Here is an 88140-nt window from a genome sequence, read left to right as displayed (position 1 = left end):
CCGGGCCGGGCCAGAACGCGAACCGGGCCGGATGCTTCTTCTCGTAGTCCAGCTCGGCCTGGCGCTTCGGGATCAGCTCGACCGGTGGCTTCGACGGATCGACGGTGACGGGGTTGTTCGAGGTGAGGTCGATGCCGTCGGACGCGTCCAGGTCGGGGGTCACCGCGCCGCTGTTGGAGATGAACCCCCAGGGGTCCTTGAAGGTCGTGTCGTCGAAGATCCACACCGACCGGTCGCCGTAGAGCGCGCTCTGGCCGTTGTCCCGCCCGGCCACGCGCTGCTGCTGCCGCACCACCCCCGCCGGCGTCGCCTCGGTCAGCTTCGGCATGGCGGGCAGGGTGGTGAAGAACGGCGGCGCGCCCGCCGTCTTCGACGCGACGGGCTTCGAGGGCGCGGCCGATCCGAGCCCGCCGGACCCGACCGGCGGCGGCGATCCCGGGACCGTGGCGTGACTCGAGGCCGGCGCCGCGCCGGTCTGGGTGGTCGGGTCGCAGCCCGTCACGGCGAACAGCGCGACGACGGCGAGGCCCGTCGCGGACAGGTGTCGCAAGCTCACTGGATCTCCTTCGGACACATCGGCTCTGCGCAGACAGGAGACCGGCGCGCCCCGCGGGCCGTAACACTTTCCCGCACGCATTCACCGTGATCCATGCTGCGGGTATCCTGTCGGTGGGAGCCGCACAGCGCCGCGGACAGCCTCTGAGCTGCACCGCAGGCGCCGCCATGCACGCATTTCCGCATCGACGTGACGGAGTTCCCTGTGCAACTTTCAGCCCGTATGAGACGCCTCGCCATCGGCGCGGCAGTCGTCCTGACCGCGACCGCCGCCGCGGTCGTCGTCGCCCAGAGTCCCGCCGGCGCGCACGGCTCGGTCACCGACCCGCCGTCGCGCAACTACGGCTGCTGGGCCCGATGGGGCAGCGACTTCCAGAACCCCAACATGTCCCAGACCGACCCGATGTGCGCCCAGGCCTGGCAGGCCAACCCGGACACCATGTGGAACTGGAACGGCCTCTACCGCGAGGGCGTCGCCGGCAACCACCAGGCCGCCATCCCCGACGGCCAGCTCTGCAGCGGCGGGCGGACCCAGAACGGCCGGTACGCCTCCATGGACACCGTCGGCGCGTGGGTCGCCGCGACGAAGCCGAACAACTTCACCCTCACCCTGACCGACGCCGCCCAGCACGGGGCCGACTACCTGCGCATCTACATCACGAAGCAGGGCTTCGACCCGACGACCCAGCCGTTGACGTGGGCGAGCCTCGAACTCGTCAACAGCACCGGCCGGTACGCGCCGGCGCCGCAGTACCAGGCACAGGTCAACGCCGGTTCCCGGACGGGCCGGCACGTCATGTACACCATCTGGCAGGCGAGCCACCTCGACCAGTCCTACTACTTCTGCAGCGACGTGATCTTCACCGGTGGCACCGGGCCTTCCGGCAGCGCGTCCGCGTCGCCGTCGCGGTCCACCAGCCCGTCGGCGTCGGCGTCGGTCTCGGCGTCACCGTCGCGGTCCACCAGCGTCCCGCCGGGTGGTTGCACGGCGTCCTACGCCAAGACCAGCGAGTGGGCCGGCGGCTTCGGCGCCAACGTCACCGTCACCGCCGGCGGCGCCGGCACGAACGGCTGGACGGTCAAGCTCACCTGGGCCAACGGGCAGACGATCACATCGTCCTGGAACGCGACGATCACCTCCGCCGGGGGCGTCTCGACCGCCGTGAACGCGAGCTACAACGGCAAGCTGGGCGCCGGCCAGTCCACGAGCTTCGGCTTCAACGGCGCCTGGACCGGCACCAACACGGCCCCCACGGTCACCTGCGCCGCCAGCTGACTTGCCACGCCTAGCCTTTCGAGATAGCTTTTCAAAAAGCTTTCTTGGGAGGTGTACGTGCAACGCCAGGTACTCGTTCAGCACGCTCACGTCGTGCCCGGCAGCGGTCCCGAGCTGCCGGGCACCGACGTCCTCTGCACCGACGGGGTCATCACGGCCGTCGGTGCGGGCCTCGCGGCGCGGGCCACGCCCGGCTGCGAGGTCATCGACGCGACGGGGCTCACGGTGACCGCCGGGTTCGTCGACGCGCACCGGCACGTGTGGCAGGCGCCGCTGCGCGGTGCCGGGCCGGACCTGTCGCTGCCCGGCTACCTCAGCGAGGTGCTCGGCACCGCGCTGCCCGCGATGTCACCGACGGACGCCGGCGAGGCCACGTTCCTCGGCGCCCGCGCGGCGCTCCGCGCCGGCGTGACCACGGTGTTCGACTTCAGCAACGCCGCCGACCTGTCCCCGGCGCACGCAGCGGCGGTCATGGACGCCTTCGAACGGTCCGGTGTCAGGGCCGTGGTCGGCACGGCCTCTCCGGCCCGGACCTCCGCCGGCGCGTCCGGGAGGGTGACCGGCGCGCTGGCGATCCTCGGCCCCGAGTACGACGACTTCGACACCGCCGCCGCGCAGATCAGGCGGGGCAGGGAGCTCGGTGTCATGGTGGCGGCGCACGCGGCCGGGTCGTGCGTGCGGCGCCTGCACGACGAGGGGCTGCTCGGGCCGCACCTGCAGCTCGTGCACCTCAACGCGGTCACCACCGACGACGCGAAACTGCTCGCCGGCACCGGCACGGCAGTCGTGGTGACCCCGGCCGTCGAGGCGGCGATGGGGCACGGCGCCTCCGCGTACGCGCGGCTGGCCTCGGCCGGAGCGCACCCGGCGTTCGGCGCCGACGTCTGCGTCAACACCCCGCCGGACCTGTTCGAGCCGCTGCGGGACACGCTGCGGACCCTGCGGCTGGCCTCGCTCGCTCCGCGCGCCGGGGACCTGCTGGGTGCCGTGACGGCCGACGGAGCGAGGGCGGTGGGCCTCGGCGGCGTCGTCGGCACCGTCGAGACCGGCATGCGCGCGGACCTGCTGCTGCTGTCCGGCTTCGGGCACCTGACCGGCGACCGGGCCGGGGCGGTCGTGGCGTGCGCGACGGCCGCCGACGTGCACAGTGTGCTCGTCGACGGCCGCCTGGTGCGCTAGAACAGTGCGCTAGAAGTTGTCGGCGGTGCGGATCCGGCCGCGCAGGAACGCGCCGGACTCGCTCAGGTTCGTCCAGTTGCCGGCGGCGCAGGAACCCGGACGCAACGCGGCGCTGCTCTCGTTCGCGTCCGAGTAGGTCCAGTTCGCGTAGCTGATCTTCTTCGAGTCGAGCAGGTCCAGCCAAGCGGCACTGCTGCCCAGGTCAACCGCGCCGCCGCCGGTGTAGGTGACGGTGCCGAACTCGGTGACGAACAGCGGCAGCCGGCCCGACGCCCGCGACACCACGTTGCGGTAGCTGTCCGTGTGCGACGCGGCGTAGAAGTGGAACGTGTACATGATGTTCGACGCGTTCACCGGGTTGGCCACGATCTCGTTCTCGTCGCTGCCGTCGGACACGCCCAGCGACGACCAGCCGCGGGTGCCGACGATGACGACCGCGTCGGGGTCGGCCGCCCGGATGACCGGGATGACCTGCTCCGCGTAGGACTTGATGCCCTGCCACGACACGTTGTTGGGCTCGTTGGCGATCTCGTAGATGACGTTCTTCTTGTTCGCGTTGCGCTGGGCCACCGACGCGAAGAACGTCTTCGCCCGGTCGAGGTTGTAGTTCGGGTCGCCCGGCGTCAGCGTGTGGAAGTCGATGATCGCGTACATGCCCTTGGACTCGGCCAGGTCGACGTACTGGTTGACCTGGTTCGTGAACCCGGCCGGGTTCGTCTCGTAGCCCTGCTCCTGCACGTACATCGCGATCCGCAGCAGGTCGGCCTTCCAGTCGTCGGCGAGCGCGGCCACCGAGGCGTTGGTGACGCAGCTCGCGAACCACTGGATGCCGTGGGTGCTCATGCCCCGCAGCTGGATCGCCTTGTTGTTCTGGTTGCACAGGTTGACCCCGCACACGTGCAGCTGCCCGTTGGCGGCGAGCGGCGTGCCGCCCTGCGGCGGTGTGCTGGGGCTCGTGCTGGTGCTCGGCGAGCTCGACGGCGTCCTGCTCGGCGTCGGGCTGTTGGTGACGCCGCCGGTGCAGGTCACGCCGTTGAGGGTGAACGACGCCGGGATCGGGTTCGAGCTCGTCCAGGTGCCGTTGAAGCCGATCCCCGTCGAGGCGCCGGTGCCGAGGTTGCCGTTGTAGTCGAGGCTGCGGGCCGTGACGGCGGCACCGCTCTGGCTGAACGTCGCCGACCAGCCCTGCCCGACCTTCTGTCCCGCGTCGGGGAACGTCCAGCCGAGCGTCCAGCCGTTGACGGGGTCGCCGAGGTTGGTGATCGTGATGTTGCCGGTGAAGCCGCCCGGCCACTGGTTCGCCACGGTGTACGCGACCCGGCAGCCGCTCGCCGCGGAGGCGTTGACGGCGGGCAGGACGACGATGCCGGTGACCGCGAGGGCGGCGGCGGCGCCCACCGCGAGGAGACCACGTCTGTGCAAGACCTTCATGACCGGCGATCCTGGGCGTTTCACCAGGGTGACGCCAATTACAGGCGTGTCCCGGGACACGCTTGAACAGGTCCTTTTCCCAGCTCAACGGGGTTTGTCGTTACCACGACGAGAATGAAACGTTCATGGGAGCTACCGTTGGATGCGTGAGCGGCCCTTGGGCTGCTCACCGGTATTACAGGGTTTCGCTCTCGGCGTCGCCGGAGCGTAGCGGAGGTGGCGGCGTGAGCGGATTGCAGCGGTTTGAGAAGCGTCTCGAAGGCCTGGTCGAGGGCGCCTTCGCCAAGGTGTTCAAGGGCGTCGTCCACCCCGTCGAGATCCTCAACGCGATGCAGGGCGAGGCCAACGCCGGCAAGACCAGCATCCCCGGCGGCCGGATCCTGGTGCCCAACCGCTACGTGATCGCCCTGTCCCCCGCCGACCACGAACGGCTCGCCCCGTATGCCGCCGCCCTCGCCAAGGAGCTCGCCCAGTCCCAGGCGGAGTACATCGGCGAGCAGGGCTGGGCCGTCTACGGCGACATCCTGGTCGAGGTCTCCCGCGGCGAGAACCTGGCGTCCGGCCTGTTCCGCGTCGACGCCCAGGTCTACACCGGCGCCGACCAGCGCACCCGCCGCGGCCCCGACAGCGGCGTCCGCCTGGTCACCGACGACGGCTCCACCCACGCCGTCCAGCGCGGCAGCACCGTCATCGGCCGCGGCGACCAGGCCGACCTGCGCCTGGCCGACACCGGCGCGTCCCGCCAGCACGCCCGTCTCGACTTCGACGGCAACCAGCTCACCCTCACCGACCTCGGCTCCGCCAACGGCTCCCGCGTCAACGGCCACAAGGTCACCTCGGCGACGGTCAACCCCGGCGACGAGATCACCATCGGCACGACCCGCCTGCTGGTCCAGGTCCAAGCCGAGCCGTAAGCCGCTCTTCCGTGATCCGGAAGACCTCGTGCACCCCTGACTGCCCAAACTCTTCCGGATCACGGAAAAGCGGGCCCGCCACCTCGGAGAGGTGACGGGCCCGCCTTGGGATGAACGGTCAGCCGCCGGTGATGACGAACTGGGAACCGGGCTCCTTGACGATGTTGCCGTCGGCGGAGTTGGTGATGGTCACGTTCGTCAGGTTGGCGTTGCCGCGGGCGCCCGACATGGCGAGGATGCCCGCGCCGTTGTTGGACTTGTCGATGCGGACGTTCGTGATGGCGACGTTCGGCATGTTGCCGCCGCCGTTCTTGAACTGGATGCCGTCGTAGGTGGAGTCGTAGATGTCGGTGTCGCGGATGGTGACGCCGACGATGTCCAGGGTGGACGGGAAGAGGGTGATCGCCCCGAACTCCTGGTCCTCGTTCCAGAACACGCCGCCGCAGCGGTACAGGCCGTTGTTGGAGATGACCGTGGTGCCGCTGAAGGGCTGCGGCGAGTGGTCGGTCGCCAGCATGATGCCGGGGTAGTTCATCGTGTCGGAGACGAGGTTGTTCTCGGCGCCGTTGCCGTAGCCGCCGTAGATGGCGATGCCGTTGGCGCGCCACGGGAGCTGGACGGTGTTGTTGGTGAAGTGGTTGTCGTGCGCGATGTCCAGCGTCGCGTCCTTCACCCGCGGGTTCGCCCAGATCGCCAGGGAGTCGTCGCCGGTGGTGCGGAACGAGGAGTTGAACACCTTCGAGTTGCGGCTGCCGTTGGAGAAGTTGATGCCGTCCGCGAAGGTGTCACGGATGCGCATCCCGGTGAACTCGAGGCCGTCGGCCGGGTTCCAGTACGCCGGGGTGTCGCTGTAGTCGCGGCCGACCCAGGCGCCGACGTTGACGTGCTCGATCCAGACGTTGCTGATCTTCGTGTTCTTGCCGAAGCGGCCGTTGAGGCCGTGGCCCCGGTTGGCGCGGTTCTGGGTGCCGCCGAAGATCGCGAGGTCGGAGATCTGGGTGCTGTCGTCGATGTCGAAGCCGACGTTGCCCTCGTGCGGGTGGTTGATGTTGCCCACCACGTTCTGCGGCTCGGTCAGCGTGTAGAGCTGCGAGTGCCACATGCCGGCACCGCGGATCGTGACGTTGCGGATGCCCTTCTGGTTGTACTGGCCGCGGGTCGGGTCGACAGACAGGATCTTCTGCTCCTGCCGCCACTGCCCGGCCGGGATCCACACGCAGCTGATGACGCCGTTCATGTCGTCGTTGACGGCCCGCTGGATGGCGGCGCTGTCGTCGACACCGTCGTTGGGGATGGCGCCGTACGTGGTGATCGACGTGCAACCGGCCGGCTGGCTGAGCGCCGGCGCGACCTGCTCCAGGTCGATCAGGTCGATGTAGTAGAAGGACGCGTTGTCGCCGGCGTCGCGCTGCAGCTTGAACTTGGTGCCCACCGGGTACGAGTTGGCGAGCAGCACGTGCGACTCGTCGAACAGGCGGCGGGCGTTGGCCTGCGGCGAGTTCGACAGCGACTCGGTGTCGTCCGTCGTGCCGTACAGCCAGCTGTACTTGGACGACAGCGTGATCTTCTGGACGAAGACGTTGTTGGCGTACAGGCTGATCGTGTAGTCGGCGCCGCCGCCGGACGCGGAGTCCGGGACGGAGTTGCGCACCACGATCGAGTTCGCCTGGTTGGTCGAGGTGACCTCGACGTAGTTGCCCTGGCTGTTCAGGCGCACCGACGCGCGGCCCGAGGACTCGGTGCCGAAGTTGGTGTGCCCGAAGCTGCGCAGCGGGTCGGCGGTGACCAGGGTGCCCTGGTACAGCCCGGCCTCGGCCTCGTAGGAGGTGTACGGCACCGCGGCGCCCCGGCCGACCACGATGGACTGGGTCAGCGAGTTGTTGCTCTCGTTGGTCTCCGCGACCACGTTGGTGGCGTCGGCGGTCGCGATGATGGTCGCGCCGCCGCTGGTGGCCGTCCAGGTGCCGCTGATCGTGACGTTGGCGGTCGCGCCGGCCGCGATCGAGGCGGTGGTGCCGTTGAGCGTGGCACCGCCGACCGTCACCCGGGTGACGCTGGAGACGCCGCTGGCGGTGGTGCCGCGGTTGTTGACCGCGACGGTGAAGCTGACGGCCGCGCCGACCGCCGGGTTCGACGGGTTCGACGAGACGCTCAGCACCTGCAGGTCCGGGCCCGGCGCCTGCGAGACGACCAGCTGCGAGGTCGCGGTGAACGCGTTGTTGGACTCGTCCTGCTCGGCGACCGTGTTGGCCGGGTCGACCGTCGCGGAGACGGGGTAGCTGCCCTGCGCGCGGGTGCCGGCGTTGACCGTGACGGTGGTGGACGCGCCGGCGGCGAGCGCACCGACGTTGGCGGTCCCGGCGGAGGTCCCGCCGACGTTCACGTTGACCGTGGTGGCGGTGGATGCCGCGGTGCCGGCATTGCGTACCGTGGCCGAAACGGTGACCGCGTTGACCTCGGACGGGGTGGCCGGCGACCAGGTGAGGCCGGTGACCACGAGGTCCGGGTTGGGCGCGGGGGTGCCGATGACCTGGAGCTCGGCGACCTGGCCGCCGGGTGCGCCGTTGTTGGTGAAGATCTGCAGCTGCACGTCGGCGACGCGGCCGCTGACGGGGATCGTCACCGTGTTCTGGTTCGCCGAGGGGCTGAAGTTGTAGTCGGCGCGGGCCTTGAGCGAGGTGAAGCCGGTGGCGGACTGCTCACGGCCGAGGACCTGGATGGCCTGGGTCCGCGGGCCCCACGCGGCGTCGGGGTTGAGCTTGACGACGACCGAGCTGACGTCGGCGTTCGAGCCGAGCTTCACCGTCAGGATGCCGGGGAAGCCGCTGGACTCCCAGTAGGAGCCGACGTTGCCGTCGTTGGCGTTGGTGGCGACGAAGGTGAAGGTCGACGAGTTCGCCTCGATGGCCTTGCCCTGGGCCAGGTTCTGCCCGTTCGGCGGGGTGGTGCCGGTCCGCGTCACGTGGTTGCTCTCCGCCGACGTGTTCCCGGCCGGGTCGGTCGCCTTCACGTAGTACTCGACGGTCGCGGTGTCCGGCTGCGTGTCGGTGTACACCAGGACGGTGCCGCCGACGGTCGCCCGCAGCGAGCCGTTGGCGAAGATCTGGTAGCTGGCGATGCCCGACGCGGACGTCGACGCGGTCCAGGTCAGCCGGATCTGCCCGGAGGCCGGCTGGGTGTAGGCGAGGTTCCCCGGTGCCGTCGGCGGCTGCACGGTGCCGGCCGTGCCGTAGATCTCGAACTCCGACAGCTGCCCGGCGGGCCAGCCGTTGTTGGCGGTGATGGTGACCCGCACGTACCGGACGCTCGCGGCGGTGAAGTTGATGGTGACGACGTTCGCGGAGGCCTGGTTGAACACCCGCCCCGCCGACGCCGACAGGTCGTTGAACGTGGTGCCGTTGACGCTGCCCTGCACGGCCAGGGTCTGGGTGCGGGTGCCCCAGTTGGTGGGCAGCTTCAGGACCACCTGGTCGATCGCGGTGTTGGCCCCGAGGTCGACCTGGATCCACTGCGGGAACGCGTTGTTGGCGCTCTCCCAGTACGACGCGGCGTTGCCGTCGTTGACGTTGCCGGTGCCGTACGGGCCGTTGGAGCTGCTGGCCTGGATCTGCTTGCCGAGGGCAAGGTTCGGTCCACCGGCGGCTTCGGCGGCCGTGGGCATCGTGGCGGCGATGACCGCGGTCGCCAGGACCGCGGCGAAGAGCCGCCACCTGGGCTTTCGTGTACTCATGACGTCTTGGCCTCTCATCGGGGCGAGGGCGCGACACACCGGGCCCGCGGGGTTGGACCCTGCGGGCATGGCGGCATGGCGCTCCGGGGGTGTCGGTGCGCCCTATGGGCTGTGTGGGCTCGGCGGTAACAGCGGGTGGGTGGGACGGAGCAGGCGGTGGCGGTCGACTGCTACGCGGCTTGCACAGCGACATTCAGAATCTTGACGGGATCTGCAAAGTTCTTGCGTCGCTGGACATCCAAGATTTCAGATGGGTGCCGGTTCGTCAACATGCGCGGCAAGGAACCGTTGACAACGTATAGACAGGGTTGTTTATTGTTAGCCGCTCTGCCTATTCCCCGGCGCTCTGTGAAGGACAGCCCATGCGAAGACGAACCCTCGCGACCGTCACCGCCGCCACCGCGGCTCTGATCGCCGGCGTGCTCGTTGGCACCGGCGCCGATGCGGCAACCGCGGGTCCCATCACCGGGCTCGGCGGCAAGTGTGTGGACGTGGCCGCGGCGAGCTCCGCTAACGGCACCGCGATCCAGCTCTACGACTGCAACGGCACCGCGGCCCAGACCTGGACCGCTTCCGGCGGGGCGCTCGTGAACAGCGGCTCCGGCAAGTGCCTCGACGTGACCGCCGCGTCGACCGCGAACGGCGCGAAGATCCAGCTGTACGACTGCAACGGCTCGGCGGCGCAGCAGTGGACCGCCTCGAACGGGTCCCTGGTGAACGCCGGCTCCGGCAAGTGCCTCGACGCGACCGGGCAGAGCTCGGCGAACGGCACCCGGCTGCAGATCTGGTCCTGCACCGGCACCGCCAACCAGGCCTGGACGCTGCCCGGCGGCACCGTGCCGCCTCCAACCGGTGGGCTCAACCCCGCGGTCGCGCCGGGCGGCAACTTCGACCTGTCGATCTGGCAGCTGCAGCTGCCGGTCGGCTCCCCCGGCGCGCCGACCACCATCCCGTCGTCACAGCTGCGGGGCGCCAACGGGTACACGAACCCGGCGTACTTCTTCACCGACAAGAACGACGGCTCGATGACGTTCTGGGCCCCGGAGAAGGGCGTGACGACGCCGAACTCCAACTACGCCCGCTCCGAGCTGCGCGAGATGAACGCCAACGGCAGCGCCGCGGACTGGCGCCTGGCCGGCTCGCACCGCCTCTCCGCCACGCTGCGCATCCCGAACGTGACGAAGAACGTCTGCGTCGGCCAGGTCCACCTGGGCACCGGCGGCCCGTCCACGAAGCCCCTGCTGGAGCTGTACTACCGCCCCAACGGCGACATCTACCTCGGCACCGAGAACTCCCCCGACGGCGGCCAGACCCTCCACCTCGTCGGCAACGTCCCCCTCGGCGTGCAGTGGTCCTACGTCATCGCCATCTCCGGCGGCAACCGGATCAACCTGACCGTGAACGGCAGCACCACCAGCTATGCGATCCCCTCGTCCTTCAACCAGTACGGCATGTACTTCAAGGCCGGCTCCTACAACCAGTCCTCCTCCGACAGCACCACCAACGGCGCGAAGGTCAAGTTCTACGCATTGACCGTCTCGCACAGTTCCTAGCTGCCCCACCGCAAGCGGCGGGTCCCGCCGGGGGATTCTCACCCCGGACCCCCAATGCTCGCTGCGCTCACACAGCCGCGCGTGCCGCGCTGGCTGGGATCGCGCATACGCGCCCATCCCGTGGTCGCCCCTCCGCGCGCCACCGGTTCTGCGATCGCCCCGAGGCGATCGCGGAAGCAACGCCGGCGATCGGAGGCGGCCACGGCCGAGGGCCGGACTCCCGGGCGGAAGGCCGGCCCTCGGCGATCAGTTCATGCGGACCACATCACGCAGCCGCCGCCCGGACGACGACCTCCTCCGGGGAGAGGGGTGCCTTCGGGTGGTGGGAGAGGCACAGCGGTGCCTTCACCTTCACGAACGAGAACCCCTCTCCCGCGGCGTAGAACTCGCCGCTACCAAGCATCCCGATGTCGGGCAGCTTGCCGCCCTTGGCCAGGGCGAGCTCGCGGGCAGCGTCGATCTGCGCCGGCGAGTTCAACAGCCCGAAGAACTGCGTCGTCGCGTTGCCGGAGATCTGGTTGTGCAGCCCTTTCGGCGCCTGCGTCGCGAAGACCAGACCCAGGCCGTACTTGCGGGCCTGTGACGCGAGGGCGATCGTGCTCGCCGTGCAGGGCGTGTTTCCCGCCGACGGTGCGAGGGTCTGTGCCTCGTCCATGACGAACAGCCCGCCGAGTGGCCGGTCGCCGGCCGGGTGCCGTTTGATCCACGCGAACAGCGCCATCTGCAGCTGGTTGACGAAGCTCTGCCGCTGCTCGTCGTTCGTGAGTCCGGCGAGACTGATCACCGACACCCTGGCCCGTTTCCCCGGCGGCGGCGTCAGCAGCGCCCCAGGGTCCGCCGCGGCGCCCTTCCCCCCGAACAACGGATCGGTCACCATTGCCGCCTTCAACGTCTCGGCGGCGTCCCCGGCGAGCTTCTCCGCCTTCGCCAGCCGGCTCACCCCGTCCGGCAGCTCGGTCAGGAAATCGGTGAAGCCGCGCAGGCCGACGGTGCCGCTCTTCGCGTACGCCTGCAACGCCTCCGTCAGCACAGCCTTGCCCTGCTGCGCAGACTTCGACGGGCCCGCGACACCGGCGCGCGGCGCGAGGGCGGCGACGGCGGCGTGGACGGCGGCGTCGAACTCGTCCGGGGAGTCCCGGACGGGTCCGAAGTCCGGCAGCGGCTGGAACGCCAGTGGCCGCCCGGCGCTGACGCGCGGCGTCCAGACGACGACGTCGGTGTGGTCGAGGTAGTCGCGGGCCCTTGCCTCGTCGCCGGAGCCCCAGCCGGTGGGCGGCTCCGGCCACGGGTCGCCGAGCCGGGCGAGGTCGTTGTTGGGGTCGAGGACGATCGCGGAAACCCCGCTGCGGGCGCACTCCTCGACGAGCCGCCGGATGAGCACCGTCTTGCCGGACCCCGACCCGGCGAAGATCACCGTGTGCCGCCGCAGCGACTCCAGGTCGACCACGAACTCCCGCTGCCCGTCGGCGGTCCGCCCCAGCCCGATCGACGCTGGCGTAGTGTCCAGGGTCGGAGGTGGTTGCTGAGCGGAGGCGACCGGTTGCGACGCAAGGATGGCGGGCGTCGGCGCGGCAAACTCCCGCGCAGCGGACTCCGGCACGGCCGGCTCCTGCAGCAGCGCGGCGAACAGGGCGGTGCGGCTCGCGGGCTTCCGGGACACCAGCCATTCCTGCAGATCGGGGCGCGGCGCGGTGCGCAGGTCACGCAGCGCGGTGAAGATCTTCAGATCCTGTGGCGTCAGGGCGTGCACGACGCCGCCGCGCTCCATGAACGCCCGCAGTGTCTCGGTAGTCTTGGGGCCGGTGGGCCACGGGCCGTTACGGAGCAGGACGAGCCGGCGCTGCGGCACGGCCACGTCCAGGCCTGCCATGGTGCACGCGGCCTTGACCCGGCTGATGACCGCGACCGCGGCCTTGCTGCCGATCGCGCGGAACCCCCAGTGCGCCTCGTGCTCGGTCGACTCGTCGATCACCTGAACGAGCCGGGCATGCAGGACCGGCATCGCGGCCGGCAGCGGGTCCTGCTTGTACACGGCGCCCGTTGGCGCCTGTTCGTCGATCCACGCCGCGATCCCGGCCGCCAGCAGCACTGGCACGGCGGCGTCCTCGGTCCTCGAATCGAGGGCGTCGCCGACCTCGGCCCGGTCCACGAGCGCGGCGAACAGCGCGTCAAGGGTCTCGAACCCGGCATCCCCGACAGGTTCGGCGACGGCCCGGCCGACGGGTTCGGCGACGGCCCGGCCGACGGGTTCGGCGACGCCGCTGACGAGGCGGCTCAGTTCGCTGATCTCGTCCTGCCGTAGGCATGACTGGACGTGCTCGTCCACGATGCGCAGCAGCCTGCGGGGGGTGAGTTCCTGCGCGTCGGCGAACGCCGACGGCCGGATGGGCCAGGTCGGATACGGCGGCGCAAACCGCTGCTCGGCGTACTTGACGGCGAACCGCTTGGCGATGATCGCCTGACCGATCTCCGAACTGAGGATGTGGTCGGGCAGCCTGGTGGACCGGAAACGGTCGAGCACCGGCACCGGCGCGCACTTGCGGAGCATCTCCCAGGTGTCCGGCAGGCACGACACGACCGTCAGCGTCCGATGGGTAACTTCACGCAGCATCAGCAGGCCGTCGGCGATCGGTCCGAAGACCTGGCCCAGATCGTCTTCGACGCTTTCGTGCAGCCGGGTGAGCAGCGTGGTGCTCTGCGCGAGGACGGTGTCGATCTGGTCGAAGGCGATCACGCTCGGGGCGAGGGTGAGCGCCATGAGCCGGGAGATCTCGCGCACGATCTCCTGCGGGTTGGGCACATCGAACGCGAATCCCCACGCTTTCCGGCCAGCTGGATCACCCGGCTCGGAGATGAGGTGGGCGTAGCCGACATCCTGCGCCTCGAAATCGCGGGAGCCCCACAGGGCCAGCGCCCGCGCGGTGTCCTGGTATTGCTGTCCAACGGTCCCGTTGAACTGCCGCAACGCCAGGATGAAGGCGTCCAGTTGCGCCCGGGTCAGGTCGGCCTCACCAGCGATGGCCTCGCGGACCTCCCCTGGCAGGTTGAGGGACGCCGTCAGCCACCGAAGGAACGTCTTGAGCTGGGTGCTGTAGCCGATCGCGTCGCGGCTGAGCCCTTCGACCATGCACAGCGCGGTGCTCGCCCAGAAGTTCCTGCCGCTGGTCAGGCTGACCAGGAAGAAGAAGCCACTGTCGCGCTGGATCTTCTCGCGCACGGCACCGAGGAGGTGCGTCTTGCCAGAGCCTGCGCGGCCCTCGACGGCAACCCCGAGCGGGGTCGCGTCGTCGCCGGTGCGCGCCTTGTTCACGTTGGCCAGGATCTGGCCGGCTGCCTCCGCGTGCAGCTCCGGAATGTCGTACGGGGAGGGACGCCACACGTCCTCAGGGGTCGGCGCCGGGTTGAAGTCCAGGGCCTCCAGCGCCCGGCGCGCGTCGGCGGTGATCATGCGGCGCCGATCGCGAGCACATGGTGCGGCTCGTCGCCGAGACTCAGCGACGCCGCCCGTTCCCGGTCACTCAGGGCCTTCGTGTTGGCGACGGGGATGATCCGGACACCGCGTTGGCGGGCCATGGCCCGCAGCGTGGTGTCGAGGTCGGTCCGGTCCACGCCGTCGAGGGCGTCGCGGAGATCGGCGAGGCTGACCCACTCGCCCGGACCCGGTGTGAGCTTGTCGTATCCTAGCCGCACCTTCGACTCGAGGTCCACGGTGGGCCCCTCGCCGGGTTCCTCGGTGGTGCGGGTGAAGAACATGGCGTGGCTGGAGCGGCCCTGCAGCGCCCGGTCGATGTTCGTCAGCAGCGTCACCAGGGACCGGACCGCGGACGTGGTGCGGGCCGGCGGGGTCCGGATCCGCTGGACGACAGCCCAGCCCTGATCGGTCAGCTCGTGCGCGAACGGCCGCTGCGTGCGGTCCGTCTCGACCAGGCCGAGCCCGACGAGCTTCTTGTTGTCGGCGCCGGTGAGTGCGAACCCGGCCAGGGTCTTGAGCTCGGTGTTGTTCAGCGGGCGGGCCTCGGCCATCAGCACGACCAGGGCGAGGAGCTGGGTTCCGGTGAGGGCGGGGACCTCTTCAGTGCTCGGCATGGGCGATCCTCTCCTTGACTGACCGTCGTTGGTGCAGCAGTTGGCGCAGCTTCTCGACCACGGCGCCGGGGTCGGCGAGGACCTGGTCGTTGGTGAAGCGCAGGACGTCGTGGCCGTGTAGTTGCAGGTGCACGTCGCGTTGCCGGTCGTCGGCGAAGCGCAGCGGCTGCCGGTGCTCGGGCCCGTCGACCTCGACGACGACGCCGTCGGCGGGCCAGCACAGGTCGAGGCGGTAGGTGAGGCCGAGCAGCGGCCCGTCGTAGGTGTGGTTCCAGCGCCGGTCGCGGGCCCACTCGTGCGGGGCGAGCGCGCGTTCCAGGGTGCTCTCGGCGGCGCTGTCGTGGCGCGGCTGCCCGGACAGCGGCGGGAACGTGAACACCGGCACCGGTTCGGTGCCGGTGGGAGGGTCCAGGTGTTGCGCCTGCGCGGCGAGGCCGGTCAGGTGCGGTGGCAGGATGAGCGGCACCGGGCGGATCCGGTCGACGGTGTCCAGGGGCGCCCCGGCGAGCCAGACGGTGAGCCGGCCGCAGTGCGCGAGCCACTCGGCGGCGTGGGTGAGCGAGGCCTGCGAGGCTGGGCCGAGGCCGGTGGGGACGTGGACGAGCAGCGCGGTGCCGTCACGGCCGTAGGCGTCGGCGACAACCCTGGCGAGGCCGGCGGCGCGGACCTCGGCGGGGAACCGGAGCCGGCCGCTGGCACGGCCACGCAGGGCGCGTTCGGCGAGGTCGGCGAGGAACGGCCCGAAGGTGCGGGACCGGGAAGCGGCCTCGGCGGCCAGCGCCCGGACCGCGGGGACGCCGTATCCCTGCGGTCCCTCGAGGTGTTCGGCACCGGGCAGCCAGGCGGGGAACAGGGCGAGGGCGGCGCGGTCGAGCTCGCCGAGGAGCACGTCGACCGGGTCGCCGACCGTGCCGGCGGTGGGGTGGAATTGGACCACCGCGGGCGCGCCGTCGGGCAGCGGGTCGAGGTCGACGGCGAGCAGCTCCGGGTCGACCCCGGCCAGGTAGCTGGCCCGCGACGGGGGTGGGACCTCCCACCACCGCGCCACCGGCGAACCTCGCCTCATGGTCAACTACGCTACCGGGTGAGACGTTCCGATCACCCTGCGATACCCGAGACGGCTGAGAGCCGGCTCCCGGAAGGGAAGGCCGGCCCTCAGTACTTCATGCAGGGATCAGGGGTAGCTGACCACGTTGGACGGGACCACGGCGGAGGCCTGGGCGGCCGCGCCGGTGTCGTTGATGACGTGCGTGATCGAGCCCTTGCCCAGCGACACGGTCAGGATGTTGTGGAACTTGACGTTCGGGGTGTTGGGCACCTCGAAGGAGTGGTACGCGGCGATCGAGGCGTCGGTGGTGAACACGCAGTAGCTGCCCATCCCCCAGCCCTCGTGGGTGGTGACGTTGTTGCCCACCTTGTACGCGGCGTAGCCGACGATCCCGTCGTGGGACCAGGCGGCGGCCGACGGCGGGTCGTACGGCAGCTCGTTCTGGAAGAAGATCGTGCGGCCGCCGTTGCCGTTCCACACCACGTTGTACTTGTTGAAGTGCTCGACGAACAGGCCGTAGGCGAGCACGTTCTGGCCGTTGACGATCAGGCCGTTGTCGGACGGGTTGGAGGTCCAGCCCGCGCCGTCGCCGTGGTCGGCGCGCCAGGCCCAGATGTGGTCGATGATCGTGTTGTTGTTGTTGACGATCAGGGCCGCGCTGGCCTTGGCGGCGCCCGCACCGCCGACGCGCAGGAACACGTCGGAGATCAGGTTCGGGGCGGCGGCGTGGTTGCCGCTGGCGCCGTTCGGGCCGACCTGGAGCAGGGCCGGGGAGTTCGTCGGGCCGGCGTCGAAGAGCAGGCTGGCGATCTTGACACCGTCGACGTCGCCGACGGCCATCGGCAGGGCGCCGTTGTCCGCGACGATGGTGGCGTACCCGAGGCCGAGGACCACGGTGTTGGCGCGGTTGATGTTCACGGTGCTGTTGAGGTGGTACACGCCGGGGGTGAAGAGCAGGTTGAGGCCCTGCGCGACGGCGGCGTTGAGGGTCGCGGCCGAGACGCCCGGCTTGGCGACGTAGAACTGGTTGATCGACAGCGAGGTGCCCGGGGTCTGGCCGTTGATCCAGGTGGCGCCGCTGCTGTTGGTGCGCAGCGACGGCACGAAGACGCGGTAGGCGCCGGAGCTGTCGGTGTAGAGGTACGGCTTCTCCTGCGTGATCGGGCTCGTCGGCAGGGTGGTGTACGGCGGGTTCGGGAAGCTGTTCGCCGGGGCGCCCTGCACGCCGGAGAAGACCATGTTCCAGACCGAGCCGTTCCAGCTGCCGATGGTGCTGTCCCGGGTGAACCACTGCTGCTGCGAGCAGGGGTTGATGTTGCCGGTGACGCGGGAGTCGGCGATGTAGCCGCCGGAGGCCCAGCCGCAGTTCGGCGACGCGAGGGTCATGCCGCCGTGGATGTCCATGCGGCGGAACGGCGCGGCCTGGGCGACGGCCCAGCGGTCGACGCCGGAGACCGGGTAGACGGACAGGTTCTCCGCCGAGCGCCAGAAGTTCTGCGTCGCGTTGCCCTGGAACCAGCCGGCGTCGACGGTGACGTCACCGTTGATCCGGACGTCCTGCGGGTTCTGGCCGAGGCCGTTGATCGAGGTGTAGAACCCGATCTGGGCGTTGAGGCCGTTGTACGTGCCGGGCTTGAACAGGAACTGCACGCGGCCGGGACCGAACTGCGCGGTCTCCTGCTGGGTGAAGATCTGGTCGAGCTTGCCCTGGATGGTCGCGGTGGACTGCGACGGGTCGAAGACGATGACGTTGGAGCCGAGGTCGCCGCCGCCCTGGATCGGGCCGGTGGAGGTCGACGGGGTCGGCGACGCGGACGGCGACGACGACGGGGTGGTCGAGGTCGAACCGGTGGGCCCGGTGCCGGTGCGGACGATGAACTCCCAGATGGAGTAGCCGTAGCCGGAGCCGCGGGCGGTGCCGTACACGCGGACGAAGCGGCCGGTGCCGGACACGTCGAGCGTCTGGTTGCCGCCGGTGCCGCCGGTCACGGTCTTGATCGTGGTGTAGGTCCCGCCGTCGGGCGAGGTCTGGATCTGGAAGTCCTTGCCGTAGGCGGCCTCCCAGTTGATCGTGACCTGGCAGATCGACTGGGCCGAGCCCAGGTCGACGGCCAGCCACTGCGGGTCGCTGAACGTGCTGGACCAGCGGGTGCCGGCGTTGCCGTCGACCGCGGCGCCGGGCCCGTTCGCACCGGCGTTCTCCGAGGAGGAGGCGGTGGCGGGCTTGCCCTGCGCGGCGTTGGCGCCGGTGTTGCAGGTGCCGGGGTTGGTGGTGCCGCCGTAGGAGCCGTAGACCTGGAACTCCCACAGCGAGTAGCCGTAGCCGGTCGCCCGGGCGGTGCCGTAGACCCGCACGTACCGGCCGGAGCCGGTCACGTCGTAGGTCTGCGCGCCGCCGGTCGCACCGGTCACCGACTTGATGTCGGTCCAGGTGTTGCCGTCCGGGGACGTCTGCAGCTTGAACGCCGTCGCGTACGCGGCCTCCCAGTACAGCTTGATCTGCGAGACCGTCGCGGTCTGGCCGAGGTCGACGCGCAGCCACTGCGGGTCGGAGGCGGCCGACGACCAGCGGGTGCCGTTGAGGTTGCCGTCGAACGCGGCGGAGGCGGGGGTGCCACCGTTCTCGTCCGACGACGACAGCGCGGGCTTGCCTTGCGAGAGGAGGGTGTCGGCCGCGGAGGCCGAGAAGGTCGTGGTCACCGCGTACGTGGCCACCATCAGGATGGCGGCGACGGACGCGAAGATCAGATTCCGGCGGCGGCGGTGCGCCGGTCGTGCGGCGGTCAGCATCAATTGCTCCCGGTTTCAGGGCGGGCGGCAGCCGGCAGCGCCACCGTAGGGGTACGGTGGTGCTCGGTCCGGCCATCCGGGGTGTGTGACTCCGTGGCCAAAGGGCGGGCGGCCCGGAGTCTGGGTGGGAGAGCGCTCTCCAAGGACGAGGGTTGTCCGATCGGGGCGCCCTGTCAAGAGCCGACCCACACTTATTCTTCGATCCGTAGGAAGTGCGCCGCGGCCACTACAGGAGAGCGCTCTCCCTTTCACGGTCGGTGACCAGCGGTTCAGCGGCTGGAGAGGCGCAGATCCGAGAACGCCGACAGCGCCGGGCCGCAACCGAGCGCGAACCCGAGGTCCAGCAGCCGCGACACCTGCCCCGGGTCACGGACCCCGGCGACGACCGTCTCCGTGCCGGTGGCCGCGACGAGCCGGGCCACGGCGTCGACCAGTGCCTCCCGACGGGGGTCTTCGCCGCCGGCCGGGACCAGGGCCGCGTCCAGCACCAGCCGCGTGAACGGCAACGACACCAGCAGGTCGAGACGCGCGTGCGCCGTGCCGGTGTGGTCCAGGGCGAGCCCGACGCCGATCCCGCGCAGCTCCTGCAGCACCCCGCGGACGCCGGTGTCCTCACCGGCGACGGCGGCCGGCACGGCGAGGGTCACACAGGTCGGCGCGACGCCGGCCCCGGCGAGGATCCCGGCGACGTCGTGCGGGAAGCCCGGCGCGAGCAGCGCCGAGCGGCTCACGTCGACCGTGAACCGGCGGCCCGGCGGCGTCACCCGGCACGCCTCCGCCAGGGACCAGCGCACCAGCGGCACCGTCAGGTCGGCGACGTCCACCGACGGCCAGCGGGCGCACAGCCGCCGCTCGACCTCGGTGCCGTCGGCGAGCCGGGCGATCGGCTCACCGGTCAGCTCGACCTGCCCGGCGCCGATCGCGGCGCGCAGCTCGTCGGCGCGCTGCGCGGGCGTCGCCAGGAGCCCCTCGAGGTCGGGCGTGTACCGGGCGTGCCGGCCCTTGCCGCGCTGTTTCGCCGCGTACATGGCGATGTCGGCGTGCCGCAGCAGCGACTGCGGGTCGTCGTCGGCGAGCCGCTCCGCCACGCCGACGCTCGCGCCGACGCTCAGCAGGTGCCCGTGGGTCGTGATCGGGTTGGCCAGCTCGGCGAGGATCCGCTCGGCGACCTCCCCGGCGGCGTGGTCGCCGGCGCCGGGGAGCAGCACCGCGAACTCGTCGCCGCCGAGCCGGGCGACCAGGTCGCCGGGGCGGACCGCGGCCCGCAGCCGGCGGCCGACCTCGACGAGCAGGCCGTCGCCGACGTGGTGGCCGAGGGTGTCGTTGACGGTCTTGAAGTCGTCGAGGTCGACGAGGATCGCCGCGCCGTGGAACGCCTCGTCCAGGGTGTCGTTGAACAGCGCCCGGTTGGGCAGGCCGGTCAGCGCGTCGTGGGTCGCCTGCTCGCGCAGGAGCCGCTGGTGGTCGCGGACGGTGCCCAGCAGCGCGTCGTTGTCGCGGAACGCGAGCAGCTGCCGCAGCAGCACTGCCCCGCTCGCGGCGACCGCGCCGGCCAGGACGGGACCGTCGCCGTGGTTGGCGACGAGCAGCGCGAAGACGGCGGCGATCGCGAAGTAGGGAAGGATGCTGTACGGGCGGCGCGCCTTCGGTGTCACCGCGGCCGGACGGATCCGGTGCAGCTGCACGACCCCGGCGAGCCCGACCATCGTGCCCTCGAGGGTGGTGATGATGTCGGACACCCCGGCCAGCCGCGGGCTCTGCAGCACGGGCACGAGCGCCGAGCCGACCGCGCCGAGCAGGACCACGCCCGCCAGGGACTGCAGCGCGAGCATGTCGACGGCGTCGGTGCCGACCAGGATCAGTTTCACCACGGCGAGCACCGCGAGCAGGCACAGCAGGCTCAGCACCAGCAGGCCGAGGGCCCGGGGCAGGTCGGCGCGGGCGTCGGAGATCGGTTCGAGCACGAACTGCCACAGGAACGTCGCGGAGCACACGAGCACCGTGGCCGCGTCCAGCCCGAGCCGTAACCAGTCGCCGCGGCTGCGGCTGCGGGTCGGCAGCCGCAGCAGCCCCCACAGCACCAGCAGCAACGCGACGCTGAGCAGCAGCACCGCGCCGGCGAGGACGGGACCGGACTTGCGGCCGCCGAGGCTCGCCTCGGTGAGTGGTTTCGTGGCGGGCGCGATGAGCAGCGCGGCGATCGCCATCAGCCGCCAGAAGCGGCGACCGGCGGGGGTGAGCCGCTCCAGCCGCGACGCCTGGAGCAGGAACCAGGAGGCGACCGCGAGGGACAGCGCGCCGGGCAGCCAGCCGAGGACCGTCGCACCGGCGAACCCGGCGCCGCGGGCGACCGCCCAGCCGAGCGCGACGACGAAGAGCGGGGCGTAGAGCAGCAGCAACCGACGGGTGCCGTCGGCGAGCGCGCTCGGGTGCCGCTCCGGCTCGTCCAACGCCTGACCTCACCGCCTCGTCCTGTGCCGGTGTTTCCCGGCCGACGTCTTGTTCGGCCGATGTGGTGCCGAGCTGAGCGGTATCGCGTGCGGACAGGGTAGCGCTCCGTCACTGCTCACGTCGACGCCGGATTTGCCGATGTACGGGGCATGATCCTGCTCCGCGCGGTCCGGCGCCTGGCCCCGCCGAAGCCGCTCGGCGGCCGTATCCGCTGGCTGTTCGTGATCTTCGGGGTGTTCAACCTCATCACCGTCCTGCCCCGGGTCCTGAGCCGCACCGACGTCCCGCTGACCTCCCGGTTGCCGGCCGCCGTGGCCGCGCTCGCGCTCGCCGCGTGGTGGATCCGGCAGTACCGCAAGGGCACGTTCCCGGCCTGGATGATCCCGGTCGAGGCCCTGGCGATGCTCGCGATCGGGCTCGGCATGCACAGCTGGGTCGCGACGCTGGGCCTGCTGTTCGTGTTCATGTCCTTCCGCGGGCTGTACGGCACCTGGCGGCACGTCGTCGCGTTCGCGGTCCTGGTGTTCGCGGCGTCGGTCGGCGCGGTCGCGCTGACCGAGCCGGAGGCGGTCGGGCAGTTCCTCGGGCAGGCGCCGGGCGTCCCGCCCCTCGCGCTGTTCACGGCGGCGGTCGCGGAGTCGACCCGCCGCCAGGAGCGGGCCGCCGCCAGGGAGCGGGTGTTCGCCCGGCTCGGCTCGTCCCTCGCCACGACCGCGGACCGGGAGACGATCCTGCGGCACTGCGCCGACGCGGCGGTGGACCTGCTGGACGGCCTGCCCGGCGGCTGGGCCGCCACCGTCGCCGACGGCCTCGTCGTCACCGCCGCCGGTCCGGTGCCGGTCGAGCTGCTCGCCGGTCCGGTCCCGGCCGCCGCCGGCACCACCTTGCCGTTGCGCTCCGACAAGCAGCACTTCGGTGACCTGCTCGCCGGCGTCGCCTCGGGCGCGGTCCCGGCCGAGGTGCGCCCGTCGCTGGAGACCCTGGCCGCGCAGACGTCCCTCGGCCTGGTCAACGCCGAGCACGCCGCCGACCTGCACTTTCAGGCGTTCCACGACAACCTCACGGGCCTGGCGAACCGGTCGCTGCTGCGCGAGCACCTGCAGCACGCCCTGGCCCGCGCCCGCCGCGGCAGCCCCGTCGCGGTCCTGCTCATCGACCTCGACGGGTTCAAACAGGTCAACGACACCCACGGTCACGCCGCCGGCGACCAGCTCCTCATCGCTGTCGCCCAGCGGCTCCGCGACGGCATCCGCGGCGCTGACACCGCCGCCCGGCTCGGCGGCGACGAGTTCGCCGTGGTCCTGGACGGCATGGACTCCGCCGAGGACGCCGTCCTCGTCGCGGGCCGCCTGCTCACCGCGATCCAGGCTCCGTTGCTGTTCGCCGGGACCGAGCTGACGCCGCGGGCCAGTATCGGCGTCGCCGGCTGGCACGGCCACGCGAAGATCGACGAGCTGTTGCACGACGCCGACACCGCGATGTACGCGGCGAAGACCGCCGGCAAGGGCCGGGTCGCGTCCGTCGAGGACAGCGACGTGCGGCTGCAGCCGGTCAGCGCTCGTTGAGGTAGGTGAGCACGGCCCGGACCCGCCGGTTGGCGTCGTCGGCGGGCGGCAGGTCGAGTTTGCCGAAGATGCTCGTGATGTGTTTCTCCACCGACACGGGCGCGAGGACGAGGGTCGCGCAGATCGCGGAGTTCGACAGTCCCTGCGCCATCAGCCCGAGGACTTCGCGTTCGCGTGGGGTGAGCCCGTCGATGCCGTGGTTGCGGCCGCCGCGGGCGAACAGCTGGCGGACGACTTCGGGGTCCATGGCGGTGCCGCCGGCCGCGACCCGTTCGACCGCGTCGAGGAAGTCGTCGAGGGCGGTGACCCGGTCTTTGAGCAGGTAGCCGACGCCGCCTCGGCCGTCGGCGAGGAGTTCGGCGGCGTACGCGCGTTCGACGTACTGGGACACGATCAGCACCTTCGCCGCCGGGTCGCCGGCCCGCAGCCGCAGGGCCGCGCGGAGGCCTTCGTCGCGGAAGCCCTGGGGGAGCCGGACGTCCACGACGCACAGGTCGGGCCGGTGTTCGGCGGCGGCGTCCAGCAGCGCGGGGGCGGTGTCGACGGCGGCGACGACGGTGTGCCCGGTGTCGGTGAGGAGCCGGACCATGCCTTCGCGGAGCAGCAGCAGGTCTTCGGCGATCACGATGCGCATGGGAACTCCGCTCGCAGGACGGTGGGGCCGCCGGGTGGGCTGGTGACGGTGAGGTCGCCGTCGAGGGCTTCGACGCGGCGGCGGAGCCCGTCGAGTCCGGAGCCGGCCGGGTCGGCGCCGCCGCGGCCGTCGTCGGTGACGGTCACGGTGACGGTGGTGCCGTTGGTTGCCGTGGTCACGACGCAGGCGGTGGCGCCGGCGTGTTTGGCGGCGTTGGTGAGTCCTTCGGCGACGACGAAGTACGCGGCGGATTCGACGGCGGCCGGGTGCCGGGCGGTGGGGTCGCCGTGGACGGCGACGGTGAGGGGGCTGTCGCCGGCGAGGGCGGCGAGGGCGGCGTGCAGTCCCCGGTCGCCGAGGATCGGCGGGTGGATGCCGCGGACGAGGCGGCGCAGTTCGGCGAGGGCGTCGTCGAGTTGCCGCCGTGCGAGCTCGACGTCCGCGGCCGCGGCGCCGCCGTGTGCGGGGTCCCGGAGCTTCCGGGCTGCCAGTGCCAGGGTCATGCCGGCGGCGACGATGCGGGCCTGGGCGCCGTCGTGCAGGTCCCGTTCGATCCGGCGCAGTTCCGCGGCCTGGGCGTCGACGACCCGCCGGCGCGTCTCGGTGAGGCGGGCCGTTTCGTCCACGAGCCGCCGGTGGGTTCCTGGTGCGAGGAGCGCGCTGGCGGTGGCTGCCTGGAGCTGGGCGAGCCGGCGGATGAGCCAGGCGGCGGCCGGGAGGACGAGCAACCCGATGGGGACGAGGGCCAATCGGCCGGCGGCGGTGGTCATGAGCGGGTCGGCGGGGAACGGCGCCCGCGGGTTCGGCACCGCCCAGAGCCACAGCGGGGCGAGCACGGCGCCGGCATCGACGGCGGTGACGACGGCCGCGGCGATGCCACTGGCGAGGCCGATCGGGAACAGGGTGATGAGCCAGGCGAGGTCGCGCCAGGTGGCGGGTTGAGCGGCGACGGCGGTCACGCGGCGCCGGATGGTGTCTCCGGTGATCGAGGTGTACGGCGACTCGATGGCCGCGCCGAGCTGCCAGCCGGCCCGGTGCCGTTCGAGGCCGGCGAGGCGCCGGGTCACCCAGCTCGCGGCGAGGAACGTGGGGCCGCCGAGCTGGGTGACGGACAGGACGGCGACGGTGACGGTGGCGGCGAGGCTCCACAGCAGCCCGGCGACGCCGGCGACGAGGCCGGTGAGCAGGTAGGCCAGGGCCCGTAGGGTCGCTCGCAGCACCTGCTGGATGCTACCGGCGCCGCGTACCACCAAGATCACCGCCGCCTCATTGGTCGTCGGTGAGGGCGGGCAGGGCCTGGCGGCGCAGCAGGACCCGGGCCGGGAGGACGCCGGCGAGCAGGCCGAGCGCGGCGACGCCGGCGGCCATGGTCGCGTACGTGGCGGGGTCGACGATCACCCGGAACACGCCGTCCTGCGCGACGCTGAACGTGCCGACGACGATCCCGGTGATGAGCGCGCCGAGGGCCAGCCCGGCCGTGACGACGATGAGCGCCTCGCGCGCCGCCAGCCGGTGCAGCTGCCCGGTGGTGGCGCCGGCGAGCCGGAGACCGGCGAACTCGCGGCGCCGGCCGGTGGTGGCGATGGCGAACGTGTTGAGGATGGCGATCGCGGTGAACCCGAGTGTGACCGCGACCATGAGCTCCCAGGCGCCCTGCTGCTCCTGCGCGTCGCCGGCGGCCTCGGTGGCGCTCGACGGGGTCACGATCACGCCCGGCCCGGCGGCCCGGATCCGTTCGGCGGTGCCGGGGTCGTAGCGGACGCTGATGCCGCGCACCAGGCCGCGCGGGTCGTGGGCGGCGATGAGGGCGGCGGGCAGGACGGCGTCGCCGAAGCCGCGGGACCGGTCGTAGACGCCGGTGAGCCGCAGCTGGACGCGGTGTCCGTCGGCGAGCCGGAGCTCGATGTCCTGCCCGACGGTCCAGTCGTAGAGGCCGGCCAGGTATCGGCTGGCCGCGAACCCGCCGTCCGGGAGGCCGCCGGCGGTGAACCCGAGGTCGAGCGCGGGCTGCGTTCCGGTGATGAGCAGCCCCTGCGCGGCGTGGTCCTCGGGTTTGCCGCCGGCCACGACGACGATCCGGGTCGGTATGGTCGCGGCCGCGCCGGTGATCCCGTCCACCGCCATGACGGTCTCCGCGGTGCTGAGGGCGAGCCCTTGCGGCGCGGTCACCTGGGCGGTGGCGGGTGCGGTCCGGGCGGCCTGTTCGCCGGCCGCGATGCCGGTGAGCATCCGGCTGTTGAGCAGCATCGTGGCGTTGATCGCGAACATCAGCACGAGTGGCACGGCGACGGCCGCGACCCGGCGCGGTTCGGCCCTGGTGACCTGCCCGGCGAGCCGGCCGACCGGGCCGGCGCCGAGGAGCCGCGACACGACGGCTGTGAGGGGCCGCACCGCGATGGGGCCGAGCGCGGCGACGGCGCACAGCAGCAGCGCGCTGGACACGAAGCTCATGCCCATCCCGAACGGCCCGCCGAGCGGCACGAACGTGAGCACGGCGACGGCGCCGCCGGCCGCGACGGCGGCGGAGAGGACCCTGGTGAACTGCCCGCCGGCGGGTGTGACGGCGGTTTCGGTGAGTGCCTGGGTCGGTGCGATGCGGGCCGCGCGCCGCCCGGCGATGCGGGCCGCGACGGCGGTGACCAGCAGCCCGGCGGCCGCGGCGGCGATGAGGACGAGCGGGTTGATCTGGACGGTGAACTGGGGCGGGACGGCGCCGAGCCGGCGGAACCGGGCCGCGACGGTCTCGGCGGCGACGATGCCGAGCGGCGCGCCGGGGATCGCCGCGCACCCGGCCAGCAGCAGGCTTTCCAGGCTCAGCAGGCGGCGCAGCTGGCCCGGGGTGGCGCCGGCGGTCCGCAGCAGGGCGAGTTCCCGCAGCCGCTGCCGGACGCCGAGGGTCACGGTGCCGGTGAGGACGAAGACGGCGGCGAACGCGGTGATGCCGATGAGGAACCCGAAGATCGAGATCGGGGCGATGTAGTCCGGCAGCGCGCCGGGCAGGTCGGCGCGGACCCGGTCGTCGCCGGTCAGGACGGTGACCTCCCGGACGACGGTGCTCCCGCCGGCAGTGGCTTGTCCGGCGTTGGCCTGTCCTGCGTTGGCTTGTCCGGCAGGGGCTTGTCCGGCAGGGGCTTGTCCGGCAGGGGCTTGTCCGGCGATGGCCGCTTCGACGGCGGCCCGCAGGTCGCCGGCGCCGGGCGCGGCGAGGATGCCGATCGCGGTCGGCCCGTCGAGGCCGGACAGCGCGGCGGCCTCGGTGTCGGCGACGAACAGCGCCCCCTGCGCGGGCAGCCCGTCGCGGCCGGCGGGCGCGGCGATCCCGGAGATCCGCAGGGCCCGCACGCCGGTGCGGCTGGTGACGGTGATCTCGGCGCCGGTGGTCAGCCCGGCCCGCGCGGCCAGGTCGGCGTCGAGCACCGCCTCCCCGCGGCCGGGTGGGTTGCCGTTGCGCAGGGTGTACGGGGTGAGCCCGGCCGACGCCCAGCCGTGACCGACGACGGGGGCTCCGTCGGCTCCCCGCAGCGCCCGGCCTTTCGCGGTGACCTCGACGGGGAACGCGAGGTCCGGCACCGCCGCCGCGACCCCGGGCAGGTCCGCGAGCCGGGCGGCCAGGCCGGTGGGCAGCGTGCCGGCGCCGGTGAGCCGCTCCGTCTTGACCTTCCGCTTGACCTTGTCCTTGTCTTTCTTCTTCTTGTGGGTGACGGTCTCGACGGTGACGGCCCGCTCGCCGGAGACGACGACGGCCGCGGCGGCGAACCGGTCCGCCGGTGGTGTCGCGGTGAGGACCGACGCGAGCAGCAGCCCGCCGCCGGACAGCAGGGCGACGGCGAGCAGCGCGGCGAGGAACGTGCCGGCGTACGCGCCGCGGTGCCGGCGCAGCGTGCCGATGGCGAGGCGGATCATCGGGCGCTCACCGCCGTCATGCGCGCCGCGACCAGGTCCGCGGTGGGGGCGGCCAGTTCGCCGGCGACCCGGCCGTCGGCGAGGAAGACGACCCGGTCCGCCCAGGCCGCGGCGGCCGGGTCGTGGGTCACCATGACGATCGTGGCGCCGAGCCCGTCGACCGCTTCCCGGAGCAGTTGCAGCACCTCCCGGCCGGTGGCGAGGTCCAGGGCGCCGGTCGGCTCGTCGGCGAAGATGACCTCGGGGCGGCCGGCGAGGGCCCGGGCGAGGGCGACCCGCTGGCGCTGGCCGCCGGACAGCCGGGCGGGCCGGTCGTCTTCGCGGCCCGCGAGCCCGACCCGGCGGATGACGTCCTTCGCCCAGCCGCGGTCTGGTCGTACACCAGCCAAACGCTGCGGCAGCAGCACGTTGTGCCACACGGAGAGCGAATCCATCAGGTGGTAGCTCTGGAAGACGAAACCGACCCTCCGGCGGCGGACCTGGGTCAGCCGTGGCTCGCGCAGCGTGCCGATCTCCTCGCCGGCGAGGACGACCCGTCCGGTGTCGGGCCGGTCCAGGCCCGCCGCGCAGTGCAGCAGGGTTGACTTCCCCGAGCCGGACGGGCCCATCACGGCGCAGAACGTGCCGGCGGCGAACGCCACCGACACGCCGTCCAGGGCGCGGGCGCCGCCGCCCGGGTAGGTCTTCGTCACGTCGAGCACCTCGACGACCGCGTTTCTCATGCCGTTCAGCCTGGTCGGGGCGGCGGGCGGGGAACACACGGCGGACCTTGCTCTTCCCCGGTGGGGAAACCCCTACCACCGGCGCAACGCATTGACCGGCGTCATGGTCAGGGTGACACTGGCGGGACAGGGTGACAACGATGTCACCGTCCGGCCGCCACCGGGAGTGTCCATGAAACGAGCCATCCCCCATCCGCACCGCATCCTGCTCGCCGCCGCCGCACTCGTGCTGGCCGTGGCGGGCCTCAGCGCCCCGTCCTCCGCCGCCGTCCCGTCCACCTCGCTGCCCGCCGACGACCCCGCCCGGGGCCTGCTCTACGGCGGCTTCAAGGCCGGCACCGGCCGCTGCGCCGGCCTCCTCGAGGTCAAGGCCGTCCCCGGCGCCTGCACCCACGGCCCCGACGCGCCGTTCCCCGGCCTGGACGTGACGAAGTCCGTGCCGCCGCTGACCGGGCTCGCGGTCAACCCGCTCAGCGTCGTCTGCGACGGCGACGGCGTCAGCGGCAACCGCGTCCAGGTGCTGTACGTGCGCGGCTCCGGCAACGCCGACCGCTACAACCAGTACCTCGCCTCGATCCGCACCTGGTCCTCGCAGGTCGACGACATCTACAGCGCCTCCGCCGCGCAGACTGGCGGCACCCGGCACGTCCGGTTCGTCACCGACAGCGGCTGCAACATCGCGGTGTCGAACGTGGCGATCGCCAACAGCGCGCTGAGCGACTTCGGCAACTCCGTCAACGCGATCAAGGCACTCGGCTACAACCGCACCGACCGCAAGTACCTGATGTACGTGGACGCCACGGCGCTGTGCGGCGTCGCGTACGTGACGCTCGACGACCAGCCGGGCCAGAACAACGCCAACAACTCCGGCGCGTCCTTCAGCCGGGTCGACTCGGGCTGCTGGTCGGCCGGGCCCGCCGCGCACGAACTGACCCACGCCATGGGCGCGGTGATGGGCTCGTCGCCGAACCACACGGCGTACGGCCACTGCACCGACGACTACGACATCATGTGTTACAACGACGGGCCGGGCACGGTGATCCGGATCGTCTGCACCGACCAGGCCCAGGACAACCGCCTGGACTGCAACAAGAACGACTACTTCAACACCAACCCGCCGGCCGGCTCGTATCTGGCCACGCACTGGAACACGGCCAACAACCGGTTCCTGATCAGCAGCGGCGGGGGCGGCGGCACCGGCGGCCCGCTCACGCTGGTCGGCGTGGGCAAGTGCGTCGACGTCAACGCGGCCGGCACCGCCAACGGCACGCGCATCCAGGTCTGGTCGTGCAACGGCACCAACGCGCAGCAGTGGACCCTGCCGGGTGACGGCACGGCCCGCGCGCTGGGCAAGTGCCTCGACGTCAGCGCCAGCGGCACCGCCAACGCCACCAAGGTCCAGCTGTGGGACTGCAACGGCACGGGCGCGCAGCAGTGGACGTATGTCGCCGCCAGCCAGGCGCTGCGCAACCCGCAGTCGGGCCGCTGCCTGGACGACCCCGGCGGCAGCACCACCGACGGCACCCAGCTGCAGATCTGGGACTGCAACGGCACCAACGCGCAGCGGGTGACGCTGCCGTAGCGTCCGGCCGTCGAGGACCCGCCGGGAATGTTTCCCCCCTCCCGGCGGGTCTACCCTTGTCCTGACGGACCGCTCCGCACCAGCCGTGAAAACCCTTATGAAAGCGCATTCCTGCAACTGTTGCAGTCTTGTCGCGGCTGCAAAGGTTTGCAAAGCTCGATGGATGAGCTCCCGCCGCACTCTCATCGCCGCCGCCGCGCTGTGCGCGGCCGCCGCCACGACCGGGCTGCCCGCGGCCCCCGCCACCGCCTGGCCGGGCCCGTCCGTGACCGTCGCCGCCGACGGCTCGGGCGACTTCACCAGCGTCCAGGCCGCTGTGGACGCCGTGCCCCCGGGCAACCCGGGACCCTTCACGATCAAGCTCCGGCCCGGCGTCTACCGGGGCCAGGTGATCATCCCGGCCGACAAGCCGCACATCGTCCTGCGAGGCCAGGGCGCCGACCCGAGCCAGGTCGTGATCACCGACAACCGTGCCAACGGCACGCCGAAGCCCGAGGGCGGCACCTGGGGCACCTCGGGCAGCGCCTCGGTCACCATCTCCGGCGACGACTTCTCCGCCCGCAACCTGACCTTCGCCAACGACTTCGACGAGGCCGCCCACCCGGAGATCACCTCGAAGCAGGCGGTCGCCGTGCTCACCCGCGCCGACCGGCTCGTCTTCGACAACGTGCGGTTCCTCGGCAACCAGGACACCCTGTACGTCAACAGCCCCGACGCCACCACCGTCAGCCGCGTCTACTTCCGCAAGTGCTACGTCGAGGGCGACGTGGACTTCATCTTCGGCCGCGCCACCGCCGTCTTCGACCGCTGCGAGATCCGCTCGCTCAACCGCGGGTCGGCCACCAACAACGGCTACGTGACCGCGGCGAGCACCTCGATCGCCAACCCGTTCGGCTTCCTCATCGTCGGCAGCAAGCTGACCAGCGACGCTCCCGCCGGCACCGTCTTCCTCGGCCGGCCCTGGCACCCGAGCAACGACCCGAACGCGATCGCGCAGACGGTGATCCGCGACTCGACGATCGGCGCCCACATCGGCGCGGCGCCGTGGACCGACTTCGGCACCTGGTCGTGGCGCGACGCCCGCTACGGCGAGTTCCACAACCGGGGTCCCGGCGCGACGGTCACCGCCGACCGGCCCCAGCTGACCACCGACCAGGCCGCCGGCGCCACCATCGACGCCTACCTGACCGGCTGGCACCCCCAACGCTGAGCCCCACACCACCGCTCAACCGCCGCGCGGCGACGTACCGCTCAATCGCCACAGCTCGACCGCTGAACTACCGAGCACCACTGAACACGGCGACCGGCTGGGACCCGAAACGCTGAACCGCGTACCACCGGCGACGGCGTTCTGCTGACTACACCGTAGCCCACCCCACCTAATCACCGGCGTGTCGCGTAGCCGGCTCATTACACGATGTAGAACGATCGCTGCGGGGTGCGGACTGGACGTTGTGCGGTGCCGGCACCCACTCGCTGGCGACGATCTCTCGTCGCGAGCCGATCCCCCGGCCGCCTCACCGTACCGGTCACGCAGCCGCGCGGGTCCGGCGCCTCCACTCTCCGCCCTACGAGTGGATCTTCGCGGTGATCGAAGACGCGCACGAGCCGTGGACACGGCACGACTTCGATCTGCGAAAGGCGGCGGTGGCGCGACAAACGGAAGGATTTCCGGCGTCAGGAGCCCGGGGATCCTTCCGGTTGTGGGAATCTGGCAACGATTTCGGCGTGCCCGGCGCCGCCGAGCTCTGGATCGGTCTCGTTGCCCGCGTGTTCCGCACCGTGGGTGGGTCTCCCGGTGATCGAAGTCGCCCCAGGGCCGTCCGGGCGACCAGCCGGCGACTTCGATCTGCGGCAAGATCGTTTTCCCCGGCGGGGCGGTCGGGCGGGGCCGACGTTGGCCAATTCCGCGGGCTGCGGCAACCGTCGAGCCGGCGGTCATGGGGTGTCGGGGGTACTGAGCGCGACCGTCAGCAACAGCACCCACTCCGGGTCGCGGAGGCGGTCGCCGTACAGCTCGCGCAGCCGCGCGACCCGGTACCGCACCGTCTGCGGGTGGACGAACAGCTCGGCGGCCACCTCGTCGCGGCGGCCCTGGTGCAACAGCCAGCTGCGCAGGGTCTCCACGAGTTTGCCGACCGTGGAGGCCCGCTCGGCGGCGAGCGGCGCCAGGGCCCGCTCGCGCAGGTCGGCCAGGGCCCGCGGGTCGGCCGAGACGACCAGCGCGACCAGGTGCTCCTCCGTGTCCAGGGAGCCGCCGCCGGGGAACAGCCGGGACACCCGCACGGCCCGGTCGAAGGAGTGCCGGGCCAGGGACCAGGGCACCGGCGGGCCGGTGACCGCGTCGTGCCCGGCGAGCAACCGCAGCAGGTGGCCGCGGGCGGGCCCGTGCGCGTCGGGCACGAGCAGCACCGACGTGTCGCGCAGGTGCTCCACGGTGGTCTGCAGGGTCCGGCGGTCGAGCCGGTCGACGACGGGGCGGGCGGCCCGGATGTCGCTGTCGGGCAGCAGGACGGCGGTCAGCGTCTGCGGCGGCGTCCATTCGGCGGCCTCCGCGGCGGCCGCGGCCGCGGCGACGGTCTGTGCGGGCTCGCCGGCCAGGAGGCTCTGTGCGAGCCGGTCCAGCGCACGGCGGCGGGCCCGGCCGGAGGTCGCCAGCTCGTCGGAGTGGCCGGTGACGCTCGCCGCGGACAGCTCGTCGATGTAGGCGAAGACCAGCTCGGCGAACCGGGCCACGGCCGGCGCGCCCATCCCGGCGGCGACGGTGACCGCGGCCAGCTCCCGCCAGGCGACCCGGGCGCCGACCCGGTAGGCGGCGAGGAGCGCGTCGAGGCTGCGGCCGGAGCGGGCCTCGCCCCGGCCGAGCGCGTACGCACCTTCGAGGGACGCCGCGAGGGGTGAGGGGCCGGCCTTGCGCGACGCGAGGTTGAGGAAGCCGCCGAGGGCGCCGCGGACCGCCATCTCGATCTTGGTGCCCATCTCGCCGGTGAGGGCGCCGGCATACGCTGGGACCTCGGCGACGATGGCGGCGACGGCGTGGCCGGCGACCTCGGGCAGGGCGTGGCGCAGTGACTCGGCGGCGCCGGTGGGGAGCCGGAACGCGTCCAGAGCGCTTGTTTTGTCTTCGGCGAACAAGAATCGCGCCTCGATTCACGCGTCCCGGTCATGATTTTGTGCTCAGGACTCCATCATGCTGGACGCATGGCCGCTACCCAAGCCCTCCGCGCCGGTGCCTGGCGGGTCGTCGAGCTCCTGACGACGCCGCTGGTGCCGGCCGACTACCTCGACGTGGTCGCGCCGTTGCGCAACCGCGAGGTGCTGCGGGCCAAGGTCGTGGCGGTCCACCCGGAGACCGACCGGGCGGTCACCCTCACCCTGCGGCCGGGACGCGGCTGGCGGCGGCACGAGCCCGGGCAGTACCTGCGGCTCGGCGTCGACGTCGACGGTGTCCGCCTCTGGCGGGCGTACTCGCTGACCAGCGCGCCGCACCGGCCCGACGGGCTGCTCACGGTCACGGTCACGGCGGTCGACGGCGGTGCGGTCAGCCGGCACCTCCTGGCGAAGGCACGACCCGGCATGCTCCTCGGCCTGGAGCGCCCGGCGGGCGACTTCACCCTGCCCGCGCAGGACCCAGGGAAGGTGCTGTTCGTGACGGCGGGCAGCGGCCTCACCCCCGTGATGGGCATCCTGCGGTCGCGAAGCCTCAGCGACGCGGTGCTCGTGCACTCCGCACCCACCGAAAACGACGTCCTCTTCAGGGACGAGTTGCGCGCCCTTGCCCGAGAAAAAAGCATCCAGCTGGTCGAACGGCACACCCGCGCCGACGGCCGGATGCAACCGAGCGACCTCGAAACAGCGGTGCCCGACCTCGCGGAGCGGCACACCTGGGCCTGCGGGCCCAACGCGATGCTGGACGAGCTCACCGGGCACTGGGCAGGCCTCGGCAAGGCCGGACAGCTGCACGTCGAACGGTTCCGACCGGCGGTCACAGCCACGGGCGACGGCGGCACCGTGACGTTCCTGCGCTCCGGCAAGGCCGTCGAGAGCACGGACGGCGCGCCGCTGCTGGAGGCCGGGGAGGCCGCCGGGGTGCTCATGCCGTCCGGGTGCCGGATGGGCATCTGCTTCAGCTGCGTGCTCCCCCTGCGCGAGGGTGCCGTGCGCGACCTGCGCGACGGCCGCCTCACCACCGCCACCGAGGGCGACAACGTCCTCGTGCAGACGTGCATCTCCGCCGCGGCCGGCCCGTGCCGCCTCGAAATCTGAGCTCGAAATCCAAGAAGGGCCCACCAGAACAGTGACCACACTCCAGCGCAAGCCCGTCAACCCGGTCGGTCACCTCACCGCCGAGGACGTCGAGGCGATCGGCCGTGAGCTCGACGCCATCCGCGACGAGGTCATCACCAGTCGCGGTGAACGCGACGCGGCCTACATCCGGCGGGTCATCAAGGTGCAGCGCTGGCTGGAGCTCGGCAGCCGGGGCGTGCTGCTGTTCTCGATCCTGCCGCCGGCGTGGCTGGTCGGGACCGCGGGCCTGTCGGTGGCGAAGATCCTCGAGAACATGGAGATCGGGCACAACGTCATGCACGGCCAGTGGGACTGGATGCGTGACCCGAAGATCCATTCGACGACGTGGGAGTGGGACAACGCCTCGCCGTCGGAGCAGTGGAAGCACTCGCACAACGAGCTGCACCACACGTACACCAACGTCATCGGGCGCGACAACGACCTCGGCTACGGCATCATGCGGGTCGACGAGGACCAGCGCTGGCACCCGATCCACCTGGGCCAGCCGCTGTGGAACTTCGTCAACGCGTGCTTCTTCGAATACGGCATCGCCGCCTACGACCTGGAGCTCGGCAAGAACCTCGCGACGAAGAAGCGCCGGAAGAGCCCGCAGTTCAAGGCAGGCGTGAAACAGGTGCTGCGCAAGATCGGCCGCCAGGTGACGAAGGACTACGTGCTGCACCCGCTGCTGTCGGGCCCGTCGTTCCTGCACACCATCGCGGCCAACGCGACCGCGAACCTGGTCCGCAACCTGTGGACGCACTCGGTCATCATGTGCGGGCACTTCCCGAAGGGCGTGGAGACGTTCGAGAAGACCTCGATCGAGGGTGAGACCCGCGGCGAGTGGTACCTGCGGCAGATGCTCGGCTCCGCCAACATCTCCGGCGGCCGGCTGATGCACATCATGACCGGCAACCTGTCGTTCCAGATCGAGCACCACCTGTTCCCGGACCTGCCGAGCAACCGCTACCAGGAGATCGCGCCGAGGATCCAGGACCTCTTCCAGCGGTACGGGCTGAGCTACACCAGCGGCCCGATGCCCAAGCAGGTCGGCTCGGCGTGGGCGAAGGTCTTCCGCCTCGCGCTGCCGAACCGCCGGACCGCGCTGCCGGCGGTGGCACCGGAGCGCGAGCCGGTGGGCGTCGCATGAAGCAGAAGCTCAGACTCTGTCGTCCGGGCGGCCCTTGCCGATCCGGCGAAGGTAGTGGTCGACGGCCGCCTTGTCGTAGCCTCGCCAGGGGGCCGAGGGGAAGCTGACCGCGTTCGCCGCGGCGAGGGCCTTCGCCCGCCGGGAAGGGTCGCCAGACTCCAGCTCGGCCGTGTTGGTCGCGATGAAGGCGTCGACCCGCGCCCGGTCGTACCCGCCGAACTTGACCGGAAATTCACTCATGTTCCCAGTCTGCGCCCCGGGACCGGGATACGCCACGATACGGTGCCCCGATGACCCGGCGGTTCGAAGAGCTCGACTGGCAGCAGACCCCGATCGGCGAGGTCAGCCTCCGCCGTCGGCGGGATCCGTCCCTCGAGGTCGAGGTGTACGAGGTGAAGCTCGGCGACGAGTACCTGATGTCCAGCCTCTTCACCGTCGCCGAGGTCGCCCTCGCGACGCTGGGGCTGGCCGCGCTGCCCGGCGGTCCGCTCCAGGTCGTCGTCGGCGGGCTCGGCCTCGGCTACACCGCCCACGCCGCCCTCGAAGACCTGCGGGTCGAGTCGCTGCTGGTCGTCGACTACCTGGACGCGGTCATCGGCTGGCACCGGCGCGGCCTGCTCCCTCTGAGCGCCGCGCTGACCGACGACCCGCGCTGCCGGCTCGTGCACGGCGACTTCTTCGCCCTCACCGCCGGCGACGACGGCTACGACCCGGCCGCGCCGGGCCGCCGCTTCGACGCGGTGCTGCTGGACATCGACCACTCCCCCTCGCACCTGCTGCACCCCGGCAACGGCGGCTTCTACACCGTGGCCGGGCTCCAGCGCCTCGCCGGGCACCTGCGCCCCGGCGGGGTGTTCGGGCTGTGGTCCAACGACCCGCCGGACGACGCGTTCACCGCCACCCTCGCCGAGGTGTTCGCCGGTGCCCGCGCCGAGGTCGTCGCGTTCGACAATCCCCTGCAGCGCCGGCAGTCGACGAACACCGTCTACGTCGCGCACCTCAACTGACGGTGCAGGCCGTGCCGTTGAAGGTGAAGGCGGCCGGGCGGGCGTTGCCACCGGTGTAGCCGGCTGTGTAGCTGGCAAGGAACCCGAAGTTCACCGCGGCGCCGGCCCCGACGGTGCCGTTCCAGGCGGCGTTGGTGGCGCTCACCGCGGCGCCGGCCTGGGTGACCGTCGCCCCCCACGCCTGGTTGACGCGCTGGTCACCGGCGAACGTCCAGCGCACCGTCCAGCCGTTCACGGCGGCACCGGTGTTGGTGACCGTGACGTCGCCGACGAACCCGCCGCCCCAGTCGTTGGTGGTGTACCGCACGACGCACCCGGCCGGCCCACCCTGCGAGGGTGACGCGGACGGTGACCGCGACGCGGACGGCGACACCGAGCGGGACGCGGACGGCGACACCGAGCGGGACGCGGACGGCGACACGGAGACGGATGCCGAGGCCGACGCCGACGCCGACGCCGACGAAGACACCGGCGGGCCCTCGGTCTCGATCGTGACGTCGTCCAGGTACAGGTCGCCGGTCGTGTCCGTGGTCTCCAGGTACACCGACAGCGCCGTCGCGCCGGGCAGGAACAGGTAGTCGCCGCGCAGGAGGGTCCACGACGTGCCGATCGCCGTGTTGGCGCTGACGTTCTCGTAGCGGGTCGCGGTGCCGTTCTGCCGTTGCATGCTGAGCCGGGCGGTGCCCGTGCCGGACGCCGTGCGCGCCCATGCGCTCACCGTGTACAGCTTCCCCGGCGCCAGCAGGTCCAGCACCGGACGGGTCGGGCCCTGCCACGTCGCGGTCCGCCCGGACGACAGCACGCTGCCGGTGCCGCCGTGCGCGACCGTCGTTACCTGTGTCGTGACCTCGCTGCCGCGGGAGCCCCAGCCGGCCAGGCCGCTCTCGAACGGATACGCCGCCACGCTCACCAGGCTCGGCACGGGCGGCGGCGCCGGGACGGTCGCGGTGCCGCCGAGCGCCTCGACCACGGCCGTGTACGCGGGCCTGGCCCGCCACTGCTCGTCGAACAGCAGGGCCGCGCCGTAGCCGGGGAAGAACGCGGGGATCCACGAGTCGACCTCGCCGACGCCCCACGTCGTCACGCCGGTGCAGCCGGCGACGGCGGCGCACGCCCCGACGACCGCGCGGTAGTCCGCGGCCTGCTGGGTCAGCTCGGCGGTGTCGGCGGGCAGCGGGATCCGCACGTCGAGCTCGGTGATCTCGACCTTCAGCCCGAGCGCGGTGAACCGCTCGATGTTCTGCCGCAGCGTCGACGGGACCTGCCCGACGATCAGGTGCGCCTGCAGGCCGACCCCGTCGATCGGGACGCCGGCCGCCTGCAGCCGCTGCACGAGGTTGTACAGGCCGGTGCTCTTGGCGTTGACGCCCTCGACGTTGTAGTCGTTGATGAACAGTTTCGCGGCCGGGTCGGCGGCGCGGGCGGCGGTGAGCGCGTCGGCGATGTAGGACTCGCCGAGCCGCGTGTACCAGACCGAGGAGCGCAGCGTCCCGTCCTCGTTGAACGGCTCGTTCACCACGTCCCACTGCGCGACGTCGCCGGCGAAGTGCCCGGCGACCCCGGTCACGTGGTCGATGAGCACCTGCCGTTGCGCGGCGGCGGTGCGGTCCGTGCTCACCCACGACGGCAGCTGGCTGTGCCACACGAGGGTGTGCCCGCGCAGCCGCTTGCCGGTCGCGGCGGCGTAGTCGGCGATGGCGTCGGCGGCGGCGAAGTCGAACTGGCCCTGCGTGGGCTCGGTGGCGTCCCACTTGCCCTCGTTGCCCATCGTCACCGAGTTGAACTGGGTGTCCGCGACCTGCCGCCACTGGCTCGACGCGAGGGTCCTGACCCCGGCCGCGGTGCCGATGTGGAAGCCGCGCGCGGTCGCGACCTGCGCGAGGGTCTGCCCCGCCGACGCGGCGAGCACGGGCAGCACGGCCGCGACCAGCGCGCCGGCGGCGGCGACAACGGCCACGGTCCGTGCGTGGCGGGTCCATGATCGATGGTTCATGCCGGTCACTCCCAGGGTTTGGTACGGCGGCGCCCACGAGAGCACGCGCACCCGTCCCGGGACAACCCGCCGCCGCCCCGGGCCCAGCTCACCGCGCCGCCGGCAGTGAAAGATGCACACCCTTCCATGATCCCGAAGACCTCGGGCACCCCTGGGTACACAAACCCTTCCGGATCATGAGGCCAGGGACTTCCGTGATCCGGAAGAGGTTGGGCAGTCCTGGGTGCACCAGGTCTTCGGGATCACGGGGCGGGGTCATGAGGGGAGGTCGGCGAGGGTGGGTGGGTCGGCGCCGCGGCGGGCGCAGGTGATGCCGGCGACCTGGGACGCGAACGTGAGCATGGCCGCGAGGCCCGAGCCGTCGATCCCGGCCAGGCGGTCCCGGTTGGCGGCGCCGAGCAGGCCGGCGGCGCCGCAGGCGTGCAGCAGCCCGGCGGTGAACGCGTCCCCGGCGCCGACGGTGTCCACCACCCGCACCGGCATCGGCGCCACGCTCACCGCGACCCCGGCGGTGCTGCCCCAGGCACCGTCGGCGCCGAGGGTCACCACGACGAGCCGGGCGCCGAGCGCGAGCCAGGCCCGGCCGATCTCGTCGGGCCCGCGTCCCGGGTACAGCCAGGCGAGGTCCTCCTGGCTGACCTTCACGACGTCGCTGAGCGCGACGAGCCCCTCGACCCGCGGGACGGCGGCGGCGGGGTCGCCCATCAGCGACGGCCGGCAGTTGGGGTCGTAGCTGATGGTGGCGGCGGCGGACCGCATCAGCGCGGCGACGTGTGCCGCGCCGGGTTCGAGGAACGTGGCGATCGACCCCGTGTGCAGGCAGGCCACCGCCGGGTCCACAGTGGACGCGCTGGGTGGGAGGGCCCGCCAGGCGATGTCGAAGGTGTAGTCCGCCTGGCCGTCCGGCCCGAGCCTGGTGTGCGCGGTGCTCGTCGGGGTGGCGTCGAGGCGGGTGCCGGGCGCCAGTCGTACCCCATTGGCGGCGAGGAAGTCGAGCACCAGCCGGCCGTGCGGGTCGGCGCCGAGCTGGGTGAGGAGGCTGACGTCGGCGCCGAGGCGGGCCAGGGCGACGGCGACGTTGGCGGGGCTGCCGCCGGGATACGCCGAAGGCCCGCCCGGTGGACCCTCGATCAGGTCCACCAGGGCCTCACCGACCACGGTGATCACGCACCACCCCCGACGCGGCCGGGCGTCTCGTCCAGGGTCGTGGCACCGGTCATGATGGCGACCGCCTCCGACATGGTGTGCGACTGCGGGGTGATGAGCCCGCCGCAGCGGCCGAGACGCTGGATGTGGATGCGGTCGGCGACCTCGAACACGTGCGGCATGTTGTGGCTGATCAGGATGACCGGCAGCCCCCGGGAGCGGACCTCGCCGATCATCTTGAGCACCTGGTTGGACTCCCGGACGCCGAGCGCGGCGGTCGGCTCGTCCAGGACGATCACCTTGCTGCCGAACGCGGCGGCCCGCGCCACCGCGACCGCCTGGCGCTGGCCGCCGGACAGCGTCTCGACCGGCTGGGCCATGTTCTGCAGGGTGCCGATGCCGAGGTCGGCGAGGGCCTGGCTCGCGTCGCGGCGCATGCCCTTCTTGTCGAGCATCCGCAGGACCGAGCCGAGCGGCCCCGGCCGCAGCCGCTCCCGGCCGAGGTACAGGTTGCTGGCGATGTCGAGGGCTGGCGCGACCGCGAGGGTCTGGTACACCGTCTCGATGCCGGCCTCACGGGCGTCCTGCGGCCGTTTGAACTGCACCGGCTGCCCGTCCAGCGACATCGAACCGGCGTCGGGGACGAGCGCGCCGGTGAGGCACTTGATGAGGGTCGACTTGCCGGCGCCGTTGTCGCCGATGACGGCGAGGACCTCACCGGGGAACAGGTCGATGTCGACGCCGTCGAGCCCGACGACCCGGCCGAACGTCTTCACCAACCCCCGGGCGGACAAAACGGGCGTCATACTCGTGTTCATGCGCGGACCCTCCGGATCCACTGGTCGACGGCCACCGCCACCAGCACGAGCAGGCCGACGGCGAGGACGCGGTACTGGTCGTCGACGCCCGCCAGGGACAGGCCGCTGCGGAAGAAGCCGACGATGAGCGCGCCGAGCAGCGTGCCGAGGACCGCGCCCCGGCCGCCGAAGAGGCTGGTGCCGCCGATGACGACGGCGGTGATGCTCTCCAGGTTGGCGTCGGTGATCGCGTTGGGGCTGGCCGCGCCGGCCCGGCCGATGAGGATCCAGGCGGTGAGGCCGTAGATCGCGCCGGCGATGACGTACACGCTCACCAGGACCCGGTCGACCCGGATGCCGGCGAGCCGGGCGGCTTCCTTGTCGTCGCCGACGGCGTACACGTGCCGGCCCCACGCGGTGTTGGCGAGGGCGAAGCCGACCACGACGTAGAGGACGGCGACGAGCACGACACCGGCGGTGATGCGGAACCGGCCGACCGCGAACGTCTCCCCCGTCCAGTTGAGCAGGGCCGGCAGGTCGACGGCCTGCACGCTCTGCCCCCGGGTGTAGAGCAGCCCGATGGCGGTGAAGACGCTGAGCGTGCCGAGCGTGACGATGAACGGTGGCAGCCCGATGCGGGTGACGAGGGTGCCGTTGAGCGCGCCGGCGGCGACGCCGAGGGCGATCCCGACCAGCACCGCGAGGATCCCGGGCAGGCCGTTGCCCTCGGCGAGCTTCGCGGACAGCATCATCGCGAGGATCGTGACCGCGCCGACGGACAGGTCGATGCCGGCGGTGAGGATGATCAGGGTCTGCCCGACCGCGAGCGCGCCGATGACGGCGACCTGCTGCAGCACCAGCGACAGCGAGTTCGGCTGGGCGAACCTCGGGTTGATCATCGTGAAGACCGCGAAGGAGATGACGAGCACGAGGAACGGGCTGATGGCGGGGTACGAGTGCAGCACGTGCTGGACGCGTTGGACCGGCGAGCGCCGGCGCAGCGCGAACTGTTCCGCGGCGGTGGTGGCCGTCACGACTTGCCCCAGCACCGGTTCGCGCCCTCGGTGCTGTCGATGCTCTCCACACCGGCGGCCGGTTTGTCGGTCACCAGGGTCACGCCGGTGTCGAAGAAGTCGAGGCCCCCGCTGGTCTTCGGCTTCTCGCCGCCGGTCGCGATCTGCTTGACGGCCTTGATGCCGAGCTCGGCCATCTTCAGCGGGTACTGCTGGGAGGTGGCGTTGATGAGCCCGTCCTTGACCTGCTTGACGCCGTCGCAGCCGCCGTCGATCGACACGACGAGCACGTCCTTGGTGCCGGCGGCCTTGAGCGCCTTCTGCGCGCCGACCGCGGCCGGTTCGTTGATCGTGTAGACGACGTTGACCGCCGGGTTCTTCGTCAGGCACCGCTCCATCGCGGTGCGGCCGCCGTCCTCGGCGCCGTTGGTCGGCTCGTTGCACACGATGCTGTAGGTGCCGCCGGAGTAGCTGCCGGTCTTCGCCTCGTCACCGTTGCGCTTCTTGTCCTTGGCGTCGATCCCCATGCCGGTCAGGAAGCCCTGGTCCCGGTTGTAGTCCACGGACACGATCTTGTCGGTGAACAGGTCGAGCATGGCGATCGTGGCGGGCTTGCCGGCCAGCTGGGTGGCGGTCCACTTGCCGATGAGCTCACCGGCCTTGAAGTTGTCGGTGGCGAACGTGATGTCCACGGTGTTCGCCGGGTCCGGCGGGGTGTCCAGGGCGATGACGTAGAGCCCGGCGTCGCGGGCCTTCTTGATCGCCGGGTTGACGCCCGGCCCGTTGGGGGTGATGAGGATGCCCTTGTCGCCGCGGGCGATGGCGTCCTCGATCGCCTGCACCTGGCCCGCCTCGTCGCCGTCGGCCTTGCCGGCGGCGATGGTCAGCTTGACGCCCTCGGCCGTCGCGGCCTGCTTCGCGCCGTCCTGCATCGTGACGAAGAACGGGTTGGTCGAGTTCTTCGTGATCAGCGCGACCGACACCTGGTCGCTGCCGCTGTCGTCACCGCACGCGGCGGTGAGCCCACCGGCCACCATCGCGGCAGCGAGCAACCCCGCCGCCGTTCGGTTGCGTTCGATCATGTCAACTCCTCAGACTCGTTTGACAACGATGTCAAGGAGTGTCAACCCGCCTCATCATGATTGTCAATGTTGCCTAGGAAGTGCTCTTGGGATTCGTGGCCGCACTCTTGACATCGTTGTCAAATCGGGCCGGTTCGGGGAGACTGGGCGGGCCTGGCGATAATGTGGATGCCGATCTTCGCGAGGGAGTGCCGTGGACAGTGCCGCCCAGGTCGCCCGTGCCCGCCCGACCCTGCGCGACGTGGCGCAGCTGGCGGGGGTCAGCCCGAAGACCGTCTCCCGCGTCGTCAACGGCGAGCCCGGGGTCAGCCCGTCGAAGGCCGGCGCCGTCGAACGCGCGATCCGGCAGCTGGAGTACCGGCCCAACATCACCGCCAGCAGCCTGCGCCGCGCGGGCGGCCGCACCGCCGCCATCGCCGCCGTGCTCGAGGACGTGTCCAACCCGTTCTCCTCGGCCCTGTACCGCGCCCTCGAGGACGTCGCCCACGCCCGCGACGTGATGGTGTTCGCCGGCAGCGTCGAGGAGGACCCCGACCGGGAGCGCGCCCTCGTCCGCGCGTTCGCGATGCGCCAGGCCGACGCGATGCTGATCGTGCCGGCCAGCGACAACCAGGCGTACCTGACCCGCGAGGTGGTCGGCGGCACCCCGCTCGTCTTCGTCGACCGCCCACCCGTCGGCCTGCACGCCGACGCGGTCCTCGTCGACAACGAGACCGGCGCCGCCGACGCCGTGCGCCACCTCGTCGCCCACGGCCACCGCGACATCGCGTACCTCGGCGACCTGCGCACCATCGCCACCGCCCGGCGCCGCTTCCAGGGCTACAAGGAGGCCCTGAGCGACCACGGCATCCGGCCCGTGCACGTCGTGCACGACCTGCACACCTCGGAGGCCGCCGCGACCGCCTTCGGCGCGCTGCTGGACGGCCCCTCCGCGCCGACGGCGTGCTTCAGCGCGCAGAACCTCATCACCATCGGCGCGATCCGCGCGCTGCGCTCACGCGGGCTGCAGCACCGGGTCGCGATCGCCGGCTTCGACGACTTCCCCCTCGCGGACCTGCTGGAGCCGGCCGTCACCGTCGTGTCGCAGGACCCGTACCGGATGGGCCGGGTCGCCGCGGACCTGCTGTTCCGCCGCCTCGACGGGGAGGACTGGGAGCCCACCACCCATCTCGTCGACACGCGCCTGATCGTCCGGGGCTCCGGCGAGATCGCCGGGCCCGGTGGTGTGCGGTCCGCGTAGGGATTCCGAACTACCTGGTTGATTGGTGGCCGCCCGCGGTCACCAATCAACCAGGTAGTTCAAGATTTCCGTTCCGGAGCGCTGGTACCGACCGGTCCAGTGATCGATGGTTTTCGTTCTTTGGCTGAAGGCGGTGTTGTAGCACCGAATGGAAAGGTCCCGGACAGCGAGAGCAACGCTGCCCGGGACCCCGGATGACACCTGCGGTCAGCGACCGCCGAAGAAGTTGTTGCCCTGCATGCCGCCCTGCTGGCCGAGGCCGAAGCGACCGGCGAGGTTGGTGCCGGCGAGGGCGTCGTACGGCGGGACGAGCTCGGCCGGCTGGACCACCACGAAGCCCTCACCGGTGAACTGCATCTGCCAGCTCTCGCCGGTGTTGCCGCGCGGGCGCCAGACCGACGAGGACGTGACCGCCGCCTGCATGCTGACCTGCAGGCTCGAGGACCAGGCGATGACCGCGTCGGCGTCGGCGAAGTAGTAGTTGTTGGGGGTGACCCGCATGACCAGCGGCGCGCCGGTGGTGGTGACGGCGACCTTGCCGCGGCCGCCGATGTCGATGTTGTAGCCGCCGGCACCGGCGATCTGGACCTGCGAGTCGATGCGGACGATGTCCCAGCGCAGCTGGGTCTCGAAGGCGAGGATGTTGTTGCCGTCGACGGTGAGGCCGTCGCCGGTGAGGTCCAGGATGTGGATGTCCTGGGCCTGGTTGGCCAGGAACACCGTGCCGCTGCCGTGGACCTTCATCAGGTTCAGGCCCTCACCGGTGAAGTGCCGCGCGACGTGCGAGCCCCAGCCCTGATACTGCGAGTCGAAGTTGACGCCGCCCTGGTAGGCGACCATGGCACCCTTGCGGGCGAAGAACTCGCGCATGCCGGTGGCCTGCCCGAGGGTGGCCTTCAGCATCTTGCCGTTCTGCAGGGCGAACCGCTCGGTGCTCTGCACTTCCTGGTTGGCCAGCAATGAGCTCTGGTACATGTCTGTCTCCTCAGCCCCGGACCGCGAACGCGGGACGCGCGTCCTCGCTCGGCTGGACGATCACGAAACCCTGCCCGGAGAAACCGAGCTGGAACGACTCGCCGGAGCCGCGGCCGATGAGGTTGCCGAAGCGGGCGGTGCGCTTGGGGCTGATGCTCAACCCGTCGGTGAAGCCGACCAGCGCGTCGGTGTCCACATAGGTCGGTGCCTCGCGCGTGTCGAGGACCACGGGCGTGCCCTTGCTGGTCAGCGCGACCCAGCCGTTGCCGCGGATGACCACGTTGAACATACCCATGCCGGACAGCATGCTGACGCCCTTGACCCGCTCGATGGTCCACTGGAGGGTGGAGTCGAAGGCGAGGATGTTCTTGCCGTTGACGGACAGGCCCTCGCCGGCGAGCTGCACGACGATGACCTCCTTGCCGTAGTCGGCGAGGTAGAGCTCGCCCTGGCCGGTCGCGGTCATCAGCGGCACGCCCTCGCCGGTCGCCCAGGACCGGGCCATCTGGCCGAGCTGCGGCGGGTTCGGGTTGAAGTCGATCAGGCCCTCGTAGGCGATCATCGAACCGGTGCGGGCCATCAGGTCCTGGCCCGGCCCCATGATGACCTTGGCGATCTTGCTGCCGTGAAGGCTCATCCGGTCCCGGACCTGCGTCTGGCCATAGTGTTGGAGCAGCGGACTCTGCACAGCGTCCCCTTTCAGACCTCGTAGGGCTGGACCACGACGAAGTGGCCCTGCATTCCCATGAACTGGAGCGCGACGGACTCGCCGCTGGCCCCGGCGTAGATCTGCCGGGACACCCTGACCTGCGTCGACACCGCGACCCGCATGCCCGCGGTCCAGGCGACCACGGCGTTCATGTCACCGAACGTCGGACCCTGGCACTGCAGCGTGACCGGCGTGCCCTTGGTCATGACGATCACGGTGCCCTGTCCCCTGACCTCCAGGTGGAACATGCCGCCGCCGGGGATGCCCGGACTCTCGATCCGCTTGACCTCGGTCTGCAGGCTCGCGTCGAAGGCGAGCACGTTGTTGGCGTTGATGCACAGCGCCTGGCCCTGCAGCTCGACGACGTGCAGGTCGCTGGCGTTCTCGGCGAGGAACACCTCGCCCTGGCCCTTCAGCGTCATGAGCTTGAGGCCCTGGCCGGTCATCGCGCCCTCGAACATCGCCTTCAGGCCGCCGGAGCCCTTGTACTCGAACTCGACGTTGCCCTGGTAGGCGACCATGGACCCGCGCCGCGCGTGCGCGTCCGGGCCGAGGGTCACCTTGACCAGCTTGCTGTTCTGCTTCGTCCAGCGGCCGGTGGTCGGCGCCTCCCGGTACTTCTGGATGCTGTGCATGACGCCGGGCTGCACCCGCTCGGCCTGCGACGGCAGCGGCTCACCCGGGTAGCCGGGCTGACCCTGCGGCGGGTAACCAGGCTGCTGACCCGGCTGACCCTGCGGCGGGTACCCGGGCTGGCCCTGCGGCGGGTAACCAGGCTGCTGACCCGGCTGGCCCTGCGGCGGATACCCGGGCTGGCCCTGCGGCGCGAATCCGGGCTGACCCTGCGGCGGGTACCCAGGCTGCTGCGGCGGAGGCGCGAACTGCTGCGGCGGAGGCGGCGGCGGCGCGAACTGCTGGGTCGGCGGCGGCGGGGGCGGTGCGAAGCCCTGCTGTGGCGGCGGCCCGCCGGGCGGCGGCGCGAAGCCGGGGGCGGGACCGGCCGGCGCGGGGGCGGGCTCGTCGTCGACGTTGCCGCCGTAGGAGCGGATCAGGTCCGCGAGGCCTCCGGCGAAGCCCTGGCCGACCGCGCCGAAGCGCCAGACGCCCTTGCGGTACAGGTCGCCGATGATGATCGCCCGTTCGGTGCCGAAGTCGGCGCCGGTGAAGGCGTAGCGCATGACCTCCTGGCCGCCGGCGACGATGCGCAGGTAGCCGGACTGCAGCTGGCTGGCGGTGCCGGCCGTCTCGATCGCGGCGCAGAACGACAGCTTCGCGACCTTCTCCGGGACCGAGGTGAGGGTCGCCCGGAACGAGTCGGTGTCACCCGACTGCGGGCCGAGCTTCTGGATCGAGCCCTCGGGCGACTTCGGCTGGTTGAAGAAGATGAAGTAGTTGTCGTCCACGAGCTTGTCGTCGGCGTCCAGGCCGAAGCACGAGATGTCCCACGTGATCCCGGGAGCGTTCAACTGGATGCCTACATACAGATCATCTCCCGTGGTGAAGGACGAAATCGGGCTTTTCTGCCCCCGAGTGAATGTCTGAGACACGTGATCTCCTCGGCTACAACGACAGCGCGTCTGCGATCAACTTATAGCGGCACCGCACAAGTGGTGCCTGACAGTGCCGGATCATTGCCCGTCCGCCTGACGGGCGAGGCGGGCCAGGATCTCGTCGACGGCGGCGCTGCCCGTGGTCACGTCCGGCGTGAACGTCCAGGTCAGCCCCACCCAAGGGTCGCCCATGTGGTCGCCGGACAGGACCGGCAGACGCGCCATCGAGCGCCACACCGCCCCGACCATCGGACCGAGCGTCGAGGAGTCCTGCGGGTCGGCGACCATCAGCACGTGCACGCCCGCCTCGGGCCCCTCGTGGAGCAGGTACTGCAGCCGGTTGAAGGCGCTGTCGTCGAAGCCGTACGGGAAGTCGTGCAGCACGAGCAGCCGCCGCCCACCGTCGATGTCCTCGTACGGCGATCCCATCGCACCGGCGCGGATCGCCATCTGCACCAGGTCGACCCGCTCGACGAGCTGCTCCAGCATGTCGCCGAGCGCCTGCGGGGTCGCCGCGACCGGCACCGACCGCGCGGCACCGGGAGCACCGCCGAGGTCGTACGAGCGGCCGGCGGCACCGCCTCCGGCGAGGTCGACGACGGAGACGTTGAGCTGGCCCGGCGGGTGCGCGGCCAGCAGGCGCACGACGACCGAGCGGGCCATCGCCTGCGCGGAGGCCTTGTCGGCGCCGGTCGTGTCGATCCACAGCGGCCGCATCAGCGGCAACCGGAACAGCAGCGGGATGCGCAGCTCCGGGCTCTCCGGGACGTGGACGTCACCGACCCGGATGCCGGCCGTCATCGTCGCCGGCAGGCGCCAGTCCCGCCACCGCGGGCTGTCCCAGCCGGCCATCGGCGCCGGCAGGCCGGCCGAGAGCTCCCTGAGCTCGGCGACGAGCTGGTCGACGTCGCGGCGGCGGTCCGCCTCGGCGCGGCGCACGAGCTCGTCGTGCCGGCGGTCCGCCTCCGCGCGGGCCGCGGCCGTCTGCGGCGAGTTGCGCAGCCGCGGGTCGTTGAGCAGCTCGCCGACCTCGTTGTCGCGGCGCTGCTCGGCGTAGCCGATGGCGGAGCGCAGCGCGGACGTGGACCGGGCCGCGTCCTGGAAGATCGACCACACCTGCTGGTACTGGCGCTCCTCAAGGGGACCGCCGACCTCCGGCAGTGGCTGCTGCGGCTGCTGCGACGCGGCGGGCGCCGGCCCGCCGGTGCCCGGGAAGTGCGGCGACGGCGTGCCGGGGAAGTGCGGCGACGACGTCACGGGCGCCGGGGCCGGCTCCTCCTGCTCGACGTCGACGCCGTGGGCCGCGATCAGCTGCGCGAGGCCACCGGAGTAGCCCTGGCCGATGGCGCGGACCTTCCAGGCGCCGGCCCGGCGGTACAGCTCCCAGGCGATGACGGCCCGTTCCTCGCTGAGGCCCTGCATGGTGAAGGTCCCCACCTCGGCGCCGGTCGCCTCGACGAGCCGGGCGACCGGTGCGGGACCGGACCCGAACTTCGTCGTGCGGTCGTCGGGGCTGATCACCGCGATGACCCGGTCGACGTCGGCGGGGACCGCGGACAGGTCGATCTCGACCCGTTGCGCCCCGCCGGCGCCGCCGGTCAGCCACGTCAGCCCCGGCGCCGCCGGCTGGTTGTAGAAGACGAAGTCACCGTCGGACCGGACGCGTCCCGTCTCGGCGAGCAGCAACGCCGACAGGTCGACCGCGACGGCGGCGTCGACCATGATCCTGAGCTGCTGCGCCGCCAGGGGTGCGTTCTGCCCCTTGACGAAGACCAGCGTCATTAGCTTTTCCTCCTGATGCCGACGGACCTGGCTCCTGACTGCTGGGACTACAGGAAACGACCCAGCTGCGGGATCATCTCCAGCGGCTGCTTCGCGTTCTGCGGCTCGCCGATCGCCGTCATCTTCCAGCCGCCGCCGTCGCGGTGCAGCTTGGCCATGACCATGCCGGTGCTCGGCGTGCCGCCGGAGAGCGTATAGCGGGTCAGTTCCGCGCGGGTCGTCTCGTCCACCAGCCGACAGAACGCCGCCTCGATCTGCGCGAAGGTGTGCCCCTCGTACGAGGTCACCACGAAGATGATCGTGGTCACGTGGGCGGGCACCCGGTTGAGGTCCACGACGATCGACTCGTCGTCGCCGTCACCGGCACCGGTGCGGTTGTCGCCGGCGTGCTGGACGGAGCCGTCCTTGCTGCGCAGCTGGTTGAAGAACGCGATGTCGACCGGCTGGTGGTCGGCGAACAGGATCGCCGAGGCGTCCAGGTCGACCTCGGTCTCGCGGTTGCCGAACAGGCCACGCTTCTTGATCGGGTCCCAGCCGAGACCCATCCGGACCAGGCTGAGCGACGAGCCGTCCTGCTTGCGCAGCGAGACCCGCTGGCCCTTGCTGAGGTTGACCGGACCGCCGGGGCCGCCGACCGGGGCGTCCTGCGGCGGGGCGGCCGGCGGCGGCGGCGCGACCGGCGGCATCTGCTGGGTCGGCTGACCGTACGCGGGCGGGCCGGGCGGGGGCGGCGGCTGCTGGCCGTAGGCCGGCGGGCCGGGCGGCGTCGGCGGCTGACCGTAGGCCGGCGGGCCGGGCGGCATCGGCGGCACCGGCGGGTAGCCCTGCGTCGGCGGGTTGTGCTGCGGCACCTGCTGCCCGTATGCCGGCGTCTCCTGCGGGGGCGCGACGTGCGTGGGCGCGGTCTGCGCGGGCATCGTGTAGACGGGCGGGGCCGGCGGGGGCGGCGGGGTCACCGGCGGTGCGACCGGCGGCTGGGCCACGGGCGGCGCGACCGGCGGCGGGGCGGCCTGCGGCGCCGGGGTGGCGGCCGGGGCCGGGGAGTCGTCGACGGACACGCCGTGGTCGCGGATCAGGTCGGCGAGGCCGCCCGCGTAGCCCTGGCCGACGGCCCGGACCTTCCACTCGGCGTTGCGCCGGTAGATCTCCAGCGCGATGACGATGCTCTCCTGGTCCAGCCCGCTCACGACGTACTGGATGAGCTCGGTGCCGGCCTGGTCGAGGACCCGGGCGACGGGCGGCGCGAACTGCCCGAACCGCTGTCCGGTGCCGTCGACGCTGACCACGACGCGGACCTTGTCGACGTCGGCCGGGATCCCGGCGGTGGAGATCGAGGCCTCCCACTTGCCGCCGCCGGTGTCGCGGACCGAGAGGCCGGGGCCGGACGGCTGGTTGTAGAAGACGAAGTCGGCGTCGGACCGCACCTTGCCGGCCGGCGTCACCAGCAGCGCGGACAGGTCGGTGGCAACGCCGACCTCCACGACGACGCGCACGTCGTTGGCGGGCAGTGCGGTGTTCTGGCCCTTCACCAGCACGGTGGCCATGCTCTGTTCTCCTCTTGTCAGATGTCCGTCAAGGCCGACCGTCGCCGGTCCGCGCCACGTTCGTCAAGGCCGACCGTCGCCGGTCTGCGCCACGTACCAGTCCAGAATCTCGTCGCCGGCCGCCGCACCCGCGGATGCCGTGGTCCGGCAGTGCGGCGAGGTGAAGCCGGTGAGGTGCAGCTCCCCGTGCGCCGGTCGGATCGCCGCGTGCGCCGCCCGGAGCATGTCGGCGTCCAGCAGGGAGTCCCCGCCGGCGACGACCCGGTCCGCGCCCAGCCGCTCGGCGGCATGCGCCACCGCGGCGGCCTTGTCCAGGCCGGTGGGCAGAAGATACAGCTTCCGGCCCTGCAGCGAGACCCGCCAGCCGTTGATCCGTCCCCACTCGGCGGCCTCGTCGGCGAACGCCTCCAGCCACGGCTCGCGCCGCACGACGGTCAGGTAGATGAAGAAGTCCTCGACCCCGCGGACCGCGTCGAAGCCGCGCCGCTCGCGCCAGCGCTGCGCCTCCTGCCACACGGTGTCGTACGTGGCTCCGCGTTCGGCGAGGCGCCCCCGCACCTGCCGTTCCCAGCCGGCGTCGGACTCGCCGTCGACGAGCAGGCGGGCGCCGTTGCAGACGACCGCCGCGGCGGGCCGCTGCCCGGGCAGGCGCAGCCGCTGGTACTGCTCGACCGAGCGGGTCGTGGCGGGCACGACGACCCCGGCGTCTGCGAGGCCGGTCCACTGCCGCACGACCCTGGTCGTCATGTACGCGTACACCCGCGAACCGTCGACGTCGACGGGCACCAGGTCCTCGTCCGCCGGCCGGACCGGGCCGTGCGACATCGCCTTCTCGGAGAAGATCACGGTCCCGTCGAGGTCCGTGGCGACCACGGTCGTCACTGTGCGGCACCGCCCTTCGGCCGGATCAGGCCGACACAGGCATACGGCAGGTCGGCGACCTCGTCGACCGGCACGCCGGTGTCCTTGGCCAGCAGCAGGATGTGGCTGAGCTCGGCGCGGGCGTCGGGGCGGATCAGCACCCGCCACGGCGAGCGCCGCAGCAGCACCCTGGTCGTCTCGCCCACGCCGGGCTTGAGCAGGTTGATGTCGTCGAGGCCGTACTCCCCGGCGAGCCGGACCGCGATGTTCCAGCCGCTCCAGTCGGGGGTCCGGTCCGTGGCCGCGAGGACCGGCCAGTCGGCGGCGACCCGGGCGGCGACCGCCGGGAAACAGGCCTCGACCGCGTCCAGGAACAGCCCCGACACGTCGCCGGGGGCGAGCTCCCGGTAGAACTTCGCGCCGTGGAACTGGCCCGGGCCGATGTACCGGGCGTTGAGCACGGTGCGTGACACCAGGCCCGACACCGTCGAGTTGAGGCAGGCCGACGGGATGAGGAAGTCGTCGCGGGTGCCGAAGATCCCGGTGCAGCCGCCGGGGTCGGCGAGGACCGCCAGGGTCGGGTCGAAGGGGGTCCCGGCCAGGGCCTCGGTCAGTTCGCGGCAGATCGCGCCCTTGCCGGTCCAGCCGTCGACGAACATGACCCGCGCCGGGTCGTGGTGGCGGGCCAGGTGCCGCATCGCCTCGTCGTCGATGCCGCGACCTCGCACAATCGACACAGCGTAATGCGGCAGCTCCACGCCGTGTGCGAACTGCGCCCAGCGGCGCATGAGGATCCCGACCGGCGTGCCGGCCCGCGCCAGGGAGACCAGCACGGGTGTCCCGCGCGCGGCGATCACCAGCTCGGTGACGATCCCGACGGCGTGCGCGACCCGCTCCGCCGACGCGGCGAGGGCCTCGTGGAACAGCTCGAGGTATTCCGCCGTCGGCTGGTACTCGATCGGCAGGGACTCCGCGTAGTGGCCGGCCTTCGCCTGCATCATCGCCTCGCGCTCCTCCGCCGGCGCCTCCAGGGCGACGTGCGAGAGGTCGGTCAGCAGCCAGCTCACCTCGGCCGCGGCGTAGGAGGAGAACTCCGGGCCGTGCAGCGGTGGCGGGGGTGCTGCGGATGCTACCGGGTTCACCGGGTTCCTTCCTGCGGATCCTGTTCCGGCCGGAGGTCCGGGACGACCACGACCGTGACACCTTCGCAGACTCCGCGCAGCGCCGCCACCAGCCCCCCGGCTCCCCACAGCGCGGGGGTGTCGCCGGCGCGGTCGACGACGAGCACGATCCGGTCGAAGCCGGCACTGCGTCCTGGTGCGGCCACGTTGTACGCGAACCTGGCCTGGTCGGTGTCCACGCCGTCGTGCGCCGGGAACGTCAGCCTGGTGCGGATCGCGTAGCCGGGCGCGTCGACCGGCAGCACCGGCGACCGGGTCGTGGAGGAGAAGCGGACCGGGCCCGGCCGCAGCCCGGCCAGGGCGCGGGCCAGCAGCAGCGGCGCGTACATCAGCTCCTCGCTGCCCAGGACCAGCACGCTCGCACCGTCCGGCAGCCCGGCGGCGACCGTCCCGGCGAGCCGGTCGGCGACCTCGAGGAGCACCGGCCGGTGCGCGGCGGCGAACCCGTGCCGGCCACCCTCCGGCAGCCCCGCGGGCCAGTCCGCGTCGACCCTGGTCACCGGCGCGGCTCCGGTGGTCCCGGTGGTCCCGGGTGCGTCCAGCGACGCCACCAGGTCCCGGCTGCGCTCCAACACGCCGTCCGGCAGTTCGACCTCCCCGGCGGCGAGGGACACCACGTCGATGCGGGCGCCCAGCTGCTCGCCGAGCGCCGCGAAGCCGGCCCGGTCGGCATCGGTGCGCAGGTCGAGCAGCGCCGCGACGACGTACCGCTCGCGGGGTCGGACCGCGTGCAGCTCACGGATCGTGGCCTGGGCGGTGCGCCCGGTGGTCAGTTCGTCGTCGACGAGGACCAGCGGGCCGTCCCGGTCCAGCCAGGCCGGGTCGGCGGGCAGCAGCAGGTGCTCGGTGGCGTGGCTGTGCGTCTCGTCGAACCGGCCGAGCAGCGCCACGCCGGGCACGGGCCGCCGGGTGGAGTGCAGGTAGTCGGCGTCGGCGAAACTGTCGGCGACGACGTGGCCGAGGGAGGTGGCCGTCTCGGCGTACCCGACGACGAGGGGCGGCCCGGCGGGCAGCTTGACCTCCTGGAAGTCCACGGTCTCCCAGCCGTCGTCGGGCACGTCGGCGCCGAGGACCGCGGCGGCCCGCAGGTCCTCGGGGACGTCGGCGCCGAGGACTGCGGCGGCCCGCAGGCCGAGCAGCCGGCCGGCGGCGTAGATCGTGCGCGGGTCGGCCGGCACGTGCTTGCCCAGGACCGGCGACACCACCAGGTGCGCGCGGCGCGGGTTGCGCCGGACCGCGAGCCCCGCCAGGTCGGCGACCCGCAGGTCCCCGCCGGCGTCGGCGAGGCGCACCCCGAGGCGCTCGGTGACCCAGGTGCCCGGCCAGATCGGCATGTTCACGCGACGTGCTCCCTGCTGACGGCGGCGTCGAGGAAGTCCACGAACCCGAGGCCCTCCGCGGCCACCCCGAAGATCTCGGCGCGCACCAGGGTCCGCTCCGCCCAGGACAGGTGCGGCCGCACCTCGTTCATCTTGTTCATGTACACGCTGCGCAGGACGCCGCCGCCCCCGTCGCCCGCGTAGTCCTCGCAGATCGCCTTGGCGTCGCAGTACTCCTCGTGGCTGACGACGCTGAGCGCGTGCACCGCCGCCGCGTGGCTGGGGTGGATGACCGTCTTGCCGACCATGCCGTTGGCCTTGTCCAGCACGATCTCGCGGATCAGGCCGTCGAGGGACTGGCGCACCAGCTTCGTGCGCAGCATCGGGTCGTGGTCCTCGAACGGCGTGACCCGCAGCTGGGGCTTGAGCACCCGCTCCCCGCCGGAGAAGTACTCCCACACCGGACCCGTCACCTCATACCCCTTACCGCCCCGTCGCAACACGTTGACGATGTCGGTCAGGATCCCGGCGACCACGTTGACGTCCCACGCGGTCAGCTCCGCTGTCCGGCGCAGGGCGTAGATGCTGCTCAGATCGGTCGCGCCGACCCTCACTGCCAGGACCCGGTCGCGGTTGCTGTCGAGCATGTCACGGACGGCGAGCAGCGTCGGCATCCGGGTCTCCGCGTATGCGATCTCCGGAGTCTCCAGCACCGGCATCACGTACAGTGGCAGCCCGCTGCCGTCGGCGATCTCGCGGACCGCCTTCAGCCCGGCCTGACCCGACTCGTCGGGGCGGAACTTCGGCAGCACGAACCCGCTGAGGATCCGCAGGTCGTCACCGAGCCGGTCGGCCAGCCGGTAGATCTGGTCGGGGTTGCGGACGCGCACGAAGACCAGCGGGCCGCCGGCCTCCATCCGCGCGAGGCGGCGCAGCTGGTCGGCCAGGTTGAGCTCGGCCTCGTCGACCTCGCTGTCGCGGATCGAGTCCTCCAGGCAGCCGACCATGCTCATCACGCCCTCGGCGTGGCAGCGCACGATGTCCTCGGCCAGCCGCGGTCGCACGGCCGGCGAGTAGAGCGTCGCACCGAGCGCCATCGCGAGGGTCTCGGCCGGGCTGTCCTGGGAGAACTCCGTCGGCAGCCGGTGGAACAGCGCGTCGACGGACATCCCGACCAGGTGGGAGAAGTAGCGCACTCGGTGTCCTTTCTTCTCTGACCGGGCGGGAAAGCGGTGGCGGGGAACATGGCCTCCGCCAGTGTGCCCCGGTTCACCAGATAGACGGTGATCAACCTGGATGAACATCGTGAGGCCGCGGTCGCGGCAGGTAGTTTCGGCGCGGGTACGCCGACCGCGGGCCGTCCGTCCGGATGGATGGGCGACCCGCGGCGATGGTGCTCAGATCACAAAATACGAAGCGTTATCGCATAGCGCGATGAACAGCGTGTTTCAGACGTTCACCCCGAAGTCGCGGGCGATCCCGGCGAGGCCGGACGCGTACCCCTGACCGACGGCGCGGAACTTCCACTCGCCGCCGTTGCGGTACAGCTCGCCGAACACCATGGCGGTCTCGGTCGACGCGTCCTCCGACAGGTCGTAGCGCGTGAGCTCCGCGCCGCTGGCCTGGTCGACGACCCGGATGTAGGCGTTGGAGACCTGGCCGAAGGACTGGCTGCGGGCCTCGGCGTCGTAGATCGACACCAGGAAGGCGATCTTGGTCACGTCGGCGGCAGTGCCCGCCAGATCGACGTTGACCTGCTCGTCGTCGCCCTCGCCCTCGCCGGTCAGGTTGTCACCGAGGTGCTTGACCGTGCCGTCCGGCGACGTCAGGTTGTTGAAGAACACGAAGTGCTGGTCCGAGATGGCCTTGCCCGACTCGCCGCAGATGATCGCGCTCGCGTCCAGGTCGAACTCGGCCCCGGTCGTGGTCCGGACGTCCCAGCCCAGACCGACGGTGACCGCCGTCAGACCGGGCGCCTGCTTGGTCAGGCTGACGTTGCCGCCCTTGCTGAGGCTGACTCCCACGAACTCCTCCAACTCGCTTCCGCGGGGAACTCCCGCTGCACAAATACGGTCCGGATGTTTCCAGCGGGCCGCCATGCTCTGCCGACCGCCGCGAGAAGGGTCGCAGATCAGTTCAACCCCTGCCGACCACAGCCGCGGTTGCACCGGAAATTCATGTGCGAGTGTAGAGGCTGACCCCAAGCTCTTGATCAAGGTCAGGCCGGGGCCGGGTCCTGCCCGTCCCGGCGACGGTGACATCGTCGCAGGTCAGCGCCGGCCGCACGGGCCGACGGCCGGGGTGCGGGCGGGACCGGGGCCGTTTGCTCTGAATTCGCTGGGAACCAGGCCCGGCGGCGGGCCTTGCGGGATGCGGGGCCTTTCAGGATGCGGAGGGCCGTGCGGGCCTTTCAGGATGCGGCGGGGTCGCCGGCGGCGTCGCGGGCCTCGCCGTCCGGCGGGGCGGTGCCGGGCCGCCAGCCGATGTCGTTGAGGCGGCGCAGCCTGCGGACCCGCTCGGTCAGGTCCGCGGTGATCTCGTCGGGGCTGGTCCCCTCGTCCATCGCGGCCGACCGCGCGGTGCGCAGCTCCCGGTGCAGCAGCTCGGCGATCCGGTCAGCCGGCGGGTCCGTGGCAGGAGTGGCCATGCGCCTATGCTCCCAGACCCGCGCCCGGACGGTCGACCGTCGCCGGGAGCCGCCCCGCGGCGATGCCAGGGCTGTCCGGCCGGGTGGGACTGCGCATGACGTCGACCTCCACGCTGGGACGCACGGGGCGTGGACACACGACCCGTGCGGTATCTGACGGACGATGCCACCGCCCCGCCGTTTCCGAAACGGGTCGCCCGGCCCATTCCCACGACCGTCGCGTACCGGATCGACGTGGGACTCGACCCGGAAAGTTGATCCACGTCAGTACGATCGACCCGCAATTCGCCGGATAGTGCCGTGCCCTCCGGATTCTGCGATGCCAGACTGACGTGAGCGTTCAACTAAGGCGATTCGACGCATCATCCGTGCCCGCGTCACGCAGCCGCTTCACGCAGCCGCAGAACATTGTCGAAAGGGAATCGTCATGCCTCGACGCAGTCCGACGGCGGCCGATGAGGTTCGCGGCCTGGCCAGGCTCGGGACGCTCGCGACGACCGTCGCCAACGCCGACGAACCGCAGCGGCTGCGACTGACCGGTGGTGCCTATTCGGTGGTGTACCCGGTCGTCTACACCGGGCTGACCCAGGGGCTGGAGCGCCGCCGCGGCCACCCGGCCTGCGCCGTGTCAGTGCGGCACCTCGCCGACGACTGCCTGGACCGCTTCCATGACGACGTCGAGGCGGTCGTCCACGACGTCGTCCGTCGCGCGACCGCCCCCATCGACAACCTCGACGCCTGGATCTGCGGCCTGATCAACTCCGCGACCGTCAACGGGCACCGCCGCCGCCGCGGCGAGATCGGCGCCCTGCAGCGGCCGCGCGCGCCGAAGTGGCTCGTCGACGGGCTCGGCGGCGACCGCTGGCTGGTCCACCTCGCCGTGCAGATGCTCAACTGGGTGGGCAACCCCGCGACCGCGGGCTCCCAGGTGTGGCCGGTCGACAGCTGGACCGCGCTGCGCTGCCGCTTCACCGGCGACTGGGACCCGGCCGCCGACGTCGACGTCCGCCACGACATCGAGGCGGTCCTGCGGGTCATGCGGGCGAAGCGGGAGTGGTACGAGCGCTACGTCGAAGGCCCGCTCGGCCACAAGCACGTGCCGGTCCCCCGCTTCGCGCCGGAGAGCCCGGGCACCCTGGCCCCCGCCCTGGACCTGCTCGACGTCGGCGAGCGCGACGACCTGTACATGCGGGAGCTGGCCCACCTGGCGATGACCGCGATGCGGACCCGCCTGCTCGCCGGGGAGGACCCGCGCACCGTGGTCGCCGAGGTCATCAACGTCGCGTTCGGCGACGGCGCCGGGCTCGCGATGGACGGGACGCAGCACGTCAGCGACGCCACGGGCGAGCACGTCGGGCGGCTCCTGCGCGACCAGGACCGGATCTCCCGGATCGTGGTCGCGGTCCTCGCCGTCGTCGAAGACCGGTAGACCCCCGCCACCCATCCCGCTCCGCGGCGACCGGTCCGTCAGAGAGCGCCGGACACGGTCCGGCCAGGATGGGGAGCGGCGATGCACGACGACGAGCGGCCCACGGCGACGGGCACACCCCGGATCGAGACCCGTATCCACACCGGGCGGCGGGCCGCGCCGGCACCGGTCGTGCGCACGTTCCTGCTGTACGAGCCGCCGGCACCGGCCGGCGGTGGCCCGCCGCCGGCGTCGTTCGGGCACCTGGCCGCCGACGGCTCGTATGCGACCACGGTCGGCCGGTACACCGACGGGGGCAGCCACGTCACCCACGGCATCGTCACCGCGGATCCCGCCGACTACGGGCCGCTGCGCCCGGCCCAGCTGTTCGGCGCGCCGTTCTGGGACTCGGCCGCCGGCGACCCGGTGGCGCGCGACTCGCTGACGACCACGCTGACCCCGTCCCGGGTCCGGGAGTGCGTGCTCAACCAGCCCGGCGGCGGCGCGATGCTGCTGGCGCTGGTGTCGGCCCTGGAACGCGCACTGGAACGAGCCCTGGACGGGGCGCCGGACGGGGCCCGTGTGGTGCTTGTCGGCGCGGAGGTCCCGCGGATCGTCGAGTGGCTGGCCGCCGGGACGCTGCTGCTGCCCCGCGCGGCGGCCATCGCCCTCGGTTTCAAGATCTTCGCCGGTGATCCCGCGACCGCGGGCGTGCCGGTCGTCGGCGTGCACCCGGACGACGCCGCCGCGGTCACCGGCCCCGGCGTGTTCGACCTGCGGACCGGCGCGTTCCCCGACGCGCCTCCCTCCGCGCACGCGCTGCGGTGGGTCGGGCTGTTCCTCGAGCAGGACCCGGGCGAGGTCGTCGCCGCCCTCGACGTCGCCGCCGCGTGCGGCCTGCCGGAACCGGAGGCGGCCACCGCGCTCGGCCTCGCCGCCGTCCTGCACCGCGAGCCGGACCTGCGCCACGCCGAGGCGGTGGCCGGGTGGCTGCGCGGCGGGCCCGCGGACCTGCGCGACCGGTACGCCGCGCCCGTCGCCGCGACGTTCACCGGGTCGGTCACGGCGTGGCCGCTGCCGGTCCTGGAGCTGCTCGACGCGGCCGGCGTCCCCGGGTCTGCGGCCGCGATCAGGCTGGCGCTCGTGCGCGGCGAGGCCGACGCCGCCGCGCTGCGTGCCGAGGTCCGCGACCGGCCGCTGCCCGCCCTGCCCGCCGGCGAGTGGACGGCCGCGGACGCCGGCACGGCCAGGCGGATCGTGCTCGCCGCCCTCAACGCCGGGCCGGCGCCGGAGGGCTACGAGGCGCTGCTGCGGGTCGCGTCCCGCTTCGGCCTGGACGTCCAGCTGTCCGACCTGGCCGACCGGGGACGCGACCTCGTCGAGTTCTGGGCCGACCACCCACGCGCCGGCTACGACCCGGACCGCTGGCCGTGCGGCGACCGGCTGGCGCAGGCGCTCGTCGACGAGCTGACCCGCCGGGTCAAGGCCGTCCCGGGGCGGCGCCGCGACGTCGGCGCCGGCTGGTGGCGGTGGCTGCTGCCCCGGATCGACTCCCTGGAGCCACCGCTCGCCGAGGCGGTCCTGGCCGGCGCGGTCCTGCACGGCGAGGACCGGGCCGGTCTCGTCGAGCGGCAGCTGACCGCGGCGGCCGGCGACCCCGACCGGTTCCTGTCGACCGCGGCAGCGCTGTGGGCCCTCGCCCTGCCGACCGCCGCCGAGCTGCGACTGGTCCGCAGCCTCGCGCCCGACGGGATCGTGCTGCCGCCGGCGGTCCTGGACGGTCTCGTCGGCCGCCTCGTCGGCGACGCGCCGCTCATCGACGAGGACGTGGAGATCGGGCACCTGCTCGTCGACGCCCGTCTCGTGCCCCGGCACCGCCTGCTGTTCCAGCTGCTCGCCGACGACCGGGTGCTGCGCACCGTGGTGCAGCGGCTGATCGCCGGGCCGGCCGGTGGACCGGGCCCGACCGTCGCGCTGCTGCACGAGATCGAGGAGCTGCCGGCCCGCCTGGTGCGCCTGCACGCCGGTGGCGTGGTCGCGGCCCTGGCCCGCAGCGCCCCGCCCCGGGAGCTGCTCGCGGTGCTGCGCCGGCACCCGGGCATCGTCGAGCACTGCGTCGCGCTGCTCAGCGACCTGCTGCGCAAGGCGGGCGACGAGCGGCACGCGGCGGTCGCGTTCCACCTGATGCACGACGCCGGGCGCCCCGGTCTGCGGCCGGTGCTGACCGAGCCGGTGCTGCGCTGGGTGACCCGCGCGTCGGGCCGGCAGCTGCTGCGGGTCGGGCACCTCATCGCGGCGTTCGGCCCGGTGTGGTCCGCGTCGTGGGACGGCTACCTGGACCACATCCGGTCACACCGCCGGATGAACCGCCTCATCCACCCGTTCGGCGGCCGCTTCTCCTGACCTGGGCTTTTTCCGGAGCACGGCGGGCGGCGAGGTTGGCGAGGGCGAGCAGGGTCAGGAGCGTGACCGACAGCCAGAAGCCGGTGCCGGTGCCGATCACGTCGTCGACGGTCTTGCCGTCCGGCGGGCGGCTCTGCGCGAGCACGGCGGCGGCGAGCCGGTCGGTGACGGCGGCCTGCCCGGCGGCGAGCGTGAGCGCGGCCAGGACGGCGAGCCCGGCGGTCACCGTCCGGCGGCGGCGGTCGCTGCCGAGGCCGGCCGCGGCGACGACGGCGGCGAGCAGGAGCAGCGCGGCGACGTACGCCGGCTGCGGGGCGAGCCGGTCCTCGCGCTGCTCCCCCGCCGGGAGGACCTGGTCGGCCGGGCCGACGTCCGGGGCGCCGCCGGTCGCGAGGTCGAACCCCGTGTACTGGGTCGACCCGCCGGTCTTCGCCCGGCCGTAGCCGCTGGGCAGCCCGCAGGACACGGTCGCGAACGGCAACGCGAAGCACAGCAGCACCAGCAGCGCCGTCGCCGGGCTCCGCCACCGCCGGCGCAGCGGGGTGCGCGGGGCCGCGGGCTCCGGCACGCCCGCGGGCGGTGCGGCGGGCTCCGTGGCCGGCGGCCCGGCCGGCGCGGCGTGCAGCGCACCTTCGGCGACGACGGTCTCCGGGCGTTCGACGGTGGTGGGCGCGACCCCGAGCCGGGCGTGCAGGAGCCGGGCGAGCAACGGCAGCCGGCTGCCACCACCGACCAGGAACACCGCGGCGAGCTCCCCGTCGCCGGCGGTCGCGAGGCCGTTCAGGGCGGCGGCGCTCACGGTCTGGGCGGCGGCGCTCGCGGGACCGTTCACCGCTGCGGCGCTCACGGTCTGAGCGGCGGCGCTCGCGGGACCGTTCACCGCTGCGGCGCTCACGGTCTGAGCGGCGGCGCTCGGGGTTTGGGTGGCGGCGCTCGAGGGACCGTTCACCGCTGCGGCGCTCATGGCCTGAGCGGCGGCGCTCGGGGGTTGGATGGTGGTGCTCGCCGGGCCGTTCAGGGCGGCGGCACTCACGGTCTGAGCGGCGGCGCTCGGGGGCTGGGTGGTAGCGCTCGCGGTCTGGGTGGTGGTGCTCGGGGTCTGGGCGGTACTCGGAGTGGCGGCGCTGAGGGCGGCGGTGCTGAGGGCGGCGGTGCTCGGGGTGGCGCTGAGGGCGGCGGCGGTCAGGGTGGCGGCGAGGTCGGCGACCGGTGCCAGCAGCGGCGCGGCGACGCCCTCGAGCTCCTCGCGGGTCAGGTGCGGATCGGAGGGGCAGCCCGGCACGTGCACCGGCGCCACGCTGAGCCGCGAGAGGCTCTCCTTGGCCGCCCTGACCTCCTGCCACAGCAGGAGCCGGTCCCGGCGGTCCGCGGCGGTGACCGGTGCGGCCAGCCGGTGCCACACGTCGGGGGCCGTCGCGCCGACCAGGTCGCCGAGGACACCGACCAGCGCGGCGTCCACGTCGAGGCCGCCGACGTCGAGGCCGCCCTGCGCCACGACCTGCCCGTCGCGGACCACAGCCAGATCGGCGGTGCCGGCACCCAGGTCGACGACGAGCACCGCGCTACCGGGCGGGACCGCGTGGCCGTGCACACCGGTGAAGTACGCGGCCGCGGCGACGGGCTCGCTGACCAACTCGACCACGCCGAGCCCGGCCCGCGCGGCCGCGTCGGCAAGCACCGCACGCCGCGGCGCTCCCCACCCGGCCGGAACGGTCAACACCACGGCCTCCGAACCAGGCACCACAGCACCCGAACCCGGCACCACGGCTCCCGGACCAGGCACCGCCGAGCCCGAGCCCGGCACCACAGCTCCCGAACCCGGCACCGCAGAGCCCGGCACCGCAAAACCCGAGCCCGGCGCCGCGAAACCCGAGCCCGGCGCCGCGAACGAGGCGGCGGCACCGTCCACGGAGGTGGCCAGGGTGCCGCGCCCGGCGGGACGGGCGACGCCGGCGTGGTCGGCGACCGCGGTCAGCACGGCGGCGAGCGCGTCGGCGACGTCGACGGTGTAAGCGCCGAGCAGCACCGTGCCGTCGTCGATCCGCCGCTTCGGGTTGGGTTCGAACGCCGCCGGATCCGCCCGGGCGAGCCGTTCCGCGTCGAGCCCGGCGACCAGGACGCCGCCGGTGCCGGCGTGGACCGCCGACGGCAGCTGCTCCCGGCCGTCGAACAGCACCGGCCGGACCCGGCCGTCCGCGCCGCGCAGCACCGCGACCGTGTTCGAGGTGCCGAGGTCGATGGCGAGCCGGTCCACGTCCGCAGCGTACGCCCCGCCCCGATCGACCGCCCCTGATGCACCACCCCCGGCCGGACCTTCCCGACGATCGAAAGCCGCGAGCTGGGGTCGCGTTCTCCCCCAGGAACCCGGCGGCAGGTTCCGGTGCGGGGCAATCCGCTCCCGGCGACGCGCCGGGCCGGCTACCCGATGGCGGCCAGCTGGGCGGCGACCGAGTCCGGGTGGGGGCGGGCGGCGATGCTCGCGCGGAAGCGGCCGGCCGTCATCCGCAGGCCGTAGTCGGACAGCAGCCGGTGCAGCTGGTCGGCGGTGATCGCGGTGGCGGACATCGCCCAGCCGGCGCCGGAGCGCTCCACCACGCCGGCGTTGTGGCGGCGGTCGCCGGGGCCGGGGACGACGAGCTGGGGGACGCCGGCGGCGAGCGCGCCGAGGACGGTGCCGGCGCCGCCGTGGTGCACGACGGCGCCGACGGTCGGCAGCAGCGCGTCGAGGGGCACCCAGCCGGCGGTGAACACGTTGCGTGGCAGGTCGGCCGGCAGGCCCCGCTCGGGCCGGACGAGCAGGATGTCGGCGTCGACCTCGCCGGCGACGGCCACGACGGCGCGCATGAGGCCGCCGCTGCCGGGGCCGTCGACGGTGCTGCGCGACACCGCGATCCGCGGCCGCCCCTCCCGCACGGGGAAGGGCGTGGCGGTCCCGCCGACCGTGCCGGGCAGGTGCCGCATCGGCGTGCCGGTGCGCTCACCGACCAGCTCGGGCGGCGCGATCTGCACGGCGGTGAGCGGCTCGGGCAGGGCCTCGACGCGGTGCCGGCGCAGCGCCGGGCCGGCCGTCACGGCCGCGAGGACGGCGCCGTCGAAGAGGTTGTTCTCGTGGCGGACGGCGGGGATGCCGCGCCGGGCGGCGGCGACCGCGCCGGCGACCGCGAGGGGCTCGTGGACCACGAGGTCGGGGCGGAACCGGTCGGTGACCGCCGCCACGCCGTCGACGAGCCGCTCGTTGACGGCGCCGAACAGCAGCGCGACGCCGCGGGTTCCGGCGGTGCCGGCCAGCTCCGCACGGGCGATCAACGGGTGGCGCAGCATCATCCGCCGGGCGGTCCGGCCGAAGGAGAAGCCCGGCGCGACGTCGGCGACGGGCAGTTTCACCGCCCGCCCGGCGGTGAGCGCGTCGGCGGCGGTGGCGACGAGCACCTCGTGCCCGGCCCGCCGGAACGCCTCGGCGAGCGGGACGAGTGGAAGCACGTGGCCCAGCAGCGGCGCGGACACGAACAGCACACGCATGCGGTCGACCTTAGTCGATCTCCGTCAGCCGCTCCCGCTCCCGGTTGATGCGCAGGGCCTCCTCCAGCTGGTCCTCGAGGCTGATGATGCGGCAGGCGGCGTCGAGGGGGGTGCCGCGGTCGCACAGCTCCCGGGCCCGGATCGCGAGCCGCAGCTGGTGCCTGGAATACCGCCGGTGCCCGCCGGGCGAGCGCAGCGGGGTGAACAGCTTGAGCTCACCGAGCCGGCGGAGAAAGTCGTGCGAGACGCCGATGATCGCGGCTGCCCGGCCCATGGTGTAGGCGGGGAAATCGTCGTCGTCCAAGGGGTGGTCTTCCTGTGCCACGTCACCTCCGCGTCGAGGGCCCCGGCGCTTGTGCGCCGGGGCCCAGGGTTTTGGGTCTAAACACCATCTACCAGCACAAGTGCCGGATTGTCATGTCCACATCGGACGCCACGTTCAGCGCGGGACGTGGGGATCGCATCGACCAGACCGAAGACCACCTCTCGTTCGATGGACACTGCGGTGCTCGCTCGACCAGGTGCAACGGCCGACAGCGGGCGATCCAACGGTGTGAGCCCTCCCCTTCCTCTCGTCGATTTCACTATCCGTGCCGAACGGAGTCGCTGCCAGTCGCGCGGCTCTGTCCCTTCGCCCTCGGAGGGGGCGGAATGCGTCAGCGTGGTTTGCTGTCTCTCTTGACCCCTGAAACGCTACGCTGCCACGCCGCGAAAATCTAGGTCCGACACACCAGATTTCCTGCGTTCACCCGCCTGGGTTCGCGAACGGCGAACGATCGGCGAAACAGTACCGCCGGAAAAACGCCTACCGTCGGACCATGACCACCGTTCGTGACGTCACCGTCCGGCTCGCCACCTGGCTGGACCGGCTCATGCCCGCGGGCGACCGGCGGGACTCGCTCGGCGCCGTGCTGGCCCGGTTCGCCGCCGACGACCGGCCGGTCACCGCCGAGCTGTGCGCGGAGGTCGAACGCGCCGCCTGGACGGTGTCACGGCACGTGGCGCTCGTCTTCGAGCCGGACGGGACGGCGCCGCCGGACACCGAGGCCCGGCAGTGGCCGCGGCAGGACCCGGCGGCGGTGCGGGCCCGCGCGGCGTCGGTGTCGCAGGCGCGCCGCCTCGCGGACGGCACCGCCCTGATCCGGATCGACGGCCTGGACGAGGTCGGCCTGGCCCAGCCGTATGTCGACGCCGCGTTCACCCTCGCCCGCGGCGCCCGGCGGCTCGTGCTCGACCTGCGGGCCAACGGCGGCGGCGACCCGGCGACGGTCGCGCTGATCGCCGGCTGGCTCCTCGGCGACGAGGCGGTCCAGCTGTCCGAGGTGGTCGACCAGGAGCGGCGGCGGCAGTGGTGGACACCCGACCGCCCGCCGGGCGGCGCGCTGCGGCTGGACACCTGCGTCCTGGTCGGCCGCGGCACGTTCTCCTCGGGCGAGGCCCTGGCCTATCACCTGCAGGCCCGCGAGCGGGCCCGCGTGGTGGGCGAGGTGACGCCCGGCGCGGCGGACCACGTGCTGCCGATCCGGCTCGCACCCACGGTCCTGGCGCACGTGCCCAGGGCGTACGTCGTGGACACCCGCACCGGCGGGAACTGGGAGGGCACCGGCGTGGTCCCCCACCTCAAGGTCGCGGCCGGGGAAGCGCTGGAGGCGGCGCTCACCGCCATGGACGAGTGAGCGCCGTCCAAAAGCCGTCCAAAAGCCGTCCAAAAGCCGTCCAAAAGCCGGCAAAAGCCGTCCAGGACGTCAGCCCGCGGCCCGGTAGGCCTCACCCGCCGGCGTCGGCGTGGTGCCGTCCTTGTACAGCCCGTACGGCAGCGAGTCACCCACCGCCGGCAGCGAGAACCAGGCGTACCGCTCCACCCAGGCCGTCGACTGCATCGAAGCCGTGGTCGCCGTGATGAACGCGGTGATCTGCGCGGTCGTCGGATACTTCGGCGTGCCGGTGAAGTTCATCAGGCCGTACTCGGTGACCCAGATCGGCAGGTTGTACCGGTCGTGCACGGCCTTCAGGTACCCGGCGAACTGCCCGGCCGCGGCGGCGCTGAAGTCGGAGCCGTACCAGTGCAGCGTGATGAAGTCGACCCGCCGCTGCTGCTGCCGCGCCCCGGTCATGAACCGGTCGAGCCAGCCGCCGGGGGTGTTGCCGCCGTAGGCGACGGCCGGGCTGCCGAGGCGCATGCCGGTCGCCTCCAGCCGCGGCCACAGCGAGAGGGCCTGCTCGACGGTCATGTTGGCCTGTTCGGCGAGGTCGGGCTCGTTGAAGCCGAGCAGCACCGTGCCCTCGCTCCTCGCCTTGGCCAGGGTCGCGTCGGTGACCGAGGCGGCGCCCCAGATCATCGGCACGAACTCCGCGGTCGCGGGCATGCTGTCGTTGCTGGGCGACCAGTTGTAGTACCAACCGGCGCCGACGTTCGTGACGGCGGCGGACAGCCCGGGAAACGACCAGGTGCTGACGCCCTTCTTCTTCCCCTGGACCGGCGGGGCGGAAGCCGACGGCGTCGGCGAAGATGAGGCCGAGGGCAGCTTCCAGGCCTGGTTGGCGCCGCCGGTGCAGGCCCAGATCTGCAGCCGGGTGCCGTTGGCGGAGCTGTTGCCGCTCGCGTCGAGGCACTTGCCGGAGCCCGGGTTGACCAGGCGGCCCGCGCTCGCCGTCCACCGCTGCGCGCCGGTGCCGTTGCAGGCGTAGAGCTGGACCTTCGCCCCGTCGGCGGTGGACGCGCCGGTCACGTCCAGGCACTTGCCCAGCGCGCGGACGCTGCCGTCGGACTCGACCGTCCACTGCTGCGCCGCCGTGCCGTTGCAGGCGTACAGCTGGACCGCGGTGCCGTTGGCGGAGTTGGCGCCGGCCACGTCGACGCACTTGCCGCCGATGCCGGTGATCGGGCCGGCGGTCGCGGCCATGGCGTTGGTGAGCCCGAGGACACCCAGCGCGGCGACGACGGCGGTCGTCACGATGATCGCGAGGGTGCGGCGGCGCGGGCGCCGGCGGGCGGTCGGGTGGGGCGTCATGCGCTCAAGCTCGCCGATGCGCCGCACGGCCGCAACCTCACGGCGGCGACTTCATCAAAGTCTAAGACAAACTTGAGAGAGCGCTCTCCGGGCCGAGGGTGCCGCCGGGCAACGGCACCCTCCACGGCGACGGTCAGCGCCGCGGCACCTGCGGCAGGCGGGTCTGCACGAGCGGCGGGCCGGCCGCCGCCAGGTCGCCCTGCACGGTGCGCAGCGACTTCTTCGGCTGATACGCGGCGTCCCACAGGCAGCCCGAGCCCTCCGGCGGGTTCTTGAACCAGTTCGGGATCCACGAGTACCGGTCGGTGAAGCCCCACACCGTGAACGACAGGCAGTGCCGGTTCAGCAGGCACGCCTGCAGCAGCACGTGGTAGTTGTACGCCGCCGCCTGGTCCCTGGCGTTGAGGTCGGCGCCGTTCGCGGCCACGGCGGGGTCGTCGGCGTTCTTCGTGAGGCTGCGCGCGTCGACCTCGGTGAGCGCGACCGCGAGGCCCAGGTCGGTGAAGCGGCGCAGCGCGTCGGCCACCTGGAAGACGTCGTAGTTGCCGTACTGGGTGGCCAGGTGCCCCTGGCTGCCGACCCCGTCGACCGGCACACCTTCCGCCCGAAGCCGCTTCACCAGGTCGTAGACGAACTGGGTCTTGTCGCCGGGCCCGCCGTCGCCGAACGCCTCGATGTTGTAGTCGTTGTAGAACAGCAGCGCCTTCGGGTCGGCGGCCCGGGCGGTGCGGAACGCGTCGGCGATGTACCCGGGCCCGAGCAGGTCGGCGAACTTCTGCTTGAACGACCCGGCGTTGCCGCCCAGGTGGATCGCGCTCGGGGTCTCCCACGGGTCGCTGACGGCCTCGTTGACCACGTCCCACTGCCAGATCCGGCCGCGGAAGTGCGTCACCACGTCGGTGATGTGCCGCTTCAGCAGCGCCCGCAGCTTCGGGCCGTCGATGGAACCGTCGTCGATGCCGGCGGTGACCCAGGCCGGTAGCTGGCTGTGCCAGCTCAGCACGTGACCGCGCACGAGCTGCCGGTTGCGCACGGCGGCGTCGATCAGCGCGTCGGCCGCGGCCCAGTCGTACGTGCCGCGGGTCGGCTCGAGGCTCTCCCACTTCATCGCGTTCTCGGCGGTGACGGTCGAGAACTGCGAGTCGACCATCGTCTTGTAGGCCGGGTCGGCGGCGTACGCGGCCGGGTCGACCGCGGTGCCGAAGGACAGCCCGTGCCGCGCGGCGAGGGACCGCAGGGTCTGCTCCTGCGGCTTCGGCGGCCGGGCGTCGTGCGCCGACGCCGCGACGGTGCTCAGCGAGCCCACCGCCACGACGGCCAGGACACTCGCATTGATCAATCTCCGGAAGCGCATTCGTGCTCCGTTTCGTCATGGGGGTACGGGCGGGGCGATCTGTTGATAACCGCCGATCCCAGGCCCGGGAACGAATTTCGGAAGCTTTCGAAAGGCATTGACAGCTACGTGACGGGGACCGGACCCGGTCCGATCAGCGAGGTCTTCCGGATCACGAGACCGGGCCGGCGCGCAGGACCAGGTCCGCGTGGCTGAGGGGGTCGACCCTGGTGCTGGGCACGGTGCAGGCGTGCGCCCCGGCGACCGCGCCGAACCGGGCGCAGCCGGGGGCGGGAACGCCGGTCAGGAAGCCGAACAGGAAGCCGGAGACGAACGCGTCACCGGCGCCGTTGGAGTCCACCGCGGGCGCGGGCAGCGCGGCGACGGGCACCGGCAGCACGTCCGGCGCGTCCCGGGTGAGCAGGTACGCGCCCTCGGCGCCGGCGGTGGCCACGGCGACGCGGGGACGGCCCATCGCCAGGACCCGCCGCAGGGTCGCCGGCACGTCGGGCAGCGCCGCGGCGGACATGAACACCACGTCGGCACCGCGGGCGAACTGCTCGTGGTAGGCGTTGACCCCGTCCCAGTCGTGCAGGTCGGTCGACACGGTCACCGGCAGGCCCGCGAGCACGTCGAGGGCGTGCTGGCACGGGTGGGTGATCGAGACGTGCACGTGCCGGGCCCGGCCGGCGAGGTCGCGCAGCAGCGGCTCCGGGAACAGGGCGGACTCGTCCTGCCGGCTGCCGTCGTACAGCGACGACCGCCGGCCGAGCGGGTCGACGAGGTTCACCGCCCGCTTGGTGCCGGCCGGCGTCGGCACCACGGTGAACGGGACCCCGTGCCGCTCGTGCAGGTCCCGGACGAGCTGCCCCTCCGGGTCGTCGCCGAGCACGTCGAGGTGGGAGGTGCGCAACCCGAGCGCGTGCAGGCCGAGGGCGACGCCGTCGCCGGTCTGCCCGGCCCGGGTCAGGATCGCCGGCACCAGGTGGCTGTCGGCCGGTGGCAGGGGCAGGGCCGGCACGGACACGACGGTGTCGACACCCGCACCGCCGAGCACCAGGACGTCGATCATGTGGTTGACAGTACAAGTCCGGCTTGACCTTGCCGCTGCGGCAACGTTTCTACTGGACGCATGCGGATCGGTGAGCTCGCCGCGCTGGTCGGGGTGTCCACCCGCACCGTGCGCCACTACCACCACCTGGGCCTGCTGCCCGAGCCGGCCAGGCGGGTCAACGGCTACCGGGAGTACCGGCTGCGCGACGCCGTCGCGCTCGCCCGGGTGCGCCGGCTCGCCGAGCTCGGCCTGTCCCTCGACGAGATCCGCGACGTGCTCGCCGACGACCAGGGCCGCGAACTGCGGGAGGTCCTCGAGGACCTCGACGCGGACCTGGCCCGGCAGCAGGCGGCCATCGCCGCCCGGCGGGCCCGGCTCGCGGGGCTGCTCGCCGGCCCGGACCTGCACCCGGACTCGACGGTCTCCCCGGACCTCGCCGCGGTGCTGCGGGACCTGCCCACCGGCGACTCCCCGTTCGGCGCGCTCGACCGGGAGCTGCTCACGCTCGTCGACACCGGCGCCGACGACGCGGCCCAGGCCGGCTTCGCGGAGCTGCTGCGGCCGCTGACCGAGCCGGCCGCCCTCGCCCGCGGGCAGGCGCTGTATGCCCGGCTCGACGACCTCGCCGACGCCGACCCCGGCGACCCGCGGGTAGCCGGGCTGGCCGAGGACCTCGCGGCGCACCTGCCCGCGGGCATGGCGGCGGCGATGACCGACGCCGGCAACGAGCAGTGGATCGGGACCATGGCCGGGGAGATGTCCGCCGCGCAGGCCGAGGTGTTCCGCCGGCTCGTCGACGTGCTGCGGGGGCGGGCGTGATGCTGCGACTCGCCCGCGCCGCGCTGTTCGCCGCCGTCCCCGCCGAGCTGCTGCTCGTGGTCCTGCTGGTGGCGGGGGTACCGCTGCCGCACCCGCTGCTCGCGGCCGTCGAGGCGCTGGTGCTCGCGGTGCTCACACTGGAGGCGGTGACGGTGCTGCGGCTGTTCCGCGCCGGGCGCCGCCGCGGCCTCGACCGGCGCGCCGCGGCCAGCGCCGCCTACGGGCGCCTCGTGCCCGTCCAGGTCCGGCGGATCATGGGCTTCGACGCGAAGGGCATGGTGAGCCTGGCCCTGTGGCTCGCCCGCCGCCGCCACGGGGTCCCGCCGGGCGCCGTGCCGGTGCCGTACTTCGGCGCGCAGGCCCCGGCCCTGGTCGCCTTCCTGGGCGTGATGGTCGTCGAGCTGGTCGTGATCGAGATCGTGCTGCGCTCCGTCGGCGCGCCCGTCGCCGTGCGGGCGGTGCTGATCGTGCTCGACGGCTACTCGATCCTCCTGGCCCTCGCCATCATCGCGGCCTGCGTCACCCGTCCGCACGTGGTGTCCGCGACCGAGGTGCGCATCCGCTCGGGCGCCTTCTTCGACCTGCGCATCCCGCGGGAGCGGGTCGCGGCGGTGCGCCGGATCCGGGGGTACACCGAGAAGGGCACGATCCGCGTCGACGACGGGACGCTCACGGTCGCGGTGTCCTCGCAGGCGAACCTCCTGCTGGAGCTGACCGGACCGGTCACCGCCGTCCGCCCGCTGGGCGCCACCTGCGAGGTCCACACGGTGCGCTGCTTCGCCGACGACCCGGCCGCGGCCCTGGCGGCGCTGACCGCGGTGACCGGCCCGCCCGCCGCCGCGGGCGAGGTGCACGCCTAGCATCCCCGCGACAAGCCCTCCGGCAAGCCCCGCACCCGCGGCCCCGGCGCCCGCCTGACCCGGCGCCGGGCCCAGCGGGTGGGACACCCGGTGACGCCGGCCGCTACGATGGGCGTCACTGCGTCGACCGCGGCGCCCCACCTGGATCCTGACCCGCCGGGAGGCTTCCCCCGTGCCGACGAGCGACCTCGACCAGCCCCAGCAGGACCCGCGGCTGGACATCGACACCGTGTCCCCGGCCCGCCGGTGGAACTACTGGCTCGGCGGCAAGGACCACTTCCAGGTCGACCGGGACTCCGGCGACCGCATCGCCGGCGCGTATCCCGCGATCCGGATCGCCGCGCAGGAGGGCCGCGCCTTCCACAACCGCACGATCCGGTATCTCGCCCGCGAGGCCGGCATCCGCCAGTTCCTCGACATCGGCACCGGCCTGCCGGCGCCGGACAACACGCACGAGGTCGCGCAGGCGATCACCCCGCAGGCCAGGGTGGTGTATGTCGACAACGACCCGATGGTGCTCGCGCACGCCCGGGCCCTCATGATCGGCTCCCCGGAGGGCGCCACCAACTACGTCGACGCCGACCTCAACGACCCGTCGGCGATCCTCGGCGCGCCGGAGCTGGCCGCGACGCTCGACCTGCGCGAGCCGGTGGGCATCCTGCTCTACGCGGTGCTGCACTTCATCAAGGACGACGAGCGGGCCCGCGAGATCGTCGCCGACCTCCTCGCCGCCGTGCCCGCCGGCAGCTACCTGGTCGCCACGAACGGCACGAAGGACTTCGTCCCGCCGCAGGTGGGCGCCATGTACGACGACATGCTGGCGAAGGGTCTGGTCGACGCGTGGCCCCGGGACGGCGCGACGTTCGCCCGGTTCTTCGACGGCCTCGACCTCGTCGACCCGGGCGTCGTGCCGATCAGCGAGTGGCGCCCGTCCGCCGCCGAGCATCCCGCGCCGAACGAGGTCTCCATGTACGGCGCGGTCGGCCGCAAGTAGCCTCACCCCGCCGCGGGTTTGCGGATGACCGCCTCCAGGTAGTCCATCCGCAGCACGAGCGTGCCGTCACCGGCGACGTTGAACCGTTCCGCGATCTCGACCATCTCCGCCCGCAACTCGGCCGCGCGCTGTTCGTCCAGGGCGGCGAGGGTACGGGTGACCGGCCCGTAGAAGGTGGCGAAGAACGCCGCCTGGTGGGCCGCGGACGGGTACCGCCACAGGAACTCGCGCCGGGGTGCGGTGATGCCGACGGCCGGGCCGAACAGCTCGCGCAGCCGCGCCTCGTCGCCCCACTGCGCCGGCGGCCGCAGCCCGGCCGGCGGTGGCACCTGCCGGCCGATGGCCCGGAACAGCTCCGCGACGTAGCTGTCCGGGGTCCAGTTGACCATGCCGATCCGGCCGCCGGGGCGGCAGACCCGCAGCAGCTCGGCGGCCGTGCGTTCCTGGTCGGGGGCGAACATGGCACCGCACGTGGACAGGACCGCGTCGAACGACGCGTCGGGGAACGGCAGGGCCTCCGCGTCGCCGTCGGTGAACGTCGCCTCGAGCCCTTCGGCCTCGGCCCGGCGCCGGGCGCGGTCCAGCAGCGCCGGGACGTAGTCGACGCCGACGACCTGGCAGAACCGGCGGGCGGCGGCGAGGCTCGCGTTGCCGTTGCCACAGGCGACGTCGAGCACCTGTTCGCCGGCGCGCAGGTCGACGGCCTCGCAGAGCAGTTCGGCGGTCAGCAGCAGCCGGGTGCCGACGGCCGCGTAGTCCCCGGCGGCCCAGGCCGCCTGCTGGCGCTGTTTGACGGTGACGGTGTCCATGCGGTCTTTCCTTCCTCGCGCGGTCCGTGGGTGGACCGGTCAGCGAAAAGGTAGGCCGGTGACAGGGGTGCCGGGATCGGGATCGCTGCCTAGTTGTGGGCCTCGGGCTGCCCATCTTTGGGTTCCGCTCCGGGCTCCGGCTCCGGTCGCACGACGCCGAGCCGGCGGGCCGCCGTGACGGCCTGGTGGCGGGACCCGGCGCCGAGCTTCGCCAGCAGCGCCGACACGTGATGCCCGACGGTGCGCACCGACAGGGACAGCCGCGCGGCGATCTCGGCGTCGGTCAGCTCCTCGGCGAGCAGGCCGAGGACCTCGACCTGCCGGGCGGTGAGCCCGGCCGGGTTCGCGGCGGTGGCGCGGATCGGCCCGCGCGGGATCCTCGGGGTGCCGCCGGCGCGCAGCCTGCGCCGGACCCGCTGGGCCGCCGGCCGGGCGCCGAGACCGTCCAGCAGCGCCAGCGCGGCCAGCCCGGCGTCCTCGCCGCTCGCCAGGGCCAGGGCCTCCTGATACGGGCAGCCCAGCGCCCGCCACGCCGCCGCGGCACCCCGCCAGTCGCCGGTCAGCAGCAGCCGGTACGGCTCGGCCACCACCGCGGGCACGCTCGGCAGCGCGCCGGCCTGCCACAGCCAGAACGCCAGCTCCCCGGTGAACCACGGGTGCCCGGCCCGCACGGCGAGCTCGTACTGACCGGCGGCCTCACCGGCGATCTCGCCGTCGGCGCCGCGCAGCCACGCGTGCTCGGCCCGGGCCGCCGCGACCTGCGCGGTCCACTGCAGCTCGACGGTGGCGTAGCCGCGCTCGGCCGCCTCCCGCAACGTCGCGGTCGCGGCCGGGTCGCCGCGGCGGGCCTGCAGCAGCCCGAGCGGCACCAGGGCGTCGACGAACCTGGCCCCACCGGCGACCCGCTCCGCCAGGGCCGCCCGGGCGTCGCGCTCCGCCCCGGTCCAGTCGCCCTGATCGAGCCGGACCCGGGCGCGGTGGCCGAGGACGTGCTGGACGTATCCGGCGAGCTCGTGCGCCCGCACGAACACCAGCGCCCGGTCCAGGTCGGCGCGGGCGTGCCGGTAGTCGCGCAGCTCCGCGCTGATCGTGCCGAGGTTGCACAGCGCCCGGGCCGCGTCGTCCTCGAGCCCCGCGGCGACGGCGAACGCCTCCTCGAGGTCGGCGCGGCCGCCCGGGTCCCCGCCGAGGAGCCGGGCCGAGCCGATGTTGGTCAGGGCGTGGCTCAGCACCTCCCGGTCCTCGAGGCGCCGGGCGAGCCCGATCGCCCGGCCGGCCCAGCCGGCGGCGGCGGCGAGCCGGTTGGCGAGCATGTCGAGCTGGGCCTGGTTGCTGTACGCCATCGCCAGCCCGCGCCCGGCCGGCCCGGCCTCCAGGACGGTGACCGCCCGGGCCGCGGCGGCCTCCGCTTCGGGCCGGTTGCCGTCCCACCAGTACAGCCGGGACAGCCGGCGCAGACCGTCGCCGAGCTGTGCGAGGTCCCCGGCGGCCTCCCGCAGCGCGAGGGCCTCCCGGCCGGCGGTGACCGCCTCGGCGGACAGGCCGGAGAGGTAGCACTCGGCGGAGTACCCCTCGAGCAGCTCGGCCCGGTCCGGGACGCCGCCGGCGAGCGGCAGCACGGCCCGGTAGTGCTCGACGGCCTCGCGGTGGGCGGCGACGGCGGCCGCCTGCCGGGCCGCCTCCGGCGCGTACCGCAGCACGGCGGCGGTGTCGCCGGCCTCCCGCGCGTGGTGGACGAGCCGGGCGACGTCGATGCCTCCGCGCGTGCCCTCGTGGGTCCCGGCCAGGATCCGCAGGATCCGGCGGTTGAGGTCGCGGCGGGCCATGGCGGACAGCGAGCCCTCGACGGCCCGGCGCAGCAGCTCGTGCCGGAACCTGACGGTGTCCTCCCCCGCGACCAGCAGCCCCGCCGCCATCGCCGCCTCGACCGCCGCCGGCGGCGCCCCGTCGAGGAGCCACAGCTCCGTGCCCGTCGGCACGACCGCGACGAGCCGCACCACGTCGCGCGCGTCCGGCGCCAGCCCGGCGTAGCGGGCCAGGGCCAGGTCGCGGACCGTCAGCGGTACCCCGCCGGGGTCCCCGGCCGGGCCGGCGGCCAGGACCTCGGTGACCAGCAGCGGGTTCCCGCCGGTCAGCGCCCGCAGCCCGGCGGCGGGACGCCCGGCCCGGCGCGCCAGCTCCGCCACCGCCCCTTCCGACAGCGGCTCCACCTGGACCCGGCGCACCGCCCGCGCCGGCAGCAGCCCGATGACCGTCCTCAGTGGATGGTCGACGGGCAGTTCGTCGTCGCGGTGGGTGACGACGAGCAGCGCCTTCGTCTGCGCGATCCGCCGCCCGAGGAACACCAGCAGGTCCAGGGTCGCCTCATCGGCCCAGTGGGCGTCCTCGACGACGACCACCGGCGTCCGGTCGCTGCGCTCCAGCTCGTCCAGCAGCGCCGCGAAGAGCTGCTCGCGCGGGCCGCCGGCGGCGAGCAGCCCGGCGAGGGCGCCGCCGGTGCGCCGCCCGACGTCGTGCAGGGGCCCCAGCGCCCGCGGGGTGAGCAGCGGGTCGCAGGCGCCGAACAGGAACCGGGCCCGGGTGGCGTGCCGTTCGCTGAACCGCCGCACGAGCGCCGACTTGCCGATGCCCGCCTCGCCCGCCACGAGCACGACCCGACCCGCCGTCGCCGCCGCGGCGAGCGCACCGGCGAGGTCGTCGAGCAGTGGATCACGTTCGAGCAGGTCCGTCACAGCGCGACGGTACCGCCGGTTCCCCGCCGACGGGTCTCCGTGATCCGAAGGTCTTCCGGATCAGGAGAAGGTGCGCAGGTACTCCGCGACGGCGGCCGCGTACGCGCCCGGCGGCAGGGTCAGCGGGGCCGGGACCGGCACGGCCGGCGGCAGGGCGGCCGTCGCGGCGGCGAACGCGCCACGGTGCGCCGGCGACGCGTGCCCGTCGGGGGTGAGCCAGAACCGGCCGGCGGCCACGTCGTAGCCGGCGAGACCCGCGGCGCTGAGCCGGTCGACGGCTCCGGTGAGCTCCGGCTCGGTGGGGATCGCGTGGTTGAGGTAGTCGGCGGTGCCGATGACGCCGCGCAGCGTGGAGCCGGTCGCGGCGTCCCGACCGGCGATCGACCGCAGCAGCCACACGTCCGACGTGGTCCACCCGGTGTCCATCCGTCGCAGCGTAGTGCCGTACCCCGACGGGACCGGAAATCGGGTGATGCGGCGCTGCCCGCACCCCGGCGGCCGGTGCCCGGGACCACGCTGGGCACATGCACCGCGTCACCAAGCTTCTGCTGCTCCTGTCCGTCATCGTGGCCGGCGGGTGCTCCCGGTCGGCCGGCGGCGCGCAACCCGCCCCGTCGCCCCGGGTGACGTCCGCGACCGGCACGTTCGCCGCGTACACGCCCGGCGCGACCGCCGTCACCTACGACCCCGGGCTGGTCCCCGCGGGCGCGGTCGCGACGGTGAGCATCGCCCAGACGTCCGGGGACAGCCGGGTCTGGTTCACCGTCGCCGGGCTGCTGCCGAACCGCGGCTACGGCGTCCACCTGCACACGAACCCGTGCGGCGCGACCGGCGCGGACGCGGGGCCGCACTACGAGCACCACCGCCCGCCGGTGCCGCCGGCCGCGCCGTCCCAGCCCATGCCGACGCCCGCCGCCGCACCGGGCTCCGCGTCGGCCTCGGCGCCGAATTCGGCTTCGGCTTCGGGGAAGGCGTCCGCGCCGATGCCGCCGGCGAACCCGTCCTACGCCAACCCGCAGAACGAGGTCTGGCTGGACATCACCACCCGCGCCGACGGGCGGGGCTCGGCGGTCGCGACCCACCCGTGGACGTTCGACCAGCCGCCGCGGTCGCTGGTCATCCACGCGACGCCGACGAAGACCGGAGGGGCCGACGCCGGTGACGCCGGCGCCCGGGTCGCCTGCCTGACCCTGCCCGCGTGACCGCACCGGAGCCAACGGCGGTCGAGGACGACCCGGCCGGGGACGACCCGGCCGGGGACGACCCGGCCGGGGACGACCCGGGCGGGGAGGACGCGGCCGGGGTCCGTGCGCTCGAGGAGGTGGTGCCCGACCGTCTGGTCGTACCGCTGCCGACCGGTGCACGTGTCCTCGTCTGTGGCGACCTGCACCTCGGCTCCCGCCCCACCGCCGCGTCCGCGCGCCTGGAACGGGACCTGGTCGACCGCCTCGCCCGGTGGGACGGGCCGGGCGCGGTCGTGCTCAACGGCGACGTCGTCGAGCTGTGGGGCGAACCCGGCGGCACCGTCGAGGCCGCCCTCGACGCCCACCCCGACCTGACCCGGGCCCTGCGCGAGTTCGCCGCGGCACCCGGCCGGCAGGTCGTCGTGGTCGTCGGCAACCACGACGCGCCGATCGCCTGGGACCGCGTGTCCGCGGACACCTTCGCCCGCCGTGCCGGTGCCCGGTGCGCGCTGTCGGTGGACCTGGACTTCGACCTGGGCTTTGACCTGAGTTCAGACGCCCCGGCCGGACGCCGGGTCGTGCGGGTCGAGCACGGTCACGCGTTCGACCCCGCCAACGCGCTGCACGACCCGCGCAACCCCCTGGACTCGCCGCTGGGGCAGCACATCGTGCAGGAGGTGCTGCCGGAGGTGCGCCGCAGCCCCCTGCTCGCCGACCTCGCCGCCATCGCCGACCCGAACGCCGTCGGCCAGTTCGTCGCGTCCCGGCTCGTGTACCGGCGCCTCGGCGTGCACGCGTGGTGGCTGCTGCTGCCGCTGCTGGTCGCGGCGCTGCTGCGGCTGCCGGAGCTGGTCCACCTGCTGTCGGCGCACGCCGGGTTGCGCCGGCTGCCGCAGTGGACCGCCGTCGCCGGCGTCGGGCTGCTCGTCGAGGCGGCGCTGCTGCTGGCCCTGGCCCTGCTGACCGCGCGTGTGGTGTACGCCGCGATGGCCGGCAGCCGCCTCGGCCCCCGGGGCATGCACCTCAACGGTGCGCCGCGGGCCGTCGCCGCGGCGCTGTGCGCCGACGGGCTCGCCGGGCTGATCACCGGGCACACGCACCAGCCGGAGCTGGCGGCCGTGCCCGGCGGGTTCTACGCCAACAGCGGCTGCGGGGCGCGATGCGTGGAGGCGCGGCCCGCCCGGTGGTTCCTGCCGCCGGTGTTCGCCGCGGTGCTGCGCCGCTCCTGGGTGGAGCTCGGCGCCGACCGGGACGCCAGGGACGTCAGGGTGCGGCTCGTCGTCGCCGAGTCCCCGGCCGGCGGGACGACCCGCCTGGAACGGCTCGCCGCCCGCCGCCGGCCCGCCACCGCGCCGGACACGCCGGAGGTGGTGGCGACGGTCCCCGGTGAGGCCGGGTGGCCGCTGCCCCAGGACGGCCTGCGGCAACGGGTCCGGGACGAGCGGGTCCGCCGGATCGCCGCGTGGGCGGTCGCCGCGGTGGCGGTGCTCAGCCTGCTGTCGGCGCTGACGACGCCGCTGCGGGGGCGGCTCGCCGCGCTGCTGGAGGCGCTGCCGGTGGAGGTGCCACAGGCGGCCGCGGCGACAGTGGTGTTCGTGGGCACGGCGCTGCTGCTGCTCGCGTGGGGGCTGCGCCGGGGACGCCGGCTCGCATGGACGCTCACGGTGCTGCTGCTGGCCGCGACCGCGGTCCTGCACGTGCTGAAGGGCATCGACGTGGAGGAGGCGGTCCTCGCCGCCGCCGTCGCCGGTTGGCTGCTGTGGCACCGGGCCGCGTTCCCGACCCGGCCCGACAGCCGGCAGGTCCGGCTCGCCACGGTGACGCTGCTCGGCGGCGGGCTGCTGGTCGCCGCGGTGTCGGCGGTCCTGGTGCTCGTCGCCGGGGAGCGCGGCGTCGCCGGGGAGACCGCCCGCGCGGTCGCCGGTCGGCTCATCGGGGACCGGGTGACCCCGCTGCCGTCGACGATGCCGTTGCTGGCCCCGGCGCTGTACGCGGCCGGGCTCAGCCTGCTGCTGCTCGTCGGCTGGCTGCTCGTCCGCCCGCGGCTGCACCGCCCGCCGAGCCCCGCGGAGCACGCCGCCGACCTCGAACGGGCCCGCCGGATCGTGTCCGAGCACGGCGGGGACACCCTGGCGTACTTCGCGCTGCGCGAGGACAAGTCGTGGTTCTTCACCGGTGACTGCGTCGTCGCCTACGCGGTGCGCGACGGCGTGTGCCTGGTCTCGCCCGACCCGATCGGCCCACCGGAGCAGTGGACATCGGCGTGGACGGAGTTCACCGCGTTCGCCGACCGGCACGGCTGGCCGGTCAGCGTCGTCGGCGCCGCCGCCGGCTGGCTGCCGGTCTACCGGGCGGCGGGGCTGCGGCCGGTGTACCTCGGCGACGAGGCGATCGTCGACTGCGGCACGTTCACCCTCGACGGGCGGGCGATGAAGGGGCTGCGCGGCGCCTGGAACCGGGTCGGCCGCGCCGGGTACACGGTGCGCTTCTACGACCCGGCGGCGCTCCCCGAGGACCTCGCCGGGCAGCTGCGGGAGCTGATGACGCAGAGCCGCCACGGCGACGTCGAACGCGGTTTCTCGATGACGCTGTCGCGGCTGTTCGACCCGCGCGACACCGGGCTGCTGCTCGCCGTCGCGCACGGGCCGGACGGGCGCCCCGGCGGCTTCTGCCACTGGATCCCGGCGGCGGACATCTCCGGCTGGTCGCTGGACGTGATGCGCCGCGGCACCGCCGAGGACCTGCCGAACGGGCTCACCGACTTCATCATCGTCGAGACGATCCAGCAGCTGCGGGAGTGGGGCTCGTGGGGGCTCGGGCTCAACTTCGCCGTGATGCGCGGGGTCCTGGCCGGGGAGCGCGGAGAGGGGCGGCTCAGCGACCTGCAACGCAGGCTGCTGCACCGGTTCTCCGACAGCATGCAGATCGAGTCGTTGTGGCGCTACAACGAGAAGTACCGGCCGATCTGGCGCCCCCGGTACGTCGTGCTCAGCGGCAGCGAGCTCGCCCCGATGCAGGGGCTCGCGGTCGCCGGCGCCGAGGGCGTGACCGAGCTGCCGGTGATCGGCCGGCTCCTCGGTCCGTGAACGCGCTCGCCCTCACCCTCGCCGTCTGCGCGGCGGTCGGCTACGGGATCTCGTCGGTGCTGCAGGCGGCCGGCGCCCGCCGCTCCCCCGGGGTGCTGCACACGCTGCGCCAGCCCACGTACGTCGGCGGCGTCGGCCTCGACCTCCTCGCTTGGGGATTGTCCCTGGCCGCGCTGCGGACCCTGCCGGTGTATCAGGTGCAGGCGGTCCTCGCCGGGTCCCTGGCCGTCACCGCCGTCGCCGCGCGGCTCGCCCTCGACGTGCGGCTGCGCGCGGTGGACGGCGCCGCCGTGGCGGTCACCGTCGTCGCGCTGGTGGCCCTGGCCGCCGCGTCCGGCTCGCAGGACCCGGCGCCGCCCCCGGCCGCGGTCCGGCTCGGCCTGGCCGTGGCCGCGGTGCCGGTCGCCGTCGCCGGGTGGGTCGCGGCCCGGTGGGCGTCCCCGAACGTCACCGGCGCCGTCGCCGGGCTGGCGTTCGGCGGTGCCGCCCTGTGCGCCAGCGCCGTCAGCTGGCCGCGCGACCCGTGGCAGGTGGCCACCGAACCCCTCGCGTTGGCCCTGGCGGCGTTCGGGCTGACGGGGATGCTGCTGTACGCGCACGCCCTCGAACACGGCCAGGTGGGCCCGGTGACGGCGCTGCTGTGGATCGTCGAGGTCGTGGTGCCGTCGGTGGTCGGTGTCGCGCTGCTCGGCGACGGCGTGCGACCCGGCTGGGGCGCGGTCGCGGTGATCGCGGTCGCCGCGACCGTCGGCGCCGCGACCGTCCTCGCCCACGCCCCGGCGAACGCCGCCACCGCCGCGTGACCGGCCGCGCCGCGCGGGCCCGCACGGACGCGGCCGATCCGGCGGGTCGCCGCTGACAACCCGCGCGGCGCCCGCGAGCGTCGACCCGGTATGCCCACCACCGCACACCCCGCGCCCCGGCCCGCACCGCCCCCGTCCGCCGGGTGGGCAGCGGGCGGGCAGCGGGGACGGCGGCGGTACGGCAAGATCGACGGCGTGAAGGCCCGCTGGCTCCCTGTCGCCGCGGCGGCCGTCCTCGCGGGCTGCGGCACGACGCCGGCCCACCCGGGCGGCCCGCCCGTGGCCCGGCCCGGCGTGTCGTTCGCCGCGACGACCCAGGCACCGTCATCGTCGCCGCCGGTGGTCGCCCCGCCGTCGCCGGCCTGCCTCGCCCCGGGCGTGGCGCTGACCGTCGGGGAGGTCGACGCGGCGATGGGCCTGCGCGCGGTCGGTCTGACGTTGCGCAACTGCGGCACCGCGACGTACACCGTCAACGGCTACCCCGCCGTGGAACTGCTCGACGCCGACCGGGCGCCGCTGGACGTGGCCGTCCTCAACGGCACCTCGAACGTGTCGACCATCGAACGGTTCAGCGGCCCGCCGAAACGCGTCGACGTCAAGCCCGGCGGCACTGCCGTCGCGGTGCTGGTCTGGCGCAACCTCACCACCGACGCGGCCACCGTCGCGAAGGGCGAATACCTGAGCGTCGCCCCCGCGCAGGGGCAGCCGCGGCACGTCCTCGCCCTCATGGTCGACCCCGGCAACACCGGCAAGCTCGCCGTCAGCCCGTGGACCGCCCCGTGACCACGCGGCGCCGCCGCAGCGCCGCCGCGGTCGGCGTGGCCGTCGCCGCCTTCGTCGTGCTGGTCGCCGGCTGCGCCGTCACCGCCGTCGTCGCGTTGGACACGTTCGTCGGCGACGGGGTGCGCGTCGACTGCAGGACAGCGTCGGCGGCGCTGCTCGACCGGATGGCCGCCGACCCGGTGCTGACCGCCGACGTGCCCGGCACCGAGGTCACCGCCCAGCGCCGGGCCAACCCCTGCGACCCCGGCGAGGAGTCCCCCGCGTCGGTCACCGTCGTGCGGGCGCTCACCCCGGGCGCCGCCCCGGTCGCTGTGCGCGCCCGATACGAGGAGCTGCTCACCACGAACGGCTGGACCCTCGCCGGTGCCGGTGAGGTGCTGTGCGGTACCCGTGCCGTCGAAGACCGGACCATCGCCTTCCGACTGCGGCCGGGCGCGCCACCGCAGAGCGTGGAGGCGACGATCTGGTTCTTCGGCTTCCGGCGCGACACCTCCTGCTGACCCCACGGTCAGCGACCACACACCCGGCGGCCACCTCGGCGGCGCACAGTCGGCAAGATGGACGCCACCGCGTTGGCCCGGTCGCTGATGGACCCGATCCCGGCGCACCGCACCGTGGGACTCGAGGTCATCAGCGCCGTCAACGGCGTGGGCGTGGTGGCGGTGACCGCGCCGCCCGCCCTCGCCAACGTGATCGGCTCGCTGCACGCCGGCGGCCTCATCGCGCTCGTCGACGCGGCCGGGCTCGCCGCGATCATCTCCGCCGCTCCGACCGACAGCGCGTTCCACGGGGTCGTGCCCCTCGGCGCGGCGGCGACGCTGCGGTTCCTGGCGCCGGCCCGCGGCCGCCTGGTCGCCACCTGCCGGCTGGACCCCGAGGCCCGCGAGGCCCTCGCCGAGGTGTTCATCGGCGTGTCGACCCGCGCCCGCGTCACCACCGCGACGGACGTCGTCGACGACACCGGCGCCGTGGTGTGCCAGGGCGGGTTCGACTGGAGCGTCCGCCGGTCGGCCGGATGACGGGCCGGCTCCGGCTCGCCGCCGAGCACTTCCTGCTGTTCTATGTCCTCGTCGCCGGCTACGCCCTCGCCGACCCGCCGGGCGGCCCGATCCCCGTGCTGGTGGTCCTCGCCGTCGCCGCGGCCCTGTACCTGCGCCGCCAGGGCGGCCTCGACCGGCGGGACCTGTGGCGGCCCGAGGCGCTGCGCGACGCGTGGCGGCCCGCGCTGGCCCTCTGGTGCGGCACCGCCGTCGCGATGACCGGTCTCGTCGCGTGGCTCGCGCCGGACCGGCTGTTCGAGCTCCCGCGCGAGCGTCCCCTGCTGTGGGCGGCCATCGTCGTGTTCTATCCGCTGCTGTCGGTGTACCCCCAGGAGCTGCTGTTCCGCGCGTTCCTGCTGCACCGCTACGCGCCGCTGTTCCCCGGCCCGCGCTCGGCCGCGCTCGCCGGCGCGGCGGCTTTCGGGTTCGCGCACGTCATCTTCGGCAACGTCCTCGCGGTCGCGCTGACCCTCGCCGGCGGCTGGCTGTTCGCCCGCCGGTATCAGCGGACCCGGTCACTGTTCGTGGTCTCGCTCGAGCACGCGGCCTACGGGCTGCTCATCTTCACCGTCGGCCTGGGCGGCTCGTTCTATCACGGCACCGCCTGAGTTCTATCACGGCACCGCCTGAGCGACCCGCCATCGGCGGATGACCGCGAGCCCCACCATGTACAGCACCACCGCGTTGAGGCAGTGCCAGAGGAAGTGGGTACCGACGGGAAAAGCGCCGCACACGGAACCGTCGACGGTCCGCAGCGTGAGCGAGGCCGCGAAGACCGCCGCGGCCAGCAGCAGCAACCCGCCCTCCCCCGCCGCGCCGGGCACCGTGGACCTGATCGCGATCCCGAAGCCGGCCAGGCCCAGCAGCGCCGGCACATAACCGCCGAAGGCACCACCGGCCGCGAACAGCGCCGCGTTCACGCCGACCGCCGCGACCAGGTACGCCGGGGCGGCCACCCACGCCCGCCGCCAGGGGACCCGCCACATCCAGTGCACGAGCACGACGACCGCGGTCAGGATGAACGCCAGGATCGACAGCGTGTCCAGCGCGGCGGTCGCCGTGGTCGCGAACGTGTGGAACGACAGGCTGCACCCGCCGACGACACCGAGCAGGACCGGCAGCAGCCAGACACTGCCCGGCGCCCGTGGGCCACCGGACCGGGCGGTCGCGGCCAGGCGCCACACCAGCAGCCCGGCGGCGACCAGGAACGCCAGGTTGCTCACGGCGTTGGCGGGCTCGTTCCACAGGCCCGGCGCGGTCCGTTCGCAGTACGAGTCGACGTACACGATCCTCCGATCAGGGGCGGGCCGGCCCGGCCCGCCCCTCGGGTGCCGGTGGTCAGGCCTGGTGCAGGGCCGAGGTGCCGGCCTCGATCACGTAGGACGCGGTGGTGCTCACCGGCGCGGTCCGGGTGGCGATCGTGTCGACGCTGCGGGCGTCGGTGCGCCAGCCGGCCCGGGTCAGCTCGCACCGCAGGTAGCCGCGCTTCGAACCGTCGAAGTACCGCACGTGCGGGTTGAACGTCGGGTTGACCGCCTTGAGCGGCCCGTCGAACGCGATCGGGAAGTCCGAGCTGATCGACGTGGCGGTCAGCTCGACCGCGACCGACGCCTGCTCGGGGCGGTCGAAGTCCAGCTTGAGCTCGCTGAGCCAGGTCGAGTGGATGTCGCCGGCGAGCACGACCGGGTTGGCGACCTTCGCGTCGACGAGGTGCCGGAGCAGGCGGTCGCGCTGCGGGGCGTAGCCGTCCCACTGGTCGAGGTTCGCCACGATCGGCGGCACGCCACCCGTCGGGTTCGGGAACTTGATCCGGCTCATCATGACCTGCTGGGCGATGACGTTCCAGCGGGCCGGCGAGTGCTCCAGCCCCCGGGCCAGCCAACGTTCCTGGTCCTCGCCGGTGAGCGTGCCCGTCGTGTTGGCGGTGCCGGCCTGCGGCAGCCCGAAGTCGCCGGGGAAGCCACCCGGCTGGTCGGTGCGGTACTGCCGGGTGTCCAGCACGTTGACCCGGGCCAGCCGGCCGAAGTCGAACCGGCGGAAGATCCGCAGGTCGGCGCTGCCGGGCTTGAGGTCGGCCCGGATCGGCATGTGCTCGTAGTAGGCCTGGTACGCGGCCGCCCGCTGCCGCCGGAACTGTTCCGCGGTCTGCAGTTTCGCGCCGGTGTCGTCGATCTCGTCGGTCAGGGACGCGTAGTTGTTCTCGGTCTCGTGGTCGTCCCACGTCACGATCCACGGGAAGGCGGCGTGCGCGGCCTGCAGCAGCGGGTCGCCCTTGTACTGCGCGTGCCGGGCCCGGTAGTCGTCGAGCGTCTGCAGCTGGTCGACGCCCGGGGTGGCCGGTGTGGTGTGCCGCCGGTCGGGGTACACGCTGTCCGGGTCGTACTCGTAGATGTAGTCGCCGAGGTGCAGCACCACGTCGAGGTCCTCGGCGGCGAGCGCGGCGTACGCGGGCCAGTACCCGTTCTGGAAGTCCTGGCAGTTGACGATCCCGAACCGCAGCGCCCCACGGTCCGCCGACGGCGCCGGCGCGGTCTTCGTGCGGCCGACGGGGCTGAACTCGCCGAGCGCCCGGAAGCGGTAGAAGTACTCGTGCCCGGGCCGCAGCCCGCGGGCGTCGACGTGCACGGAGTGCCCGAGCTGCGGCACCGCCACGGTCCGCCCGGCCCGCACCACCCGGTGGAACCGCTCGTCGAGCGCGACCTGCCAGTCGACGCTCACCGGCCGGGCGGGCAGCGGCCCGGCCGCCCCCAGCAGGCGCGTCCACAGGATGACGGCGTCGGGGAGCGGGTCGCCGCTGGCGACGCCGAGCGCGAACGGGCCGGGGTGGTCCGGCAGGTGGCCGGGGTGCGCGCCGGCGGGGTCGGCAGCGGTGAACGGCAGGACGATCGCGCCCGCCGTCGCCGCGGACGCGGTGAGCACCTGACGTCGAGTGAGCATGGGACCTCCCAGAGTGGATCCGGTGTCGGCTCACTCTGCGTCCCGCACCGGTCGCCTCCGGGAACACGAGACGAACACCAGCTGGCCGTTCCCGCCCCGCCGGCCCCGGGCGGCGCATGACGGGCGGCGGCACCGGGTACCACGGCCGTCATGCGCCTCGCCACGCTCGTCACCGTCCTGCGGCAGGCCGCCGTCCGGGTGTTCCTGCCGGTCCTGGTCCTGTACGGCGTGCTGGTCGGCCTAGGCCTGCTCGTGACGCGGGTCCTGCCGGGCGCGTGGCCGCTGACCGTCGAGGACGCCGTGAACCGGGGCCTGGCGGCGCACCGCTCCGGCGGCCGCGACGACGTGTCGCTGGTGTTCAGCACGATTGCCAGTACCCCGGCGATCATCGCGGTGACCGCGGTCGCGGCGGGCGTCCTCTGGCTCGTCCTGCGCCGCTGGCGGGAGCCGCTGTTCCTGATCGCCGCCGTCAGCGCCCAGGCGGTCGTGTTCCTGTTCACCACCCTCGCCATCGACCGGCAGCGGCCCGAGGTGGAGCGGATGGACGGTTCGCTGCCGACGTCGAGCTTCCCGTCCGGGCACACCTCCGCCGCGGTCGCGCTCTACGGCGGGCTGGCGCTCCTGCTGGCCCGCTCCGCCGGCCGGCCGTCGACCCGGGCCGCCTGGTGGGCGCTGCTGGTCCTGGTGCCCATCGGGGTGGCCGTGACCCGCATGTACCGCGGCATGCACCATCCCAGTGACGTCGTCGCGTCGTTCCTCAACGGGGCGACCTGCCTGGTCATCATGGCCCGCGGCATCCTCGACCGGGCCGTGCCCCGGGGCCCGCGGGGCGGCGCGGGCCGGGTGCCACGCCAGCGCGGCGAGGTCACCGCGCCGGCGCCCACCGTCCCGTGAGCCACGCGGCCGTCTCCACGGACCGGCTGACGGTGCCGTCGCTGCTCAGCGGGACCGGCTGGCGGTGCCGTTGCTGCTCAGCGGGACCGGCTGACGGTGCCGTTGCTGCTCAGCGGGACTGGCTGGCGGTGCCGTTGCTGCTCAGCGGGACTGGCTGACGGTGCCGTCGGCGGAGATGCGCAGTCCCGCCTGCGGTGCGCCGCCGGCGCACGCCGAGGTGGTGGCGCCGGCCGTCGCGGCGCCGCCGGGGCAGACGATCGACGGGTGCACCCGCAGCTCGGCGGTGATCGCCAGGGGTGCACCGGCCGGCGTCGTGACGGTGACCGTGACCGGGTCCATGGTGAGCTGCGGCACCGGCGCGTACCCGTACCCGGGGCCGGGGCCCGGCAGGTGCGCGACGCCGCACGCCATGTCGGGATCCGCCGTCCCGGACGGGCACGGCATGGCACTCACCGGCCCGGAGATGTGCAGCGGCACGTCCTGGTCGTGGCAGCCCCAGCCGCCGCAGACCCGCACGTGCACCAGCGGCACCCGCGGCGCCACGGCCTCGTCGACCTCGACCCCGAACCCACGCAACGGGGCGGGCCCACCGACCATCCCGTCCGGGGCACCCGCCCCATCGGGAGCGGCACACCCGCCCAGCGCGCACACCAGCAGCACGGCCACAAGCCTTCTCACGTCAGTACCGACGCAGCCGCCCGATCTCCGGTTCCCCCGCCGCTCAACTTCCCGGCCGCTCAACTTCCCGGCCGCTCAACTTCCCCGCCGCTCAACTTCCCCGCCGCTCAACTTCCCCGCCGCTCAACCGATCGCGACCACCTGCCGGCCGTCCGCGGACCGCCGGGCGGCCTCCAGCACGGCGAGGGTCGCCACCGACCCGGCCGGGTCCACCGGCGGCGGCCCACCGTCGCGCAGCGCGGCCGCGAGCCCGCTGTAGAACCGCTGGTACGCACCCGGTTCCGTCCGCACGACCGATTCCGCACCGTCGACGGTCAGCACGCCGTACCGCGCCGGATCGTCCTCACCCCAGCCCTCATCGGTGGGCCGCCCGCCCGCTTTCAGCGCGTCCTCCTGCACGTCCATCCCGTGCTTCGTGTACGCCCCCCGATCACCGAGCACCCGCAGCCGCGGCCCCGCAGCCGCCGCGAGGGCACTCATCCACAGGTGCGACCGGGCGTCACCGTCGTGCCGCAACGCCACGAACACGTCGTCGTCGACCTGGATGCCGGCGCGGCGGCTGTGGACCTCCGCGTACACCTCCGTCGCCGGCCCCAGCAGCTGCAACGCCTGGTCGACGAGGTGACTGCCGAGGTCGTACAGCAGCCCACCGACGTCGGCGGGGTCGTCGCTCTCCCGCCAGCCGCCCTTCGGCACCGGCCGCCACCGCTCGAACCGCGACTCGAACCGCAGCACCCGCCCCAGCCTGCCCTCGTCCACCAGCCGCCGCGCGGTGAGGAAGTCGCCGTCCCACCGCCGGTTCTGGTACACACTGAGCAGCAACCCCCGCTCCGCCGCCAGCCGCACCAGCGCCGCCCCCTCGGCCGCGGTCGCCGTCAACGGCTTGTCCACCACCACCGGCAACCCCGCATCGAGCGCCGCCCTGGCAAGCGGCGCGTGCGTCCGGTTCGGCGAGGCGACGACAACCACGTCGAACTCACCCGCCGACTCCCACAACTCCTCGGCCGTGCCGAGCAGCGCGGCCCCCGGATACGCCCCGGCCGCGGCCCGTCGCCGCTCCGGGTTGGCGGTGACGATCGCACTCAGCCGCAGCCCGGCCGTGGTGCTGATCAGCGGTGCGTGGAACGCCGCGCCGGCCGTGCCGTATCCGACCAGCCCGACGCGCAAAGTGGTGTCGCTCATACCCCGCAGTCTCTCCTACCCCACCACCCCCCACCCCACGATCCCCCCGCGACCACCCGACGTCGATCTGTGCAAGGCCCCAACGGTTGGTGGTGCACCGATTCCCGGGGTCGTGTCCGCTGTCGTGGTGTGCGAGCGGCCGGGTGGAGCCTTGGATCACGAGCCGCCGCATCCGCCGCCACGTTTCTGGCGAACATCCGTGCGATGTTCCGATGCTGGCATGACGATCCGTTGTCGGCGCCCGTCGCCTGCCGCGCGGTTGCGCGTCGATCGGGCGGGCGGTCGGGCGGGCGTGATCGAAGTCGTGCACGGGCTGCGCGGACAGCCGGTCCGCGACTTCGATCACTAGGAAGATCCACTCCCGGCGGGGCACAAGCGGGTGAAGAGGCGGATCCTCGGCAGCGCCGGATCACCTGACCTGGAAATCGTTCTCGGGGTCAGGAAGATTGTCCAGAACACCCTCTTTGCCTGGGTACTCAACGCCCGGGGATCTCTCCGGTGATCGAGTGATGGGCCGGGATTCGTGGTGCCACAGGCCGCCGACCTTGCCGCGTTTCTCGGACTGCGGGAAACCGGCGATTACCTGGTTGATGAGTGACGCTCGGGAGTCACTCATCAACCAGGTAATCGCAAGATCTCCGATGCTGCCGCATTAGTGATCGACCAGTGGTGCAGCCCCGGAGCCCATGGTCGGCGTGTGAACCGCCCACCTCCAACGATCACCGAACAGATGGATCGCGCCGCTCGTGGCACCCAGACCACGGGGGCCAGCGCACCGGCCGGATGCCTACCGGAAGCGGCAACGGGTCGCACTGGCCGGAGTGTCCGCGGGTGTGGTCACGTCACCAGCTCCAGCAGGTCACGCACCGTCTCGGAGAACGTGACGGGGTCGACCACCGCGATTCTCTG

Annotated in this window: 67 protein-coding genes and 1 pseudogene; 25 read left to right on the top strand and 43 right to left on the bottom strand. The window is 73.1% G+C overall.

Annotation, left to right across the window (positions count from 1 at the left end; translation table 11 throughout):
• Window positions 1-556, bottom strand: a pseudogene (locus Dsi01nite_RS03910) (hypothetical protein); the annotation flags it as partial.
• 222 nt (window positions 557-778) lie between these two features.
• On the opposite strand from Dsi01nite_RS03910, the gene Dsi01nite_RS03905 reads away from it, so the two are divergent.
• Both Dsi01nite_RS03905 and Dsi01nite_RS03900 read left to right on the top strand, forming a co-directional pair.
• Entirely contained in the window at window positions 779-1831 is a 1053-nt protein-coding gene (locus Dsi01nite_RS03905; protein WP_203844607.1) for a lytic polysaccharide monooxygenase auxiliary activity family 9 protein, read from the top strand.
• Between the two features lie 93 nt (window positions 1832-1924).
• The gene (locus Dsi01nite_RS03900; RefSeq protein WP_203844606.1) at window positions 1925-3010 is read left to right on the top strand and encodes an amidohydrolase family protein; all 1086 of its coding nucleotides are present in this window, start codon (window positions 1925-1927) and stop codon (window positions 3008-3010) included.
• A 9-nt stretch (window positions 3011-3019) separates the two neighbouring features.
• Here Dsi01nite_RS03900 and Dsi01nite_RS03895 read toward each other — a convergent pair whose 3' ends face one another.
• Window positions 3020-4441, bottom strand: a complete 1422-nt coding sequence (locus Dsi01nite_RS03895; RefSeq protein WP_203844605.1) for a cellulase family glycosylhydrolase — start codon at window positions 4439-4441, stop codon at window positions 3020-3022.
• Window positions 4442-4665: 224 nt separating this feature from the next.
• Here Dsi01nite_RS03895 and Dsi01nite_RS03890 point away from each other — a divergent pair, with 224 nt between their 5' ends.
• Window positions 4666-5355, top strand: coding sequence for an FHA domain-containing protein (locus Dsi01nite_RS03890; RefSeq protein WP_239135661.1), 690 nt, complete (start codon window positions 4666-4668; stop codon window positions 5353-5355).
• Between the two features lie 118 nt (window positions 5356-5473).
• Here Dsi01nite_RS03890 and Dsi01nite_RS03885 read toward each other — a convergent pair whose 3' ends face one another.
• Window positions 5474-9085, bottom strand: coding sequence for a CARDB domain-containing protein (locus Dsi01nite_RS03885; RefSeq protein ID WP_203844603.1), 3612 nt, complete (start codon window positions 9083-9085; stop codon window positions 5474-5476).
• A gap of 362 nt (window positions 9086-9447) precedes the next feature.
• Between Dsi01nite_RS03885 and Dsi01nite_RS03880 the strand changes: the two genes are divergently transcribed.
• Window positions 9448-10638 carry a polysaccharide lyase family 7 protein gene (locus tag Dsi01nite_RS03880; RefSeq protein ID WP_239135660.1) on the top strand — a complete coding sequence of 397 codons (1191 nt, stop codon included), beginning with the start codon at window positions 9448-9450 and terminating at the stop codon, window positions 10636-10638.
• Between the two features lie 265 nt (window positions 10639-10903).
• Here Dsi01nite_RS03880 and Dsi01nite_RS03875 read toward each other — a convergent pair whose 3' ends face one another.
• From Dsi01nite_RS03875 to Dsi01nite_RS03855, 5 genes are all read right to left on the bottom strand, one after another.
• Window positions 10904-14086: a helicase HerA domain-containing protein gene (locus Dsi01nite_RS03875; protein ID WP_203844602.1), complete on the bottom strand. Its 3183-nt coding sequence runs from the start codon at window positions 14084-14086 to the stop codon at window positions 10904-10906.
• Window positions 14083-14724 (bottom strand): hypothetical protein, encoded by a 642-nt coding sequence (locus Dsi01nite_RS03870; protein ID WP_203844601.1) that lies wholly within the window; start codon window positions 14722-14724, stop codon window positions 14083-14085. Before Dsi01nite_RS03870 ends, Dsi01nite_RS03875 begins: the two co-directional genes overlap by 4 nt.
• Window positions 14711-15790, bottom strand: a complete 1080-nt coding sequence (locus Dsi01nite_RS03865) for an endonuclease domain-containing protein (RefSeq protein WP_203844600.1) — start codon at window positions 15788-15790, stop codon at window positions 14711-14713. The genes Dsi01nite_RS03870 and Dsi01nite_RS03865 overlap by 14 nt, the downstream gene beginning before the upstream one ends.
• A 108-nt stretch (window positions 15791-15898) precedes the next feature.
• Window positions 15899-18562, bottom strand: a complete 2664-nt coding sequence (locus Dsi01nite_RS03860) for a discoidin domain-containing protein (protein ID WP_239135659.1) — start codon at window positions 18560-18562, stop codon at window positions 15899-15901.
• Window positions 18563-18831: 269 nt separating this feature from the next.
• A complete protein-coding gene (locus tag Dsi01nite_RS03855; protein ID WP_203844599.1) occupies window positions 18832-21012 on the bottom strand; it encodes a GGDEF domain-containing protein in 2181 nt (726 codons plus the stop codon).
• 150 nt (window positions 21013-21162) lie between these two features.
• On the opposite strand from Dsi01nite_RS03855, the gene Dsi01nite_RS03850 reads away from it, so the two are divergent.
• Entirely contained in the window at window positions 21163-22578 is a 1416-nt protein-coding gene (locus Dsi01nite_RS03850; protein ID WP_203844598.1) for a GGDEF domain-containing protein, read from the top strand.
• On the opposite strand, the gene Dsi01nite_RS03845 is transcribed toward Dsi01nite_RS03850, so the two are convergent.
• From Dsi01nite_RS03845 to Dsi01nite_RS03830, 4 genes are read right to left on the bottom strand one after another with little or no spacing between them, the layout of a single operon-like run.
• Window positions 22565-23212 (bottom strand): response regulator transcription factor, encoded by a 648-nt coding sequence (locus Dsi01nite_RS03845; protein ID WP_203844597.1) that lies wholly within the window; start codon window positions 23210-23212, stop codon window positions 22565-22567. The genes Dsi01nite_RS03850 and Dsi01nite_RS03845 overlap by 14 nt on opposite strands.
• On the bottom strand, window positions 23200-24432 hold the full coding sequence (locus tag Dsi01nite_RS03840) for a sensor histidine kinase (RefSeq protein WP_203844596.1): 1233 nt from the start codon (window positions 24430-24432) through the stop codon (window positions 23200-23202). Before Dsi01nite_RS03840 ends, Dsi01nite_RS03845 begins: the two co-directional genes overlap by 13 nt.
• Before the next feature lie 46 nt (window positions 24433-24478).
• The gene (locus tag Dsi01nite_RS03835) at window positions 24479-27115 is read right to left on the bottom strand and encodes an ABC transporter permease (protein ID WP_203844595.1); all 2637 of its coding nucleotides are present in this window, start codon (window positions 27113-27115) and stop codon (window positions 24479-24481) included.
• Window positions 27112-27837: an ABC transporter ATP-binding protein gene (locus Dsi01nite_RS03830; protein WP_203844594.1), complete on the bottom strand. Its 726-nt coding sequence runs from the start codon at window positions 27835-27837 to the stop codon at window positions 27112-27114. Before Dsi01nite_RS03830 ends, Dsi01nite_RS03835 begins: the two co-directional genes overlap by 4 nt.
• Before the next feature lie 172 nt (window positions 27838-28009).
• On the opposite strand from Dsi01nite_RS03830, the gene Dsi01nite_RS57090 reads away from it, so the two are divergent.
• Both Dsi01nite_RS57090 and Dsi01nite_RS03820 read left to right on the top strand, forming a co-directional pair.
• Window positions 28010-29419, top strand: a complete 1410-nt coding sequence (locus tag Dsi01nite_RS57090) for a ricin-type beta-trefoil lectin domain protein (protein WP_239135658.1) — start codon at window positions 28010-28012, stop codon at window positions 29417-29419.
• A gap of 163 nt (window positions 29420-29582) precedes the next feature.
• Window positions 29583-30629 (top strand): pectinesterase family protein, encoded by a 1047-nt coding sequence (locus Dsi01nite_RS03820; RefSeq protein ID WP_203844593.1) that lies wholly within the window; start codon window positions 29583-29585, stop codon window positions 30627-30629.
• A 728-nt stretch (window positions 30630-31357) separates the two neighbouring features.
• Here the strand turns inward: Dsi01nite_RS03820 and Dsi01nite_RS03815 are convergent.
• The gene (locus Dsi01nite_RS03815; RefSeq protein ID WP_373318720.1) at window positions 31358-32554 is read right to left on the bottom strand and encodes a PucR family transcriptional regulator; all 1197 of its coding nucleotides are present in this window, start codon (window positions 32552-32554) and stop codon (window positions 31358-31360) included.
• 66 nt (window positions 32555-32620) lie between these two features.
• Between Dsi01nite_RS03815 and Dsi01nite_RS03810 the strand changes: the two genes are divergently transcribed.
• The gene (locus Dsi01nite_RS03810) at window positions 32621-33685 is read left to right on the top strand and encodes a ferredoxin reductase (protein WP_203844592.1); all 1065 of its coding nucleotides are present in this window, start codon (window positions 32621-32623) and stop codon (window positions 33683-33685) included.
• Window positions 33686-33716: 31 nt separating this feature from the next.
• A complete protein-coding gene (locus Dsi01nite_RS03805; RefSeq protein ID WP_203844591.1) occupies window positions 33717-34856 on the top strand; it encodes a fatty acid desaturase family protein in 1140 nt (379 codons plus the stop codon).
• Between the two features lie 9 nt (window positions 34857-34865).
• Here Dsi01nite_RS03805 and Dsi01nite_RS03800 read toward each other — a convergent pair whose 3' ends face one another.
• Window positions 34866-35096, bottom strand: coding sequence for a DivIVA domain-containing protein (locus Dsi01nite_RS03800; RefSeq protein WP_203844590.1), 231 nt, complete (start codon window positions 35094-35096; stop codon window positions 34866-34868).
• Between the two features lie 50 nt (window positions 35097-35146).
• Between Dsi01nite_RS03800 and Dsi01nite_RS03795 the strand changes: the two genes are divergently transcribed.
• Window positions 35147-35863, top strand: coding sequence for a polyamine aminopropyltransferase (locus tag Dsi01nite_RS03795; RefSeq protein ID WP_203844589.1), 717 nt, complete (start codon window positions 35147-35149; stop codon window positions 35861-35863).
• Here Dsi01nite_RS03795 and Dsi01nite_RS03790 read toward each other — a convergent pair.
• The 5 genes from Dsi01nite_RS03790 to Dsi01nite_RS03770 all read right to left on the bottom strand — a co-directional run bounded on the left by Dsi01nite_RS03790 (window position 35856) and on the right by Dsi01nite_RS03770 (window position 41894).
• Window positions 35856-37856 carry an endo-1,4-beta-xylanase gene (locus tag Dsi01nite_RS03790; protein ID WP_203844588.1) on the bottom strand — a complete coding sequence of 667 codons (2001 nt, stop codon included), beginning with the start codon at window positions 37854-37856 and terminating at the stop codon, window positions 35856-35858. The genes Dsi01nite_RS03795 and Dsi01nite_RS03790 overlap by 8 nt on opposite strands.
• A gap of 255 nt (window positions 37857-38111) precedes the next feature.
• Complete coding sequence (locus Dsi01nite_RS03785; protein WP_203844587.1) at window positions 38112-39023, bottom strand: carbohydrate kinase family protein; 912 nt, start codon at window positions 39021-39023, stop codon at window positions 38112-38114.
• A complete protein-coding gene (locus Dsi01nite_RS03780) occupies window positions 39020-39820 on the bottom strand; it encodes an ATP-binding cassette domain-containing protein (protein ID WP_239135657.1) in 801 nt (266 codons plus the stop codon). Before Dsi01nite_RS03780 ends, Dsi01nite_RS03785 begins: the two co-directional genes overlap by 4 nt.
• Window positions 39817-40833, bottom strand: coding sequence for an ABC transporter permease (locus Dsi01nite_RS03775; RefSeq protein ID WP_203844586.1), 1017 nt, complete (start codon window positions 40831-40833; stop codon window positions 39817-39819). The genes Dsi01nite_RS03780 and Dsi01nite_RS03775 overlap by 4 nt, the downstream gene beginning before the upstream one ends.
• Window positions 40830-41894, bottom strand: coding sequence for a substrate-binding domain-containing protein (locus Dsi01nite_RS03770; RefSeq protein WP_203844585.1), 1065 nt, complete (start codon window positions 41892-41894; stop codon window positions 40830-40832). The genes Dsi01nite_RS03775 and Dsi01nite_RS03770 overlap by 4 nt, the downstream gene beginning before the upstream one ends.
• Before the next feature lie 193 nt (window positions 41895-42087).
• On the opposite strand from Dsi01nite_RS03770, the gene Dsi01nite_RS03765 reads away from it, so the two are divergent.
• A complete protein-coding gene (locus tag Dsi01nite_RS03765; protein ID WP_203844584.1) occupies window positions 42088-43134 on the top strand; it encodes a LacI family DNA-binding transcriptional regulator in 1047 nt (348 codons plus the stop codon).
• Window positions 43135-43341: 207 nt separating this feature from the next.
• On the opposite strand, the gene Dsi01nite_RS03760 is transcribed toward Dsi01nite_RS03765, so the two are convergent.
• The 11 genes from Dsi01nite_RS03760 to Dsi01nite_RS03705 form a co-directional block, all read right to left on the bottom strand.
• Window positions 43342-44109 (bottom strand): AIM24 family protein, encoded by a 768-nt coding sequence (locus tag Dsi01nite_RS03760; RefSeq protein WP_203844583.1) that lies wholly within the window; start codon window positions 44107-44109, stop codon window positions 43342-43344.
• 10 nt (window positions 44110-44119) lie between these two features.
• Complete coding sequence (locus Dsi01nite_RS03755; RefSeq protein ID WP_203844582.1) at window positions 44120-44746, bottom strand: AIM24 family protein; 627 nt, start codon at window positions 44744-44746, stop codon at window positions 44120-44122.
• A 62-nt stretch (window positions 44747-44808) separates the two neighbouring features.
• A complete protein-coding gene (locus Dsi01nite_RS03750) occupies window positions 44809-46365 on the bottom strand; it encodes a TerD family protein (protein ID WP_203844581.1) in 1557 nt (518 codons plus the stop codon).
• Between the two features lie 81 nt (window positions 46366-46446).
• Entirely contained in the window at window positions 46447-48150 is a 1704-nt protein-coding gene (locus Dsi01nite_RS03745; RefSeq protein ID WP_203844580.1) for a TerD family protein, read from the bottom strand.
• Window positions 48151-48197: 47 nt separating this feature from the next.
• The gene (locus Dsi01nite_RS57085) at window positions 48198-49694 is read right to left on the bottom strand and encodes a TerD family protein (protein WP_239135656.1); all 1497 of its coding nucleotides are present in this window, start codon (window positions 49692-49694) and stop codon (window positions 48198-48200) included.
• A gap of 63 nt (window positions 49695-49757) precedes the next feature.
• Window positions 49758-50567 (bottom strand): HAD family hydrolase, encoded by an 810-nt coding sequence (locus Dsi01nite_RS03730; RefSeq protein WP_203844579.1) that lies wholly within the window; start codon window positions 50565-50567, stop codon window positions 49758-49760.
• 5 nt (window positions 50568-50572) lie between these two features.
• Complete coding sequence (locus tag Dsi01nite_RS03725) at window positions 50573-51697, bottom strand: cysteine protease StiP family protein (protein WP_203844578.1); 1125 nt, start codon at window positions 51695-51697, stop codon at window positions 50573-50575.
• Window positions 51694-53070, bottom strand: coding sequence for a phosphoribosyltransferase family protein (locus Dsi01nite_RS03720; RefSeq protein ID WP_239135662.1), 1377 nt, complete (start codon window positions 53068-53070; stop codon window positions 51694-51696). Before Dsi01nite_RS03720 ends, Dsi01nite_RS03725 begins: the two co-directional genes overlap by 4 nt.
• 2 nt (window positions 53071-53072) lie before the next feature.
• Window positions 53073-54251, bottom strand: coding sequence for an HpcH/HpaI aldolase/citrate lyase family protein (locus tag Dsi01nite_RS03715; RefSeq protein WP_203844576.1), 1179 nt, complete (start codon window positions 54249-54251; stop codon window positions 53073-53075).
• 252 nt (window positions 54252-54503) lie between these two features.
• Window positions 54504-55079 carry a TerD family protein gene (locus Dsi01nite_RS03710; protein ID WP_203844575.1) on the bottom strand — a complete coding sequence of 192 codons (576 nt, stop codon included), beginning with the start codon at window positions 55077-55079 and terminating at the stop codon, window positions 54504-54506.
• A gap of 386 nt (window positions 55080-55465) precedes the next feature.
• A complete protein-coding gene (locus Dsi01nite_RS03705) occupies window positions 55466-55702 on the bottom strand; it encodes a hypothetical protein (RefSeq protein ID WP_203844574.1) in 237 nt (78 codons plus the stop codon).
• A gap of 427 nt (window positions 55703-56129) precedes the next feature.
• Between Dsi01nite_RS03705 and Dsi01nite_RS03700 the strand changes: the two genes are divergently transcribed.
• Together Dsi01nite_RS03700 and Dsi01nite_RS03695 are read left to right on the top strand one after the other, a co-directional pair.
• Complete coding sequence (locus Dsi01nite_RS03700; protein WP_203844573.1) at window positions 56130-57131, top strand: hypothetical protein; 1002 nt, start codon at window positions 56130-56132, stop codon at window positions 57129-57131.
• 81 nt (window positions 57132-57212) lie between these two features.
• Window positions 57213-59513, top strand: a complete 2301-nt coding sequence (locus tag Dsi01nite_RS03695) for a GTPase-associated protein 1-related protein (protein WP_203844572.1) — start codon at window positions 57213-57215, stop codon at window positions 59511-59513.
• On the opposite strand, the gene Dsi01nite_RS03690 is transcribed toward Dsi01nite_RS03695, so the two are convergent.
• The 3 genes from Dsi01nite_RS03690 to Dsi01nite_RS03680 all read right to left on the bottom strand — a co-directional run bounded on the left by Dsi01nite_RS03690 (window position 59482) and on the right by Dsi01nite_RS03680 (window position 63306).
• A complete protein-coding gene (locus Dsi01nite_RS03690) occupies window positions 59482-61767 on the bottom strand; it encodes an Hsp70 family protein (protein ID WP_203844571.1) in 2286 nt (761 codons plus the stop codon). The genes Dsi01nite_RS03695 and Dsi01nite_RS03690 overlap by 32 nt on opposite strands.
• A 164-nt stretch (window positions 61768-61931) precedes the next feature.
• Window positions 61932-63032 carry a nucleotide disphospho-sugar-binding domain-containing protein gene (locus tag Dsi01nite_RS03685; RefSeq protein ID WP_203844570.1) on the bottom strand — a complete coding sequence of 367 codons (1101 nt, stop codon included), beginning with the start codon at window positions 63030-63032 and terminating at the stop codon, window positions 61932-61934.
• A 10-nt stretch (window positions 63033-63042) separates the two neighbouring features.
• Window positions 63043-63306: a helix-turn-helix domain-containing protein gene (locus Dsi01nite_RS03680; RefSeq protein ID WP_203844608.1), complete on the bottom strand. Its 264-nt coding sequence runs from the start codon at window positions 63304-63306 to the stop codon at window positions 63043-63045.
• A 544-nt stretch (window positions 63307-63850) separates the two neighbouring features.
• Here Dsi01nite_RS03680 and Dsi01nite_RS03675 point away from each other — a divergent pair.
• Window positions 63851-64708: a S41 family peptidase gene (locus tag Dsi01nite_RS03675; protein WP_203844569.1), complete on the top strand. Its 858-nt coding sequence runs from the start codon at window positions 63851-63853 to the stop codon at window positions 64706-64708.
• A gap of 69 nt (window positions 64709-64777) precedes the next feature.
• Here the strand turns inward: Dsi01nite_RS03675 and Dsi01nite_RS03670 are convergent, their stop codons facing one another.
• The 3 genes from Dsi01nite_RS03670 to Dsi01nite_RS03660 all read right to left on the bottom strand — a co-directional run bounded on the left by Dsi01nite_RS03670 (window position 64778) and on the right by Dsi01nite_RS03660 (window position 68448).
• Window positions 64778-66043, bottom strand: coding sequence for a glycoside hydrolase family protein (locus tag Dsi01nite_RS03670; RefSeq protein ID WP_203844568.1), 1266 nt, complete (start codon window positions 66041-66043; stop codon window positions 64778-64780).
• A gap of 133 nt (window positions 66044-66176) precedes the next feature.
• A complete protein-coding gene (locus Dsi01nite_RS03665; protein WP_203844567.1) occupies window positions 66177-67397 on the bottom strand; it encodes an endo-1,4-beta-xylanase in 1221 nt (406 codons plus the stop codon).
• 151 nt (window positions 67398-67548) lie between these two features.
• The gene (locus tag Dsi01nite_RS03660; protein ID WP_203844566.1) at window positions 67549-68448 is read right to left on the bottom strand and encodes an adenosine kinase; all 900 of its coding nucleotides are present in this window, start codon (window positions 68446-68448) and stop codon (window positions 67549-67551) included.
• Between the two features lie 60 nt (window positions 68449-68508).
• Between Dsi01nite_RS03660 and Dsi01nite_RS03655 the strand changes: the two genes are divergently transcribed.
• From Dsi01nite_RS03655 to Dsi01nite_RS03645, 3 genes are all read left to right on the top strand, one after another.
• Window positions 68509-69249 carry a MerR family transcriptional regulator gene (locus Dsi01nite_RS03655; RefSeq protein WP_203844565.1) on the top strand — a complete coding sequence of 247 codons (741 nt, stop codon included), beginning with the start codon at window positions 68509-68511 and terminating at the stop codon, window positions 69247-69249.
• Window positions 69249-70109, top strand: a complete 861-nt coding sequence (locus Dsi01nite_RS03650; protein WP_373318722.1) for a hypothetical protein — start codon at window positions 69249-69251, stop codon at window positions 70107-70109. Before Dsi01nite_RS03655 ends, Dsi01nite_RS03650 begins: the two co-directional genes overlap by 1 nt.
• Before the next feature lie 172 nt (window positions 70110-70281).
• Window positions 70282-71103, top strand: coding sequence for an SAM-dependent methyltransferase (locus Dsi01nite_RS03645; protein ID WP_203844563.1), 822 nt, complete (start codon window positions 70282-70284; stop codon window positions 71101-71103).
• Between the two features lie 2 nt (window positions 71104-71105).
• Here the strand turns inward: Dsi01nite_RS03645 and Dsi01nite_RS03640 are convergent, their stop codons facing one another.
• From Dsi01nite_RS03640 to Dsi01nite_RS03630, 3 genes are all read right to left on the bottom strand, one after another.
• Window positions 71106-71912 (bottom strand): class I SAM-dependent methyltransferase, encoded by an 807-nt coding sequence (locus Dsi01nite_RS03640; protein WP_203844562.1) that lies wholly within the window; start codon window positions 71910-71912, stop codon window positions 71106-71108.
• Window positions 71913-72001: 89 nt separating this feature from the next.
• Window positions 72002-74644: an ATP-binding protein gene (locus tag Dsi01nite_RS03635; RefSeq protein ID WP_203844561.1), complete on the bottom strand. Its 2643-nt coding sequence runs from the start codon at window positions 74642-74644 to the stop codon at window positions 72002-72004.
• Window positions 74645-74704: 60 nt separating this feature from the next.
• Window positions 74705-75070, bottom strand: a complete 366-nt coding sequence (locus Dsi01nite_RS03630; protein WP_203844560.1) for a hypothetical protein — start codon at window positions 75068-75070, stop codon at window positions 74705-74707.
• Window positions 75071-75168: 98 nt separating this feature from the next.
• On the opposite strand from Dsi01nite_RS03630, the gene Dsi01nite_RS03625 reads away from it, so the two are divergent.
• The 7 genes from Dsi01nite_RS03625 to Dsi01nite_RS03595 all read left to right on the top strand — a co-directional run bounded on the left by Dsi01nite_RS03625 (window position 75169) and on the right by Dsi01nite_RS03595 (window position 82148).
• Complete coding sequence (locus tag Dsi01nite_RS03625) at window positions 75169-75846, top strand: superoxide dismutase family protein (RefSeq protein ID WP_203844559.1); 678 nt, start codon at window positions 75169-75171, stop codon at window positions 75844-75846.
• Window positions 75843-78914: a phosphatidylglycerol lysyltransferase domain-containing protein gene (locus Dsi01nite_RS03620; RefSeq protein WP_203844558.1), complete on the top strand. Its 3072-nt coding sequence runs from the start codon at window positions 75843-75845 to the stop codon at window positions 78912-78914. Before Dsi01nite_RS03625 ends, Dsi01nite_RS03620 begins: the two co-directional genes overlap by 4 nt.
• Window positions 78911-79717, top strand: a complete 807-nt coding sequence (locus Dsi01nite_RS03615; RefSeq protein WP_203844557.1) for a hypothetical protein — start codon at window positions 78911-78913, stop codon at window positions 79715-79717. The genes Dsi01nite_RS03620 and Dsi01nite_RS03615 overlap by 4 nt, the downstream gene beginning before the upstream one ends.
• A 90-nt stretch (window positions 79718-79807) precedes the next feature.
• On the top strand, window positions 79808-80500 hold the full coding sequence (locus Dsi01nite_RS03610) for a DUF4232 domain-containing protein (RefSeq protein WP_203844556.1): 693 nt from the start codon (window positions 79808-79810) through the stop codon (window positions 80498-80500).
• Window positions 80497-81000, top strand: coding sequence for a hypothetical protein (locus Dsi01nite_RS03605; protein WP_203844555.1), 504 nt, complete (start codon window positions 80497-80499; stop codon window positions 80998-81000). Before Dsi01nite_RS03610 ends, Dsi01nite_RS03605 begins: the two co-directional genes overlap by 4 nt.
• Window positions 81001-81057: 57 nt before the next feature.
• Window positions 81058-81519: a PaaI family thioesterase gene (locus tag Dsi01nite_RS03600; RefSeq protein WP_203844554.1), complete on the top strand. Its 462-nt coding sequence runs from the start codon at window positions 81058-81060 to the stop codon at window positions 81517-81519.
• Window positions 81516-82148, top strand: a complete 633-nt coding sequence (locus Dsi01nite_RS03595; RefSeq protein ID WP_203844553.1) for a CPBP family glutamic-type intramembrane protease — start codon at window positions 81516-81518, stop codon at window positions 82146-82148. Before Dsi01nite_RS03600 ends, Dsi01nite_RS03595 begins: the two co-directional genes overlap by 4 nt.
• A 6-nt stretch (window positions 82149-82154) precedes the next feature.
• Here the strand turns inward: Dsi01nite_RS03595 and Dsi01nite_RS03590 are convergent, their stop codons facing one another.
• Entirely contained in the window at window positions 82155-82826 is a 672-nt protein-coding gene (locus tag Dsi01nite_RS03590) for a hypothetical protein (RefSeq protein ID WP_203844552.1), read from the bottom strand.
• 52 nt (window positions 82827-82878) lie between these two features.
• Window positions 82879-84477: an alkaline phosphatase D family protein gene (locus Dsi01nite_RS03585; RefSeq protein WP_203844551.1), complete on the bottom strand. Its 1599-nt coding sequence runs from the start codon at window positions 84475-84477 to the stop codon at window positions 82879-82881.
• 150 nt (window positions 84478-84627) lie between these two features.
• Between Dsi01nite_RS03585 and Dsi01nite_RS03580 the strand changes: the two genes are divergently transcribed.
• Window positions 84628-85371, top strand: coding sequence for a phosphatase PAP2 family protein (locus Dsi01nite_RS03580; RefSeq protein WP_203844550.1), 744 nt, complete (start codon window positions 84628-84630; stop codon window positions 85369-85371).
• Window positions 85372-85512: 141 nt separating this feature from the next.
• Here Dsi01nite_RS03580 and Dsi01nite_RS03575 read toward each other — a convergent pair whose 3' ends face one another.
• Together Dsi01nite_RS03575 and Dsi01nite_RS03570 are read right to left on the bottom strand one after the other, a co-directional pair.
• Window positions 85513-86049, bottom strand: a complete 537-nt coding sequence (locus Dsi01nite_RS03575; protein WP_203844549.1) for a hypothetical protein — start codon at window positions 86047-86049, stop codon at window positions 85513-85515.
• Between the two features lie 123 nt (window positions 86050-86172).
• On the bottom strand, window positions 86173-87231 hold the full coding sequence (locus Dsi01nite_RS03570; protein ID WP_203844548.1) for a Gfo/Idh/MocA family oxidoreductase: 1059 nt from the start codon (window positions 87229-87231) through the stop codon (window positions 86173-86175).
• Window positions 87232-88140 lie beyond the last annotated feature (909 nt).

This window comes from Dactylosporangium siamense, from assembly GCF_016862795.1.
Taxonomy (GTDB): Bacteria; Actinomycetota; Actinomycetes; order Mycobacteriales; family Micromonosporaceae; genus Dactylosporangium; species Dactylosporangium siamense.
Note: the sequence above shows the minus strand (reverse complement) of the source record. Positions and strands in the feature narration are given on the sequence as shown.

Bases quoted from the DNA above. Each gene is read 5' to 3' on its own strand.
- Dsi01nite_RS57090 (WP_239135658.1), top strand. From the start codon at position 28,010: ATGAAACGAGCCATCCCCCATCCGCACCGCATCCTGCTCGCCGCCGCC.
- Dsi01nite_RS03720 (WP_239135662.1), bottom strand. From the start codon at position 53,070: ATGCCGATCTGGCCGGGCACCTGGGTCACCGAGCGCCTCGGGGTGCGC.
- Dsi01nite_RS03640 (WP_203844562.1), bottom strand. From the start codon at position 71,912: ATGGACACCGTCACCGTCAAACAGCGCCAGCAGGCGGCCTGGGCCGCC.
- Dsi01nite_RS03700 (WP_203844573.1), top strand. From the start codon at position 56,130: ATGCCTCGACGCAGTCCGACGGCGGCCGATGAGGTTCGCGGCCTGGCC.
- Dsi01nite_RS03790 (WP_203844588.1), bottom strand. From the start codon at position 37,856: ATGAACCATCGATCATGGACCCGCCACGCACGGACCGTGGCCGTTGTC.
- Dsi01nite_RS03820 (WP_203844593.1), top strand. From the start codon at position 29,583: ATGAGCTCCCGCCGCACTCTCATCGCCGCCGCCGCGCTGTGCGCGGCC.
- Dsi01nite_RS03595 (WP_203844553.1), top strand. From the start codon at position 81,516: ATGACGGGCCGGCTCCGGCTCGCCGCCGAGCACTTCCTGCTGTTCTAT.
- Dsi01nite_RS03665 (WP_203844567.1), bottom strand. From the start codon at position 67,397: ATGCGCTTCCGGAGATTGATCAATGCGAGTGTCCTGGCCGTCGTGGCG.
- Dsi01nite_RS03895 (WP_203844605.1), bottom strand. From the start codon at position 4,441: ATGAAGGTCTTGCACAGACGTGGTCTCCTCGCGGTGGGCGCCGCCGCC.
- Dsi01nite_RS03760 (WP_203844583.1), bottom strand. From the start codon at position 44,109: ATGTACCAGAGCTCATTGCTGGCCAACCAGGAAGTGCAGAGCACCGAG.
- Dsi01nite_RS03860 (WP_239135659.1), bottom strand. From the start codon at position 18,562: ATGCTGACCGCCGCACGACCGGCGCACCGCCGCCGCCGGAATCTGATC.
- Dsi01nite_RS03755 (WP_203844582.1), bottom strand. From the start codon at position 44,746: ATGAGCCTTCACGGCAGCAAGATCGCCAAGGTCATCATGGGGCCGGGC.
- Dsi01nite_RS03880 (WP_239135660.1), top strand. From the start codon at position 9,448: ATGCGAAGACGAACCCTCGCGACCGTCACCGCCGCCACCGCGGCTCTG.
- Dsi01nite_RS03795 (WP_203844589.1), top strand. From the start codon at position 35,147: ATGACCCGGCGGTTCGAAGAGCTCGACTGGCAGCAGACCCCGATCGGC.
- Dsi01nite_RS03670 (WP_203844568.1), bottom strand. From the start codon at position 66,043: ATGACGCCCCACCCGACCGCCCGCCGGCGCCCGCGCCGCCGCACCCTC.
- Dsi01nite_RS03835 (WP_203844595.1), bottom strand. From the start codon at position 27,115: ATGATCCGCCTCGCCATCGGCACGCTGCGCCGGCACCGCGGCGCGTAC.
- Dsi01nite_RS03655 (WP_203844565.1), top strand. From the start codon at position 68,509: ATGCGGATCGGTGAGCTCGCCGCGCTGGTCGGGGTGTCCACCCGCACC.
- Dsi01nite_RS03675 (WP_203844569.1), top strand. From the start codon at position 63,851: ATGACCACCGTTCGTGACGTCACCGTCCGGCTCGCCACCTGGCTGGAC.
- Dsi01nite_RS03680 (WP_203844608.1), bottom strand. From the start codon at position 63,306: ATGGGCCGGGCAGCCGCGATCATCGGCGTCTCGCACGACTTTCTCCGC.
- Dsi01nite_RS03885 (WP_203844603.1), bottom strand. From the start codon at position 9,085: ATGAGTACACGAAAGCCCAGGTGGCGGCTCTTCGCCGCGGTCCTGGCG.
- Dsi01nite_RS03585 (WP_203844551.1), bottom strand. From the start codon at position 84,477: ATGCTCACTCGACGTCAGGTGCTCACCGCGTCCGCGGCGACGGCGGGC.
- Dsi01nite_RS03630 (WP_203844560.1), bottom strand. From the start codon at position 75,070: ATGGACACCGGGTGGACCACGTCGGACGTGTGGCTGCTGCGGTCGATC.
- Dsi01nite_RS03695 (WP_203844572.1), top strand. From the start codon at position 57,213: ATGCACGACGACGAGCGGCCCACGGCGACGGGCACACCCCGGATCGAG.
- Dsi01nite_RS03865 (WP_203844600.1), bottom strand. From the start codon at position 15,790: ATGAGGCGAGGTTCGCCGGTGGCGCGGTGGTGGGAGGTCCCACCCCCG.
- Dsi01nite_RS57085 (WP_239135656.1), bottom strand. From the start codon at position 49,694: ATGGCCACCGTGCTGGTGAAGGGCCAGAACACCGCACTGCCCGCCAAC.
- Dsi01nite_RS03685 (WP_203844570.1), bottom strand. From the start codon at position 63,032: ATGCGTGTGCTGTTCGTGTCCGCGCCGCTGCTGGGCCACGTGCTTCCA.
- Dsi01nite_RS03875 (WP_203844602.1), bottom strand. From the start codon at position 14,086: ATGATCACCGCCGACGCGCGCCGGGCGCTGGAGGCCCTGGACTTCAAC.
- Dsi01nite_RS03705 (WP_203844574.1), bottom strand. From the start codon at position 55,702: ATGGCCACTCCTGCCACGGACCCGCCGGCTGACCGGATCGCCGAGCTG.
- Dsi01nite_RS03600 (WP_203844554.1), top strand. From the start codon at position 81,058: ATGGACGCCACCGCGTTGGCCCGGTCGCTGATGGACCCGATCCCGGCG.
- Dsi01nite_RS03870 (WP_203844601.1), bottom strand. From the start codon at position 14,724: ATGCCGAGCACTGAAGAGGTCCCCGCCCTCACCGGAACCCAGCTCCTC.
- Dsi01nite_RS03830 (WP_203844594.1), bottom strand. From the start codon at position 27,837: ATGAGAAACGCGGTCGTCGAGGTGCTCGACGTGACGAAGACCTACCCG.
- Dsi01nite_RS03845 (WP_203844597.1), bottom strand. From the start codon at position 23,212: ATGCGCATCGTGATCGCCGAAGACCTGCTGCTGCTCCGCGAAGGCATG.
- Dsi01nite_RS03625 (WP_203844559.1), top strand. From the start codon at position 75,169: ATGCACCGCGTCACCAAGCTTCTGCTGCTCCTGTCCGTCATCGTGGCC.
- Dsi01nite_RS03650 (WP_373318722.1), top strand. From the start codon at position 69,249: ATGCTGCGACTCGCCCGCGCCGCGCTGTTCGCCGCCGTCCCCGCCGAG.
- Dsi01nite_RS03905 (WP_203844607.1), top strand. From the start codon at position 779: ATGAGACGCCTCGCCATCGGCGCGGCAGTCGTCCTGACCGCGACCGCC.
- Dsi01nite_RS03660 (WP_203844566.1), bottom strand. From the start codon at position 68,448: ATGATCGACGTCCTGGTGCTCGGCGGTGCGGGTGTCGACACCGTCGTG.
- Dsi01nite_RS03800 (WP_203844590.1), bottom strand. From the start codon at position 35,096: ATGAGTGAATTTCCGGTCAAGTTCGGCGGGTACGACCGGGCGCGGGTC.
- Dsi01nite_RS03745 (WP_203844580.1), bottom strand. From the start codon at position 48,150: ATGACGCTGGTCTTCGTCAAGGGGCAGAACGCACCCCTGGCGGCGCAG.
- Dsi01nite_RS03610 (WP_203844556.1), top strand. From the start codon at position 79,808: ATGCCCACCACCGCACACCCCGCGCCCCGGCCCGCACCGCCCCCGTCC.
- Dsi01nite_RS03850 (WP_203844598.1), top strand. From the start codon at position 21,163: ATGATCCTGCTCCGCGCGGTCCGGCGCCTGGCCCCGCCGAAGCCGCTC.
- Dsi01nite_RS03570 (WP_203844548.1), bottom strand. From the start codon at position 87,231: ATGAGCGACACCACTTTGCGCGTCGGGCTGGTCGGATACGGCACGGCC.
- Dsi01nite_RS03780 (WP_239135657.1), bottom strand. From the start codon at position 39,820: ATGAACACGAGTATGACGCCCGTTTTGTCCGCCCGGGGGTTGGTGAAG.
- Dsi01nite_RS03810 (WP_203844592.1), top strand. From the start codon at position 32,621: ATGGCCGCTACCCAAGCCCTCCGCGCCGGTGCCTGGCGGGTCGTCGAG.
- Dsi01nite_RS03580 (WP_203844550.1), top strand. From the start codon at position 84,628: ATGCGCCTCGCCACGCTCGTCACCGTCCTGCGGCAGGCCGCCGTCCGG.
- Dsi01nite_RS03770 (WP_203844585.1), bottom strand. From the start codon at position 41,894: ATGATCGAACGCAACCGAACGGCGGCGGGGTTGCTCGCTGCCGCGATG.